Below are 115,343 nucleotides of genomic sequence, written 5' to 3'. Positions count from 1 at the left end.
GATCGAAAGCTCCCGTTTTTTTGATGATAAATCTATTATCGATGCATCTACATCAATTCCAATCTAATTGTTAAATTAATGGATCAGTATCCTGCTGATTGCGTTGATCTTGATCAGGAAAACTATTCCGATCAAAATGGTGATGACGATAAAAGTTAGCACGGTCTATCTCTACAATTTCATCTTCCATTCGCAATGCCGCCGGGCTTCCGATGATGTAGCGGATCTCATTTTCGATTTGAGGAGTAACCTCACCAATAATATATCTTGGCATTGCCCTGAATTGGTCTTGGTGAATATCAGGTAAAATAACCTCTTTTTTATCTTCACCTAAATTGGCAAGGCCAATAGGTATCAGTACAGCTTTTTCATCCAAATCTTCTCCCATATCAACCAGCTCTACAATCACATACCGTATTGCATTCTGCTCGGGATCAAACAGGAGATCGCGCACCTTTCCAACCGAGTTACCTGCTTCATTTCTTACTGGCCATCCTTTAATGTCAGCCTCGCCGTCTGTTAATTGATAATTACTTTTTGAGAGCTCTTCTAAATTGCTGTATACAATAGTTCCTGAATCCATAATTGCTTTTTTTAAAGGGGCCATTAATAACTTGAGCCCATTTTTACAACAAGTTTATGAGGAGATGGTTTTGTAAACTCAGGAGGCAGGTTACAAAAATGGTAAATTAATTGAGCATCTTAAAGTGTTTTTATATTTGTTAAGTACTTTTTAATTAGGGTTTTGTGTTATTAATTCCAGTTATTCAAAGCCACAAAATATTAATTAAAAAAAACAGACACCTGATATGAGTTTTACGTTTATTTTGTATAATATTTAAAACAAATCAGAAGATAATGAAGAATATTGCTGAATTTAAAAAGTCATTAGAAAAAGACAGTCCCGATGGCCATTTGTCTGTTCAGCTGCGGGCACTTTGGTACGATGCTAAAGGAGATTGGAATGCCGCCCATAACCAGGTTGACCATTTAAGCGATACTTCCTCTGCCCGCATTCATGCCTACCTGCACCGTAAAGAAGGTGATATATGGAATGCAGATTATTGGTATGCTAAAGCAGGAGAGAAAAGGCCGCACTCATCATTGGAGCAGGAATGGGAGGAATTGGTACAGCGTTTTTATTAAATAGTGTAAAATACCTATCATCTAAATCGAAAACCAGCTGAAATTGCACGCATCATGAGTGATTCCTAAAAACTAAATGGTTTCTCCGCATTAGTCTTTATAACGCGACAGCACTATATAATTTTGTGTTTGTTATTAGGTAGTTGGGTTTCCTTAAGAAGAATATTGGTCTAGAATTTTATTGATAGTTTTTCAGAAATAAGCGCATTATTTTTATAGTACTCGAAAAACCAGCTTCCATTCTTTTTTATAACGATGCCGTTAGCGTTGCCGTTGTTCGAAATATAACAATCTTCCATGGAGGTTTTGAGTAAGGTCATTACAATTTTTGGTGTTGCATCAATCAGTTGGTAACCATTACTTATGGCTTGCGCATATAATAGCGCTCCCTGTTGTTCTGCTTTGGTAGCCGTAGGCTGATCAGCAGGTACAGGCATAGTTTTGGTCTCCTTGTTTGTATTAGATGGTACTGTGCTTGTAGTCACAGTAGGGCTACCTGGTACATACTTCAAATCGTTAAAAGATGTAAAAGCGTCTCTCAAGGCCTCATTATAAGAAGTTGCATATTCTTTCTCCCTGCTTTTGCCTTCCTTGCTCTTTAATACTACAGCGCCTTTACAATCTTTAAGTAAAAGGCTGACATTGGTTACAAACATGCTGTTTTTTTCCTGCAGGTCTACTATCAGTGCTTTACATCTGTCAGCTGCAATTTCTTCAGGTATTTCGGTATTATCAAAATATACTGTAAAACCTTTATCTTCAAAAAAAGCTTTTGTAAGGGTGTTTAAATCATATTGGTTAACCTGCTTGAGAAAACTGAATTTCTCGGGTACAATAATATATTTGTAATTAGCGGCGTTAGACTGTGCCTGAACAGAAAAAGAGATTGCTAAAAGGATAATAAAAAGATATCTTTTCATAACGATTAAAGGAGTTGTGATATTCCGCCTCAATTTATAGATTAACATGGAGAAAATCAAATTTATCGTTCCGTAACACCATCGTATTCTTCAATCGCTGGTTGATCAGATCTCACAAGCAAAAGAACAAAGTTTATGATCAACAATTGCATTAATCGATTCAATTGTTTATTATTATGGCGTTTAACGATCATCATCTAATTATGACACTGCTTTTTTGCGTGTTACAAAACCAAATATTCCAATAAAAATGGAGGAGCGCCAACTCACTAAATTAGCAGACTGGTTTAAAAGCCAGCGCATTTCCTGCCTGAAGATTTTAGCCAAAGCGTTAGCGGAATTACCGGACTGGGTTCCTATTAAAACAACAGGGCTTAGTGTTTGTAGATGAGATTGTTTTACCAAAAATCTTTCTTTATTCTAAAATTAAAACCAATTATAACCTAAATCTGAGCTTATGCTTAACATTCAAACCTCAAAACTATTCTGGGCAAGTTGCCTCGCCTTACTCGTCACCTCCCTTTCTTTCGGTATCCGCGCCGGAATCATGAACCAACTGGGAGTTGATTTTCAATTAAGTACCGCCCAATTGGGCACCATTACGGCCGCTGCCTTCTGGGGTTTTCCGCTCGCCATTGTGGTCGGAGGCTTTGTAGTTGATATGATTGGCATGAAACGTTTACTGGTCATGGCCTTTATCTTTCACCTGGCGGGGATTATCCTTACCATTTTTGCGCAGGGCTACTGGAGCCTGTTTTTATCCACACTGCTTGTTGGTATTGCTAACGGTACTGTAGAGGCTGCCTGTAATCCATTGGTTGCCGCTTTATATCCAGAGAATAAAACAACCAAATTAAATCACTTTCACTTATGGTTTCCTGGAGGCATTGTAATCGGTACATTGCTGGTTACCCTGTTTGTTCATCTCGGATTAGGCTGGAAGGTGCAGGTAGCGATGATGATTATTCCTACTTTAATTTACGGATACCTGTTTTCAAAGTTGGATTTTCCTGTTACTGAAAGGGTATCATCTGGTTATTCCAGTTCAGATATGTATAAAGCAGTACTTTCTCCGTTGTTTATCTTTATGTTTATCTGCATGTTCGGTACTGCCATTACGGAGTTATTTACGGGGCAATGGATAGGCTTACTGCTGAAAAACGTGACAGACAATGCCATTTTATTACTTACCCTTACAACAGGCATCATGGTAATTGGACGCGGATTTGCCGAGCCTGTGGTGCACCGCCTTGCTCCTCAGGGTGTACTGCTCTTATCTGCCATATTTGCTGCGGCCGGACTATATATGCTGAGCACTTTTACGGGAAATTCAGTTTTTTTCGCGGCAATCGTTTTCGGTATTGGCGTTTGTTATTTCTGGCCGACTATGATCGGTTTCGTAGCTGAAAATGTTCCTAAATCAGGCGCACTCGGCTTAAACCTAATGGGCGGTGCGGGGATGTTTGCGGTTTCTATTTATACCATGTTTATGGGCAGTTTTTATGATAGCCTGATTGTTAAACATCTACCTGCTGGAGCCTCATTTGATGCTTATTTAAAAGCTCCTGAAAATTCTGAATATGCGCTGGTGCTGGCGAATGCCAAAAATCTGGCTGGTCCCGAAATTCTGCGGGCTACATTAATTATCCCTATCATATTAATTTTAGCTTTTGGCGGATTAGTGATATACCTGCGTTCGCGAAAAAAGAGTAGTGCTTTGGTAGCATAATTAAGAGATATTTTATAGGACAATCCTTCTGAAATATAGGATAAGAATAATAGCTACAAGTTTTTGATGTAAGTTTATCATAACTTGTAGCTATTTTGATTTTATTTTTGGACGGCCGTATCTTTATTCAATAAATTATAATAGCGAACTGCCGGGCAGAAATTCATATGGAGCTTTTCCTGCTTCAAAAATCCTGGTGTTTTCACTGCCTTCTGTAGTGATTTTGTCACCCAATATTCTGATCCAGTTGCCTTCGCGTAAGCCTATTACTTTGATGTTATTTTGTGTTAGAAATTCCATAATCCTTGTTTCCCTGGTTTCTCCGTTATGTTTTAATTCCGGATTTGGATCAAGATAGTGAGGATTAAGGTTAAAAGGAACCAGACCCATACATTCAAAGGATGAAGGATATACAATAGGCATATCATTGGTGGTTTTCATATTTAGTCCGCCGATGTTGCTTCCGGCGCTACAGCCCAAATAAGGTTTGCCCTTTTTGATGTTTTCACTCAGATGCGTCATTAGCCCGAGTTCATGAAGTGTTTTTACCAGCAAAAAGGTATTTCCCCCACCTGTAAAAAATCCTTTGGCTTCATAGATCGCGCTAACGGGATCATTAAATTCATGCAGGCCTTTAACACTGATATTAAGTTGGGAGAAAAAATCTCGTGCTTTGATCGTATATTCTTCATGCGAAATTCCTCCTGGCCTTGCAAAAGGGATGAAAATGATTTCATCTATTCCGGCAAAGAGTATAATCAGCTCATCTTTTAGGTATTCGAGGTAATTGCCACCGAAGAGTGTTGAGGTAGAGGCGAGGATGACATTCATGTTGTTCTGCTTTACAGGCAATTATAGGCTTTTTCGTTGAAATAACTATAGTTGGGGAAGTTTATGGAGCAATTTTTTTAGTAAATAATTATCGATTAATGTTGTTAATGATGCTTGATTCAAGATAAATCAGCAATAAAATGATCAGGCAAGTTCTAGCTTGAAAGTAGGTATTAGATCTTGGTAAGAAAATACGATAAACTAATGCTGTGGATTTGTTACTGTATTTGGAGAAAAATATTTCCTTCTATCATTCATCCATTCTTTAATTTTCGGGAAAATAAACAGGACGGCAAAAGCCATTACCGACATCACCAATTGCAATATCAGGTTTATTTTGGTTACCTGGCTGGCATCTACATTTGAAAACACTACAAATAAACGATGGATACCTCTTAAAATGATGAATACTAAGAGATATTTGCTCCATTCAAACCGCCGTTTAATAAGGATAAAGAGCACATAGCGCATGATAAGGATAAAGATAAGTACTACAAATTCTTGCGTACTCTCATAATCATAGAAAAACAAGTTTACTATCCCAATTAAAAATGTAATTAAAATAAGTTTGGAGGATAAGGAATACTTATTCTTCATTAATTTGAAATTTACCAACTTAAATAGGTTTGAGGCGATCAACTGTACAAATGTCCTGATAATTTTTTAAATAAAGTAATTTTGATGGTTAAAGCAGTCTTTACCTATTGATATAAATCAACTGGTGGAAATTGACAAAAAAATGCGGATTGCTGTTTGGCAATCCGCATTAAATTTTTATGCTGAATATGATATTAAGCTTTCATTGCACGGTCTTTAACCTTTATTGCGGGGTTGCCTTGGTAAATGCTATAGGGCATTAAGTTTTTAGTTGCAATACTTCCCAGAGTTAAAACCGAATGGCTATGCAAGGTTACACCAGGGCCAACTGTGGCGCTTGCGCCAATCCAGGCACCGTCTTCAAGCACAATGGGGCCAGTTATTAAGTCAAAACCAATACTGGTGTAATTGTGATTTCCTGTGATGAGAACCGCCTGTTGCGAAATACAGCAATTTTTACCGATTTTGATCTGATCCAGGTTATCTATATAACAATCTGCCAGCCAGCTATAATCGTCAATCTCCAGTTTCCACGGGTATTTAATATAGATGCCAGGTTTTATGCGAACCTCGTGACCTATTTTTGCTCCGAATAACCGTAACAGAAGTACGAGTACAGAACTGATTGGCATTAGTCCGCTTTTAAAGAAAAAAATGTTGGTAAAATACCACAGAAATTGCTTCAGTTTGCTGGCGCCAATTTTAAAATTGCCTGTATCAAAGTTTTTATGAAGTTGTGTTTTTAACAAAATAATTTTTTAGCGATGTGGCTTATGGCTGAATTGTTTTTGATTTATTGTTCCTTTTAATCCAAAAATAAAGCATTGTAAATACACATATATACACAATGATATTAAAAATTTCGTGGTGGTAGTTGAAATTGTTCCGCTGCGATTTAAAAACCGCCATTAAAATGCCTAATCCTGCAATGCGTAATATGTTAAGTATATAAATGATCAAAATACCGATAAACAGCATTTTAAACGTCGATTTCCACGAAGCTGGAAATGAGAGTACAAATGCAGCTAAAAAACTCATAACACCAAGACCCAGACAAGAATAGTTGATCCTAAGGTAAGGACCGGCAACTACCATTACATCCATTTCGTTATAGATGGCATAAAAGCCAAATGCTTTAATAATCCACACTGCAGGTACAATTAATGCTGTTTTTAAACCCTGGATATAGTTAAAGTGTTCGGCAATATAGGCATTGTAGAACTTTGAACCAGGTGTCATTACACTGAGCATAAACAAATTGCCCTGGCTAAACAGGATGTACAATATAAATAGTGCAATCAAAAATTTGATGGCCTTTTTATTTGCTTCTTTTTTGGCTTGTTCTGGATTCATATGTTATCGCCATTATAAATATAGCTTCTGCTTTTTTATTGCTTTGATTTTTCTATCTACTGTTTTTCTAAACCAGAAACCCTGAAGATAATGAAATTTAATCCCGGTGCGGCCTTCAAATATACCGAGTTTAAAAAACATCCGGTAGCCAAAGTAGAGATAAGGACGGAATCCGAGTGGAAGTTTCCACCATAATTGTTTTAGCCAGGCCCGCTTTTCGTCAGGGCTGCCCAATAAATTAGGCTTTAAACTTTGTATACGCAGCTTTAACATCCTTTCTACCTCCTCTTGCGCTACCAGATCACTATAGCGTTCATGTTTGGCTTTCCAAAACGAAATATCGTTTTCTTTTAGGTTTTCTTCCAAAATCCAGCCTTTTTTCCAGATTTCGGTTTTTCCGGGAACAATAAACCTGTGGTCCATATTCTCGTTCAGATCAGAGAAACCAACTCCTGTTCTGAACATTTTTAAAAGATAAAAAGGATAATAGGTGCCAAACCTGATCCATTTCCCCTGGAAAAAGTTTTTCCGGTTAAAATAAATGCCATTGATATCACGATGTTGATTATCATTGAAATTAGTGAGCATTTCAAAAAGTTCAGGGGTAACAATCTGATCAGCATCGAGGCCAATTGTCCAGGGTGTTTCTATTTTAAAGTTTTTCAATGCAAAATCCCACTGTTTCGGGTGGTTTATAAAATGGTTCTGTTTTACTTCTGCGCCGTAATTATCTGCAATTTTCAAAGTTTCATCAGTACTTCCGCTATCCAGAATGAATATTTTTGCACGTAATGCTTTAATAGAAGCTAACAATCTGGGCAAGTGTATCTGCTCATTAAAAGTTAAAATGACAAAGCTAAAATTTGGATTCATTTTAGGTTAAAAGGGAATTGAGCAACAAGAACTTTTTTATAGCATTCCACGTATTGTTTGGCCAGGGTATCATCGTTAAAATCAGTATTCACCAATAAAGGTGCATTGGTCCTGATTTCTTTTCTTTTTTCAATATCCTGATATGCCGAAAGGATTCCTGTTTTAATTTCTTCAATATTTAGTCCGGTAATCCATCCCAGGTTTTTATCAGCAACATAATCAGCCAAACCAACAAATTTACTGATTAGTACAGGCGTACCTACACTTAAACTTTCTACTACAACATTGGCAAAGTTTTCGTTATAGGAGGTGAGGGCTGTTAAATCATGTTTGGCCAATAAATTAAATTTATCCTCATTACTTACCTGCCCAATCCAGGTAATTTGTTGATGAATTCCTAATTCCTCTACTTTGCGCTTTAGGCTTTGTACATATTCTGTTTTTCCAGTACCCGCAATGGTTAACAGCCAGGGGATATTTAACATTGCCAAAGCTTTAAAAAGTAGTTCAAGTCCTTTTTTCTCTTCAATACGGGAGAGAAAGAGCACACGAAATGTATCGCTATCGGATGTATGAGTACTGGAAACTGGAAATTGAAAACTGACCAGATTAGGGATAATGGTAATGCTTTTTGGCTTAATAAAGGTAAAGATATCTTTCTTTTCCTGTTCGCTGGTGGCGTGGATGTGGCAATATTTTAATAGCTGTTTGCCGAGTAAGGCATGAATGATTTTTTTTGATAAGGAATTGCGATTACCGAACGTGTATGCGGTAAGCATGCCGCGGGGAGAAAGTACTACAGGAACACGGTACCATTTTGCAATGAAGCAACTCAATACCGAAACTAAATTCCACCAGGCATGGATGTGTATTATGAGTTTAGCGTTTGGAGTTTGGAGTTTGGAGATTTCATTATTGCTGTGATCCTGAGTGTAACGAAGGATCTTTTTCCTTAGTCCTAATAACAACCCAATCGAGAAATGGCTGTGATCTTTTGTCTGGCGCTTAAAATAAGTAACGCTTACGCCATTCATCAAAATAGGAGCGCCAATTTTTACATCAAGCTCCCTTGTCCCGTTAGCTGTAGTAGTTAGTACCTGCAAATCATCAATCCCTAACCCATCACCGCTAACCGCTAACCCACCTAATGCTTCACACAATTTCCCAACACTCTGTATTGGCCCACCGTAAATATAGGCTGGCTTATAAGAAGCTGTGATGTGAATTAATTTCAATTTTTGATCTAAAATGCTATACAAATAATCTTACCGCTAAACCATTCCACTCGCTAATCAAACACCGGCTTTAATACTTTTATTGTCCTCAGCAAAGCAAACAGAAACCACATGATCACATAACCCCAAAAAATGTTATTAAACATAAATTCGAAATTATTGCCCCGCCAAAGTCCCTGAAAAATACTATTGAACATGATGACGCAGCCCAGTTCGTAACCACCAAATATTTCTTCAGCTTTATCTGATAAGTGTTGCACGAGTATGCCATAAAGGAACATAAAAAAGAAGACGCCAGGTATACCGAAGCTTAAATAAGCGTCTACAACAGGCCGCGTTTTTGCCGAAACCGTAGACATTTGATGCGCCACACCAGCATCATAAACCCTTTGCATAGAAACGGTTTCCATATTGGGCTTTCCTGCCCAGAAAATCCTTGGAATTAGTCCCTCTAAAGAACTTTCTACTATTTCCCAGTCGTAATATGGATGGTGGTTGGGCACATAATCTACAAATTGCGTAAACATTTCTATTTCACTTAACCTTCTGGTTAAAAAACTCCAATTCGTTTCTTCGATTTGTTCCCTGTTTTTCGAATCCAGATTTTCAAATGCTTGATCTTGTGCTTTCTCTGCGCTTACCTCACCGCTCCAGCTCTGCCGAACGGTATTGTTGTAGGTTGGTAAAAAATAAAGTAATATATAAGCAGCTGGGATAGCTAAATAGAGGATGACCTTTTTATAATAAGGAAAAAATACACACGCAATTACAATAACGTTGATGATAATAGGTTCTTTATAGCCTGACAAGGAGGCATGTAAAAAGTTAATGATAAAAATACTGGCACCTATGCCCAGGTATTTAATGTTTTTGGTATTAACCCCTTTAACAAATAGCACTGCTGCACATGATATACCAACTATAGTAAGTGGGATGGCAATTTGGTTAAGGCTAGGGAAACTTTGTGTTAATGAGCCAATACCAAATACTATGATACTGAGCCAGATGAGGAAATCATCACTTTCAAAAGTTTTAATACTTTTTATCTTAATGCTGTTTTTTTGAACCAGAAGCATACCCGTAACCAATGCGGCATGTGCCAGTAAACCCATGCGCTGACAGCTGGCTATTAAGATGGTTTGTTCATTCTCTTTAAATTGGGCGCCGTAATTAATTTCTGTTAAATACCTGTACCCCAAGTGATCCATAAAGTAAAATATTGAAGTAACACACATAAAACCGGCAAAAATGAGTTGCAGCAGAAATATGGGACGCATAATTTGTTTATAAATAGGCAGATCGGTCTTAATAATTGCCGCCGGAGATAATATCGTGGTATAAAAAATAAAAAGCGAACCAAACCAGGCCACAAAATACGATATGATAGGGCTATTGATCAACATATAGGAGATCAAAACCGGGAAATATAACGTTAATATCAGTTTAGTAGGATTGTTATTTTGCATGTTTATTTTGGATGGCTTCAACAATCTGGTTCACTTGTTTTTTGAAGGACCAATCTTTGATCATTTCTTGTGAAGCCAATCCCATTTGGGCTAATTTAGTTTTATTTTCAGTTAGTACTTTAAGTTTTTGTTTCAGATCAGTTAAATCACCTGATGTAAATACTTGTCCGTTAACTCCCGGGTTGACCAGATCAGCCGCGCAGCCAACCTTATCCGATACCAATACTGCTTTTCCGGCTGCCATGGCTTCGTTTACGGCCAACCCCCAGGTTTCTCCAGGCCCTTTTGAGGGCAGACAGAATAAATCGCAGGCTTGATAAACCATTGGCATTTGGCTTTGGTTCTGAAAATCCATAAAATGGATTCTTTTTTTTAAATTTTCCTGCCAACTCATCGCCCGCAACTCTAAACTTTCATCACCGTCATCCTGGTTTTTACTTAGATTATCATTCTGAGCGTAGTCGAAAGCCCCATTGCCTGTTAACCTCTCCGCTTTTTCTTTCAATCTTTCCTCCAGCACCCCATTTCCAACAAAAAGCAAATGTGTTTTTTTTAAATCAAGATCTATAAAAGCATTCAGCAAAAGTTCAGGATTTTTTTTGGACTCAAACTTGCCGGCGAAAAGTATTAAAATTTCATCGCTTTTGATATGAAGTTGTGTTCTAAGCGTTTGAGCCTCAATGATATTTTCTTTTCCAAATCTATCATTATCAACGGCATGTGGTGCAAAAAGCAATTGGTTTTCTTTTAGGCCAAAATGTTTAAAATAGGCTTTATTAGCGGTGCCAACATAAAATGCTTTATCAATGTGATTATAAATCCATTTAAGAAAATATTTCCTCAATAAACGCCTGAAGCTTTTTTGTTGGTCAAGTAGGGTAGAGTCTCCTCTAAAGTAAATCGGAGCCTTGCCTTTGAAAAACCGTAATGCATTTAAGTGGCTTTTCCAGGCCCATCCATAAATTAAAATAGCCTCTGGTTTAAAATCCTGCACAGCTTCACAAATTCCCGGGTTGATGATGCCATTGAAATGATGGGTGCCGGGACTTTTTGATATATTTTCTAAAAACTGATAATCATAACCCGCTAACAAAGGTATATCCCATTCAATCTGCTGACCAAAACCATGATCATATTGTGATACTGATTGTTCGCCCAAAGTGTAAAATACCCGCAATTGTATTTTTTGAGCGAGCAGTTTAAATACTGGCGCGTAATATTGTATGGGATGCGTGGTAATGATCGCTAATTTGCTCACTATCGCTTTTGTTGATGAAGATTGATAACCTGTTCGAAAACTGCTGTTTGTTTTTCTGTTAAATAAGAAGCAGTAAAAGGTTTAAAGGCTTCCCAGTTTGTGAATGGCTGCTTTGAAACAGTAACATCCTCAATATACGACCTGAAAGTTTGATAGATAGCCTCCGATCCTTGTGTGATACCAACTACCTGACCAGCCTGACAGTCGGAAAGAATTTTATAGGCGCTGCTCTCTTGATGGAAGATACCTAGAAGTGGTTTCTTTGCCAATATATATGGATAGAGTTTAGATGCGGTATAAGAAGCCTCCTCGGATCCGATAATTATTAAACCGTGGGCATTTTGAAGGTGTTTGATACTCTCGTAAAACCTGATTCTATCCGTGTGCTCTTGGATATAATCAGCTAAACCCATTTGGGCAGCCAAAGGCATAATGGTTTTTATACCTTTTCCCTCAGGAGCATAACTGGTACCAATAAAATGCATTCTAAACTGGCTGAATAATATCGGTTCATTTTTTAGTCCTTGTGCGAAGGCCTTAAAAAGAAGATTTAAACTTAAACTCATGTCATTGCCACCTCTGCCTACATATACCAAATGTTTAAATCCATCGTCTTTGTTGTATATAACAGGCAAATCACCTTCTTTTGATTTGGCAATGTCAAAATCTGACTCAAAGGCACCGAACGTAATGATTGATTTTGGTTTTTCCTTCAACATCGGATACCTTTCGTGTAGGGTATCAATATAGGCTTTAGAAACACTGATTAACCCATCCACATCTTTTAATGCTTTTGGCTCCAGGTATTTGTTTAACCGATAAGAAAACCAATATTTTTTTGGGCGCTCTTTCTTTGGTTTGGACTGATAATACTCGGAATGCCAGGGGTCTTGTATATCGACGATATAAGGGATATTAAATCTACGTTTCCAATAAGGACCTAATATACAAACAGGAAACTGAGTCGTTGAAAAATAAATCAGATCAAAATTTTTGTGTTTTAATAATTGATTACCCTTTTTCCGGATATACCATAAAGACCGTAAGGCAATACTACCCAAACCAAATTTGCTAGTCCATTTTTTAGGTAAGGCCTTAACTTTATGTATAGGTACGTCATTCGGTATGGCCTCTAAAAGCAAAGTATCCTTAACCATGTCTACATAGTTTTCATGTACCATTATTACTTCCGCTTCCCAGCCAAAGATCTTAAAATAAGGAAGGCTCATTCTAATGCGTTGCATATCTGCAGCATTAACAGGAGAGAAATAGGGAGAAATAATTAAAAGCTTTTTATTTGCCAATAGTATTTATAATTTTTTTAAGAAATTTTTTCTCATCGTGCTCCCAGTTTAACTCATTCTGGGCATATTTTAAAGCTTTGGCCTGATGTTCTTCCAATAATTCTGAATTTGATAAATAATTTCGAATGATACCGGTTAACTGGTTAATCTTTGTCCTGTTATATATAAAGCCCATTTCTGGATAGCTTTCTAAGAGCCATTTTTGTGCAGCAGTATCAGATGCAATTATAGCTTGACCCGCTTGTATGTAGGTAAATATTTTGTTTGTTAAGCAGATATCTCGATTTAAGGGGAATCCAGTTTCAGTAGCCAAGCCAATATCAAATTGAGAAGCAAATTTTATGATTTCATTTGACGGAATAGGGGCATAGTAATAAATGTTTTCAGAACGAAAAGCGCTTTGTTCTGATAGTTTCTTGAAATAATCCTTGATTGATGGCATGCTAAAACCAAGCAAGTGCAGCTCAACATTTTCCTGATAGGCTAAGGAACTAATTACTTCTTCTAAACCTCTGTTTTTTCCAATGTTTTGAGAAAACCAGAATAACCTGAGATTTTTTTTTTTCTTTTTCAAGCGGTTTCTTTGAGATGGAAAAACATTCAAAATCGTCTCTGGCTGAATTGCCGGGTATAATTTCTTATAAGTTTCACTGATTAAGGGGCTAGCGGTAGTTAGATAATGTACCTTTGGCAGATATTTATCCTCAATAATTTTTTTGAGCTTAAATTCTCCTGAATTGTAATCGTTGGTAACTTCTTGCCTATGGAAATCTTCCGCATCAAAAGCGCATTTAGCATGATTGTTTTTAGCAGCTATTGTGGCTGCAGGTAATGCTCCTAGATTATGTGCTATATATAAATCTGCCTTTAAACCCTTAACCTTACGCATAAGATTTAAGCTGCCTCTTGCAATGCTTAATTCGGGTAAGCCAAAACGATAGCCAAATTTAGATACGAATATATTCGCGAATTTATGCCTTATTCTGCTTAGCCAATATATCCATTTTTCATTCTTTGGATCGCCCCCAACGCGGATTGACTTCCATTTTTTTTCCGATAGTAATTGCTTATCTAAATCAGTCCCCCAATCGTTCCAGTATAAGTAAACAACCGTAACATCGTACCCTGCATCAAACAAACTATCTGCTTCTTTCACCAAACGAGGATTTAGCGAAGGCTGACCGGATGTAACAAGTACTATTTTCCCCCTTTTACTCACCTTTATAAATTTAGATAGTCCTTAGCAATAATTGATACATCAAATTTGCTATAGGCTACTGCCCTGCAGGTAGATCTATTAACATCAGTAATTTTTTGAATAGCATTTATCATATCTTCTTTGGTTTGAGCAATGAAGCCATTTTTGCCATCTGCAATTACTTCTGGTACCGAACCTCGTCTAAACCCAATTACCGGTGTTCCGCATGCCATGGCCTCTACCATTACCATACCGAAGGGTTCATCCCACTCAATAGGAAATAGCAGGGCTTTTGCTTTGCTCAGGTAATGATTTTTTTGCTCATCGTTTAAAGCTCCCAAATAGATGATCTGTTTACCATCAAATTGAGGTTCTAATGTTTCTTTATAATATTGATAATTGTCTGCTGTATCAGGAATATTTCCGCCAATCAAAAGTTTGTTGTTGGTTGCTTTGGCAACCTGTATTGCAGTATGTAAACCTTTAATTTTATCTAATCTGCCTAAAAACATGAGTGGGGCATTGTCTTCAACGTTTTCTTGGAGCTGATACTTTGAGAAATCAATAGCATTGTAAACTGTTTCCCATCTTCCGGCCACATTGCCCGTACCTACACAATAATTGCTACAGGCCGTAAATATCAAATGCTGATTAGCCATAGCAGTTATCTTTTTAATTCCTGCTTGTGCCACAGGTCTACCATAGGTCATTATTTTTTTAACAGAACTATTTAATATTGGAATAAGATATGCCAATCGGCCGAAGTTATGAATAAGGTCAAATTGTTTACGTTTTTGATATAAAAACTTCCAAACAAAGAGCAATTCCTTTGTTTTTTGCCATTTTGATCTTTGGAGATTATTTACCCCAAAAGTATATACTTTCCCAGATATGACCGAATCTGGCCCAGCTAGTAAAGTCACTTCATGCCCCAATTTAATATACTCTTCTGCAAACATGTATACCAATCTTTCATGGCCGCCGTAATTAGGTGGAGGTACTGCAATTCCAGGATCCATGATCAGAAGAATTCTCATTGATATACTTCTTTAATGATCGTTAATATTCGCTCTGCACTTTTCTCTAAAGTGAGATGATTTAAAATATAATCTCTAGGCTTAAATAATCCACGTTCCACTTTGGTGTAGAACCTGGTAAAACCAAGTTTAAATTCATCAAAATCCTTAAATGTATCACCACAGGTTGAGTTAAAATAAGGAACTGAACTTGCTGCTATAGGCTCGGTTTCGCCCCAATTTAAGCGGTTCTTATCTAACCAGAGGCCTTGGTTCCATGCAAAAATTGGTACATCCATGGCCATTGCTTCCTGATAGGCAAGGCCCTGGCTTTCATGCTCGCATAGGAAGATCATGGCTTTACTATGGTTTAATAACGCTTTATATGTCTTGATATGGTAATCTCCATAGGTGATGAGTTGATAGGCGATCGCATTTTGTTCAAAGAAATCTATAATCGGATTAAGGAGTTCTTTTTTATTCTGTTCCTGATGCCATAAGAACTTTACATAGATAAGAATATGAGGGCTTTTGGTGGCCTTATGGGGTTGCCAATAGTTGGTATCAATTCCAACAGGCCAAATTTTGCAGCTGTTTGGTCCATACCATTTGTTGTAAATATTGGCAGCCCAGGGCGAATGTTGCAGATAAACGGCTATTGGATAATCTTTAAATAAAGTTGGCCAATTGCTGGGATGTGTAATTAAACCTATCCCAGCAATTATTTTGTTAGGTTGCTGGTAATTATTGAGCACATGTTTGCCTGCGCCTAGCATTATAATTTGGTCGGTTGGTTTAAGTTGATGGAATGGCAGGTTTTTTTTATAACTGACATTTAACAGATCTAAGCCTTTACAAAGGTTTAAAAATACCTTCTCTAGACTGCCAATCTTGTTTTTTGTTATAATTCGTTTTATAAGTGGAATAATAAAACGGTCGCCAGGAAAAAAGCGATCTTTAACAGGCTCTTTTTTAAAATAAATAATTAATCTTGGTTTGTGCAATTTAAGGATTTGTAGGAATTGATTTTGACCATTTCAGTGAAATACGTTCAATACCATAGTAAAAAATAGATGCCCCTAAAATACAGGAGATTAATGTAGTAAAATATAGCAGATAGAGATTTGGGGAAAAGGGTTTCAATAACCTTATAACACATTCTCCAATTAATGGATGGATCAGGTATAATGAATAAGAAATCTTTCCTAAAAAATTAGTGATCTTATTCTGAAAATTAAAATTAATGATAAATTGTGAGGCTATAAAACCAATAAATCCAGTAAGAATAGAAACGTTAACACACAAGTATATAGTTAATGTCATTAATAAGAATTGAGTCATAATTACAGAAATTCTTTTCTTTTTATAAAGGAGTGCTATTATTCCAAAGACAAAATAATGTATGTGACGAAAAATAAAATTGTAACCATTATGCAAGTTTAGGAAGTAACCAGTAAATGAAAAAGCCAATAGTATTGGAATTAAAAAATATAGATTACCTTTCTTGATAAAAGGAAAAAACAAGCCAATAAAAATGTAAAATTGAAATTCTATTCCTAAAGTCCAAAATGTACCTTGGTACCAATCGTAATTGCTGAAAGGGATTAGGTAAAATAGATGTAATATAAATTTTTTAAAATCAAACTGATAGCCTAACATCAAACAAATCAATATGACAGCAAGGTAAGGTGGATCAATTCTAATGGAACGTTTTAAAATGTAAGTAGAGAAGTTCTTAAGCTTGTAATCTGAAGTCCAAAGAGAATAGGGAATAATGAATCCAGATATAGTAAAAAATACAGCAACTCCTAATTGTCCATAAGTAATAAACTTTGTTAAAGGTTCATGATAAAGCCCGGTAGCAAAATGCATGTGCGTTGCGCAGACTCCTAAACTTGCAACTGCCCTAAGAAAACTGATAATAGGTATATAATGTTCTTTCCCTACCTGCAAGTTATTTTATTATCTTTCTAAGAGAAGCGGGTATCGAATGATCGGCTAGTGCCCTTTTTTGACCATTTGATCTTAGACTTACCCTAAGTTGTTTATCCTTAACCAATCTTTGAGATTTTTCTTGGAATTCTTCTATCGTAATATAGGATAAAATCTCTGTATCTAGATCATAAAGCTCATCCATACCATATGTCCATTCGGTTAAATAACAAGCACCTAACATGGGCGCTTCTATGTCTCTTAATCGGGAATAGGTATTTGGTTGGTGCAAAGGATAATTAAAACTTGGGTAACGGTTAATACCAATCGTAATTTTACTTTGCCTTGTGATTTTGATATAGTTTTCGAAATTAGGCTTGCCCTTAATTTTGGATTTAAGCGAGCTGCTTATAGGCGGATTTAAAGAACTAAACTTAAGTTTGTTCAGGTAAGGTTTTATTCCATGTTTGCTCAGAAAATGAAATTGATTGGTTAGCTTTTTAAATGCTGATTGTCTCGGAAAGGATAGTTCTTCCGCATTAGCTGCCCAACCGCTACCGTAGATGTCGAGATTTATAATGGGATTTAATTCCAGTAATTTCTCGAAAAACAATTGTCTTTGGATATCTTTTGACCCGATAAATGACAATACATCTAACTCTACTGATGTGGGCGTCCGATACTTAGGCTCTATCCACATAGGCATAGGTAAGTTAATACAAGGTATAGCCGCCTGCTGATAAAGTGGAATAGCTTTCTGTTCAGGTACCCAGTTTAAATCAAAAACATCGAATGCTTTTGGTGCTTTTTTAAACAGTCTTACATTATCACAAAAGAAATTAACACAAAGTATACCTAGTTTTTTTATTTCCTGTATGGCTTGTTTATCAACTTGTTCAGGGTAAAGGTAGCTTAAAAAAAGGTCTGGCCTGTTTTCTTTTACATAGCTAAGTGTTTTTTCCCAGCTTGCACTTTTCCAATTGTCAAAATCTTCTTCTGATTGCGACACCAATCCCTTGGCCCAATCAACATCTTGACATTCGATCCATTTATATCCGGCTTCCTCTATACCATTTTTAATATAGTATTCCCAGAAACTATAAGCGGCTATGGGGTGCTGTTGGTTTGACTGTAAAAAGGAAAGGAAGATTTTCAAAGCTTAGTGTTTTCGAATAGAATATCGCATTGTTCGATTCTGCTGCCTGTGGCTGTATTGTATCCAAATGCAATGGTTTTGTATTGATGAGACGCCATAAAGGCTATCACTTCTTCAAATAAAGGTTGCCCTTGATAAAACTCTAAAAAGCTCACTTCCAGAATGATGAATTTGCAAGCTTGCATGCATGCTATACCACCTTTTAATGCTTCGAGTTCATAGCCCTGTATGTCAAGTTTCATCAGATCAGGTAGTTGGATCTGTTCTTTGCGAATAAATTCGTCAAGTTGAGCAATTTGAATAGATCCGGTACGATCCATTGTTACTCCAAATATTTCAGCTTGTTTGGTCGTAAGATCCATAATACTTGAAGAATCACTTCTGTTGGCAATATTAATGGTTGCTTCCCCGGTTTTAGGCCCTAAAGCAAAAGGATAAATGTTAATGTTGTTTAAGTGGCTTGTGTTTGCTTTCAGCGTAACATGATGTTGAGCTAATGGCTCGAAACAAACTATTTTGCTACTAGGAAATATGGATTTGGTAAGAACTGTCCAAATACCTACATGGGCGCCAATGTCATAGATAGTTTGGATGGGGTACTCAGATTTTTTGCAGATTTCTAGTAGCTCAAGTGAATCGAGCTCTCCAATACTTAGCTTTGAAGCGGCAGTTCCATTTAGTTTAGTTTTGCGTCCGTAGTGCTTAAAGTACCTTTTTAGTCTGAAAAACAGGGAGTCGTTAACTTTAGTCAATATTGTCGTTATACTCATCTTTTGTTTTTCTTTACTTTTGAAGGGCCTAAGATTTTATGATAGAGAGGTCTTAAAATAGCTTTTGAGAAACGCAACAACTTCTCAGGTAGCTTATAACGGACTAACCCATTGATTTCAACTAAGGTCGTATTCTTGTGAACATTGGATAAACGTAATTGATCCATGAGATAACAAGCCTCTTCGCTGAACTTATCATTAAAATGGACTATTGCCGGTTTTTTTTCATCAAATTTATTTATCTTTCCTTTATATACACTAGCTAAACCTTTTAAAACATTGGTATTGTAATATTCATAATGCATTAGATCCGCTTTGATAGTGTAATCGTCAGCAATTATTTGTTGATGATACAATGCCATTGATATGGCAAAAAGAGGTTCCTCGTTTTCCTTGTTACGTAATCTAACAAAGCCTAATTGATCATAGGATTTTTTAAGATCTACTGCTTTACTGAAAATCTGTTTAGCAGTATCATTATTTTTGAAGAAATAAACTGAACCAACAAATACAGGCATTGATTCTATTCTAAAGTGTGCTATAATTTTTGAGATGTCGCAAAAGAAATTACCCTCTTTTTCGTTTTTTCCAATTGCCGTAAAATCATAGGCGGACATACGATTAAATACGATGTCAAGCGGTTTGTATATTAGACAATCACAATCTATAAAGAGATTTTCATCAGCAACAATGTGGTCAATTAACAAAAATTTTGAAGTGAAAGATTTGTCGGATTCGCTTATTGCCAATATTTTGATGGTGATTTGTTTTTGATGAGAGAACTCATCAAAAAATGCCTGATTATCTGTCAAAATAAGAAATCGCAAATCGGAATTTTTATGCCATAATAAAAATGATCGGATAAGATTTACAGCCAGCTTCAAATAATAGTCTTTTCCAACGGCCACAGTTACAATAGATCTCGTAATCATACTTTTTTACTTAAAAAAGGTTTTTCAACTCTATTATAATGTAGCCAACTAAGCCAAATTATTATAGGAAAGCCCAACATCTGGCAATAGGGGCCAAGTTCAACAGGTATATATCTTTGAATTATAAAATTTTTTAACATGATTAATGGTTGATGCAATAAGTATAAGGAATAGCTGAGCAATCCAATTTTTACAAATAAGTTAATCAATAAATTGTAATTCTTGTGCAACCAATTTTCGTTATTAAATACAAAGAGTAAGGGACCTATCCATATTAATATATTCAGTTCATCTAAAACAAGCACTGAGATTTTATTGAGATACACTAACAGGTATAAAAGACCAAGTAAGGGGTATAACAATAATAAAAATTTCTTCCAGTTGAAATTGATATCTAGAAAAATTTTATCAGATATAAAAGCACCCATACACCAGCCTAACCAGAGATTTAAAACAAAATAACGTTGTACCAAATGAGTGTATTCAACATTGATAAAGTATACAATAGAAAAGGTAGATATAATGGAGATGATAGCAATAACGTATCTCAAGGCATATTTTTTTCTTAAAAAAAAGAATAGGGGATATAAAAAGTAAAAAGCTAATTCAATACTAATCGTCCAAAAAACAAGATTTATTGTATTGAATGATTTCTCAAAAAAACCTTGTAGAACGAAAAGATGGACTATGAAATCCTTGATACCTAGATAGAAAGATGGTTTGATAAGCCAATTTATAATAATTGCAAAAAGTAGTGCTATCAGATAGGGAGGGTAAATCCTCTTTAGCCTTTTTGTAAAGTATGCTTTAAGATTAAGCTCTCTGTTTTCCGCCAAGTATCCTAGGCTCGATAGGTGGATACAAAAACCACTGATTAGAAAAAATAATGGAACGGCATAAGTTGAACCAAATTGGTCTGTTAGATTAAAGAGAGATTGATTTGTATATTTTGCTAAGACACGTCCATACTGTTGATGATACCAGAAAACGCCTAATGCTGCCACCCCCCTTAAAATATTTATGGAATGGAATGATTGATGTGAAATTTTGATGGAATTTATAGACATCTAACTTTTATGGTTTAGATATTGTAATAACCTACCGATCTTCCAACCAAATATATGTGATAGCTTTCGTGCGAATGGCCCACCACTGATAGGAGTATAAGCATAATTGCCAAGCTCTTTAACGTTCTTGCTAATTGCCTTGCTTAAAGATGCATATTTAGGGTAGGATTCTATAGTCAGGGAAATCAAAAGCCTCGCAATGGCAAATTTGGCCTCATCTGTTTGTATATGTTCGAATAAGCTGTCTCGTTTTAAAAGCGTAGATTTATAACAACCCAGTAAGGCTTTATAACTGTTTCTTGTCGCCAGTCCCAGTTGCCCTTTTCGGTAATAGTTATAACAGTCTTTTACATGGATTATGCCTTCAGAGGCCAGAAGAACTCTCGAAAAATATTCGCCATCATCATCAGGGGAATAGAATTCTTCCCACGGACCTGCTTTTTGAACTATTGTTTTTGGTACAAGCCAGGCATTTGTTTGTACCATAGAACCTTGGTTATCGTTACCACCCCATAAATTCACCAAAAACCCGCTAGGATCATCTGTGTTAAAAAGGAATCTTTCTTCGTAGGCAGAAGGCTGATTGGTTAAATGATCTTCACCAATATTAAAATGCACTGTGCTACAAACGGCTACTTTATTAGGATTTAATGATAAGGCTTTTACCTGTAATTCTATTTTATTCGGGCTAAGCAAATCGTCAGCATCCAAAAATTGGATAAAATCCCCACTTGCATATTTGATACCAAGATTTCTTGCCGTTGGAGCTCCATTGTTTTTTTGCGTATGAATTTTAATCCAAGGATAATTAAACTGCTGGGCGATTGTTAAAGAACTATCGGTCGAACCATCGTCTATAATAATAAGTTCTTTGTTTGACCAAGTTTGATCTATTACGGTTTGAATGGTTTCTGCCAAGTATTTGGCAGAATTATATACTGGAATAATAATGGAAACTAAGGGACTATTCATTTAAGGTAGAAAAAATAGTGTACCAACGTTCTCTGGTTAATTTAATTTCATCAAAAGCTTCCTTACTCAACCATTGTTGGGCGTGATATTGCAAGTATAGGTCATCATTTTTATCCAATTCGATAATCCTGTCGATAAGAGGGCTAAAGTCCAAATTGTTAAATTGAAGTTTCATTTTTAAGCTTCTGCCAATTGATTTTACCTTCCTAAAAACCCGGCGGTACGGATTTTTGAAAAATTGAGGCCTGATGTCTACAAAATTGCTTTGACTGTTTTTTTCTAGCCAATTAATTACCTGATTTTGCTTAGGCAATAAGTAATCTGCTGTATTCAAAAAGCTATCATTATTAAAAATTCTATTGACTAAAGGATTGCCACAATAAATGGGTAAACTGTCCGAAAACATGGGGTCATAAAGCTTCTCCGTCTGGTAACCAGGATAAACGTAGTTTTCGAAAGAGATGGTAAATTTATATTTCTTTAAAAAATCACGTTTTACATTCCACTTCAGGGCTTTGTTGTTGTTTTGAGGCCAAGCCATGTTGTTCATCGACATGCCGGGAGAATCTATTTTTTTATACTTTGATAGCTGTCTGAAGAATTCTTCTCTAAACGGAACTGGATTGGAATAAACAAAATTGCAAAAATGGTTTTTTTGATGAAGCAGGCTTTCTAAATCTCTGTAAGTTTCTTTGATTAACTGGTTTGGGGAAATGCCATGCCATTGAATGCGTTTGTATTTAGGATTATTGAATTCTTCTTCTAGTGGAATACCAAATGCCCAATCGCAAATTTCAAAGTCAGGGGTAATATTTTCGCAGAAATAGCCAATCCGAACATAGTTTCCAATAGGAGGAATATCATTGCCATAAGGACCGAAGATGATAAAATCAGGCGTTGCCGATTCTATAAAATCAAAATCCTCAGAAACAAGATTTACATCAAGTACCTCTTTTTTAAAAACTTCGAAAGATAGGCCATTTTGAACCTTGATTTTAACCTTTGGCTTCACTTAAATCTGCTATTTTTATAAATTCAAACTTTACAGCCTTATTGATGAGATCTATTTCTTTATAAAGTTGTTCGTAGATCTGGCTGATATTATCAATTCTTTCGTGACTAGCTGTGGATGGAGCCTGAGAAAAAATCCTTTTGCCAACGGCAATCTTAATTTTAGACCATAAAGTTATCTCCGCGTCATCGCCAGCATATTCATAAAATGCCATAGCTCGTTTGCTTTGAGCTGTTATTTGATCTTTTTTCATTAATCCAGATACGCTTTGCTCTTGAAAAACAGAAAGTGCATTGTAGCCAGTATAATAAACAATATTTGCCCTTAAATGACTTATCCTAAGCGAATATTCCCAGTCGATCATTACATATCCTGTGTTGTAAAGACCGATAATTGCTAATGAACTCCTTTTAATGAGCATGTGCACATCGCCAAAAGTAAAGGATTGGGTCTGGTTAGTAGCCCAACTTTTATATTGGCCCAGGCGCGTATTTCTGGTTATTAGGGTAGGGTTATCAAGTTTAGCAGAAAGATCATTAGAAATAATAACATCAACTTCTGGATGAGCAATCATATAATTTGCACATTTTCTAATTGATGTAAAATCGAAGACATCATCGTCTATTATTTTTTTGATGATGCTACCTTTAGCGATTAATAGTGCCTTATTCCATCCATGGGCTTGATTTTTATCCCGTTCGGAAATATATTGATGAATAAATCCTTTGTTGAATAAATCTTCTAGAAATGCCCGTGTCCCATCTGTGCTCCCTCCATCTACCACTACAATCTCTTCGTTTTCTCTTACTTCTTCAATCAATTTAGATAAAAGGATTTTGAGAAAGGAAAGCCTATTGTAAGTAGAAATTACATACGATAATTCACAAACCATCAATTTAAAATATTGTCAACATATGATCCAATATATAAATCAGGATTTAATTCTTTATTATAGAGCTTTTTGCAGTCATTCGAATAAGCTTCATAATGATCGGCAATTTTAATCAAAGAATTTTCTAATCCATCAAAACCATAAATAATCTCACCAAAACTATATTTTTTCCTTAAATTATTAAAAGATGTTGTAGGGGAAACAATCGTTGGTAAACCTAACATCATATAGGTAGAAAATTTTCCGGAAGAGAGGCCTATTTCCTGCATATTTAATCCATCATAAATTCCTGGATCGCTAACAGGAAAATAAGTTGCAATTCCGATATCAAAGTTCTTAAGAAACTCATACAATTCGGTAAAAGCTAGTTCTTTAGAACTCATGTTTATCTGTATTCCTTTGTTTTTTAAAGCTGAAATTTTTTCTACTAAAGGATGATCTACGTTAAGTGCAAATCTACTATGAATGTGTAGCTCAAAATTAGCATTATTCATTTTTTCGAACACATCTATAATTTCATTAATCCCAGACCACGCATATATGCTCCCTGCGTAAATTACCTTAATCTTTTCCTTTCTAGCTTTTGTTAAGGTTGATGAAAGTGCTGACTTATAGGGGCTTGGTGCAACGGGTAACAAAAAGGTATGATCTATGGTTAAACCCAAATTTTCCTTTAAAAACAAATCTTGTCTGTAAGCATCTTGAATTAATAAAGACTTAAGACCCATTTTTAAAAATTTTTCTTCAAGAATTTTTAATTTGAAAAATTTATTATTGTTTTTCATTTCATCCTTGAAAAGTAATTCAAAAGAAATGTAATGAGTTAACTCTGGTTTATATTTAAATGATCGAGAGGCTATTAAATAACCAATCAGATCTACTCCAATTATTATGTTCTTTTTAAACAGAAGTGAATTAAATTTAATAATTATTTTAGGCCATATAACTTTTGCTAAGTAAACAAGTGGCCTTCTGGGTTTTGTAGGATATGAAATCGGGAGAGTATAAAAAACTACATTTTTAAATTTTTGATATTCAGATTCTTTATATAAACCGTTATTATAAATAAATACAGGCAGGTTGTATTTGTCTAAAATTTCGGCCAAATAAATCAATGTAGGATTCGAAAAAAAATCATTATGTCCAGAGAAAATGCAAATACATTTTTTTCGCGAGAAGAACTTCATTTTAACAATGAATAAAAATTATCCTTAATAAATTTCACGTCTTTTATAAGATCTAAGCCCAAACCACTTGGCAAATAGAAGCCATTTCTAGCCAATTTCTCTGCCATTGGATATTTTTCATTTTTAAATAATCCCATTTTCTGAAATACCGGTTGTTCATGCATGCACCAGAAGAAAGGGCGAGTGCCAATCTTGCTTTCGGTTAAGTGGGATACAATTTTTTCTTTTTCTGCCTGATTAGGCGCCACAATACCAAAAACCCAATAAATATTTTCGCTGAAATTAGTTTTTTCAACAGGCAATTGATAACCTTTATCCTTTAAAAATGAAAGACCTTTCTGGTAAGTAGTACCCATGGCTCTTTTCTTTTCAATAAAACCTTCTAACTGTTCCAATTGTGCCACACCTAATGCGGCTTGTAGGTTGGTCATCCGGTAGTTCCAACCTAATTCATCATGTACAAAGCGCGGACCGTTGGGTTCAAAGCAAAGATTGCGAAGCTTTTTGCACCTTTCGGCTAATTCTTTATCATTGCAAAGCAACATGCCGCCCTCGCCCGTGGTAATGTGTTTATTTGGATAAAAACTAAAAATGCTGATATCGCCAAAACTGCCGCACATTTTGTCCTTATAGGTTTGTCCGTGCATTTCTGCAGCGTCTTCGATTATTTTAAGCTGATGTTTTTTAGCGATTTCAATTACTGGATCCATATCTACTGGTAGGCCATAGATGTGTACTACTAAAATGGCTTTGGTTCTAGATGTTATTTTATCCTCTATTTGGGTAACATCCATATTCCAGGTCAAGGAATCACTATCTACCAATACGGGCAACGCACCGGCAGTAACCACAGATTGGGCTGGAGATATAATCGTGAAAGTAGGCATAATGACTTCGTCTCCAGGGCCTATGTTTAAAGCTTTAACTGCAATGTCCAATGCGGCAGAACCATTACTCACAGCTACGCCATAATCACGACCTATGTAAGTGCTGAATTGCTGCTCGAATTTACTGATAAATGGTCCTTCACTACTAATCCAGCCCGTCTCTATACATTCGGTTAAATATTTTAACTCATTGCCATTAAGTAATGGCGTATTAACAGGAATTGGATTCATTGTATTATAATTTTCTTAAAATATAACATACCCCCCAGGTTTCAACAGAAGGTATGGCTTTGCTTAAGAACTCCTCGCTATGGATTACTTCAAATCCAGTGGCGTAAGCTAATAATTCGATTTCTGGTCTGGAAAAATGGCGCATGGGATGCAATTCATCAATATTGGTCGTTGTGCCATCTTTTAAGTCTTCAACCTCTATAGCATAATTTACCACCACCACATTCTGTTCTGTATTAATTATAGGATTTGCGTGCCTGGTAACATGAATGATTTCGTTCTGAAGTGTTTTGGTTCGTTTTTCTGGTACTTGAAAGTTTACGGCAGAACTATGCCAAACATCAAAAATAAATAGACCTTTTTCATTTAAATGATGATGAACTTGCTCAAAAGTGCTAATTAAGCTTTGGTTATCTGTAAGATAGCTGATTACATGGAAAAGTGATAAGGCTACATCAAAAGATTGGTTTATCTGAAAGCCAGTAATATCTGCTATTATAAAATCGACCTTTTCAGTCTTGGTTTTATTGGCAATCGCGACCATTTCAGCACTGCGCTCTAAACCAACTATAGAATAGCTTTTCTCAGCCAGTAAATTAGCATGTTTGCCTGTGCCTGATCCTAATTCTAATATATTCGTGCTTTTAGGACGATATTGATTAATGAGTTGATGTAGGTAATTCACTTCAGCCTGATAATCTTTATCTTGATATAAAAGGTCGTAATACTGGCTGTAAAGTTTAAAATTCTGGCTCATTATTTTTTGAAATAAGGTTTATTTTTTCAGGACTGTGGTCAAATCTTACCTTGTCTTCATCGCCACAATAAGGGCCTTGCTTAATTTCGATCATTTCGGAGTTTTGTAACATTTCAAACCCGTGGCCACCTGCCGCCAATAGAATTACATCTCCTGTTACAACAATTCTGCTTTCGAGATATACCTGGTCATCATTGTAAAAATCTACACGAACTTTACCTGATTTTACATAAAGAACTTCTTGTGTGAGGGTAACTTTTCGTTCCACCAAACGATGAACATGAGGGGCAATTATATAACCTTTAGGTCGATTCATATATCCCAGTTGTTGCGAAAAATCGCTTGGAGTGAAAAATTCGATTGACTCTGCGTGGTAACTTGCACGAATAATGATCGCTTGCAAGCTTGTGTTATAGTAAACGTGTTCTAACATTAATATTATCCTGAAATTTTAGTCAAACCAATTACGCCTCAAAACCAATTGTCTCCATTTTTCATCATTGATAAGCTTGTAATCATATATAATACGATTCCTACAATAGAATATTTGTGCTAAATGAACTCGCCAGATATCACGACTTGTAAGAAAATTCAAAAAAGCAGAAATAACTTTATAAACTAATAGTTTAAAGCTTGATAAAATCTGTTTTTTTAATTGTTTATTAGTTAAGCCATTTTGGGCTCGGTACATGGTATAGCTATCACAATTTGCTTGGTTTGCATATCTTTTGTTGAGATAAGATTGCGTAGTTCTCGATTTAGGTATCACGTGATAGATGATCGCATTTCCATTGTAAGCAAGCTTGTATCCCAAATCCAAAAGTTTCAGTGCCAAGCCTGTTTCGCCATCTCCAATCCAATCGCCCATTGTATTTTCCGGATTAAATCCGCCTGACTGCAGAAATGCGGATTTCAGCATCGCTTGTGAACAGCTGTAAATTGCAATCAATTCATTAGATATATTGATTGGAGTTTCATCGAAGTTTAAACTCAACAATCCATTACTGCAATATTTTTTAATCCACGGCGGTGGATCAGTTTCCCATTTAGGAAGAACTCTTCCGCTTACGGCAGCGATTTTAGGATCCAAATCAAACGTAGAAGTAATTATCTTTAATAAATTGCGGTCAGCAATCATATCGTCATCAGTGTAGTATAAAATGTCACCTTTAGCATATTTAATGGCCGAATTACGAGCAAAATGCACCCCTTGGCGTGGCTCCTCGAAATAGCGTATAAGTGGATATTTACAAATCATTTTGTTAACAACCGATACAGTATTATCTGTAGAATTATTGTTTATAACAATAATCTCAAAAAAATCTTCGGGATAATCCTGTTTTGCAAAGCTTTCTAGGGTTAAGCCGATAAATTTTGCCCTATTATACGTTGGAATTACAACTGAAATAAATTTCATAATATTTAAAAAAATCTTATTTAATTATCGATTAAATTCCAAGAACTGATTAATATATTCTTTGGTGATCTTAAATAAATATTATCCTTAAACCAATGTTTTGGAGCAATGACTTTAGGTTTTTTTGGATTTAGGTAAGTACCCCACCAACTGAATGAACTATTTGATATGATATTGATGTCGCTATGCATTAGAAATTGAAAATCTATAATTTCTGATTCAGACGATATATAGAAATCTTCGGCTATATAGTTAAATTCACTTTTCACAAAACCGGGATCGTCTGTAATAAAAATATAAAAGTTCTCGGGTGAAGCAATTGATGAAATGGCCCTATGGTAATAATCATTCGAAAGATTGAGTCCGTAATCAAGATAGTCAGACCTTCTTACATGAATTACCACTATATTCTTTTTTTTGTGAAGTGAATTCCAAAGCTTTTCGAACTCGGAAATAAATTTTTTTTTGATTGACAATGCTGAAATCACTTTGTTTTCATAACCATGGAAATAATCAGCAGATTGGAAAAAACCAGAGTAAAATTTATTGTTGCTGATGTGCTGTAAGTTTTCAGCTGGATCAACTTCATCCGAAAAGGAAATTGAAGTGTCGAAAAGCTTGATCATTTTTGCATAAAATCCGAACTTGATATAATTACTGATTCTATTTCTATGACTTCTAGAAAAAATATATTTATCCAATAAAAAAAAATAGTCTTTAGTACCTTCGAAATAAGTGTTCAGTAAATTTCGCTGCTTCCTTGGGTCCAAATAAAATTTAGTGTTAAGTTTTTTAGCTGTAGCGTAAGCAAAAGCATATTGGAATAGCTGATTGCCTAATCTGCCTTGTAATTCAACTCCAATCATATTTGAAGGTAGGAATGAACAGATACAGTTTTAGTAAAACTATTATTTGCCTCTTTGAAAGAGGTTGCATTAAAGCAATATTCTCTCTTTATCTTTGTTTTCTCGCTATTCAATAAATAATTCCCATAAAGTTCATACTCCGAAAATCCAGATTCATCATTATAATCAACATTATCAAGAATAGCCTGGTCCCAAGATTTTTTATGAATAATTTCAATTTTGGTTTTCAAATTATTTAAAAATTCTTTATTGAACATCATATAGTGCGTAATAAAGGAAAGTAAAGATGTGGTATTATTATGGAGAATTTTCTTATAAGTTATATGATAGGGCATATGTCTTTCAGTTGAGTGGTCTAAGATAACTTTCCGGTTATGAAAAAAAACTTTAGGCTTTACAAATATTGTGTCTGCGTCTATTATTAAGAAGTTATCCATTTCCACTACTTTATCTGCACCTAATTTAAGTAGCTGTTGAAAGAGCCAGCCAGATCTGTCAACACCATTTACGAGATATTTTATAGTTGTTTTGTCATAACCCAAAACCATTTTCTCATCTATAAAAGATAATTTTAGACTGTCACAAATATTGAGAATAGATTGTTCAGGATTTGCCGCAACAAATATTTTATTTATAGGATGTTTTACAAATTTATTTATCCCATCAATGACTTGCGTTAGGTGATGAATATCTTTTACAGATACAGGAATAAAAACGTCAATTGGTACTTCACTATGGATTTTTTTGCGGAAATTAACATCATAGTTGATTAATGGATTTAACACAGATAGTCGCCATAATAGTAAATCCCTTTTACTTTTAAAATCAGGTATATAGATCCGGTAACTCTTATGAAATCCCCTGATTTTTTTTAATAGCCGAAGTAGTAAATAAATACTTACACTAATGGGATTATACTTTTTTAAAAAGGCTACCAAATCAATTTAGGCTTTAAATTAATTTTTTAATTCTGTTAAAAATTCTTGTTAAGAAAGTTTTGATCTTAGATTTCCTTTGCAGCAATGAAAATCCATTGGATAACTGCTTGATGTTAATTTTAGTAGTAAAGTCCTTATTTAGAAATATTGCGTCGCCAGAATATTCACCATAATTAGTAAAACCAACTAAGACAAAGTTTTTACTTTTCAAAAAACTATTGATTTTTTCGAATAATGGCTGGTTTTTATAGATCTCCATAAACTCAACCTCTAAATGGATAAGCTTCACTATTGATATATTTCGTTCCAAGCCGTGTAGCGCCATTAATTCTGCACCCTGAATATCCATCCAAAGAATGTCAACCTGGGCTATATTTTTTTCTTTAATAAAAGTGTTTAAAGTAATACTATCAACTTTTACCTCTTCTTGAACATATTGCTCAATGGGGTACTGGCCAGATGATTTGAGCATGGATGATGCACCTTGATTCCCATCTTCCCATGTCGTTATCGTTTTATTTTTATCTATCTTAAAAAATGAAACTTTACCATTTGAGTCAGAAATGGCTTTTTCTGTTAATATAATATTAGAATAATTTTTGATGTTTTTTCTACATTCATCTAATGTATTTGGATTGCATTCGAACGCATAAATTTGAGCACTTGGATAAATTTTAGCGAATTCAATTGTGTCTTCGCCATATCTGGAACCAAATTCTAAAATAGTCTGAATATTTCTATAACCGAATAATTCATTTGCTATTTCGGTAACTTTCTTTATTGCCTCTGTAGATGCCTCAATAATCATAATTTGATCCAATTTAAACTTGGTCTCACAACTCCATGGAATTTGTCAGTATAATTACTTTCTCTGGTACTCGACTCAAAATCCTCAATTACTTCAAAAGAAATATCATGTTGTAAATGAATGTAAAAGGGGTTAGATGTAGTTATTCCTAATGTAAAAATATAAGATAAATCATTCAACAAATCTTTGGGTATCCAGACAACCCATTTATGGATGCCTAAGGTATAGTCATTCGTTTGTTTAACAGCATGAAAAACTTTTTCTTCATTTGTTGTTGACAATAAAAATGAAAGATCTGGTTTGTATTCAGTGTCAATTATTTCATAAACGATTGAAAATCCAATAGTTGTTGACACATGTATAATGTTGATATCATCCAGGTTTTCATTAACTATTTTTAGTTCTTTGAGTACTACATAGCTATCTCCAACAACGTGATTACTTCCTGCATCGGAAAAATAACGATTGAGGGAATTTGCATAATTAAGTTGGTAAATATTGCAAACAGTTTCAATTTTACCTCTTTCTTTTACCATTCCATCAGCTAGTAAAAATCCAGTTTGGCATAATTGCTTTACACTTGCCATATTATGGCTCACGAAAAGTACTGTCCTGCCTTCGCCCTTACTCACTTCGCCCATTTTGCCCAAACATTTTTTCTGAAACTCGGCATCGCCAACAGCTAAAACCTCATCTACAATCAATATTTCACTTTCCAGATGCGCAGCGACAGCAAAAGCCAGGCGGACATACATCCCGGAGCTGTATCGTTTTACTGGCGTATCCAAATATCTTTCTATCCCGGCAAAATCTACAATCTCATCCAGCTTGCGTTGGATTTCTTTTTTGCGCATGCCCAAAATGGCGCCATTTAAAAAGATGTTTTCACGGCCGCTCAACTCCGGATGGAAACCTGTGCCTACTTCTAACAAACTGGCTATGCGGCCATGACCGGAGATTTTACCGGTTGTAGGGGCAGTAACCTTACTGAGTATTTTAAGCAAAGTGCTTTTGCCCGCACCATTTCTTCCAATGATTCCAACTGCATCACCTTGTTCAATTTCGAAATTGATGTCTTTTAAGCTCCATACCACATCGCTTTCACTTTTGGTATTTTGATCATTGCTTTCACCAATGCGTAGAAAAGGATCTTCCTTGCCACGAATCCTCGCATACCAACGTTCCAGATCTCGACTGATCGTACCAGTACCAATCTGCCCCAATTGATAGGCTTTACTCAGATTTTCTACTTTTATAGCGATGTTAGGCATGAGGTGGTAAGGTGGTTATTTGGTAAGCTATTCTAAACAGCTCTATTAAATTGAGCTTTATGTAGTGCATTGATCTTATTAGTAATTTCTTCTAATTTATTTCTTAAAGTTAAATACTCCTCTTCTTTGATGTAGGCCAAGTCCCATGATCCTATAAGATGGTTTACTGTTTCAATAGCGCTTGAATATGCTATAACGAGAAAATGTGCTCGATCTTTAGCTGTGAGCCTCGCTGATCCCTCAGCAATATTGTCTCCGATACTGCTTGCTGAACGTTTTATTTGACTAGTCAGTCCGAATTGTTCCTCTCTTGGGAATTGATTAACTAAACCATAAATGTCTTTTCTAAATTTTCTGGCTAGTTGCCAAACTTCTAATTTTTCAAATGGATATGTATACATAATCTCTATTTAGTTTGTAATTCAAATAAATAAAGGATGATCATTTAAAGATAATATAATCTCACAACCTCGCCAAAAACCACCTCGCCAAAACCTAAACGGTGTCCACAAAATTTCGTTCTACCTTATTAAAAACCAGCGTACCAAATAAAAGTAAAGCCATGGTTACAATTGTGGCGTATCCCAAACTAAACCAGCTAAAACTTCCTTCGCCCAGAAAACCATAGCGGAATGTTTCAATAATGGGCGTCATCGGATTATATTCAATGATCCAGGCATATGCTGGATATTTTTTAATGGCTTCAGAGAGCGGATAAATTACCGTAGTGGCATACATCAATAACTGCACGCCAAAACTGATGAGAAACGCGAGGTCCCTGTATTTTGTAGTCATGGCCGAAATGATCATTCCGGCACCTAAACCCAATAACGCCATTAATATAACAATAACAGGGAAGAGGCAAATGGCCCAGCTCATGCCAAAATTAGCGCCAGAGTAATAATAATAAGCCATTAAAATCAGAAATAATGCCATCTGCACCCCAAAACGAACCAAATTGCTTACCACAATACTGAGAGGCATAATTAATCTGGGAAAATATACCTTTCCAAAAATGGCTGCATTATCCTTAAAAACTGATGAGGTTTTAGTTAAACAATCTGCAAAGTAATTCCACGCAGTAATGCCGGCCATATAGAATAAAGGCTTCGGTAAACTATCGGTTGAGATACCTGCTAAATTGCCAAAAATAAAGGTGAAAATGATGGTGGTAAATAAGGGTTGAATAAAAAACCAAAGCGGACCTAAAATAGTCTGTTTATAGAATGATACAAAATCTCTCCTGACCAATAATACCAAAAGATCGCGATAGGCCCAAACTTCATGAAGTTTTAGATCAAATAAAGAAGATTTTGCTTCAATGGTCCACTCTTGCTCTTCTTTAAGCATATTGTAGTGATTGTATATGTTTTATTGTGCTCATGATTTTGTTTATTGTAACACCTGGTTTTCTAATCGCTAAACCCTATCCATCATATGCTAAAGCCCTAATCTAAATAGCTTCAATATGAGTTTGGCTAATTTCGCCGCTAAGCAGCAAGTTTCTCAGGGATTTTAAATATTTTTTATATCCAAAAGCTTGCACACATTTTTCTTGAAGGTTTTTTTTCTCCTTCTCGGTCTGGGAATGTTGTAGCAGCATAGCCAAGCTGTTTAATATGCCATCTTGATCGTCAGGATCAACCAATAGACCGAGTGCTCCGTTCTGAAGGGCATCTACACTGCCATCTTTATTGCCTGCAATTACCCTGAGGCCGCTGGCAAGGGCTTCGATAAATACAATTCCAAATCCTTCTTTTTTACTCGGGAGTATAAAAATATCAGACAGTAAAAAATGCTCAGTAAGCTCGGCTTCATCAATAAAGCCAATCATCCTGATATGTTCCTGAAGGTGATTTATAGCTATTAGATTATCTAACCGCTTTTTTTCTACAGCATCCCATTTGCCACCTAACAGGTACACCAGATTCGGGTATTCCTCCAGTAGTTGTGGCAGTAACTCAATAGTATGGTCATATCCTTTATATTTCTCTGAGGAAGACAATCGGGATAGGGAGAACAGAATTAAGTTTTCTCGATTTAAATTATATCGATCTAATAAGATCTGTGGTTTATCGAACTCGCTGGGTTTATAATAAAAAGGATCGAGGCAATTGTTTAACACTTCAAGATGAGATGAAGGAATATGATGCATTTCCATAATCTTATTTGCTGTAAACTGACTTACACAAATAATTTTATCCAACTGATTTAACATCTTAAGTTTAGTGTCTGAAAGCTTTTTCCAAATTTCTATTCCATGGGCCAATAAATAGATTTTTTTATGAGGATGTATTTTTTTGATGAAATAAACAATATTGATCAAATGGATATGACTTAACAAAATCACGTCTGCTTTTAACCCACTTAAAAAAGATTGTATCACGAATTTTTCCCTGTTTCCATTAAAACCATGAAATTGGCTTTTACTCAAGTATCTGGAATCGCGGTCGGTATTTTTATCATACATGGAATATACCGTTGATTGGATAAGTTCCTCCTCGCTTAAATCGTATAACACACGCGATAAACTCCTGCAAACCTTCTCGATGCCACCGGTAAAACTAAAAGTTTTAAGCGTTAAAAATAATACCTTAGTTGGCATGATATATTCTGTATAAGGCTAAGGCAGAACTCCAGTGTAATTTATTTTCTCCAAAGTTTTGGATAAGCGATTTTGCCCTTTTATTTGCATATCGTGATGGATCGGCAATTTCGCTGCTTTTTCTCATCCATTCCTGAAACGGAAAGGTAAAACCCATTTTAGATCTTTTCCAGGTTTCTACCGGCAGATCTTCTTTATAAGCTTCTACCAGGATCCGTTTTTTCTGTTCGTAATCAAACTTGATATCATTGGAGATGGAAAGCACGAGATTGATGAAATTCTGGTCCAGAAATGGGACCCTCACCTCAACGCCATGGCTCATGCTCATAAAATCGGTATCCTTTAACAACTGATTTTGCATGTACATGTTAAATTCAAACCAGCTTGCCCGGGTTTCGTTACTGGTTTTTTTGATGCCAGGGTGAAGGGGAATCTCTTCGAGACAGTCGATAACGGTTCTCATATCGATGTCTAGTAAATCAGCAATCACATCTGGTGAATAAACGCCTCTTAAACAAAGGTATTCACCTATAGGAGAATTTAAACTTAGATAATATAGCCGTTTAAACTTAATGTTATTGGAAAAACGCATACTTCTTAATACACTTTTACTCAACCAATTTAAGTTTTGTATTTTATGTATCCTGTCAAATGACGGGTAGCCGCCAAAAAGTTCATCGGCACCTAAACCCGAAAGCACCACTTTTATCCCATGCGCTTTTGCTGTTTTGCAAACAAACCAGGTATTAATCCCATCGTTTGTGGGTTGGTCCATATTAGCCAAAACGGTTTCGAAATTCTGTACAAAATCGCGATAAGTAATAAGCTGTTCAATTTTTTGAATATTTATTTTCTGAAGCAGGCTATTCCGCTGTTTTTTTTCAGAAAAATCTATTTCATTAAAATTGGCAGAAATACTCGATAAGTGATTGTGATTGTATCGATTGGCCAGTATGGTGATGATACTTGAATCAAGACCTCCACTGAATAATACACCGATATCAACATCAGAAATCATTTGCTGCTTAATCGAATAACCAAGCTGCTCGCGGATTCTTTCTACAGCGTAGCTTTCATTTTTAATGCTAATGTTACTTTCAAACTCATGGTACGATTGAATAATATATGCCTTGCTTCCGATGTTGTATTTCAGAAAACAGCCTTTGCCCAAACTATATACATTTTTAAGGGTAGTATAAGGTTCTGGGATATGGCCAAAAGCAAGATAATAGATCCGCCAATTGTCATTTTCATGCGAGATTGCTGCATGTGCGAAGGCTTTTACTTCTGATGCAAAGGTTAAAGTTTTATGGTCAAAATGATAGTAAAGTGGCTTTATTCCGTTTTGATCCCGTACGAGGTAAACCAACCGTTTCCGTTTATCGAAAATACAGAAGGCAAAAATACCGTCGAATTTCCCAAAAGCTGCTTCTCCCCAATGCTGGTATGCATATATGATTACCTCCGTATCTGTTTGTGTTTTAAATAAATAGCCTAAATTGATTAATTCGATTCTAATTTGGAGGTAATTGTAAATTTCTCCATTATAGGTTATCACCAGGTCTTCTTTATGGCTCAACATCGGCTGATGGCCGCTCGAACTAAGATCTAAAATAGCTAGTCTGCGGTTACCTAGGCATAGTGGCATATTTTCGGAAGCATAAAGGCCATGGTCATCAGGTCCACCATGTTTCATACTATCGCACATGGCTTTTACCTGTTGATTAACGCTTTCGAACGGTTTTTTACTATTGATGATGCCTGCTATGCGACACATTCTTTTGTATATATTTAAACTGCTTGTTCTGTACCAGGCACAGCTTCGCCTCCTCAGTCACATTTTGTTTTTAAAATATGACCAATTACGCTGTTTTTATAATTTAAGCTGAGCATCATAGATCAGCTTATTATGATCTGTTATTCTTACGCTTAACCTATCTCACAACTTCTCACTAAAGTGGCGCTATGAAAGCAATAGATGTATTAATATTGATCGAATAACCCATATCCTGTAAACGTAAAATAATACGTTTTTTATTATGTACCGATACCAATTCTGCCCTAATCCCTTTAAAGGGACCAGCCTTAATTAATACGCTTTCCCCTGGTTTAATGTCATAATCTATAAGTTCCAGATCAGCATCTGTAGCGAGCAAGAGCTTAAGGTCATCGATTTGTTGTTCGGGAATAGAAGCGATCCGGTTAGCGAAATAAATAAATCTGGCAATACCATTGGTCATCAAAACTTCCGCATATTCTCTCGCCGAAATATACACAAATAGATAAGATTTAATCAAGGGCTCCTCAACGATTTTTTTACGGTCACTCCATTGCTTAACTGCCTTTCTAAGTGGTAAATAAGTTTGGATTCCTTTTCTGTTCAGTTCTCCATTCGCTTTTTTTTCTGCTCTTGAATGTGTATAAACCGGATACCACCTATAATTTTGATCTATCATTTGGTTTAACCTTATCCTAAATCTTTTTTAATATTTACGCGTTTTTTAACTGTTGAACGCGCTAAATAATTTGCCGTCTAACCCTTTTTCTTCCAAAATTCCCACCACCTTTTCTCATCATCATAATAACCGTTGTTCCCATATCCTGTATAATTGGAATAATAGTATGTTCCGGTATTGCTATGCGCGTAATTGGTGGTATAAATATTTGCATGCAATTTTTCATCACCAAATGAATTTAGGATAATAGCAATATTGTTAAGGCCATATTCTTTTGATAAACGATCGGGAATGGTAGCTGCTCTAAATTTGGAAACGCCAGAACGGATAATAAAAAGATTGATATCGGCTTTTCGGATGAGTGGTACAGAATCTGAAACCAAGCCAACCGGGGCGGTATCAATAATGATGTACTCGTAACTTTCCCTAAGTTTTTCGATCAGCGTTGCCATTGATTTGTGATGGAGCAGTTCTGAAGGATTTGGAGGTACAGGGCCAGAGGTGATATAATCAATATTGTGCCTTTGATCTGTAAATATAATATCAGATAAATTGGCCTGTCTTGAAAGATAATTACTTAAACCGATTCGATTGTCAGAACCAAAGGCATGGTGAAGTTTGGATTTTCGCAAATCTGCTGCAATCAGGATCACTTTTTTATCTATAATGGATAGCGTACCAGCCAGATTTAAACTAACGAACGATTTTCCCTCTCCTGAAACTTCAGAAGTAACACAGATTACCTTGGTATCCTGATCGCTGGCCATAAAACTCAGATTTGTCCTTACAGACCTGACCGATTCGGCAAATATAGATTTTGGACGTTCTATTGATAAAACACTCTCGCCTGGTTGCACTTTTTTGGGATATTTTAAAATTACCCCAATAATAGGGGTTGTCGTTAGGCCCTCAATTGTTTCGATATCATACAGATAAGGGTTTAATATTCTAACCAATAGAATTAAACCTAAGCCGGTAAATAAACCCATAAACAGGTAAGAAGAATAAATCTTCTTTGGTACCGGAGAAATCGGAAAGAAAGATGGTTGTGCTAAACTGATAATAGTGGCACCTGAAATCACTGCTGCAGAACTAATCTGAGCGGAGAGTTTTCGTTCAAATAACATCGAAAACATGCGTTGGTTGATGTCGAAATTACTTTGCAGTTTGGTAAAATCATTTTGTTTGGCTGGAATACTACCCAGAGCCTGGTTAGCCTGGCCAATTTGCCCTTTAACGTAACTGATTGTTTTTTGATTACGCTCGTGCAGTAAACGGATGTTCGTTACAATGGCCTGCTTTACTTCATTAATTTGCCGGTTAATATCTTTTATGGGTTGAGCATCAGCATTAAAGTTCTGTAACTTATTTTCCCTAGTAATAATAAGGCTGTTAAATTGTGTAATTAAGCCGGTTAGCAATGTACTGTTTGTACCCTCTAAATTTAGGTTAAGTTGTATCCGTTCCTTATTGTTTTTAACCTGGTTTTCCAATTGTTGGATGCCAAGTTCCTGCAGTTGTAATTCTGCAATCTGGTTTTGTAGGTTGCTCAGTTTAGAACTTCCCAATTGCTTATCGGTATTGGGATCAATGAGTTTATTGTCACTTTGAAAAGTAGAGAGCTTGTTGCCTGCTTTATGTACCTGTGCATCTAAAAATTCAATCTGGCTATCGAGGTAATCTATTGTTTGTTTGGCCGATCGTTTTTTAAGTGTGGCATCATTCTTAACATATTGTTTAATGATTTCATTGAGTACATCAGCAGAAAAAACAGGATTGCTATCGGTATGGGTAACGCCCATAATATTGGTGTTTTTCTCCTGTTCAAATACATTTAATCCACCGGCAGCCCTGCCATATAAATCCCTGATTCCGTTAAATTTGAAACTATAATTTCCCTTTGCAGGGATTTCGGTTTTAACGGCAAATACCATATTCCCTGCATTGATCGCTTGTCCATAACGGTATTTTTTTACACTCTTATTGTTGTCATCACTACTCGATAACTCAAAGATCTGTTGATCTATAGGCTTAACAGAATAGGTAGCTCTGCTAAAATTGACAGAATCTTGGGCAAGAATATCAACCTGAAAAGGCTGTTTCGGGTAAAGTTCCGTTACCCGTACCCTTCCTTCTGAATAGTAACTGATTTTATAATTCAGGTTTTTTAAAGCATTCACAATTACATCTTCCGAACGCATAATAATACCTTCGGTTTGGATCTGATTTTGATTAAAGGGATTATAATTTGCTGGCGTTCCGGGTAATGAGGCCATTTGCTGCTGCTGACCGCCATCTAACTTCAGCGAAGCTGAAGTGATATAGATTGGGGTAATGCTTCGTACATACAACCAGGCTAATACAAAACTGATCAGTACGGTGCCAGCCACCCAATACCACCTACTTAGAAAAATCAATAAAATTTTCCAATAGTTAATGGTCTGGCTCGCTAACTTTCTATTTTCGATTGGTGTAGTTTGATCCATTAGCGGGTAAGTGTAAAGATTAATACGGCCAGGTTAACTACTACAAGAAAAGGTTGCACAATGTTATTTACGCTTGTTAACTTTTCGCTCAATGCCGAGCCCTTGGTTTGTTGTAGTACAATAATATCATTATTCTGCAGAACCAATTTTTTGCTTGCTAGGCTGTTAATGTCATTTAAATTGACATAAATGATTTCTGGGTGGCTTCTATCACCACGGATAATTTTAAGGGTTTTAGGGTCTGCTGTTTTATTAATGCCCCCAGCTTCGCCGATAATATCAATTAAGGTAGTATTTTCGCGTTCCAATAAAAAATTTCCCTGTCTGCTAAATTCTCCTAATAAAGTAACCTTTAAATTTACTACACTAAGTTCTATTATAGGATCACGAAGTAATTTTTTGGCATATAAGTCCTGTATTTTAATAGCGGCTTCCCGTCTGCTGAGGCCTAATACCTCAACTTTTCCGATAGCGGGAAGATTAACTTTACCATCCACATCCACTAAATAAGAAAGGGTATTGTTAATAGACCCACTTACTGGCTGGTTACTAATTGTACTGTTGTTAGCTGTAGCCCCAAATTCCTTGTTTTGCAAGTTCCGGATGGCCAATTGGTCATTCACCTTTATTTTATAATAGGCATCGCTAATGCCCTGATCATTTACTACATATACCTGTTTAATGGTATCAGTAACTAAATCGGTTGGGGCGTTAAAGAGACTATGCTCTTTTCTGGCAGCACAGCTGGCAAGCGCAATGCTGATGGATAAAAAACAAAGAAATTTTAAAAGTATTTTTGTTGGAGTCATCGTTTTAATCAGAATGTAAATAGAAGCTTGGGCGCGCGCAAGCAAAGATATACGTTAAAGATGCTTAAAAAAAATCAATATAGAACTAAAGCCTTATCGTTACATTATAAAACAGTGAAGCAAGGCATTTGAACTTTTTTAACTGGGTAAGTCAGGATCTTCCTCATAAACAATATCTTTCAATTCTTAATTTTTCAATTTGAAAATTCATTAACATACGTAATCGAATCTAAAGCAATTTTTAAAATTGACATAGATCAACCTGAATGTGTTTTAGTATATCTGTGTGAATGATATATAAATTGATTTAAATATTTTAAAAGCTGTTGTTTTCCTACCAAAGATTGTTGAATGCTAGTTAAGTAATATTAACACAAACCCGATTAATAAATTCACTATTTAAAGCGGTTTGTTTACTTAGCCATTTGGGTTAACCAGGTGCATCTTGTTTTTTTTAAAATAAAAAAGAATCAATGCAATCGAGGAAAACAACAAAAATCCAATATGATCGTCTAACGGGCAATTTACAGTAAAATTTTCATAAGATGGGTTATGCACTGTAGATGCATAATCTGTTTTATCCAGATCGCAACCAATCTGAACGCTCCCGGAACCACTTGGGTTAGGACCTGAAAAAACGTTCCCCCCACTGATACATGATTGTGGAACGGAATAGTCTGACCGGAAGATGTAGCGGTACTCATTCACATTATTGGCGTTATTGGGATCAAACACATATACATTACGTAAATAATGAGTGTACATTCTTGATCCGACTAAACAGCCTTGTGGAGGGGGAGGTACTGAAGAAACAGGTATTGAAGCAAAACAATTGGAGAAGTGTAAAAAAGATAAAAACAGGGATAAAAGAACTAGATTGAAAAAAATACGCATCTGAAATTTATAATGGGTGTACGGCTGATTGATGTTGCGTACAAAGCTATCGTGAAATTTGATATAAAATTTTTTTCGCTTCGCTTAGGAGGTATTTTTTGACCCAGATCAACTACATTATGGAATCATAATATGTATAAATGCTCATCAAATTAATGATTAGAATGGCAGTAGTTTTGTGCAATTTGATACGGACTGTTCATTTGGTTGATGACAATTGTCAATAGATCGATTACAGGTCTTCAATCCATTAATTTTTCCAAATGTCCCTTTAAACATCCCTAACCAAGATTTTGTAACAATTTACACGGATAAGTAACTTTATTGTTTATCTTTTTAGTGTCTGTTCATAAAACCATCTTGTTTAAAGCAATATTTATCACCGATTAATTTGCAATCTTTGCGCAAAATTGTAGTATAAAAAATACTACATAATGTTTTTATGAAGTTTTTATTATCCGTTTCGATCTTGATCTTAGGATCTTTTTTTAATCAGTTATTCGCTCAGATTACTGGAAAAGGCTGCAATTTAGGGAATTCTGTGGCTACACAATTTTTAGGAACAGCAACTTATAATGGCGATTCAAATCAGTCTATAAGGGTTTATAGTTCCAATTCTGCTACTCTTGTGCCAAAAATTTCAGGAAATGGCTACGCTGGTTATAGGTGTGGCTATATTAATGTATATCCCGAGGGTGACAGATATGTTGCCGCCTCTAATTCTAGTGTACATTATAAAGCCGCAAACGAGATCACAGCACATTATAGTGGTCGGTGTGCAATAGCATCTTCCTTTTCCGCTAATTACGTTAGTAGTAGTGGTGTTGAGGAAGCTAATGAAGAGGTAGATTACATATATAATGATCCCGCATATTATGCTGATGCTGATCCAAATTATCCTTGTAATTCAGCTCCCAGCAACCTTCCAATAGATCAGAATATCATATTATTTATGCTTTTACCACTTGGTCTTTTTGGCTTTTGGAAAGTTAGACAGCAACTTTGATCACTAATATTGAAAAAAACGAATGTAGTTTAAAATTAACTGCAATAGTATTTTGTGTACCGTAATTGCTGTTAGAGCACGCGCTATTCATAACGATACGACTTTTATCCAAATGACCTTGGAGATGTTTTACAATCAACCTTATTCTCGTAAGTTAGATATTTCAATGGCAAACCAACGTCAAATGAGCAACTGGGCCGGTAATTCTAGTTTGGCTTGTGGGACATATTATTATGAGCACACAAATTCTGCATGAGAAAATTGCATTGCCTGCAATAATGATGGTTCCGTTGCAACAGGTAGATCTGTTAATGTAATTAAACAAAAGTGTGCTGCTGAAAATTTGCCATTGGATAGCTCTTTATATTATCTTTTAGTTGTTTGCGGCTTTTATGGATTTTTCGTAATAAAAAAATCAAAACCGATGGAAGAAATTAATTCTTGTTTAGGTTTGATTAAGATTATTGCTCCCAAATACTTTCTAGCAGATAACTACTTAAGAGATCCGGATTTCATGGTTGTGTAATGATTTTATTGTTGATTTTAATCAAGTGTTTGTAGTTTTATTTAGCATATAATTTATATTAATTTATACTTTTACGCTACAGCAAACCAAGCTTCTCTTATTTTTTGGCAAATTCGGCTTGTCATTTCAGTAAATATTTACTCATTGTTCATTTTATTCGTTGCTTAAATAGAATAACTTTGTAGTTGTAGTTAGACTGTTCTTTGGTTTTTTTCTGAAATCCCACTTTTCAACTAAGCAATTCATTTAAATGTTTTTATTTAATTAACCAGTGAAAAAAGTAGTTTTTACATTAGTTTTTTTTAGCTGTTCGCTTAATTTATTTGCTGGAAATCCTGGTCCCAATTACGCGTGTTGGGGATATTTGAATAATAAGTTCTATACCCACTATTTGAAAGATGATACTTATCTCAGTTGGGGTTGGGGCTTAAAATTTCCTTATTATGATAGTGCTTCTGGTGTAATTAATGTCGCATACTACAAGGCCGATTGTAATGAAATTAATCCAAATAATCCCTTTGTATGGACTCCACGTGGAGGTACTTGCTTTATTAATATGAATGGCAGCATATATCAGGGTAATTTAGGGACTATCAATTATGGTAATTTTAACCCATGTAATGTTTCTTTGGATGATTCAATTTGGATATTATATCTTGCATCTGCATTACTTGCTTTTATTGTTTTAACAAAGCAAAAGAAATTGGCTATTTGCAATTAGATAATGCAATGGTAAATATTCAATTCTTTTAATTCCTTTGATGTAATGAACGGATGTTTGATCGAGGTTGATTACTTATTTTGTAGTTGAATTTTTCTTTAATGATCTTTTTGCCTAAACAGTATTAGTTGAAAATGGTATGGCTTAGAGACAGATTTTGAACAAAAGGAACAACGAATCCACAATAGAAGCTCGCTAATTTTATATCGAATCAGTATCGATATGAAATGAAGAGACGCCTGTTTGTCATAATATTATTTTTTTCTTTAAACTCTTTAACTGTATTTGCTCAGGGGACTGTAAATGGATGTCTGATTACATCTTCAAATGTGGTCTACACAAGTAAGGAAGGGTTTCTTGTCAACGAAGTTTTGAAGGTTTTACTAGGTGGTAATGACTCTTATGCTTCAACATCTGGAGTGCCTTTAAGTAGCAATTATTGTTCATGGTCACCGGCACCATCAGGAACTATTAATTGTGGAGTGTGTACAAACTATTCGCTTAATGTATTAGGAGCTGTTACTGGATGTCAATCTGGTGCAATGTTGCAAGGTTATGTTGGTACTTATACTATGGTACAATGCGACCTCGACGACTATACTTGGCTTTTTGGTGCAACTGCCAGTCTCTTTGGCATATTCATAATTAGAAAAAGGAATAAACTTTAGGCTATATTTAGCGCTTTATTACAGATTCTCTTCTGCGTATCGTTCCTTAATTTTTATATTTACCAAGGTTTCGGCTTTCTGATATTTGAAAGCTACAAATCCTGGTTAACAATGAAAATATCCCTCATCACAGTCGTTTATAATGGAGAGAACTATTTGCAAGAGTGTTTTAATTCAGTAAGGGCACAAACTTATGCTGATATAGAATATATTGTAATTGACGGGGGCTCGACAGACAGAACGTTGGAAATTATTCAGGAAAACCGATCTACCATTGATTATTTTGTTTCAGAAAAAGACAAAGGTTTATACGATGCCCTAAATAAAGGCATTAGAAAAGCAACAGGTGAGGTGGTAGGGATTTTAAACGCTGATGATCTGTTTGCAGGAGCTGATGTACTGGCTGCAGTGGCCAAAACCTTCATCAATCGGCCAGAAATAGATGGACTTTATGGCGATCTCAATTACATCCATCCTACAGCGCATCATATTATCAGAACTTGGAAATCAAAGCAGCATGTCTACGCAGATCTAAAAAAAGGTTGGATGCCCGCACACCCTACGCTGTATTTGAAAAGATCGTTATTTAAAAAAAAGGGCGATTATTTCCTGGATTTAGGCACCGCTGCAGATTATGAATTAGTATTACGTTACTTTTATACCCATAAAATAGAAGCGGTATATATGCCAGTATTAATGGTAAATATGCGTACGGGTGGTATAAGTAACAGCTCTTTTAGGAGCAGGATTGCTGCCTTTGTTGATGATTATAAAGCCCTGAAAAGAAACAGTGTGTCTTACCCGCTTTTCGTAGTGATGAGGAAAAAGCTGAGTAAACTTAGTCAATTCTAATTCTTAATTATGGCTTTCTTTGTTTTAAAGATTGCTTTTCAGAAGATACTATCGTTTGTACGGCGTTTACAGTTTGGTAGTGCTATTGGTAATATTTTGCATCAGTTTTATTGATTTTCTGTTACTTGGGATTGACGGACGCTCTTCGTTAAAACCTGTGTATTATTAAAGCAGCCTAGCATAGGGCCTGAAAAATTAAAAATGTATCTATACGATAGGAAAGATTGGGTGGGCTGTCCGCTTAGAAAAACCTCATCCACTTATGATTTTTTAATCAGATTATAGCATTAGCATGATATAAAGTACTTGGTTTGATTTATATCATGTTAAACAATTGTAAAACCTGATTTCTTTGCGGTACAATACTTATATTTGTGTACCGAGTTCATCACGTTTTGCTTAAAGATATTCTGAATACCAACCCACACTATTTCTATATTGCCATATTTATTCTGGCCTTTTCCGCTGTGATCATCAGTATTCCAAGTGTAATTTATACTTCATTAAAATATGGTCTTTTTGATAAAAACGACCTTTACCGTAAAAACCATAAACGTAATATTTCCCGTTTAGGTGGCTTGGCTATTGTGGGCAGTTTTACCGTGAGCATCCTGCTTTTTTCGGCCATAATCAATTTTAAAGAAGCTAATTCTTTAATTGCATCCTGTATTATTCTTTCAGCGCTTGGGCTAAAAGATGATGTTTATGGTACCAATACCAAAACAAAATTTACTTTACAGATTGTAGTGGCCTTTATTCTGGTAATTTTTGGCGCTTTTCGTTTAACTAGTCTGTATGGTGTATTGGGCATAGGCGATATGTCGCCGCTATGGGGAAGTCTTTTTTCAATTGCGTTGATTATTTTCTTGAATAATGCCTTCAATTTGATTGATGGTATAGATGGTTTGGCTGGAGGCATTGGTATATTAACAAGCCTTGTATTCGGTGTTTTATTTTCGTGGATGGGGCAGGTTCCTTATGCACTCATTTCCTTTGCCCTGGCAGGCGCTATTGCAGGCTTTTTAAAGTACAATTGGTTTCCAGCTAAAATATTTATGGGCGATACCGGCGCTCTTATCATTGGGCTTATTTCTGCTGCACTCGCCATTAAATTTATCGAGCTCAATAAATTTATACCAGGAAGTAAACCAGCCTTTTATTCTGCACCTGCAATAGCGGTATCCATATTGATTGTGCCGATTTTCGACTCTCTGAGGGTGTTTACCATCCGTATTTTAAAAGGGTATTCTCCTTTTAAAGGAGATCGCAATCATATCCACCACCGTTTAGAGCGGTTGGGGCTCAAACCCAGCTTGATTGTACTTTCTACTGCCGGATTTAACCTTGCCGTAATCGCAGCAACCATTTTGCTTCAGCATTTCGGAAATTTTATGCTCATTTTTCTCATTATTGGTCTTTGTGTGATGTTAAATACGTCACTTACCTTAATCCTCCTTAAAAGAAGAAGACATTAATTTCCTTATTTTTAAAAATAGGCTGTAAATAGCTACAGTCTTAATTGAAAGCATCTGATCATTTTTATCATCGCATCTCCATCTTCTGGTTTCCTATCTTCATTATGGCAAATTAATACTAATTTTGCGCTCTAATTTTTTATAATCATGAGGCTGGCAATAAATGGTTTTGGTAGAATAGGAAGAACATTTTTACGCTTGGCACTGGCTGAAGGCTTTGAAGTGGTGGCCATTAATGATCTTGCAGAGGCAAAAACAATGGCGCATCTGTTTAAATATGATAGTGTTCATGGGGTTTTTGCAGGTAATGTTTCGGCTAAGCCCGATGCATTGGTGATTGATAACCTTTCGATTCCGGTTTTTGCCATTGCAGCAGCTGATGAGTTGCCATGGTCTGCATTGCGTGTAGATTTAGTGGTTGATTGTACCGGCAGGAACCTGACCAGGTTATCTGCAGAAAAACACATGGCTTCAGGTGCAAAACAGGTCTTGATTTCTGCTCCGGCTGCCGAAGATATTCCCATGGTGGTATTGGGCGTAAACGACGATCAGATTGATTTAAAGAGTCCTGTGTTATCTAATGCCAGCTGTACAACCAATAATATTGCGCCCATGATTAAAATTTTGAATGACAACTGGGGCGTTGAGGAAGGTTATATTACCACCATCCATTCCATGACGGGCGATCAGAATTTGCATGATGCCAACCACAAAGATCTGCGTAGAGCAAGGGCAGCTTCATCTTCTATCATTCCCACTACTACCGGAGCAGCAAAAGCCATTACCCATATTTTTCCCGAATTGGATGGCCGTTTGGGTGGAGCGGGCATCAGGGTTCCGGTTTTAAATGGATCTTTAACTGATTTTACCTGTCTGCTAAAGAAGAAAACCACCATTGAAGAAATTAATTTGGCTTTTAAATATGCTGCAGAAAATGAATTGAAAGATCTTATTCAGTATACCGAAGATCCGATTGTTTCGATCGATATTATCAATAATCCACATTCGTGTATATTCGATTCGCTATTAACATCAATTGTTGGCGATCTGGTTAAAGTAGTGGGCTGGTATGATAATGAATATGGTTACAGCAGCCGTTTAATTGATGTAGTAAAAAAAATAGACGCGCTTTCTGCAAATTAATTTAGGGCTTTTGGGTTGATTTTAATGCCCAATAAACCAGCGCAGGCTGAAAAAATAAGCGCAATAAGCGTTTACTATCTGTATTAAGACCAAATGCACTCCTTTTATGAGTGTATTGCGAAATATTTCCTGGGAAAACACCAACAAATAAGCCTGCGGCAATTTTGCCTATCAAAGCTTTATGTTTTTTGGGTGCTAATACCAATGCGGTGCCTAATGCAATTTCAACAAGACCCGAATATACAACGGTATCGTCTTTTTTTAAAGGTACCCAATCTGGTACCTGTGCCTGGAAAGGTTTGCGCGCAAAAGTTAAATGTCCAATTCCGGCAGTTATTAAACCTGCGCCCAATAATATCCTGGCTGCTGTTTTTATATTTTCTTCTTTCACTTTGTCTACATTAAATTTACAATTCAATATGTTACTTATTGAACTCTTCTTTAGTAAGCAACAAGTAAATCGGAAGTCTGTTTGATGTGATATGTATTTAATGGGCGCATCAGCTATGAAAGTCAGGTAAATCATGTTTACATCAAAATTGCAGCACTTTCTATCCTTTAATATTAGCGTGTTTCAATTGCTTTATTAACTTTGCAAACGTTCTCGGTGCAAGTAATGGCAATATCCCGTTTTGGGTGTCATCTGATGATAATTAAAATATGGTCAAATTTATTCTTCCTGAAGAAGTTCTACCTTTAAGAAGCCTGGTTTTGCGGAATGGCAAACCATTCGAAGCCTGCGTTTTTGAAGGCGACCTGGCCTACGATACCTTTCACCTGGGTTTTGTAAAAGATGGCGAAATAAAATCTATTGCCACATTTATGCGTAACGATTTTTTTCCGGATGAAGGTGAAGGTTATCAGTTACGCGGAATGGCCACACATCCCGATGAAGGTGGTAGGGGATACGGTGCAGCTCTGGTTACCTTTGCTATCGAATACTTGAAAGAATATAAAACCGATTATTTATGGTGCAACGCCCGCTCAACAGCAGCGGCATTTTATAAAAAAATCGGCTTCACTACCGAATCGCCGGAATTTGATATCCCTGGCATCGGTTTCCATTACGAAATGAAATTAAACTTAAATCAAAAATAATTGAACATGAACACCATTGACCAATTTGACTTTAAAGATAAAAAAGCATTAATCAGGGTAGATTTTAACGTGCCTTTGGATGATGAATTTAAAATTACCGACGATAAAAGAATCAGGGCAGCATTACCTACCATTACCAAAATTTTAAAAGATGGCGGTGCGGTTATTTTAATGTCGCACTTAGGTCGCCCAAAAGATGGCCCTACCGATAAATATTCTTTAAAACATATCTTATCTGATTTATCTGCTCTTGTTGGTGTAGATGTTAAGTTTGCTGACGATTGTATTGGCGAAAGTGCAATAAAACAGGCGGCTGGCTTAAAACCGGGTGAAGTTTTATTATTAGAAAACCTTCGTTTTTACAAAGAAGAAGAAAAAGGTGATGTGGCCTTTGCAGAGAAGTTATCAAAATTAGGCGATGTTTATGTAAATGATGCTTTTGGTACGGCGCACCGTGCACATGCTTCCACTTCAATTATTGCACAATTTTTTCCAGACGCAAAATACTTCGGTTATTTAATGGCCTCGGAAGTAGAAAATGCAGAGAAAATTCTGAACCATGCAGAAAGACCTTTTACAGCCATTATGGGCGGTGCAAAAGTATCTGATAAAATTCTTTTGATCGAGAAATTGTTAGATAAGGTAGATAACCTGATTATTGGTGGTGGTATGGCTTATACTTTTGCTAAAGCACAAGGTGGAGAGATTGGTACATCATTGTTAGAAGCTGATAAACAAGAACTTTCTCTAGAATTGATCGAAAAAGCGAAAGCTAAGGGCGTAAATCTGATTTTACCTGTAGATACGGTTATTGCAGATAAATTTGCAAATGATGCCGATAAAAAAGATGTAACCTCAGGACAGATTCCTGCAGACTGGATGGGGTTGGATATCGGTCCGAAATCAGTTGAGTTATTTCAGGAGGTAATTAAAAACTCTAAAACTTTATTATGGAATGGACCTATGGGTGTTTTCGAAATGGAAAGCTTCCAGGTAGGAACCAAGGCTGTGGCTGATGCAGTTGTGGCAGCTACTAAAGATAACGGTGCATTTTCATTGATCGGTGGTGGCGATTCAGCTGCGGCGATTGCCAAATTTGGTATGGAAGATGAAGTAAGTTATGTTTCTACAGGTGGTGGTGCTTTACTCGAATATATGGAAGGTAAAGAATTGCCAGGGGTTAAAGCCATTAATGGATAAACGACAGCATTAAATATTAAAAGGCCTTGCAAATATCTCATTTGCAAGGCCTTTTTGTTTAAATGGATGAAAAATATTGTCATATATAACCCATTGGATTATTAATATTCCTTTAAAGGTATACGGTAGATATTTTTCGCTCATAGCCGTCACCCTGAATTTATTTCAGGGGCTATCTAACAGGAAAGATGCTGACCACGATTAGCTATTACTTCTCACAAAGATTTAGAGAAACTCGTTTTATGATACAGCCAGTACACCTAAAAAATTTCCAATCCTGTATTTAGTAATACAATATATACAGCTAAATAACATACCAAAAACGCCGTTGATAATGCAAAATATCTTGTCACCTTATGGCTGCCCTTTTTAAATGGAAGTAAAAATAGGATGTTGAACATTTCAGATAGTAGGGCGCAAATAAAATTTAAACAGACCATCACGCAGCTAAAAGCCACTACAAAAACGGCTGGCTGAATAATAATTCCAGAAGGCAACCCATATAGTGCCCCCATCACAAAACTAATCGGAAGGATAATCAAAGCATATTTTAATCCCGATTTAAAATTAACCATAAAATATCGGCCTAGTTTAGGAAGTGGCATTTTGATTTTCGCAGGTTTTAATTCTTTTTCAGTTAACGAAGTTTCCGATGCCTCCTCTAAAGCTGCTTGATGTTTTTTATGCTTTTTACCTCTTTTTTGCTTTTGATAACGCGGCCACCAGATGATAAATCCGGTAATAAAAAGTGCCAAAGGCATTAAGCCGGCAATAAGCGCAATAACCTGTGTTGGCCGGCCGCCGAAACTGCCGTAATGGATCGGTGTTAACCAACCCAGGTAAGCATTGCCAACATTTGGAAAATCCCTGCGGCTATTCAATAAAACTTTACCCGTATATTGATCAATAACCAACATTTCTCTTTTTCCTTGTTTAGGCAGGTTTCCGCTCAGGATATCTAAACGGTAAGTCCCTGTTTTATTCGCTGGAAAGGCTATTCCCCCAATATAACCTTCAGGCATTTTTTCCTTTACTGCAGCAACAATCTGGGTTAGCGGAAGGGGTACTGCCTGTGCATGCCATGCCGATTTAGCACCTAAGAGTTGGGCAACTCCCTGAGGCGATTTTCCGCTAAGTAAAAACAACAGTGGAATAACAAGCGTAGAAAAAGTAATAGAAAACCCTGTAAGGCTGAGTATTGCCACAATAGGAGAGGAATAAAAGCCCAGCGAATTGTGCCAATCGTAATTTTGCCGTTTAAATGATCCGCTAAACCTTACTGTGAGCACTGATTTTAATTGCTTCCATTTCTTTGGGATCCATAAACGCAGACCTGAGATTGTCAGGATCAAAAGGCAGAGTGAGGCAAGTCCGCAAATATACCTTCCAGCAACCGGAATCAGCAATGTTCGGTGCAGTTCGGTAACCACATGAATAAAAGAACTCGTATGTATTCTTTTGCCACCCATTTTTCCGGTATAGGGATTAATAAAAGTTTCCTCATTACTTTTTAAATTCATTACGCTATAAGCTTCGTTGGGATTTTTGAAGTTATTTAGCATCAGGTAATCGATTTTTAGCTTGGGATAGTTCTTTTTTATGAGTGGCACAATTTCTTCCACCGGCATCTTTTGCTTTTGTGCAATCACCTCAAATAAATCTGGATTCAGGGCCCTGTCAATCTCATCCTGAAAAACTAGAATGCTCCCTGTAAGACCCACAAAAGCAACAATTGCCCCTGCAATAATGCCAATGTAAAGATGCCATTTACCAAACCATCTTTTTTGGTGCTTGGCCCAGTTCAGTTTTTTAGAATTCGGTTCTGATTTCATTTTTGAGCGTAGCATTCCAGTGGTGCAATATTGTTTAGTTTACGCCTACAAAGAAATCGTTTTAATTTTTGATGTGCAAATTATATTTAATAAGTCTAAATAATAAAGAAATTGATGTAAGCGAATAAGTAAACAAGGCTATAGCTCGTTTTTCTGTTTGCCTTATTTTTCTAAAATGCAATTTGTTTAGTGGGGTTTAATGGTAAGCTTTCAGATGAGGATCAAATTAGTGCATATTGCGAATAGTATAAGTTTTTAAGACGCTCATTTTTAGTGTTATTTAGGTTTTAAGTTAGAAAATGGGCGAACGTGACACTTTTATTTAATTTGTTTTTAACTTGTTTGTTATCAGGTATTAATGGTTTCTGTGTTGCGTACTTATGCTTATTGTAGCTATATTAGGAGACCATAATTGTAACAAAAAAGATGTGGAAAACTTTTTTGTGGTAAAAAGTGGTAAAAAGTGGTAGAACTATTTACTTTTACACTAGATAAAAAGTGTAGATACCACTATGACCCAACTTTTAGGAGAATTCGATTGTAAACTTGACGCAAAGGGCCGCCTTATGGTACCTGCTGCGCTTAAGAAACAATTGCCTGAATCTGAGAAAGAAGGGTTAATTATTAACCGAGGTTTTGAAAAAAACCTGGTCATCTATCCAAAAAAAGTTTGGGATGCTGTTGTAGCCGATCTGTCTAAGCTTAATATTTACGATCAGGAAAACCGTGCTTTTGTGAGGGCTTTTACGCGTGGAGCAACCGAGCTTTCCCTTGATGCTGCTGGTAGAGTGCTTTTGCCGAAATCACTGGTTGATTATGCAGGTATTGGTAGTGATCTGGTGTTGGCCTGTCAGTTAGATCGTATTGAGGTTTGGGACAAAAAATCTTACGAAGATATTTTTGATGATGTGCCGGCTAATTTTGCCAGCCTTGCCCAAAAGGTAATGGGTGATAAGAAAGGAGGGGGCGATGGAGAATAATTACCATGTGCCTGTGATGTTGCAGCCTTGTATTGATGGCTTAAATATTAAACCTGATGGGGTTTATGTTGATGTAACCTTTGGTGGTGGTGGTCATTCTAAAGAAATTTTAAAACATCTTGGTCCAAATGGAAGGTTAATCGCTTTTGATCAGGATCCTGACGCTCAGGCAAATGTTCCTGCAGATGATCGTTTTGTTTTTATCGATCAGAATTTTGGTTTTCTGAGAAATAACCTCCGTTTAAAAGGCTTTAGGCAAGTTGATGGTATCCTGGCTGATTTGGGGGTTTCTTCCCATCAGTTTGATGTGCCTGAACGTGGTTTTTCAATCCGTCATAACGCCGATTTGGATATGCGTATGGATCAGCACCGTAATTTAACGGCTGCTGAAATATTGAATACCTATTCTGAAGATAAGCTGCATAAAATATTTGGAATTTACGGTGAGGTTAAAAATGCGAAATCATTAGCGCGTGCTATTGTGACTGCTCGTTTAGAGCAGCAGTTTACTGATATCAATAGCCTTAAATCAGCTATATCTGCCTATATCCCTAAAGGAAAAGAAAATAAATACCTGGCGCAGGTTTTTCAGGCGCTTAGGATAGAGGTTAATGCAGAAATCCAGGTGCTTGAAGATTTTTTGCAACAAGCGGCCGAAGTGTTAAAACCTGGTGGTCATTTGGTGGTCATGTCCTATCATTCATTAGAAGACAGGCCGGTTAAAAACTTCATGGCGAAAGGAAAATTTCAGGGTGAGGTAGAAAAAGATTTCTTCGGAAATCAACAAAAGCCATTTAATGTAATTACGCGTAAGGCGATTGTTGCCACTGATGAGGAGATTGCGCAAAACAATCGTGCCCGCAGTGCGAAACTTAGAATTGCAGAAAAAATATGAACAGGTTTAGAGAGGAGATAGAAGAAGAGGAAGTTGGACCTGAGCCAGAGTTAAAAGTTGCGCCTAAAAAGCCAAAAACTGCTGAAGAGAAGATGGATAGCAACTCTTTCATCAGCAAGCTTTTTAATGATGGGTTGGTAAGTAAAGAGGCGGCAACTGATGCCTTGCCTTATTTGTGCTTTCTGGCTTTTTTAGGGATGATTTATATCGCCAATAGCCACTTTGCTGTAAACAATGTACGCCGTATTGATAAATTAAATAAAGAAGTAAAAGAATTAAGATGGGAGTATAAATCCCTTAAAGCCGACCTGATGTTCAAGAGTAAATTGACGGAGGTTGCTAAAAAGGTAGATACCCTTGGGATAAAAGAACTGATTGAACCACCAAAAAAAATAATTGTTAAAAGCGATGAATATTAGAGCAAACATCTTGCTTCGTGTATATCTGGCATTTGGCTTAATTGTGCTTTTTGCTTTCGCGGTGTTTTTACGCCTCGGTCAGGTGCAGTTTGTACAGGGGAAAAAATGGAAAGCCATGGCAGATAGTCTTTCTACACGTTATGTAAATGTGGAGGCTACCCGTGGGAATATTTATTCTAACGACGGGAGTTTGCTGGCAACTTCGATACCGGAATACGAGCTGCGTATGGATATGTTTGCCGGCGGTATTGCAGATGATAAGGTATTTAATGAAAAAGTAGATTCGCTGGGATATAAATTATCGCAGATTTTTCAGGATAAAACCGCGAAGGAATATGCCCGTTACCTGCGTAAAGGTCGCCAGGATAGTGCGCGTTATTTGTTAATTCACCGTAAAGTAGGTTACGCCGATCTTAAAACGATCAGAACTTTTCCGCTTTATAATATTGGTAAGTTTAGTGGCGGTTTAATTGCTGTACAGCAAAATAAACGGATTCTTCCTTTTCAGGCTTTGGCAGCACGTACCATTGGTTATAAAAACGAAAATGTGGCTAACGGTGTAGGTTTAGAGGGTGCATACAAAGAATATATCAATGGTGAAACCGGAAAAAGGCTGATGCAACGCATTGCAGGAGGGGTTTATATCCCGGTAAACGAAGAAGCAGAGGTTGCGCCAAAAGATGGTGCTGATATTATCTCGACTATTGACGTAAACATGCAGGATCTGGCGCAAAGTGCATTAGAAAAACAGCTGATCAAATCGCAGGCCGATCATGGTACGGTGATATTGATGGAGGTTGCAACCGGCGAAATCCGTGCAGTAGCCAATTTCTCTAAAGTAGAAGAAGGGGTATATAAAGAGAAGTTTAATTATGCCATTGCCGGTAATCAGGATCCTGGGTCGACTTTCAAATTGGCTTCTTATATGGCGCTTTTAGAAGATAAATTGATCGATACGAATACCATGATCGGGACTGGTTATTACCAGATTCCAGGAAAATTGATCACAGATTCACATCCGAAAATTGAAACGGTTACCGCAAAAAAAGCCTTTGAAACGTCTTCCAATGCTGCAATTGCAAAGCTGATCAACACGCATTATGGTAACGATCCGATAAAATTTACCGATCACTTGTATGATTGGCACCTGAATAAAAAAATGGATCTACAGATTCCTGGTGAGGCAATGCCGGTGGTTAAAAATCCTAAAACAAACAAAAGCTGGAATAAAAACATGACCCTTCCTCAAATGGCTTATGGTTATGAAATGCAGTTAACTCCATTGAAAATGCTGACCCTGTATAATGCGGTAGCTAATAATGGTAAGATGGTGCAACCGATCTTTGTAAAAGAGATCAGAAGGTTGGGCAACCCGATTGAACAGTTCAAAGCCAGGGTAATTAATGATAAAATCTGTTCGGATGTTACCTTGAGTAAAATCAAGAAAATGCTTGAAGGAGTGGTAACAGAAGGTAGTGGAAAGCAGGTGGTTTATAATCCATTATATCCGATTGCGGGTAAAACGGGTACTGCCCAGGTGGCTGATGCGAATAAGGGGTATAAAGCTAATAAGCAATATCAGGCTTCTTTTGTGGGGTATTTTCCGGCTGATAAGCCTAAGTATTCCTTGATCGTAGTAATCAACGATCCAAAGGGTGCTTATTATGGTGCTACGGTTTCGGGACCGGTGTTTAGGGAAATTTCTGACCGGATTTATGCCAGCGACATGCAGATGTACAATGATGTGCCTACGCGTTTGGTTGGTAATACCGGAACGCCGCCAACAAAAGCCGGACAGAGTAAGGCAACTCAGAAAGTATATAGGGCATTTGGATTTAAGCCGCTTTTTGCTTCTAAATCCGAGTATTACAATATTATAGATACCAGTGCAGGAACAATTTTTCAGGAAAATAACGAACGTAAAGGTGTAATGCCGAACGTGGCTGGGATGGGCTTGAAAGATGCCTTGTATCTTTTAGGTAATGCTGGTTTAAAAACAAAGGTTTTCGGGTCTGGCAAAGTAATCAGCCAGTCTATAGCTGCTGGTACAAAAGTGGGCAAAGGATTAGGCGTACAGATAGAGTTGAATTAAGGTGGAAGGTAAAAAGGTTTAAGGTCTTAATACTTGATTCTAAATACTTGATACTAAAAAGAAAAAAAATGCAATTACAAGATTTACTTTATGGCGTAACGATTAAAGAATTGGTTGGTAAAACCGATAGGCAGATCAATGCATTGAATTTCGATTCGCGTAAGGTAGGTAAAGATGATATCTTTTTTGCGATAGTGGGTACTTTGGCTGATGGGCATCAATTTATTAAGCAGACCGTTCAGCAAGGTGCAGGTGTAATTGTATGTGAGAATCTGCCAGAGATCGATGATTATACCGTAACCTATGTTAAAGTAGAAAATACTTCGGTGGCTTTGGGGATCATGGCCGGCAATTATTTTGGAAATCCATCAGCAGATTTAAAACTGATCGGTATTACCGGAACAAACGGCAAAACCACCATTGCGACCATTCTTTTTAAATTATTTAAAGATTTAGGTTATAAAACCGGTCTTTTATCAACCGTAGAGAATTATATTAATGATACTGTAGTACCTGCTACACATACTACACCGAACCCAATTGCCTTAAACCAGCTTTTGAGGGATATGGTAAATGCAGGTTGCGACTATTGTTTCATGGAAGTGAGTTCGCATGCAGTAGCACAACACCGGATTGAAGGCTTGACTTTCTCGGGCGGAGTGTTTTCGAATTTAACGCATGACCATCTAGATTTTCATAAAACTTTTGATGCTTACCTGAAAGCCAAAAAGGCATTTTTTGATATGTTGCCTAAAACGGCATTTGCATTGACCAATATCGACGATAAAAATGGTATGGTGATGTTGCAGAATACCAAAGCACATAAAAAGACCTATGCGCTTAAACAACTGGCCGATTTTAAAGCGAAAATTATTGAAAATCAGTTTAGTGGCTTGCATTTAGATATCGATAATGAGGATGTATACTTTAAGTTGGTAGGTTCTTTTAATGCCTATAACCTATTGGCTGTTTACGGAACCGCAATTTTATTGGAGCAGGATAAACTGAAAGTGCTCACGATGTTGAGCCGTTTGTCAGGTGCTGAAGGAAGGTTTGATTATATCACTTCTGCTGATAAGATTATTGGTATTGTAGATTATGCGCATACGCCAGATGCCGTTCAGAATGTATTAAGTACCATTGCCAATATCCGCAAAGGAACCGAACAGGTAATTACGGTAATCGGATGCGGTGGAGACCGTGACAAAACCAAACGACCAATTATGGCTCAGGTGGCCTGCGATTGGAGCGATAAGGTAATTCTAACCTCTGATAATCCGCGAACGGAAGATGCCCAAACCATTATTAAAGATATGGAAGCTGGCGTTTCGCCTACAAATAAGCGTAAAACATTATCCATTTTAGACAGAAAAGAAGCTATAAAAACGGCCTGTCATTTAGCGCAGCCAGGAGATATTATTCTTGTAGCGGGCAAAGGGCATGAGAAGTACCAGGAGATTAATGGCGTAAGGAACCATTTTGATGATAAAGAAATTTTACTTGAACAATTAAAACCAATCAGCTAATGTTATATTTATTATTCGAATACCTGCATAAGCATTATGATATACCTGGGTTAAGGTTGTTTCAGTACATCACTTTCCGTGCATCTATCTCTATTATTCTTTCATTGGTTATTACCACCGTCTACGGTCGCAGGCTAATTGATTATCTGCATAAAAAACAGGTTGGAGAAACCGTAAGGAATTTAGGTTTAGAAGGCCAGATGCAAAAACAAGGTACACCAACCATGGGGGGTATAATTATTTTGCTTGGTATTCTTATACCAACATTGTTATTTGCCAATATTTCAAATATCTACGTTATCCTGATGATCATTACCACCATCTGGATGGGGGCAATCGGGTTTTTGGATGATTATATTAAAGTATTCAAAAAAAACAAAGAAGGTTTAGCTGGTCGCTTTAAAGTTGTTGGTCAGGTGGGTTTGGGTTTAATTGTTGGCACCACCATGTATTTTCACCCTAATATTGTGGTGAGAGAAACTGTTCAGGATAATGTTAAAAGTACTTCTACAGTTCCGATGGTATTGCGTCAGAAAGGCGAAACCTTTTATTATACGCAAGATGTAAAATCGACCAAAACCAATATGCCTTTTTATAAGAATAATGAGTTCGATTATGCCAAGGTATTGAAATTTTTAGGCGGCGATTATCAGAAATATGCATTTATCATATTCCTCATTTTTACGGTATTTATCATTACTGCAGTTTCAAACGGCGCCAATATTACCGATGGTATTGATGGGCTTGCTACGGGTACTTCTGCTGTAATTGGCATTACACTGGGGATTTTGGCATATGTATCAGGTAATACCATCATGGCCGATTACCTGAATATCATGTATATCCCAAATTCAGCAGAGTTGATGATTTTTGCCGGTGCATTTGTTGGTGCATGCGTGGGTTTCCTTTGGTATAACTCTTACCCCGCTCAGATTTTTATGGGCGATACCGGAAGTTTGGCCATTGGGGGGATCATTGCCGCATTTGCACTCATGATCCGTAAAGAGCTTTTGATCCCGATTTTATGCGGAATATTCCTGGTAGAACTGGTTTCTGTAATTATGCAGGTTTCTTACTTCAAATACACCAAGAAGAAATTTGGAGAAGGCCGCAGGATTTTCCTGATGTCGCCCTTACACCACCATTACCAGAAAAAAGGATATCACGAAGCTAAAATTGTTACCCGCTTCTGGATTATTGGAATCATGCTTGCAATTATGACCATAGTAACATTGAAGTTGAGATAGAGGGTTAAAAGGGTTAGGGCATAGGGTTTAGTGGTTAATACCGAAAGGCTAAAGTAAAAAGAGAATAATAAAAAATATAATGTAGAGGTTTCAGTCTGGATACTCACTACTAGATACTAAAATAAGAATGAGCACAAATACGATCACATCAAGCAATACTAAGTCAGCAATGGCAGGGCGGGGTCGTGTGGTTATTCTTGGTGCCGGCGAAAGTGGGGTAGGTGCAGCAAAGCTAGCGCAAGCCAAAGGTTTCGAGGTATTTGTTTCAGATTATGGAGTAATTGCTGATCAGTATAAAGCTGCATTAGAAAAGCTTGGCGTACCCTTCGAAGCTGAAAAGCATACCGAAGAATTAATTCTGAATGCAACTGAAGTAATTAAAAGTCCAGGTATTCCGCCAACAGCGCCAATGGTTAAAAAGCTGGTAGCTCAGGGTATTCCGGTGATTTCAGAGATTGAATTTGCTAAAAGATATACCCATGCCAAAACCATTTGCATTACAGGCTCCAACGGTAAATCAACCACAAGCTTATTAACCTATCATATCTTAAAAAATGCTGGTTTAAATGTAGGTTTAGCAGGTAATATTGGGCAGAGTTTTGCCGCACAGGTGGCTACAGAAGATTATGAATATTATGTGCTGGAAATCTCGAGTTTTATGCTGGATGATATGTTTCAGTTTAAGGCAGACATTGCCGTTCTATTAAACATTACACCCGATCATTTAGATCGATATGATTACAAATTGGAGAATTATGCAGCATCAAAAATGCGTATCATTCAAAACCAGACGGCAGATGATGTTTTCATTTATTGTGCAGATGATGAGGAAAGCCTGAAAGCCATGGCTATTGCTAAACCTCTTGCCAAAACTTATCCTTTTTCTATTGTTAAGCCAGTGGAAACAGGTGCTTATTTAGAAGAGAACACTTTACATATCCTTACAGAACCTAATAACCAACTAACCATGTCTATTTTAGATTTAGCCTTACAGGGCAAGCACAACATTTACAATTCTATGGCCTCAGGCATTGTCTCTAAAGTTTTAGAATTAAGAAATGAGACCATTCGCGAGAGCATGGGTAATTTCAAGAATATTGAGCATAGGTTAGAGCATGTAGCCAAAATTTCGGGTATCGATTTTATCAACGATAGTAAAGCCACAAATGTAAATTCTACCTGGTATGCTTTGGAAAGTATGACCAGCGATGTTGTGCTGATTATGGGGGGTGTTGATAAAGGCAACGATTACAATATGCTTAAGGATCTGGTTAAAAGTAAAGTAAAAGCTATTGTGTGCTTGGGTAAAGATAATAAACGTATTCATGATGCTTTTGAGGATGATGTGGAGATTATTGTAAATACTTTTTCTGCAGAAGAAGCAGCGCAGATTGCTTTTCATTTGGCTAAACGTGGTGATGCAGTATTGTTATCTCCTGCATGTGCAAGTTTTGATTTGTTTAAAAATTACGAAGACCGCGGTAACCAGTTTAAGGCGGCCGTAAGAGAATTATAATAGGAGGCTCAATATATGTTGCAGGCACTGCTTAATAAAACAAAAGGAGATAGATGGATCTGGTTGATCATCATCCTGCTTTCGCTTATATCTGTAATGGCGGTGTATAGCGCAACGGGTACTTTGGCATATAAAAAAGGAGAAGCTGTAGAAAAACTTTTGCTTACCAAACACCTCATTTTTGTATTGCTCGGTATAGGTATGATTTATATTGCCCACCTGCTCGATTATCGCTATTATGCGGGTATTTCGAAGGTGCTGATGATTGTAACCATTCCTTTGCTGTTTTATACCTTAATATTTGGTACCAACTTAAACGATGCTTCGAGGTGGGTTAAAATACCGGTTATCGGATTAACCTTTCAAACTTCCGATTTGGCAAAACTGGCATTAATTACTTTTTTGGCCCGGATGCTCACCAAAAAGCAAGAAAACATTAAGAACGTTAAAGAGTCATTTATACCAATTATGGGATCGGTTTGTGTGGTATTTGTTTTAATCGCACTGGCCAATTTATCTACAGCATTAATGCTGTTTGGTGTAAGTATATTGCTGTTAATTATCGGTAGGATCAGTATTAAACAGATCGCGATTGTTTGCGCGGGAGGTTTTGTCCTGTTGTTGTTCGTTTTCTTTTTAGGACCAAGGAGAAAAACCTACATGTCGCGTATCAATACGTTTATGCATCCCGAAATGCAGCATTCAGATAAAACTTTCCAGGCAGATCAGGCAAAAATTGCCTTGGCTACTGGTGGTGTTTTTGGTAAAGGACCAGGTAATAGTACACAACGCAATTTCCTACCACACCCGTATTCCGATTTTATTTTCGCCATTATTATTGAAGAATGGGGAACTGTGGGAGGAATTGTAATCATGATACTATACCTGGTGCTTTTATACCGGTGTATCAAGATTGTAACGCGGGCACCCAAGGCTTTCGGCGCGCTGCTGGCGGCCGGGCTAAGTTTCAGTCTAACCATTCAGGCTTTTGCAAATATGGCAGTGGCAGTTGGTTTAGGTCCTGTAACCGGGGTTCCATTACCATTGGTAAGCATGGGGGGTACCTCAATGATCTTTACCAGTGTGGCCTTCGGCATTATTTTAAGTGTAAGCCGCGATGTAGAAGAAAATGCAAGTGCAGCAACAAAAGAGGATAAAGAAAAAGTAAAAAATAAAGTGATAGTTGGAGAGATACCTGCTATGGCTTAATAAGGTTGAAGGTAGGAAGGTTGAAGGTGTAGGGTTGAGCGTTGGAATGTTTAGAGAATTGAAAGGTTGAAAAGTTAAACCAAGGCCCTAAAATACGTTGTGTCTAAGTGCCCTGGTGGTAAAATATACTTAGTGCGCTTTGCGAAAACTTTGCGCGCTTTGCGGTTAAAAATTAAAACTCAGTGCCCTCTGTGAGAACTCAGTGCATTTGGTGGTAAAAATAGATAAATAATTAAAATGAATAATTCCCCAAAAATTATCATATCAGGTGGTGGCACCGGCGGGCATATTTTTCCCGCCGTAGCCATAGCCAATGCGCTAAAACGCATGGTGCCAACCTGTGAAATCTTGTTTGTGGGTGCAATAGGCCGCATGGAAATGGAAAAAGTTCCTGCAGCCGGATATAAAATTATAGGCTTAAATATTAGTGGGATGCAACGTGGCTCGATTATTAAAAATCTGGCACTTCCGCTAAAGGTTATCGGTAGTGTGCGTAAAGCCATCCAGATAATTAATGATTTTAAGCCCGATGCCGTAGTGGGCGTTGGCGGTTATGCATCAGGACCACTATTATATGCAGCTTCTTTAAAGGGGATTCCTTACCTCATCCAGGAACAGAATTCTTATGCTGGGATAACCAATAAGTGGTTAGGTAAAAAGGCTTCAAAAATCTGTGTCGCTTTTGATGACATGGATCAGTTTTTTCCGGCCGATAGGATTTTGAAAACAGGAAATCCGGTACGCCAGGAAGTGGTTGATATTAAAGGGAAGCACCATGCAGGAGCGGAGCTCTTAAAACTAGATCCATTGAAAAAGACCATTATGGTTACCGGTGGAAGTTTAGGTGCGGGAACGCTGAACAAGGCAATTGAAAAACACCTGCCTGAGATTCTTGCACAAGATGTGCAGGTGATCTGGCAAACAGGCAAGTATTACTATAAAGGGATTATAGAAAGATTGGGTTTAGCATATCACCCCAATGTTCGGATCCTGGAGTTTTTAAATAAAATGGATCTGGCTTATGCCGCTGCAGATGTAATCATCAGCCGTGCAGGGGCGGGAACCATAGCAGAGCTTTGTTTGATTAAAAAACCAGTAATCCTGGTGCCTTCGCCAAATGTAGCAGAAGACCATCAAACTAAAAATGCGATGGCCTTGGTTAAAAATGGAGCAGCAATATTAATTAACGACCGCTCTGCAGAAGATACGCTCGTAAAGGAAGCGCTGGCATTGCTAACAAATAAAGAACAGTGCGAAACGTTAGCTCACAACCTGGCAAAGATGGCATTGCCAATGGCAGATGAAATTATTGCCGGGGAAGTATTGAAATTGATTAAATAAGAAATATGAGAAACTAGATGTGAGATTTGAGATTAGACTATTTGTCTAGTATCTCATATCTCCCATCTCAAATCTAATAAAAATGGAATTAAGTAAAATAAATAGGGTTTTCTTTGTTGGTATCGGCGGTATCGGCATGAGTGCGCTTGCCCGTTATTTTGCTAAACGCGGACAGGTTGTTTGTGGTTATGATAAAACCAAAACTAAACTGACCGAAACCTTAACACAGGAAGGGATTTTGATTACCTATCTTGATGAAACCGCTGCATTGCCTAGTGAATTTTTGGATCATCAGGATGATACCCTTGTAGTTTATACACCAGCAATTCCAAAAGATTCAAAAATTTTAAACCACTTTATAGAAAAAGGTTTTGCGCTTAAAAAACGCTCAGAAGTTTTAGGGATTATCAGTAAAGGAATGTTCTGTATTGCTATTGCAGGCACACATGGCAAAACCACAACATCGTCTATTGTTGCGCATATTTTAAAAGATACCGGTTACGATTGTACCGCTTTTTTAGGTGGAATAACCAGCAACTATAACAGTAATGTGCTTTTTGGAGAAAATAATGTGGTAGTGGTAGAGGCTGATGAATACGATCGTTCTTTTCTCACGCTACATCCGGATGTAGCCGTGGTTACTTCTATGGATGCCGATCATTTGGATATTTATGGCGATAAAAGTCATCTGGAAGAATCTTTCCGTTTGTTTGCAGGTCAACTCAAAGCTGAAGGTATACTTTATGCTCACGAAGGAGTGCCGCTTGAAAAAAGCATGAGTTATGCAGCAAGTTCAACAGCAACAGCAAAAGCAGAAAATTTAAGGGTAGAAGGTTCGAAATTTGTTTTCGATTATACCGATAGTACGCATAGCATAAAAGATATCAGTTTAATGTTGCCTGGTAAGCACAATGTCGAAAATACAACCGTTGCCATTGCTATTGCTTTGCAATTGGGGATTGATGCTGAGAAAGTAAAGCAGGCCGTTGCAAATTTTAAGGGAGTTAAACGCCGCTTCGAATATATTGTAAATAATGGCAATCAGATTTATATCGATGATTATGCACACCATCCTGAAGAACTGAGGGCTTGCTTTGATGCTGTGAGACAATTGTATCCTGGTAAAAAATTGACGGTAATTTTTCAGCCGCACCTGTTCACGCGGACCAGGGATTTTGCAGATGAATTTGCAAAAGTTTTAAGCACTGTTGATGAACTGATTTTATTGGAGATTTATCCTGCAAGAGAATTGCCCATTGAAGGGGTAAATTCACAGTTTTTATTGGATAAGATCACTTTGGCGGATAAAAAAATATGTGGAAAAGATTTTGTGGTTCAGTATGTTAATGATACCAGGCCTGAATTAATTTTAACCGTAGGTGCGGGAGATATCGACACGATTATCGATCCCCTTAAAAATACTTTGAACAATGCTTAAAAGGATAAACTGGAGCGCAATTTTTACCGGCTTTGCCTGGCTAATCAGCCTGGTTGGGGTGGTGGCGCTTTTGAGTTTTATCAATGTGAAGAAACAGACAGTTAAATGTACAGATGTTAAAATCCTGATTCCCGGGGCAGACAATTTTATAGAACGCGAAGAGATCGATGCTATTTTGAAGGAAGATCAAGGTGTGCTTTTAGGCCGGAACATCGAAAATATCAATATTCATAAAATAGAGAAAAAACTGCAGTCTAATCCTTATATCGGTTTTGCCAAAGTATATGTAGAAATGGATGGGGTATTACACATTGAGGTAAAACAGCGTCAGCCTATTCTTCGTATATTAAGTGAGAATGGACAAGATTTTTACATTGATAACGATGGACGTAAAATGCCTGTTTCATCAAACTTTACGGCTAATGTGCTAGTGGCAACAGGACATATTACAGAAGTTTTTGGTAGTAGAGTAGATACTTTGCATACGCAACTGGCAAGAGATTTATATAAAACTGCACAATTCATTAAAAAAGATACCCTCTGGGATTCTCAGATTGAGCAGGTTGTGGTTGATCAGAAAAATGATATTGAACTGATACCAAGAGTAGGTAATCAGCGTATTATTTTAGGTAATGCCGATTCGCTTGAAAAGAAAATGAAAAACCTGTTATTGTTTTATAAAAAGGCCATGCCGCAGGTAGGATGGGATACTTATAGAACGATCAATATTAAGTACACGAATCAGATTGTTTGTGAAAGAAGAGATTCGACAGAATTAAGGAAAAAAGCTAAAACAATTTCTGCAGCAGATAGTTTGAGGATACAACGAACTGTAACCGATTCATTAATTAGAAGTACCATAGTTGCATCAATGGATGATCGCCCTGAAGCCGATCAAGAGAAAAAAGAAGAACCAAAAAAAACTGAAGTTCGGAAGGTTGAACCTAAAAAGGCTGAAGTAAAAAAAACAGAGCCTAAAAAAGTAGAGCCGAAAAAAACAGCACCAGTTAAAACAGAAGTAAAAAAGCCGACCGTTACGTCAGCTACAAAACCAAAGGAAACGAAACCCGCGGATAAAAAAGAAAAGCCGAAGCAAACGGCAACAACACAGCCAAAGCCGGCAAAATCTGAGGCTCAATTGAAAAAAGAGAAAGAAGCAAGAGAGAAAGAAATCAAAGCCCTGGAAAAACAGTATAAAACTCAGCAAAATTAACGAATATGGACAAGGCAAAATTTACCAGTCAGTCGCCCATCGTAGTAGGATTGGATATCGGTACTACAAAAATTTGTGTTATCGTTGGCCGTAGAACGCAACACGGTAAAATAGAAATCTTAGGAATAGGCAAGGCAGAATCGGCGGGAGTTACGCGTGGGGTAGTTTCTAACATTCAAAAAACAGTGCAGGGCATTGCCCAGGCAGTTGAGGTGGCGAGCGGACAATCCAATGTAGAAATACAGGTGGTAAATGTGGGTATCGCTGGTCAGCACATTAAGAGCTTACAGCACAGAGGAATTTTAACAAGAAGAGAATTAAACAACGAAATCGGTAAAAAGGATATTGATAAGTTGATTGATGATATGTTTAAGCTGGTAATGCCTCCGGGTGAGGAGATCATCCATGTATTGCCGCAAGAATTTACCATTGATAATGAGCCAGGAATTAAAGATCCGATCGGTATGGCAGGGGTTCGCCTTGAAGCTAACTTCCATATCATCTCAGGTCAGGTTACGGCCGTAAAAAATATCATCAAATGTGTAAACAATGCAGGGCTGCAAACTCAGGATTTAATTCTTGAGCCATTGGCTTCATCTGAATCGGTGTTGAGCGAGGAAGAAAAAGAAGCCGGTATTGCCTTGGTTGATATTGGTGGTGGTACCACAGATATTGCTATTTTCCACGAAGGTATCATCCGTCATACCGCAGTGATCCCTTTTGGTGGTAATAGTGTTACTGAAGATATCAGAGAGGGTTGCTCTGTAATGCGTAACCAGGCCGAGTTGTTGAAAACCCGTTTCGGTTCGGCATTGGCTGAAGAGAATAAAGAAAATGAAATTATTTGTGTTCCGGGCTTACGTGGCCGCGAACCAAAAGAAATTTCGGTTAAAAACCTGGCCTATGTTATTCAGGCGCGTATGGAAGAAATTATTGAACACGTATATTACGAGATCAAATCTTCCGGATATGAGAAAAAACTCATCGGTGGTATTGTGATTACCGGTGGTGGTGCTTTGTTAAAACACTTATCTCAGGCGGTTGAATATGTAACTGGTTTAGATTGCCGTATCGGTTATCCGAACGAGCATTTATCTAAATATGAGGATATGCCTAAGGCCATTTACGACGATCTGAAAAGCCCTATGTATGCAACCAGTGTAGGTTTGCTGATTAAAGGAATCCAGAAAGCAGAAGAGTTAATTGAAGAAATGAAACAACCTGGTGTTTTTGTTGAGAAACCAAAAACGGCCAAAGAGAAAGAGAAACGTGGACCAGGTTTGTTCGATAAATTACTGGCAAAAACAAGGACTTTCATTCAGGATGATATGAATGTAAGCGATGAAGATTACTTGAAAAGTTAATAACTTTTCCACAAAAGATGAGTTTTCCACATTATTAACAGTTGTGGAAAACGTCTGTTGAAAAAGTGTTAATATTACATGGAGTAATGAACAGAATTTAAAATTTTTAAACAACTGATTCATAAAGATATGCAGTTCGAAATGTTAAAAGATAAATCTTCAATCATCAAAGTTATTGGTGTTGGAGGTGGTGGCGGCAACGCAGTGAACCATATGTACCTGTCTGGTATTACTGGTGTGGATTTTATTATTTGTAATACAGATGCCCAGGCTTTGGAATCTAGCCCTATACCTAACAAGGTACAATTAGGCGCTAGTTTAACCGAAGGAATGGGAGCTGGTTCTATTCCTGAAGTTGGTAAAAACTCAGCTATAGAAAATATAGATGATATTAAGGCCATGTTAGGTAGTACAACCAAAATGCTTTTTATTACAGCAGGCATGGGTGGCGGTACCGGAACAGGCGCTTCTCCAATCATTGCGAAAGCAGCTAAAGAACTTGACATTTTAACTGTAGCCATCATTACTACGCCGTTTTCTTTCGAAGGAAAAAGACGTAGACTGCAGGCTGACGAAGGAATGGAAGAGTTGAAAAAGTATGTAGATTCTTACCTGGTTATCTCTAACGATCGCCTGCGCGAAATCTTTGGAAACTTAACTTTGGGTTCTGCCTTCGGCCAGGCTGACGATATTTTAACCACAGCTGCAAAAGGTATTGCGGAAATCATCACGGTTCCAGGTTATATCAACGTGGATTTTAAAGATGTGCGTACCGTAATGAAAGATAGCGGAGTGGCCATTATGGGTAGTTTCGCTGCAGAAGGAGAAGACCGTGCATTGCAGGCAGTAGAGGGCGCTTTAGCTTCTCCATTGTTAAAAGATAACGAAATTGAAGGTGCCCGTTATATTTTATTGAACATCAGTTCTGGTTTACGTGAGGTAACTATGGATGAGGTTTCGATCATTACAGACTACATTCAGGAGAAAGCTGGTTTATCAGCAGACTTGATATGGGGTAACTGTACCGACGAATCTTTAAGCGATAAACTTTCTGTAACCATTATAGCAACAGGTTTCCAAACTTCAGAAGAACGTGTGCATGAAGAAAAAAATAAAAAGAAAATATCACTTTTAACACCAGAAGAAGCACCACTTGTTCGCCCGGTTGAGCCAGTAAATTCTTTCATTCAACCTAAAGCAGCACCATCTTATGAGCCTGTTTTAAAAACCAAGGAAGAAGTTTCGCAAGCAGATCTTTTTGGTGGCATGTTCAATAAATCAGAGCAGCAAAAAGTTCAGGAGCCAGAAAGTAATGTGGTTCGCCATACTTTAATTGAAGAAGAGCCTCAGGTAGAAGAAGTAACGGAAACCGGGTTTGAGTTCGAAGTTAAATTGGCAGAAACTAATTTTGTATTCGAAACACCAGCAAAAGCAGCTCCAATGCCACAGCCTGAACCAGAAATCGAAATGCCGGTTGTTGGCTTAGATGACGACAAAAGTGACGAATCAATGGAAGAGCAATTGAAAAAATCTAAGGAACGTATTTTACGTTTAAAAGATTTGAGTATGAAATTGCGTACAACCAATGGTTTACAGGAGCTGGAAAACGAACCTGCTTACAAACGCAAACAAATGCAGTTGCAACAAGTTCAACATTCTTCAGAATCGCAGGTAAGTAGGTTTACGTTGAGTAATGACCAGGACGGTGGTACAGAGATCAGACCTAACAATTCTTTTCTGCACGATAACGTTGATTAAAACGAACCAAATATAATTATAAAGCCCCGGTGTAAAATCGGGGCTTTTTTGGCATAAAATTAGCGCAGTAAGATCTAAATTCGAGCTTAGCAAAATCATTGGGTTGATTTTAAGACGAATAAAGCTTAAATTCGCAAAATTTCATTATAAAACACATACATACATTGGATATATTTGATAAGATAGCAAAGCACATGGGGCCACTTGGCCAACATCAAAAATGGTCTCATGGGTATTTCTCATTTCCAAAATTAGAGGGAGAAATTGCACCACACATGCAATTCAAAGGAAAAGAGCATTTGGTTTGGAGTTTAAACAATTACTTAGGCTTAGCCAATCACCCCGAAGTTAGAAAAGCAGATGAAGAAGCTGCAGCTCAGTATGGTATGGCTTACCCTATGGGCGCCCGCATGATGAGTGGAAATTCTAATTTTCACGAGCAATTGGAGCAGGAATTGGCCGCTTTTGTAGGTAAGCCTGATGCATTTTTATTGAATTATGGTTATCAGGGAATGGTATCAATTATTGATACCCTGGTTGATCGTAATGATGTAATAGTTTACGATGCAGAATCACATGCTTGTATTATTGACGGGCTTCGTTTGCATATGGGTAAAAGATTTGTCTATCAGCACAACGATATCGATAGTGCCCGTAAACAATTGGAACGTGCTACCAAATTAACAAAAGAATCTGGCGGTGGTATCCTTTTAATTACCGAAGGTGTTTTCGGAATGAGCGGTGCACAGGGTAAACTAAAAGAAATTGTAGATCTTAAAAATGATTTTGAATTCCGTATCCTGGTTGATGATGCACATGGTTTTGGTACCATGGGTAAAACTGGTGCAGGTACACATGAAGCTCAAGATTGCATTGAAGGCATTGATGTTTACTTTGGTACATTTGCCAAATCAATGGCAGGTATTGGTGCCTTTGTCGCATCTACCGTAGAAATTACCAATTTCTTAAGGTATAACATGCGTTCGCAAACTTTTGCCAAAGCCTTGCCAATGCCAATGGTAATCGGGCTATTGAAGCGTTTAGAGTTATTGAAAAGCCGTCCGGAGTTAAAAGATAAACTTTGGGAAATTGCTACAACCTTACAAAAAGGACTTCGTGAACGTGGATTTGATTTAGGGGTAACGAACTCTGTTGTAACACCGGTTTTCTTAAAAGGAGAGCTTTCAGATGCCACAGCCATTACCTACGATTTACGTGAAAACTATAGCATCTTCTGTTCAATCGTAGTGTATCCGGTAATTCCTAAAGGAATGATCGAATTACGTTTAATCCCAACAGCTGTACACACGCTGGAAGATGTACAACGTACTTTGGATGCTTTTAGCGAAGTTGCCGAAAAGTTAGAGAACGGATATTATAAAGAGAATCTTTTCGCTACTGCTTAAGATCAATAGAAATTTTACAAAGCCCTTTAAATATGTTTAAAGGGCTTTTTTTTGTAACTATTTTTTGCAAATACTTGTTTATCAGTTGTTTGTTGTTGGTTTTTTTGGGTTGTTTGTTTATAAACCCACTATATGTGGAAAAAAAACGGTTTAGTAGACCGTTTTTTTATTGTTCCAAAAATTTTTTTATTTCCTTAAACCCTTTAAATTAGATAATTAAAACTAAAAAACCTTAAGAACCATAGGAGTACTCAAAAATGAAAAAATTCGAAGAAGTAAAAAGTTTAGTGACAGCTTTAGAAGCTGATGCAGACAAATTTTATAACAAAGGAAACAGCGCGGCAGGAACCCGTATCCGTAAAGGTATGCAGGATCTGAAAAACTTAGCTCAGGCCATCCGTTTAGAAGTTCAGGAAGCCAAAAATAAAGCTTAAGCGATTTTAAATAAATATGATACCAGATGGCCTCTTTATGCGAAGAGGCCATTGTTTTTATTAGACAAAATTAAATCATCACAATTCCCCTCATCCTTACCATGAAAAAACTAATTCTACTCATATTGCTTGGTTGTACACAATTAATGTATGCCCAGGAAAATTTAAATTTTGGCCGTCAGAAAGAAATTATATCGCCGCAAACGAATCCTGATGGTACTTTTACTTTCAGGCTTAAAGCACCAAATGCCAGGAAGGTAGAAATACAGGGTGATTTTTTGGTTTCGAAGCCAAACACCCCACCCACGCAGGAAATGACATTGGGAACAGATAGTGTTTGGACCTATACTTCGGCAGTTTTACCCTCGGAACTTTACAGTTACAGTTTTATTGTTGATGGTTTGAAGATCCGGGATCCAAACAATGTTTACCTGATCAGAGATGTATCTTCTGTTGTTAATGTGTTTTTAGTGGGGAATGGCAAGGCAGATTTATATATGGTTAAAGATGTACCGCATGGAACGGTGGCAAAACGTTGGTATCAATCCGCCGGGCTTAAAACCAGTCGAAGACTTACTGTTTATACGCCGCCAGGTTATGAAGCGTCGAAAGGGAATTATCCGGTTTTATATCTGTTACATGGTGTTGGAGGGGATGAAGAAGCCTGGATGCAACTCGGTAGAGCTTCTCAGATCTTAGATAACCTCATCGCTGCTGGCAAAGCCAAGCCGATGATTGTGGTGATGACTAATGGCCACACCAGTAACACCGCTGCACCGGGAGAATCTTCAAAAGGACTCTATAAGCCGATTATGATGACACCTGATGTTTTCAATGGTGATATGGAATCCTACTTTAAAGAAATTATCGATTTTACAGAGAAAAACTATCGTACTGGTAAAATGCAGAATGATCGGGCCATTGCAGGTTTATCAATGGGAGGATTTCATTCCCTGTATATATCGGCCAATTATCCTAAAACTTTTGGTTATGTCGGTTTGTTTTCTCCGGCGATATTGCCACCGGCCAGCGCAGCAAGCCCTATCTACAAAGATTTGGATTTGAAACTTGAAGCGCAAAAGAAAAATGGCTATAACTTATATTGGATTGCGATAGGCAAAACAGATTTCTTATATAAAAATGTGAGTGAGTTTAGAAAGAAGCTTGATGGAATGAGCTTCAAATATGATTATAAAGAAAGTGAGGGCGGGCATACCTGGTCGAACTGGCGGGATTACTTATCAGCATTTACGCCGATGTTGTTTAAATAATTCTCACCAAACGAAGAAGGCTTCCAAATTTTGAATTTGGAAGCCTTCTTATTATTTAATCATGCGATTAAGCCGTTTGAATTATTTTATCAAGTTCAGCAATAATTAATTGTTCTAAAGATGATGAAGCTTTTATCAGCGGTAATCTCACCGTGTCTCCACAAATATTTAAATGTTTCAAAGCAACTTTAATTCCTGCCGGATTTCCTTCAGCAAAGGCCAAACGCGTAAACTCTACCAAACTTAAATGGGAAGGATTAGCCACTTTAAATTCGCCTTGCAAACATACATTAACCATATCAGTAAAAGGTTTAGGAACCGCATTTGCAATTACGGAAATCACCCCCGAAGCTCCTAAAGCAATCATGGGTAAGGTAATCGGATCATCACCGGATATTAAAAGGAAATCTGCTGGTTTATCTCTCATAATCTGGTTAAACTGATCAAAACTTCCTGATGCTTCTTTAGTTGCAATAATGTTTTTAAAATCATGAGCCAGTCTGCAAGTCGTTTCCGGACTCATATTGCTCATCGTACGCCCGGGAACATTATAGAGGATTAAATCCAATGGCGAAATTTCAGCTAAATGTTTATAATGCTGATAAATTCCTTCCTGGGTAGGTTTGTTGTAATAAGGACTAACGGATAAAATTGCGCTATAGCCTGAAGTATCGAAAGATTTGATCTCGTCAGCCACAGCCAAAGTATTATTGCCACCAATACCTGCAACCAATGGTAATCTGTTATTGTTAATTTCAGCGGTATAAGCCCACACCTTCTTCTTCTCCTCCTTGGTCATTGTAGCAGTTTCGCCGGTTGTACCTAAAGAAACGAGGTAATCTATCCCTCCTTCTACCAAATGATTAATCAGGTTTTTTAAGCCATTATAATCAACTGATCCATCTGTGTTGAAAGGCGTAACCAATGCTACACCAGTACCCTGAAATTTGTTCATTTTTAATTTATAATTATTGAATTTTGAATGAGAGATTGAATGAATGCTTTGTACATTCTATCATCCGTTAATTCAATCACTCCCTCACCTTATTTTATCATTTCCAATAGCTCGGCATCACTGATAATTGGAACGTTTAGTTTATTCGCTTTTTCCAGTTTGGATGGTCCCATGTTATCACCTGCAACAAGGTAATTCAATTTACCCGAAATACTGCTCAGCATCTTTCCTCCATTGGCCTCAATCATATCTTTAAGCTCATCGCGGCTAAAGTTTTCAAAAACGCCCGAAATTACGAATGTTTTTCCAATAAGTCGATCACTGTCAAGCGTAATTACTTTTTCTTCAATTTCAAACTGCAATCCGGCTAATTTTAATAATTCTACCTGTTGTAAATGCTCAGATTTTCCGAAATACTCAACAATACTCTCTGCAATGCGCTGTCCGATTTCATCAATGGCGATTAATTCTTCGACCGTTGCCTTTGCCAGATTGTCTATATTTTTTACACCAGCGGCAGTTTTTCTAGCAACTGTTTCGCCAACATAACGAATGCCCAAGCCAAAAAGCACTTTTTCGAAAGGCATTTCTTTCGATTTTTCAATGCCGCTGAGCATATTTTCGATTGAACGTTCGCCAAAGCGTTCTAAGGTTTTGAGCTGATCAGATTTTTCATGTAACGTATATAAATCGCTGATGTGCCTTATAAGCCCATGCTTGTAAAAAGTTTCGATGGTTTCATCTCCAAGTCCATCTATATTCATGGCCTTGCGCGAAATAAAATGCTGGATTTTTCCAACAATCTGCGGCGGGCAGCCTTCATCATTAGGGCAATAGTGTACCGCTTCACCTTCTTTTCTGATCAGTTCGGTTCCACATTCGGGACATTTATGCAGATATATTACTTTGCTTGAGCCCTCTATGCGCTTAGCTTGATTGACCTTTATAATTTTCGGGATAATTTCACCACCTTTCTCTACGTAAACGGTATCACCTTCATGTAAGTCCAAACGATCTATTTCGTTTGCATTGTGTAGGGTAGCCCGTTTAACAGTAGTGCCAGCCAATAAAACAGGTTTCAAATTGGCAACCGGTGTAACTGCACCTGTTCTGCCTACCTGGTAGGTAACTTTTTCCAGAACCGTTTCAACCTCTGCCGCCTTATATTTATATGAAATGGCCCAACGCGGTGATTTTGAGGTAAAACCCAATTCCTGTTGTTGTGCATAACTGTTTACTTTAATTACAATACCATCAATATCGTAGCTTAATTTAAAACGTTCGTTTTCCCAATGATGGATAAAATCGAGCACTGCATCAATGTTCGGCACCAGTTTGTTGTGTTCGCAAACATGAAACCCCCAATCTTTTACCGCACTTAAACTTTCCCAATGCGTTTTAAATTCATTTTTATCTGTGTATAGGAAGTAGATAAAACCATCTAATGGTCGTTTGGCCACTTCCTTGCTATCCTGCATTTTTATGGTTCCTGAAGCAAAGTTACGTGGATTTGCATATGGGATTTCGCCGAGTTCTTCACGAAAAGCATTTAAGCGTAAAAAAGCCGCTTTATGCATAAAAATCTCGCCACGGATTTCAAAGTGCTCAGGTGCTACAGTCGATTTGATCTGATGCGGAATGGTATGGATGGTTTTTACATTATTGGTCACGTCATCACCTTTAGTGCCATCGCCACGGGTAACTGCACGTAAAAGTTTGCCATTTTCGTAAGTAAGGCTAATAGATAGTCCATCAAATTTTAACTCACATACATATTGGAAATTGTCGCCAATGGCTTTACGGATGCGTTCATCAAAATCGCGGAGATCTTGTTCATTGTAGGTATTCCCCAAAGATAACATGGGGTATTTATGTTTTACAGTGACAAAATTTTTGGTAATATCGCCACCTACCCGCTGGGTTGGCGAATTCGGATCAGCAAAGTCTGGATTTGCTTTTTCGAGCTCGGCAAGGTGCTTTAATTTTTTATCAAACTCGTAATCGCCAATGGTAGGCATTGCCAGCACATAATAATTATAGTTGTGTTGGTTTAATTCGGCCACCATGGCATCCATTTCTTCTTTTATTGCAGTTAGCGACATAAGACAAATATAGAAAAAGGAGGAAAGGGTTTTATGGTGTGGAAAACAAAAAAACTGCTCTGTTTAATCTTTTTTAAGATGTTAGCGAGAAATCGTCATTGCGAGAAGGCTTTTTCAGCCGACGAAGCAATCTCTTGCGGTGGGTTATTGCGATCGTTTTAAGATTGCGTCGTCGTTCCTTCCTCGCAATGACGACTTTTTTAGATTTCTCCATTCCACTGCGTTTCAGGAGATGACGATTTTTCTTACAAGTCTATTTTTTCTTCAATTTCCTCAAAAATATCCATATAGTCTTTTTCCAAAACCGCCTTGAAAAGGCTCAACTCAAAAGTCAGCTGCTGCAACTGTTTTTCATCCAATGTTTCAGGCCAAAGCCGCATGCAAATCCGGTTCAAGGCATAACTGATGTTTTCTAGCTTCTGGTAACTCAAAAGATATTTGCTGCTGATAAACTTTTCCAAAAAATTAAAGAATACCTCAGGGTTTTTAAGGTTACAGTGTGCTAGGAAATCACTTAACGATTCTTTTTTTACTGCATTCAGCTGATCATAAAAATGATTTACCTGGATGAAGTTGTGTTCAATCAATAAATGATCTAGCAATAACTCCAGGCCTATATGGGCTAAAAAAGAAGGGCGAACAGGGGTATTTTCGACAACGGGTTTAATGAGCTGTTTAAGTTCAGTGGTTTTCTCCAGAAAAAAATTAGAAGAATGAAAAAGCAGATCTACAGCCAGATGTCTTTTCCATCCAATAAGCAGGTTTTCCTCGTCAGGATTTCCTTTAAACAGAAATTCATTCTTCTGCGGATATAAATTTGCCTCTTTTACTGCATTTTTGATCAGATCCGGCAAAACTGTTCCCATTACCACATTGGCGTCATTACTTGTCCGGTCGAAATAATAATGTGATAAAAAGTTCATCGTGCAAGGTAATATTTTCTCGTATGGTTGTAAAGCGCGGATGGTAAAATATTGGTAAGGATCACAAGCTGCATAATCATTTGCGATAACTCGTTTACAAAACCAACTAATTTGCTTTAAACTAAGCTAAAATTTTATCTTTGCACGCACATTATTAAAGTGTTTGTACAATGACGAATTTTGTTGAAGAGTTAAGGTGGCGTGGCATGCTGCATGATATTATGCCGAATACGGAGGAAAAGCTAAACGAAGGTATGACTTCTGGTTATATCGGTTTCGATCCTACTGCAGATTCGTTGCATGTTGGTCACTTAACGCAGATCATGACACTGATTCATTTTCAAAATGCTGGTCACAAGCCATTTGCTTTGGTTGGTGGTGCTACCGGTATGGTGGGCGATCCATCAGGTAAATCTGATGAACGTAATCTTCAGACCCCTGAGATGATTGAGCACAACCTGAAAGGGATGAAAAAGCAATTGGCTAAATTCTTAAAATTTGAAGAAGGTGGGAATGGTGCCGTAATGGTTAATAATGCTGATTGGTTTAAGGATATGAACCTTTTTACCTTTATCAGGGATGTTGGTAAACACATTACTGTGAATTACATGATGGCAAAAGATAGCGTTAAAAGACGTTTGGAGGGAGACTCGGGCTTGTCTTTTACCGAATTTTGTTACCAGTTGATTCAGGGGTACGATTTCTATCATTTATGGAAAAACGAAAACTGTTTGGTGCAAATGGGCGGCTCCGATCAATGGGGTAATATTGTTACCGGTACAGAGCTGATTAGAAGAAAAGACGCTGGTACAGCTTATGCCATTACTACACAATTGATTAAAAAGGCTGATGGAACCAAATTTGGTAAAACCGAAAGTGGTGCGGTTTGGCTTGACCCGGAAAAAACTTCTCCATATAAATTTTACCAGTTTTGGTTAAATGCATCAGATGATGATGTGAAAAAATGGATCCGTATTTTTACGCTGAAAAATAAGGAAGAAATAGAAGCCCTTGAAAAGGAACATGATGCTGCACCGCATTTACGTATCCTTCAAAAAGCTTTGGCTGAAGATATCACTGTTAAAACCCACTCGATAGAAGCTTTGGAAACGGCTATTAAAACATCTGAATTTTTATTCGGAAACGGATCACTTGAGTTTTTAAGGGGTTTATCAGATAAAGCCGTATTAGATATATTTGATGGGATTCCGCAATACAAGATTCTGATTGAGGAGCTTGGGGCAGGAATTGATGCAGCAAGCTTACTTGCCGAAAAATCAGCTATATTTCCATCAAAAGGAGAGGCTAAAAAAACCATTCAGGGTGGAGGTGTTTCTGTAAATAAAGAAAAGGTGGCTGAAATGGCTCAAATCTTTACCGCAGATCATTTAATAAACGACAAATTTATTGTAGTGCAAAAAGGAAAGAAAAATTATTTTCTTTTGATCGCTGAATAAATTTTCGGGCTCATTGAATTAAGATTTATTCATTGGGCCCGAATTTAAAATTGAACTTGAAGCTGAGCTCCTTCAGGAGCTTCCACTAAGTTATATTTGCCATGTGCCAGATAAATTCGATCATTTGGTATTTATCTGTATCCAAATATGGTGAAAGTTCCCTCATCTTCTTCATAAGATATATGCAATTCTGTTAAAAGGTGTTTAAATTATTTGGTTTCATCAGGTATTTTGGGGGCAATTAAACTTCCCATATGTTCTGCATAAAATAGTATCGTTCATTACTGATGACACCCCTTTTTTTAACATTTTTTTTTATTCCGCTAAAATATCCGGATCGTTTGAGGTATAGTATTTATACTTTTCACTTTTAGAAATACCAGGATTTTCGAAGAAATCACTATAAAAATTCTTTTCCCGCTAACGCCCATTTTACTTTTGGTTTTAAAATTCCGTCAATTATAATTGGGATATCATATCCTGAAAAGAAAAAAGCCACTAAAGTGGCTTAGATGAGCGTTGACTTATATATGCTAATTAAATACGTAAAACTTATTAAAACACTTATAACACTTATATCTCTTAACGGAAACCCATGGCATCAGGGTTTTAAAGATAAAACCTCTCGGTACCCGATAGGTTTCGAAATTTTTACACTTCGGACAATGCAAACGGATTTTAACTAAAGTTAATTCTTCTGAGGTTTTCATAATAAGCTTGAGTTTGATTGGGTAAATCAAATTTAAACAAAATAAAATATATGATCTAAGCCAAAAAACTACCAATTTATTGATTTCATCTACTTATTTTGCCATTTTAAGGCAAAATGCGTTCAAAAGGATTCTTAAAGTTGGTTTTTGTTTTATAATTTTTGATTTCTGTATCAGTTAACAGACAGTATTCTAAAGATTTTTTCAACTTTTCATTATTCATTTCCTGTCCGATAAAAACAAGTTCATTTTTACGGTCACCAAAATCGTTATCCCATTCAGCATCAATTTCAGATTTATTTTCCAAATAATCTACGTATTGTTCACGTTCATCCTGGGGCATGCTTGCCCACCATACCCCGGCCAAATCTATACGTAAGGAGCCACCTGCCTGCGAGAAATTAATGGCCTGTTCGGGCATGGCAGCTAAATAGAAAATCCCTTTTGAACGGATAATGTTCTGTGGAAATTCCTTATTGATGAAATGCCATAATCTTTCAGGGTGAAAAGGCTTTTTGGAACGGAAAACGGTAGAGCTTATTCCGTATTCTTCAGTTTCTGGCTGATGAACTTCTTCAAGCTCTTTTTTCCATCCGGCTCCATCAGATGCCGATTCAAAATCGAATAAACCCGTATTTAAGATTAAAGCTGGGTTTATTTCTCCAAAAAGAGTCGGATATATTTTGGCTGTTGGGTTAAGTTTTGCAATTAATGCCTTTAGTACCTTAAGGTCGGTATCGCTTACCAGATCTGTTTTGTTCAATAAAATTACATTGGCAAATTCGATCTGGTCGGTAAGTAGATTTACAATAGTGCGCTTATCAGCTAAGTCATCAACCATATTACGGTCGGCAAGTTTATCTGCCGAGCCAAAATCCTGGTAAAAGTTATAAGCATCCACAACGGTTACCATCGTATCTAATTGGCTAAATCTACTGAGGTCAATACCCGAAGCTTCACCAATAAAGGAAAAGGTTTGCGCCACAGGAATAGGTTCAGATATTCCTGTGCTTTCAATCAGCAGGTAATCAAACCGGTTTTCTTTCGCCAATCTTTCCACTTCAATCATCAGGTCTTCACGCAGGGTACAGCAAATGCAGCCATTGCTCATTTCTACCAGTTTCTCATCTGTTTTAGATAAGGTATGCTGATTTTTAACCAAGGCAGCATCAACGTTCACCTCGCTCATATCGTTTACAATAACGGCCACTTTTAAATCTTGCTTATTTCTCAATATGGCGTTAAGAAGCGTAGTTTTCCCGCTGCCTAAAAAACCACTTAATACTGTTACAGGTAATTTCTTTATCATTTTAATGCAATTATGTTGCAAATATAATGTTGATTATTTTAAATGCAACTAAATTGCTTTTATATTTGGACATTAAATTTATTTGAATGAAACAAAGGATCTACAAAATCAACCTCGACAGGATAGGCATTACGGCTTCAACACTTTGTGCTATACACTGTGCTGCATTGCCATTTTTAATTACCGTTTTGCCTTTATGGGGGATGGGGTTTTTAGCTAATGAAGCAGTTGAAATTACCATGATTGCAGTTTCATTGGTTATTGGTATCTGGAGTTTAAATACTGCATATCGCAAACAGCATCGCCGTATAATGCCAATTCTGGTCCTTATTACTGGCTTTGCCTGTATAGCTTTTGGGCATTTTTCAGGCATTGAATTATTAGAGCCTATTTTGATCCCTATTGGTGGTCTTACCATTGCCGCAGCCCATTATATTAATTTAAGAATGCTTAAAAGCTGTCCATTGGATCATCAATAATCGATTATATCAATGAAATATAAGATCTTATTTATTCCTGCATTATTGTTTATTTCAATGTTGAGCCCTGCTTGTAAACATGGTACAAACGATGGAATAGAACTCTACAGGCGTTATGCCATAAAAAATCTAGATATTAAAAAAGTGCAAAAAACAGTACATCATGATTAGGGTAAGTTCGTTAGCACATGTTTATGACAAGGGGAGAAGGCTGAAGTTTCCGTGTTGGGAAATCGGCGATATGGAGCAATGGCTTTTACTAGGTGCCTCGGGCAGTGGCAAGAGTACATTGCTTAATATTATTTCAGGTCTTTTAAAGCCGAGTCAGGGTGCAGTTTTAATTAACGGAACCGATTTATATACTTTGCCTGTACGGGGGCTTGATCGGTTTAGGGGCAGGCATATAGGCATCATTTTTCAAAGACCACATCTTATCCGTTCTCTTGATGTGCTCGATAACCTGGAACTTGCAGCAGTAATGGCTGGTTTGCCAATAGATCATGAACGAAACCGCTCGCTTTTAGCTGATCTGGGTATTAGCGATCTGGCTAAAAATTATCCCGATCAATTAAGTCAAGGCCAGTTGCAAAGGGTTTCGGTAGCGCGTGCATTGGTAAACAAACCCGATCTCTTGATTGCAGATGAGCCAACCTCCAGTTTAGATGATGAAAATGCCAATCAGGTAATCAAGATGCTGACTACTCAGGCAAAAGATAACGGTGCTGCACTGATCATAGCCACGCACGATTCCAGGGTTCGGGATCACCTTACTAAAACTTATCTTCTCTAATGAATATCCTTAAAATCAGTAGCAAAAACCTCGTCAGGAATAAGTTAACTACAATTCTTAATATTATTTTAGTTGCCTTTGGTGTAGGCATACTGTCTGTTCTTTTCCTGGCTTCCACACAGATTAACAATAAACTGGAAAATAATGCAAAGGATATCGATCTGGTTGTGGGGGCAAAAGGAAGTCCTTTACAGCTGATACTGAGCAGTGTTTATCATATTGATAATCCAACTGGTAATATTCCGGCTAAAGATGCATACCAATTAATGCACAACCCTATGGTTAAAAGGGCCGTTCCATTGGCTTTGGGCGACAATTATAACGGTTACCGAATTGTGGGTACTGATAGCAGTTTCCTGAACCTTTATGGCTTATCAATCCAAAAGGGGAGTTATTGGCATCAAGATTTAGAAGTAACCCTGGGTAGCAATGTTGCCCAAACATCTGGCCTTAAAATTGGCGATTCTTTTTTTGGTGCGCATGGTTTAACCGGTAGCGGAGATATTCACAAAAAATATGCTTACCAGGTTAAGGGAATTTTAAAACCACAGGGAAATATAACTGATAACCTGATTCTCACCAATATTGGCAGTGTGTACAAAATGCACGAAGAGAAGCATGCCGAAAACCATAAACATACCGCAGCAGAAGAAGCCAAGGAAATTAACGATAAACAGATTACAGCATTATTGATCCAGTATAAATCACCAATGTCTGTTATTGTTTTCCCACGGATGGTTAACCAGAGCACCAATATGCAGGCAGCATCTCCGGCAATGGAAAGTGCAAGGTTGTTTTCGCTCATCGGTGTTGGAATTGATACATTAAGATGGTTTGCCATATTTATTATGGGAGTTGCTGCGCTGAGTATTTTTATCAGCCTTTATAATGCCATGAAAGAACGGAAATACGACCTGGCCATTATGCGTTGTTTAGGTGCATCAAAACCTAAATTATTTTTTTTGGTCATGTTTGAAGGGGTTTTGGTGACATTTATCGGCACCTGTTTGGGTTTGCTGATCGGGCATGCCGCGCTAGAAGTAATCGGAATTTATCAGGAAGCTTCTCAAGCAAAATTAACAGGGCTTACTGCTTTTCCGCAAGAAATATATTTAATCTGGGTCGGGCTGTTCATTGGGGCTTTGGCTTCGCTTATTCCGGCCATGCAGATTTACAAAGTTGATATTGCAGCAACATTAACAAAAGACCGTTAAGTGATGAAGAAATTGGTTTTTTTAGTTTTCTTATGTTTAGGTTACCAGGTATTGGCTGCGCAGGTTAAGGTACATACCGACATGCGCACGCCAACTTGGAATTTAATTGGGCTCAGGTACGATGCCGAAATTGAACCCCGCAAATGGGGAAGTGTTTTTCCGCCAGCATTAAAAGCATTAAACAATAAGATAATAGAACTGCCTGGTTACATCATTCCAACAAAGGTAGGATCGAAATTTAGCGAATTCATGTTCTCTATTGTACCTATAGCATCTTGTCCATATTGCGGAGCAGGAGATATCCCATCAATGGTACAGGTAAAAATGTTAAACACGATCCCCATTACAGAAAAACCGATTAAGCTTAGGGGCACTTTCATCATTAACGATTCAGGCGACGATAGGAGTGAATTTTTTCTTTTAAATGCAAAACAGTTATAATCTTATTCGATCATGAAGAAATATATGCTGGTACTTTTGGTTTTAATCTCCCTGGCCTCAGTTGCCCAGGTACCTGTTCATACCGAAACACGAACTGCCACCTGGAACCTGATTGGTTTAAAATACGATAAACAGGTAAAGCCCTTGGTTTGGCAGGCTGTTTTTCCACCTGCACTAAAGATTATACATAATAAGGTAATTGAACTTCCTGGTTATATTATTCCCACTAAAGTTGGCAATAGCTTTAATGAATTTATGTTTTCTATGGTGCCTGTTGCCTCCTGTCCATATTGTGGTACGGGAGATATTCCATCAATGATTGAAGTAAAGACTTTAAAACCCATCAATTGGACAGAAGCGCCAATTACGCTTCGAGGGAAATTTATAATCAATGATTCTGGCGATAGCCGATCTATCTTTTTTCTTTTAGATGCAGTTAAAAAATGAAATATTTATATGCTATTTTCCTTCTGTTTTCAGTTTGTATAGCCACAGCACAGACACAAAAACATAACCCAAAAGATCAGTTGCGATCTTTAAACTGGGATGTAATTGCCTCGGTAAAGTTTGAACTGACTGATAAGAATGAACTCTTGCCTCTTTTTACAGAAACGATCAGGCGTTTTGAAAATAGGGAATTTGATTTAACTGGTTACCTGATCCCTATAAAAAGCGGACAGAAACAGCAGAAATTTCTTTTGGCCACTTTGCCCATTAATCAATGTTATTTTTGCGGGCAAAATGGCATTCCGGTAATGATTATGATAGAGATGGCAAATGAGGTACCTTATAGTGAAAAACCTATTCACGTGCAGGGGATTTTAAAATTAGAAGAAAAGGACGCAAGTTATAAGCCACCAATAACCATCAAAAATGCCAAACTCATTTATTAATTGCTTATTTTTGTATTGCTATGGAAGATAATACTGCACGTTTCGAAAAACTTTTGGTTAAGAATGGATTAAAACGAACTGCTCCGCGTTTGCAGGTGCTGGAAATTTTAAGTGGAAGGGATTCTGCAACCTCTCAGCCTTATTTAGAGCAGGTGATGGGAAAGGATGCAGACCGTGTTACCTTATACCGGGTTTTACAGGCTTTTGAAGAGAAAGGGATTATCCATAAGGTTTTAGACCAGCAAGGAACGGCCAATTATGCCATCTGTTCTGATGGTTGCAGTGCACATGAGCATCATGATGAACATGTACATTTTAACTGCGATAACTGCCATAAAATTTACTGTTTAGATACTGTTAAGATCCCGGCATTAAAAGTTCCGGCAGGGTTTAAAGTAGATCGCCTTAATCTGATTGCTACGGGTTTATGCGCCAGTTGTTCGGATAAAGTAAATTAAGAATTACTGTACCAAAAGATTACATCCCCTGATATCCGCATGATCAAACCGGCCCAGTACTTCAAAACTTTGATCGGGATTGATTCTGCCCAGATCCTGTGTGGCAATAAATGAGCAGGAATTGAGATTGGCCAGGTCGATTACATTGACGCCACCAGTTCTGCCATTTTCAATTAAACTTAAAGGATCATTGGTGTCGCGGATCAAAACTCGCATCCAGCCAGGACAGTTGAAAATACCTTCGCCCAAAGAATAGGCCTGAGATAGTAGCTCGGTCATTCCATATTCGCTATGAATAGCTTTTACGCCAAATCCTTTAGTTAACTGTTCATGAAGCTCCTCGCGTACCATTTCTTTACGTTTCCCTTTCATCCCTCCGGTTTCCATTACAATAAGCTCAGGGAAATTGATGTCGTATTGTTCGATAAAATCGAGCAGGGCATAGGTTACGCCGATTAAAACTGTTTTTTGTTTTTTTGATTTCAGATCAAGCAGCGTCTGCAGCAAATCTTCATGATTATATAAAAAGTAACCACTTTTCGGGTGGTTGCTCTTTTCGATCAGATCATTTACCATGTAAATTAACGATGAACCCGACCTTTGCTGATAGGAAGGTAAAAGTGCCAAGAAGCAATATTCGGTTACATCGCCATAAAACTGCGCAAAAGCCTGCAGGTAACTCTGTTCATATAACTTAACATCTGTTACATGGTGACTGCTTTGGATCATACCCGTTGTACCCGAACTGCTGAAAGTAATTTCTACAGGTTCATTACTGCTTAGAACTGAGTGGCTTTTAAAAAAGCTGATGGGTAAAAAGGGAATCTGTCCAATTTCGGTTACTGCATCAGCATCAACACCTAAATGAAAAATATATTCGCGGTAAACATTGCAATTTTGGGCCTGTAACTTAAAAATATTTAAGGCAACGTCGTTAAATGCATTACTATCTTTTACAGAAAAAATCTCGTTAGCGGTTAAATTCACACGGCAAAAGTACAAAGCATTATGCTATTTTCTCGTCAGTTTTTTTAGCCAGCATCGCCATGCGGAACTGATAGCCACAATAACCGCTAATTCCGGCCACCAAACCACTTAAAATACCGGTAACCAATAACAATGCCCACCACAGTTTTATCCCCGTCATTACCGCTACACGGCCAGCGAGTACGTTATCATTAGGCAGGCTTTTAAATAAAGCGTAGCCGATCCAAAGTAAGAAAATAGCAAGGAAAGATTGCCAGAAGGCTATTTTTCCTGTTTTGCCAATAATACCACAAGTGGCAAAAGATATTACGATGATGATCCACCAGGGGGCAATCATTTGTAGAAGGAAACAGATTATTAATATAACAATGAAAACCATTTTAGCCTATTTAGAAATTTTTAAACGAGAAATAACCGTGCCCGATTGATCATCAGGACTTTGCATATAAAACAGATCATATAACTTACCATTTGCCCAGGTATCGATCATGTTATCATAAAATTTGCTTCCGGGATTACCCGATTGGCCACCAGGATAAACACCGTGCCCTTTTGGCGTTTTACCCAACTCGATCACCATCCGCCAAGATGGTCCGTTGGTTTCGCTCAAAGCATTAATCGTGCTTTTGGCACCACCAATCTGTAAAACTTTCGAACCGAATCCAGGTATTTTGGCCAGGTGCGGTACATTGGTCTGTTTTACATTTGCCCAATCCCAATCTTTATTTATGGGGCCAAAGCGCCTTTCCAAACTATCACAACTATATTTAAACGCTTCGTTAACCAGATCAGATAACGTTTCTTTTTTGCTGGTGTTAATGTTATCGTACCAGGTTGCGTTGGGCTCTTTTAAGATCATCTCTACCGTACGGTCTCTTGAAGGGTAACGCATTGGGACGCCTTTTACTTCAAATTCATCTGCCCAGATATTATATGATAAGCGTTTAGTCCAAATTTCGAATACGCTGGCCGCAATTTCATGTGCATCATAACGTTTGTTCCATTTGCGCAGGTAAGCCAATGCTTCTTTTTGCGTAGCATTTAACTGTTCATTGTTCAGTAAAGGCAATAAAGCTGGAACCAGGTTCTGCGCCATAATGCTATAGTTGTCAGTCTGCATCAGGCGGATACTGTCTAAAGTAGCTTTGTTCATTACCGATAAACGGTCGTTGATGCGTTTGCCCCGCTCATAGGGTGCAAATTCCCAGTTAATATAGTATGGGTAAGTAGTATCGGTAGAAGACTGGTTGGCCGAACTCACAAAACCACGTGGCGGATTTTTAACCGTTGGATTTTGTGCATTCGGGATCCATCCTTGCCAATCGTAAGCAGGATCGGTTCCATCCAGTATAAATTTACCCTGATCTTTCCATTTTAAAGGAAACTTACCATTTGGTGTAATCGCGATATCATTATCAACACTGGCAAAAACGAAGTTTTGTGCAGGGGCAGTATAAAAAGTTAAGGCCTTACGGTAATCATTATAGTTTTTACCACGGTTAAGGTAATAAAAGGTCATGAGTTCGTTCGATTCATCATGGGCTATCCACCTGAGTGCATCGCCAACGGGTACATTGTCGGCCCTGCCATATTTAGGCTTCTGGAAATATACCACTGGCCCATGATGGGTGTAGTAAACAGTATCGATTTCATCTTTTCCACCTCGTATTTTTATCGTTTCCAATCTTTTGGTTGTGGCTTTCCATTTATTGTTATACCAATACTCATTGTGGCTCGAATCCTTAAATTTGATCTGATAGAAATCAAGCACATCAGCAGCAACATTGGTTACGCCCCAGGCTATTTTCTGGTTAAAACCAATAATTACGCCAGGGGCACCAGGTAAAGAAACACCATAAGTATTTACGCCGGGTGCATGTAGCTGAATCTGGTACCAAATTGACGGAAGTGTTAAATCTAAATGGGGATCGTTTGCTAAGATCGGATATCCTGACGCAGTTTTAGTGCCAGATAATGCCCAGTTATTACTGCCAATACCTTCTACTTTTTCAGTTGTTTTTACCTCACCGGTTTGAGCCTGAGTAAAGCTTTCTGGCGTTTTAGGGATTGGTAGTGGAGAGAAATCCCATTTTGTGCCCACAGGTATAATCGGGTCTTCGCGGAAAGGGTAATCCGGAAAAAGATTTTTGGTTACTTCCGGGCCGAATTTTTTCAGGATATTGGTCATGTAAAATTCGTCAGAACCCATGGCTAATACTGCCGACATCTGTTTTAATAGTAAAGCACATTTTACAGGTGTCCAGTTTTCGGGTTTAAAATCTAGAATTTTATATTCTAAGGGATAATTGGCTTTAGAAAGTGTTTTGATGTAGGCATTAATCCCTTCGGTATAAGCTAAGATCATTTCTTTTGCTTTTGGATCGGCCATCATACCTTTCAAGGAGTTTTCTGCACCATACACCATGCCCATCCGGCGCTGATACCGGTCTACCTCTATCGCTTTATCACCCACTACTTCACTAATTCTTCCAGCAGCAAAACGGGTCTGAAAATCCATTTGCCAAAGGCGGTGCATAGCGGTAACATAACCTTGTGCCAAATACAGGTCATGATCATTCTGGGCAAAAATATGTGGGATCATGCGGTCGTCAAAAACGATTTCAATTTTATCAATCGCCCCTTTTATTTTCGCTTTATGGTTAAACATAAAATGATTGTTCTCTGCATTTTGCCAGAAACCCATAAAAGGATTTAGAAATTTTAACACAGGAGGCGTATTGCCTAATTTAGTGTTAAATAAAAAAGCTAATGCAATCGGAATGACGATGCAGAACAGGGCTTTAATTTGATTCATAATGGCTAGCTAACAAGTCTTTTGCTAAGATAGGGCAAAATGACGATTTATGTCTAATGCAAAATACAACAAACTGTATATCAATCAAAATTATAATTTGTTTCGAAGCTATTATGTTGACCTAATTTGTTTAATTCAAAAAAAGAGTTTAAGTTTATGTAACTAATCAAACCAACAAACAATACAATTAATCTTTCAGGTAACCAAATTAACAATCTTTTATGAGCAGAATTTTTACACAGATCTTCTATGTGTTATTATCAATGTGTACAATTAATATTGCTGCACAGGCACAGCGCATTACGGTAAGCGGTACCGTAAAGGATAAGCAATCTAAAGAAGGATTAGCTGGGGTTAGTTTAACCATCAAAGGCCAGTCGGGCGGTACGGCATCTACAGCTAACGGCAGTTTTAGTTTTACGACAACGGCAAAAGTGCCGTTTACTTTGGTGGCATCTTATGTAGGCTACGGTACAGTAGAACAGCAGATTACGGGAAGTACCTCAGGTATTAATATCGAAATAGAAACGACAGTTGTATTGGGGGGGGATGTAGTAGTTTCAGCTTCGCGTACACCAGAACGGATTTTAGAATCGCCCGTTTCCATCGAGCGGATGAGTGCAGCTACCATCAGGGAAATCGCTGCACCATCGTTTTATGATGCGTTGAATAATATGAAAGGTGTAGAAAGCAGTATGCAGAGCTTAACTTTTAAATCGATCAATACACGTGGTTTTAATTCTAATGGTAATACCCGTTTTAACCAATATATTGATGGTATGGATAACCAGGCTCCGGGATTGAACTTCTCGGTAGGTAACATTGTCGGGATTACCGAGCTAGATGTAGATAATGTAGAGTTGTTGCCAGGTGCTTCATCTGCACTTTACGGAGCAGGCGGTATCAACGGGACGTTGTTAATGACCTCAAAAGATCCTTTTAAATATCCGGGAGCTAGCTTTCAATACAAAACAGGAGTTAACCATGTTAACGATAATAACAGTACAGTACAGCCTTTCAATCAATTGGATGTACGTATGGCCAAATCTTGGAACAATAAATTTGGGGTAAAAGCAGCATTTTCGTTTTTACAGGCCAAAGATTGGTTTGGAAACAATTATTCAAATTTTGATAGGGTTTCGAGAACAGTAAAAAGTGGAGATCGGAGCGATCCTAACTATGATGGGATCAATACTTATGGCGATGAGCTTAGTCAGAATATGAGGAATGTGGCTCAAAGTGTGTTAGCGTCAGGGCAGGCAACCTATATTAAAAATTACGGGCTTGCTACAGGCGGACAGGTGCCCAGCCCCGCTCAGATTGCGACTTTTCTTTCTACCAATGCACAAACGAGACCTTTTTATGTTGGGATAAATACTCCTGGATTAATCCCGAATCAAAATATTACACGCAATGGTTACAATGAATCAGATCTGGTTGATTATAATACAAAATCTTTAAAAGCTTCCGGAGCTTTATATTATAATATTAGCAGTACGGTTCAGGCAACTTTGCAGGCCAATTGGGGTACAGGAACTTCTGTATATACCGGTTCAGATCGCTACTCCTTACGTAATTTTAATATAGGCCAGTACAAATTAGAGTTAAAAGGAGAAGATTTTATGCTGCGTGGTTATACCACACAAGAACGTTCTGGCGACTCATATATTTCCTCGATTTTGGGAAGTTACATTAATGAAAAGTCCAAAGTTTCTCAAGCCTGGTTCCCTGAATACGTAGGTAATTATGTTGGTGCAAGATCGCTTGGGCAAACGGATGCACAGGCACAGATTACTGCCAGAACAGCTGCCAATTCTGCTTCAAGTGGTGGTAGTGCCTATTTTGCGCCAGGTTCACCACAATTTTTGCAGGCAAAAGATCAGATTATGAATACCACTATCAGTGCTTCTGATCCATCTAAAGGTATATATGGGGCTAAATTTGATGATAAAAGCAATCTTTATCATTATGAAGGACTATATAATTTTACCAACCTTTTTAATAAGGTAGTGGAATTTCAGGTAGGCGCATCTTATCGTTTATATGACTTAAATTCAGCTGGAACCATTTTTAATGATTTAAATGAATCGATCGATATTAAGGAATATGGTGCTTTTGGACAAATAGGTAAAAAATTCTTTAACGATAAAGTTAAATTTACCTTTGCCGGCCGTTATGATAAAAGCCAAAACTTTGAAGGTCGGTTTACACCGAGGATAACCGGCGTATTTACGGTTGCGAAAAATAACAACATCAGGGTTTCTTACCAAACCGGTTACCGTAACCCAACCACACAGAACCAATATATAGATCTATCTGTTGGCGGTGGTTCGCAAAGGTTAATTGGTGGTTTGCCAGAAATTATGTTCAGCAAATACCACTTAGATACCAACAAGCCTTATACTGATGTAAGCTATCGTGCATATCTGGCTTCGGCAGCAACTACCGGAGCACCAAATCCGGCACTTTTGCAACAATATAATTTTGATGCTAAAGGCGTTCGTCCGGAAAGTGTTCAGTCTTACGAGTTGGGTTACAAAGGTTTACTTTTACCTAATTTGTTGCTTGATGCATATGGTTATTACAATATTTATAAAGACTTTATCACTGCTGTTGACGTTTATCAGAATGTAAACGGAAGCTTTGTTAAATTCGGCGTTCCCGTTAATGCAGCAGGTAAAGTAACCTCTTATGGTGCAGCTTTAGGTTTGGATTACCTGGTGGGCAAATGGAATATGAGTGGTAACGTTTCCTATAACCAGATCGGAGATTTGCCGGTTAACTACATTAACGATTTCAATACGCCTAAAATCCGTTATAACCTTGGATTGGGTAATAAAGAGATTATTAAAAACTTTGGTTTCAATGTTTCTTACCGTTGGCAAGACCAGTTCTACTGGAATTCATCTTTTGCTTCTGGCCAGGTACCTGCCTACAGTTCTCTAGATGCCCAGGTGAGTTTAAGGATTCCTTCAGTGCAATCAGTTGTTAAATTGGGTGGTTCTAATGTCTTGAATAAATATTACATTACTTCTTATGGTAACCCTATGGCTGGTGCAATTTACTATGTTGGATTGACCTTCAATCCATAGTAAAACTCATTGAGTTTTGATTAGCCCGTTGTATAGCTATACAACGGGCTTTTTTTTGAAAACTTATTGAATCTATATTGTTTGAATCTGAAAGTTCGTTTTTGATAAATAAAATTATATCCGATCGAATATAATTTTATTAGAATTGTTGTATTTATATCCGATCGCATATAATTAAATTAAAATCATTATATTTATATCCGATAGGATATAATATGCAAACAATAAAATCTTTTGTAAAAGCGAAAAGAAAAGAATTGGGTTTAACTCAGCAAGATTTAGCTTTGAACGCAGGTGTTGGATTAAATTTTGTTCGTGATTTAGAGCAAGACAAGAAAACCCTTCGTTTAGATAAAGTAAATGAAGTATTAGCCTTGTTTGGTAAGCAAGTTGGCGTGGTTAATCAAAGTGATGAGAATGGTTAGAAAAGCAAAAATATATTATCAAGATCAGTTGGCTGGGAGTCTTTCAGAAACAGATGACGGATACATATTTCAATATGACCTGAAGTATTTGAAGAATGAAAATGCTTCAGTAATTAGCCTCACTTTGCCGCTTTCTGAAGATCAATACCATAACAAAGTATTATTTCCTTTTTTTTGATGGGCTGATACCAGAGGGCTGGTTGTTAGATATCGGTGAAAAATATTGGAAACTTAATCCGAAAGATCGTTTCGAGTTATTGATAAATTTATGTAGGGATACAATAGGGGCAGTTTCTGTATATCCAATGGAGGTGGAAGAAAATGGCTAATTTTTTGTTTTGCTATCAGTTACTCGACACCAAATAAATCTCCCCATTGATCAATGATACCTTAACTAGTGCGGCGGTTATCATTAAAAATTAATTTTTTCTGCATTGCTTTCGATTTTGAGCGGACCTTCTTAGTGTAAATAATACACTTTAATCAACAGGCCTTGAAAAAAAGCTTGATTCCTTTTAATAAAATATTTGTATTATAGTACTCTCTTAAGCATATCCCGGTTTAAGAGCTATGAATTTAAAATTTTGAATAAATAAGGATGGAAGCGCAAAACGACAAACCTAACGAGGCAAGCGATCTGATCGAAAAGGAACAGGAAGTACAGCATTTAAACAATCCAGTTGATATATCTGTAAAACCAATTGTTAAACAATACCTTGGCGAGGTAAAAAAAGTAAAGAAAGAGGGCAATCGTTTTTATTTCTCAGACGGTGATGCAAGAGTAGAAATTCGGGTGGTAAGCGATGAAATTATTAGGGTACGCCTGGCGCCGCATGGCGTTTTTCTTGATGATTTCTCTTACGCAGTACCAGAGGTAGACCAAAAGGTTTCTGTTTTTAAAATGCAGGAACACGATGATCATTATACCGTTTCTACCCACTCGGTAACCTGTAAAATAGAAAAGGCAAATTTCCATATTTCTTTCCACGATAATATTACCAATGTGATGATGGTTGATGAAGCCAACTCTATGCATTGGGAAGAAAATGTAGATTTTGGTGGTTACTATATCTACGCAACCAAAAAATGTCATCCTGAAGAAAATTTCTTCGGTTTGGGCGATAAATCGGGTAACTTCAACCTGCGGGGCAGGCGGTTCGAAAACTGGAATACCGACGCCTATTCTTTTGGCTGGAACCAGGATCCGCTATATCGGACCATACCATTCTATATTGGTTTGCATAACCAGGCCGCATATGGTATTTTCTTCGACAACACTTTTAAATCATACTTCGATTTTGGTTCAGAAGATGTAAATAAAACCAGTTTTTGGGCCGATGGTGGTGAATTACAGTATTACTATATTCACGGCCCGCATATTATGGATGTGGTTAAACGTTACGCTACTTTAACGGGTACGCATCCTATGCCGCCAAAGTGGACTTTAGGTTATCAACAATGCCGTTGGAGCTACTATCCGGAAGCTAAGGTTAAAGAAATAGCCAAGCAATTTAGAGAACGTAAAATTCCTTGCGACGCCATTTACCTGGATATTGATTACATGGATGGCTATCGGTGTTTTACCTGGAATAAAAAGTACTTTCCAGATCCGCCGAGAATGATCAAAGAGCTTTCGGATGATGGTTTTAAAACCGTGGTAATGATCGATCCTGGAATTAAGGTAGACGATGATTACTGGGTGTTTAAAGAAGGTAAAGAGAAAAGATTTTTCTGTCGCCGTAGCGACGATTATTATATGGAAGGGCATGTTTGGCCTGGTCGTTGCCAGTTTCCTGATTTTACCAACCCAAAAGTACGTACCTGGTGGGGTAATTTATACAAAGAGCTCGTAGATATGGGGGTAGCCGGTTTCTGGAACGATATGAATGAGCCAGCGGTGTTTGGCTCTGGTACCTTCCCGAACGATGTACGCCATAATTATGATGGTTATCGCGGCTCCCACCGCAAAGCGCACAATGTTTATGGCATGCAGATGGTGCGTTCTACTTACGAAGGGCTTAAAAAACTGATGCGCAACAAACGCCCGTTTACCATTACAAGAGCTGGCTATTCAGGTATGCAACGCTATGCCAGTGTATGGACCGGCGATAATATTGCCACCTGGGAGCACTTAAAGATCGGAAATATTCAATGCCAGCGTTTATCGGTTTCTGGTGTGCCTTTCTGCGGAACAGATATAGGTGGATTTAGTGGAGAGCCTGATGGTGAATTATTTACCCGCTGGATTCAGTTAGGTACTTTCTCACCATTTATGCGCGCCCACTCTGCTGGTGATACAGCAGAGCGTGAGCCCTGGAGTTTCGGTGAATTTTTCGAAAATATTAATCGCAAGTTTATTGAGCTAAGGTACCGTTTAATGCCTTACCTGTATTCCGTTTTCTGGGAGCATCATCGTTATGGTTTCCCGATTTTAAGACCATTGGTCATGCTAGAGCAGGAAAACATCAGCAACAGTTTCCGTCAGGATGAGTTTTGCTATGGCGATAAACTTTTGATTTGCCCAGTACTGGAGCAGGGAGCCATTTCGCGCAAAGTTTACCTGCCTAAAGGTACTTGGTATAATTTCTGGACCAATGAAACTTTAGAAGGTGGTAACGAATATACTGTTGATGCCAAGATAGACAGTATGCCAATGTTTGTGCGCGCCGGTTCTGTTTTGCCAGAATATCCGGTAATGCAGTATGTAGATGAAAAATCAATTACTGAAGTGGTTTTAAATATCTATCATAGTGATTACGAAGTAAATTCTTACATGTACGAAGATCATGGAGATACCTTTGCTTACGAACAGGATATTTACCTCGAAAAGAAATTTACCGTAAAAGGCGATATGCAAACGATAAAGGTAAACCAACGTATTGAAGGATTATATACGCCGAATTACGAGCTATATGTTTGTAACGTTATCGGTGTAAAATTTCAGGTGAGGAAAATTATTATCGATAATAAAGAAGTCTCCGATTTTTATACCGACGATCAGCAAGTACTGCATTTCAAATGCAATAAAAACTTCTCCCAGATACAGATTTTAAGTCTGTAAATCTTTTAGCCCCAAATGTTGTTTAGCAGTTGGGGCTAAATTTATCTAGCCAAAAAACAGCTATGCCATCAGCGAAAAAAGTTACTTTAAAAAAAACAGCTTTAGCCAAAGCCGACCACACAAAAGCGGTTTGGGTACACAGTTTATATACCGATTACGACATTGATCTTTTTCTGGTTGGAAAGCATTTCAGGCTCTATGAGAAAATGGGTTCGCACCTGATTACAGTTGATGGTACAGCCGGAACTTATTTTTCGGTATGGGCACCAAATGCCATTGCTGTAAGTGTGGTAGGTAACTTCAACAATTGGATCAATACCTCACATGGCTTAAACAAACGATGGGATAAATCAGGTATTTGGGAAGGTTTTATTCCGGGTATAGCCAAAGGCGAAGTTTATAAATACTTTGTAAAAGGCTTTGATGAATCTGAACATTTAAAAGGCGACCCTTATGCGCGCAGGTGGGAGCACCCGCCGCAAACCGCTTCTATTGTTTGGGATACCGATTATACCTGGAAAGATAAGACCTGGTTAAATAAAAGGGCAAAGCTGAATGCTTTAGATCAACCCATATCCGTGTATGAAGTGCATTTAGGCTCTTGGGAGCGCGATCCGGAAAATCCAGAACGTGTTTTAAACTGCAGGGAAGTGGCCAGCAGGTTAGTGCCTTATGTAAAGGAAATGGGTTTTACGCATGTAGAGCTGATGCCTGTAATGGAGTTTCCATATTTTCCGAGCTGGGGCTATCAGATAACCGGTTATTTTGGGGCGAGTTCGCGCTATGGCTCACCGCAGGATTTAATGTATCTTATTGATGCATTGCATAAAGCCAATATTGCTGTAATATTGGATTGGGTACCTTCTCATTTTCCGGGCGATAGGCACGGCTTGTATGAATTTGATGGAACGCATCTTTATGAACATGCCGATATGCGCAAGGGATTTCATCCGGATTGGAAATCGTATATTTTTAACTATGATAGAAATGAGGTTCGGTCTTTTTTAATCAGTAATGCTATATTTTGGCTGGATCAGTACCATGCTGATGGATTGAGGGTAGATGCAGTAGCTTCAATGTTATATTTCAATTTCTCCAGAGAAGATGGAGACGCCGCAACAAATGAATATGGGGGAAGTGAAAACCTTGGGGCTATACAGTTTTTACAAGACCTGAATGTTGCTGTTTATGGAAATTTTGATGGCGTACAAACCATTGCAGAAGAAAGTAGCACTTACCCTGGCGTAACCCATCCGGTACACGCCGGTGGATTAGGATTTGGCATGAAATGGATGATGGGCTGGATGAATGACACGTTAAAGTATTTCAAGGTAGAAACCCTCGGGCGGAAAAACCACCACCATCAATTAAGTTTTAGCATGACTTATGCTTTTACCGAAAATTTTATGTTACCTTTCTCTCATGATGAGGTAGTACATGGCAAATCGCCGATGCTTTATAAAATGCCTGGCGACGATTGGCAGAAGTTCGCGAATTTAAGGGCGCTTTATGGTTATATGTTTACGCACCCTGGCGCAAAATTGCTTTTTATGGGCAACGAGTTTGGTCAAACCAGTGAGTGGAACTTTACACAATCATTAGATTGGCATTTATTACAATATGCGCCACATAAAGGTATGCAGGAAACAGTTAAAGCTTTAAATTTTCTGTATCGTAAAGAACCTGCATTATATCATTTCAATTTTAGTCACGAAGGTTTTCAATGGATTGACGCTGACAATACAAACGAATCTGTATTTGTATACATGCGCAAAGGACCAAAGGCTAAAGATACTTTGATTATTGCCATAAACCTAACACCAGTGGTTCGGGAGAATTATAAAATTGGGGTGCCGTTTAAAACCAAATGGGCAGAGATTTTTAATACGGATGATCTAGTTTATTATGGTGGCGGTATCAACAACAGAGGAGATATTGTTCCGGATCTAAAAGATTATAATGGGCAAAAATATTCAATAACGGTTGATCTACCTCCCTTGGCTGTAGTGATTTTTAAAAGTAAATAAAAAATCTATTGGTTTTTATATCCCGCCAAACTATCAATAAAGGAATAGTTTGGCGGTTTTTTTTAATCGCATTTTTGGTTGTTCATTAGATGTTTACAGAACAAGTTATAAGAGTACAGAAGAGCATTACTGCTCAATAAGATTTATAAATCAGATGAGCCTGTATTAAGGCACTATTCTTAACTACGGTTACAACTTATGTTGTCGCAAATTCAAACCTTCTCCAGATTTGGTGTGAAAAGAAATTATGATGGATGTGCGGTTTGATAGCCAGCCAGAAAAATGAGCATCATTTATATAAGAAAAGCTTCCCATTGCTGGAAAGCTTTCTTAATCCCTGGAGTGGAAGCTTCCAGAGAGGGTGCAAAGATACAATAACCACCGTCTCTTGCAAATATATTTTTAAATAATATTTAAACTGAAAAGTATGTGTATACGTAAAGCATTAAGGGGCTAGTGTTTAATGTTTTTATATTTCTTACAGCATCCTTTCAAAACTTTATCCTAAAATGGCTTAACAAAACGACCTGATATTCTGAAGCTGTATTTTTTGTACTCCATTCGGTTGTTTGATTTTGGTGGCGTTGCATAAACAAAGAGAAACTAGGTGTGTTATTAAACCAAAATCAAATCATCATGCAGTCGTTGTATCAAAGGGTTACCCATCAAAAACTAAGTATCGGCCATGAAGTTGATTTATCTGATGACAACTTCTCTTTTACAACATTAGAAGCTTATGATAGTGCCGCATTTAAAACATTATATCATAAATACGCTGCAGCAGTTTATGGTAATATCATAAGATATGTGGATAATGAAGAAAAAGCTAAATTAATTTTAGAACAAACATTTTGTGAAGCTTGGCGGTCTTTCCCGGAATTTGATCAAACTAAATTCAGAATTTTTACCTGGATAAATCGGTTAGCACTTCAAATTATTAAACAGTCTACCTCATAATTCGTAGCATAATATAGTCACGATAATCTAATATATTTTTATATTTCAATCGAAATTACTATAATTAGGGGTCTAAAGTCTATTCCTATTTGTATATGCTCGAATCCCAGAAGATATTTTTGGTAAACGCTGTCTTAAACTATTTCAGCAAGTTATGCCCTATTACATCAGGATTTATCAAGAAAATAGAAAAAAATGTGGAACCTCTTCAAATCATGAAGAATAAACACATTTTATCACCTATTGATAATAATAATCGCATTTTTTTTGTGGCATCAGGTTTGGTGCGGGGTTTTATTAAAGAAAGTAATAAAGAAATTACCACGTGGATTAGCGTAGGTAACGAATTTGTTGGGGCGATTCAATATCCAGGCGCTCCCCCTAAACCCTCTATAGAATATTTGCAGGCATTATCAAATTCAGAATTAGTGGCCATTCCGTACTTATTGATTGATGAACTTTATGCAAATTATCCAGAAACAAACGTAATATGGCGAAAAATACTTGAGCTCCAGTATCATGCTGCTTCAGAGCGGTCCATGCTGGCACGTATCCCATCTGCCGAAAGGCGTTACGAGAAATTTATGGAGTTAAATTCTTTTGATGTATCTCAGGTTCCCTTGCGCTGCGTAGCCACTTACCTGGGTATGCGCTTTGAAACGCTGAGCAGAATCCGAAGCAAAATGGTTAAACAGCCGGTGTAGCCTGATGGAGCATATAAATTAGTAAGATGAGGATGGTGCTAGGTTTCATTAAATCATTGATATTTCATTTTGATGTAGTTTGGATAAAATCAAAGAAATTTCAATTTATCTTATAATAAATCGAAATCTTCATCAAATCTTAATCTTTCTGCCGTAATATTGTAGGCATAAGGGGTGAGAGCCTTATACAACTTCATAAGTTGAGAGCGTTAATTTAGATAAGGATGTAGCCAATTGGTTACATCCTTTTTTTGTTTGAATATTATGAGGCAGTCACTTCATTTGAATTATTTATTATGAGTGATGATGTTTGCCTTCATCATGAAATGCCTATTTTAAAAACTTTCTTTATATAATTTAACGTTTAACTTTGATTGCCAATTAAATAATTAGTACTGATCATGCTTTTCTTGCCCAAGAAATGAATTTATTTCAAGGTCTTTTGAAATAATGGATAAAATAAATCTGGAAGTAAATGAAGCTAATCTGATATTGGCGGGCTTTCTAATTTTGGTAAGGAAATAAAAAACGAGCTGCCTAAATTTTTACCTGCGCTGTAGGCCCATACCTTACCGCCATGTAGCAGCACCAGTGTTTTAACAATATAAAGCCCAATGCCATTAGAACGTTCTTTTGCAGTTGGTACGGATGATAGTTTGGCAAACTTGGTAAACAGCTTGGTGATATCTTCTTTGGTCATGCCTAAACCATTGTCTTTAAATTCAAATATAATATTATTGGCTTCAGCACTACAGATGATCTCTATCGTTTCGCCTTCATGCGAATATTTAATTGCATTACTCAACAGGTTATTGAACACATCATTAATACGTGCCTGGTCTACCTGGATGTAACCGTCTGTTTGGCAATTTATTTTAAGCGTTTGCTGTTTTTCTTTCAGTGTATAATCAAAAGTTGCAGCCACTGCGTTAATCAGATCTATTACTTTAACGGTTTCGAATTTGAGGTCTATAGTGGCATGCTCATTTTTAGCTTCACTCAGCAGGTTATTCATCGTTTGCTCAATTTTCCGACCAGTTTGCTCAATTTTGTTGCCTAATGAAGTAAGTTTTTCTGGAGGAAGCAAACCTTTGTCTAAAAGTTGACCATAAGCAATAAGTGAAGTTGCGGGGTTTTTCATGTCGTGGGCCAGGCGGTGCAAGCGGTCATCGTAGGCGCCTACCGAGATTCTGTTAATGAGCCTGGATTCGAGTTTTTCAAGGGTAATCCGGGCTAACCATTTCAGTACAATCAGCTGATCTTCTTTAATATCGTACCTGGGCTTATCATCCATTACACTTACAGTTCCAATTACAAAGCCTTCCATGGTGGTAATTGGTGCAGCCGCATAAAATCTGATCCCGTTTTCCATTTTAACGGAAGCGTTATCTTTTACTTCAGCACGGGTTTTGGTATCCTCGATCAGCGTAATCTCTGGCGATTGTGAGGCTACCGTAGATAAGCTATCTTCTTTTTTAATTACTGAAACTTGTATCGGGCTGGTGTTTGCTTTAAAATATACCTGCGTTTCATCAATAAATGAAACAAATGATCCAGCTGCTTTAAATGTAATTTTTGCTATTTCAGCAATCAGATCGAAAAGAAGTTCTGGAGGTGAATCAATAATGTCGTAACGCCTGAGTTTATTTAAGCGCTGAGATTCATATTCCATTGTGGTATTTGAGGGTTTGTTAAACTTACTCATCAATTGAGGCTATTTTAAAATTTTAGATGCTGATCGTTTATAACAAATATAAAACAAAGAAGTTTTTATTCTTCAATTTAGCTTAGCCCGATTAGGAATGTTTCAAATAGGTTAATCCTGATGGTAAAAATTCAGGATTTAGGTGAGTAGCAGCAAAATATTTAATTTATTTTGAAGCAATTGTATTGTTGGTATCATTCTTTAATGCTTTTATATCACAATAAAAATATGTTTGATAAATCATTTTTGGCATCAGATTAAACAAAAATACATTTTATTATATTTTGGTCATTAAGATTATTAAGGCTGCTATTGTTGGTATTTCTTTTTTTTTATACATTGGTGTAGCTAAATCCCGCTCGTTATGCTCAGTCTTAATTTATTCATTTTAAACGCTCCTAATCGTTTAAAACCATTTCAAAATAGATCATTGCTACATCAAAGATTTTTCATTTTCTCGAAGAAGGTGGCAATTGATTTTATTTATATAGCGCAACCTGAAAGATAAATTATGAGTAGCTATAGTCATAAAAGCAAAGAAAATAAAAGTCAGGCCATTGCTGCAAGTGCTCTAATGCAGGTTGATGGTAAAGAAGCAACTGCTCAGTTTGTAGATAACAGACCTCAATCTGTTAGGCAAAGAAAACTTATCAGCTCGATTAATAATAGTCAGGAATTAATTCAATTTAAGACTGATCAAAATATAACCAAAAGCCAACCCAATCAAAATCGTACAGGTTTGCCAGATGATTTAAAATCTGGTGTCGAAAAATTATCTGGTTATTCGCTTGACGATGTAAAAGTGCACTATAACTCTGCTAAGCCTGCTCAGCTGCAAGCCCATGCCTATGCTCAGGGTACCGATATCCATCTGGCACCTGGGCAGGAGAACCATTTGCCTCATGAAACCTGGCATGTGGTACAGCAAAAGCAGGGGCGCGTTAAGCCTACGCTTCAAATGAAGGGTAAAGTAAATATTAATGATGATGCAGGTTTAGAGAAAGAAGCAGATTTAATGGGGGGTGAAGCTCTTAATAATGATCATGACAATAAAATAGGGCCTGATAATCTATTGTTGGCTAATGGTTCTAGTTCGGTACAGCGAAAAGTGGTGTCGCTTGTAAAGGGAAGTGCAAATGTGCATGGATGGAAATTTTTATCTTCTGATCACACTCACGATTATTATGACGATGGGCTGCCTGAGCCTGAAGTTGCTATGCTGAATGATACCCGTAGCCGGGTTAATGAAATGGATTTCGATTCCATGTCAGATATTGAGGAGTCAGATACAGAATTAGATGTTAAAACCAAAGGCCCGCATAAGATTTACCGTGTTAACAATCTTCGCGATTCAGCCAAATTTGTGCATCAGGTTCTTAAGAAAGGACCAGATAGTACATTTGGGGCCAGAATGGGAGGGCAAACTGTATTTCGGTTTACAGGAGCAGGTTCTCAATTTAAAGTGCAAACCACTACTAAAAATGCCCTTGAGCAGAGGGATGGTACTCAAGGCACTGGTTTTATGCCTGACAGGGAATCAACCGATCCGCAGGCAACTGGTCTCCAAGCCAGTTATGAACATGTATTTACTGAATTACGCGGGCATACAGCTAAAAGTATTGCGCAAGCCATGATGGATAAGTTTGTTGGGGCTACCCCTTATCCTCATGGATTTTCTGCAAGAGCGCAGGCTAAAATGGATGAAGCTTATGCGCTCCTAACTATTGCAGAGCCTTATCGAAGCGATTATGCCTTTGCTATTTTTGTGGCATCTATACAGGCCCTACTTAACGGGGCAACGAGTATCCAAGAGGCTTATTATGCTGGGAAAGGACAAATAGATGCGCTTCACGCGGGTGCCTCAAGCTACTCGCGTGCAGGTGTAAGCGGCCAGCTAATGGAGCAAAACCTTGGCTTAGGTGCAAATTCGCCCCATCCTACACAAACATCCATGAGCCTAAGCGCTATGGAATGGAAAGGGGGGCTTAAACGTACAGTTGATCTCTTTGACCGGGCTTCTAAAGGAACAGACCATAGTAGTATGCTTGCTATGCATATGCTCATGCCAATGGGAATGGGAACTGCAGTAACCAGAACAGATATTAGTGCTTATGTAACTACTAAAAGAGCTCCTGGTAACTGGGGTGATGCAGTAGTAAAAGTAGCTGGGATTGTATTGGCTGAAGATCAGAAAATCATATACGAAGGAATTGATTATATAGTAAAAGGTATTACGCCTACTGGTTTTATAACTCTCAAATTAGGTTAAAAGGCAGAAGGGAATTTATCGTTACCATTTAAGTTGTTTACACTTGCTGCTTTGATAGAGATTATGAATAGGCCTGAAAATAAGAAAAGAGATACTCCATCCAGACGTATCTCTTTTTTCTAACCAAATATAAACCTGTTATGAGCCAGGCTTTGTCTTTAACTTTCTTTCTAAACCTGGGTTTATCCGGAAAGTGATTTATCTTTTTCTATTGATAATAAACATCGTTCCGTTTATTATGATACAAATATAGTAAAAAAAATGATAGTGTAAAAAATACACTAAGAAAATTTTAAGTATTTTTTTTGTCATTTTTTATTTCCTGTCCTTTTTCTCGAAGATTTTAGGATTTAAAATGATGATGTTTCAAATATAAGGTAAAAATATGTTAAGGAATTGTTAAATATTGTAGATTTTTCAATTATTCGTGTAGAATTCTACCACATTGTAACTGAAATATTGATTTTGCATCAATTTTTAATCGATTTTTATCTTTTTAATAATTGTTAAGCATATATGGGATATACTATTTTGATAAAATAAATTTTTATTGCGTTTTTAAAATTGATTTTTAATGGTGAAAATCGTCTTTAAAATAAAAAGGCAACATTAATTGAATAATGTTGCCTTTTATATGATTTGAAAATTAGCTTAAAGCATTTTTTCGTTACAAACTTGCGTAATATTCTACAAATTTAGCTAATGCAGAAGAGTATCCCCATTCGTTATCGTACCAAGATACCACTTTAACGAAGTTATCATTTAATGAAATACCAGCTTTAGCATCAAAAATCGAAGCATGGTCATCGCCAATGAAGTCAGAAGAAACAACTTCATCTTCAGTATAAGCCAACACACCTTTTAATTCGCCTTCAGAAGCTGCTTTCATAGCGGCCTTAATTTGCTCGTAAGTAGCAGGTTTTTCTAAACGTGCAGTTAAATCTACTACAGAAACATCAGCAACAGGAACACGGAAAGACATTCCTGTTAATTTACCTTTTAACTCAGGTAATACCATACCTACTGCTTTAGCAGCGCCGGTAGAAGAAGGGATGATGTTAGAAAAACCACCACGGCCACCTCTCCAGTCTTTAGCAGAAGGACCATCAACAGTTTTTTGAGTTGCAGTTACCGCGTGAATTGTACTCATTAAGCCTTCAACAATACCGAAGTTATCGTTTAAAACTTTAGCAATTGGTGCTAAACAGTTTGTAGTACAAGATGCGTTAGAAACAATAGTTTGATCTGCAGTTAATTTATCATGGTTAACACCCATTACATAAGTAGGGATGTCGCTATCTTTAGCAGGAGCAGAGAAAACTACTTTTTTAGCACCAGCAGCGATGTGTTTTTCAGCATCAACACGGGTTAAGAACAAACCTGTTGATTCAATTACCACTTCAACACCTACAGCATCCCATTTTAAATCAGCAGGATTTCTTTCTGCAGTTACACGGATGGTTTTACCGTTAACAACTAAGTTACCATCAACAACCTCGATAGTACCATCAAACTTGCCATGTGTAGTATCATATTTTAACATGTATGCCATATAATCTGGCTCGATCAAATCGTTAATCGCTACAATATCTAATCCTCTTTTTAATGCAGCTCTGAAAACCAGTCTGCCAATACGGCCAAAGCCGTTTATTCCAATTTTGCTCATTGTTTGTTAATTAATGTAATGTTTTAATAAATTTTGTATGGGTTCTTTAATGATGCTTTTGATTTTTAAATCGTACTTGCCGGCTACAAACCTTAAGCGGTCTTCAAGTTCGGCAGCCACTTTGCCTACTATATGCAGTTCGCTGTCTTTATGCTTCTGCGATGTTGGCAGAATATACGTTTCAAAATATTTTTCAAATCCCTCATCAATCAATTTACAGATATACTCATGTTTGCTGTTATGGGTAATGAAATCGAAAAACGAAGTTAGAAATATATTTGCCTGCGGCTTATTGTAAATACGTTCCAGTATTTGAGGGCGGTCTAGATTGTATGTTAATGTAAATTTGGCCTCTATGTCATTTGGCATTTTTTGGCTTAGAAATTCTTTCAGCAGTATTTTTCCGAAATAATTTGATGAGCCTTCATCCCCTAGGATATACCCTAATCCAAAATTGTTGTTCAATGGTTTTTTTCCATCAAAGTAGGCACAATGTGCACCGCTGCCCAACATACCAACAATACCTGGTTTATTATAACAAGCGGCTTTTGCTGCCCCGAATAAATCATTTTCGACTACAATTTTGCTGTATCTGAAAAACGATGCCAGGGTTTTGGCCAGTACCTCTTTTCTATCTGATGATGATGCCCCGGCTGCAAAAAAATAAATCTTTTTAATATTTTCTGCATGGTTAACCAAAACCACCTTTTTATTTAAAATCTGTAAAATTGTTTTCGGGTCAACAAAGCAGGGGTTTAGGCCGGTAGTATTACAATGTGCTACTACCTGTCCATTTTGGGTTATTTTCCAAAATGCTGTTTTCGATCCGCTATAAACAACTGCTACCATATTATATTGAGAGTACCTCTGTCATTTCCATTAAATCGGGTTCGAGTTTAAAAGAATGAGCGGTTAAAGCCTCTCTTATGCTGGTTAATTTTATCTCGTTTCCTTTTAAACCTACCATTTGTTCTGTTTCGCCTGCAATTAACGCATTTACTGCGGCAAAACCTAAACGACTGCCCAAAATTCTGTCGAAACTGCTTGGGCTTCCACCTCTTTGAAGGTGGCCAAGGATGGTTACTTTAGTATCGTAATGATCGAAAGTTTCTTTTACCTTTTTAGCAATATCGTAAGCGCCGCCCTGTTTATGGCCTTCAGCCACAATAACAATACTCGACGATTTTTTTGTTGCTGCACCTAAGGCCAGTTTATCAATCAATTCATTAACACTGGTTTCCCTTTCTGGCAACAATACCGCTTCAGCGCCGCTGGCAATCGAGCTTCTTAAGGCAATACAGCCAGAATCGCGGCCCATTACCTCTATGAAAAATAAACGGTCGTGTGCATCGGCAGTATCCCTGATTTTGTCAATCGCTTCGATTACGGTATTAATAGCAGTATCGTAACCTAAAGTAAAGTCAGATCCAACTAAATCGTTGTCAATTGTTCCGGGTATACCAATTACCTTAACACCGAAAGTTTCCGAAAAACGTTTCGCTCCGGTGAATGTGCCGTCGCCACCAATGACTACCAATCCGTCAATGTCGTTTTTCTTTAAGTTTTTGTAGGCAATTTGCTGACCTTCGTCTGTTTTAAATTCTAAACAGCGCGCAGTTTTTAATATGGTACCGCCCAAGTGTAAAATATTACTTACAGAACGGGCATCCATTGGTTTTATGTTGTCGGTTATTAAACCTTGGTAACCTTGCATTACCCCAAACATGTTAATGCCGTGGTAAATTCCGGTACGAACAACAGCTCTGATCGCTGCATTCATTCCGGGGGCATCGCCTCCAGATGTTAATACAGCTATATTTTTTATATTTGGCTTCATCTTTATAATACGAATATAGTGTGTATTTTTTACACTAAGTAATTTATTTTATTTTTTTTACTTAATATTGAAAGTCATACCTTTATCTGCTTAAAATAACTAATTTTTACTTTGGAACAAATTTTACCTCATTTAGATTCTGTATTCTCGATAGATTGCGTTTTGTTTGGATTTGATGGTAAGGAATTAAAAATCCTGCTAATCGAAAGGAATGAAGAACCGTTTAAGGATTGGTGGGCACTGCCCGGTAACATTGTTGGTCCTGATGAAAGTTTAGATCAATCGGCCTCCCGGATTTTGTACGAGCTTACCGGTTTACGTGGTATTTATATGGAGCAATATTATGCTTTTGGCGATCCGGGTAGGCACCCTCAAGGTAGGGTAATTACTTTGGCCTACTATGCATTGATCCGTTTGGGGGGAGATAAAGAATTACGCCCGATTAGTAATTATGCCAAACGCGCCAACTGGTTGCCAATTACCGATCTGCCCAAATTGGCTTTTGATCACCAGAAAATTTACGATAAGGGATTAGAGAAAATAAAACGCCGGATCAAACACCAGCCTATTGCCTTCGAGCTTTTACCAGAGAAATTTACCTTAACCCAATTGCAGCATGTTTACGAACTTGTGCTGGGTAAAAAACTTGATAAAAGAAACTTTAGGAAGAAAATTGTAAGTTTTGGCGTGCTTAAGGAACTTGATGAAAAACAAAAAGGTGTTTCCTATCGTGCAGCTACTTTGTACCGCTTTGATAAACGTAAATACGCGAAGCTTTTTGGTAAGGAGATTTCGTTTTAGCGGAGAGGGTTAAGCGTGGAGCAGAGAGCTAAAAGAGAGCAAAAAATAATTAAACCTGTTATATAAAAAAATCCCCGACTTGAATTTCAAATCGGGGATTTTTGTATGGTTGTAATCCGACTCCAGACTTAGGACTGAAGACTAAACCTGAGGGCGCTTAACTGGAAACTCTCAACTCCAAACTAAGCTTTCGGCGCTAACTCCAGGTGGTAATGTACCAAATCGTCTATAGGTGAGCGGATAATTTTGCCTACCCCCATTTCGTAACGGTCGGCAACAATACTTAAAATATCACGGAAACTATAACCTACTGAACCTACACAGTTTAATTTGTGGTCTTTGTAGTTTGGATAGTGGATCACCAAAGCTTCGAAAAATGCAGTAAATGCATAATCGATAGTGGCAAAAGCATAATCTTCATAGTTATCTTTAAAATCGTATAAGAATTTACTAAAACTTGCACAGAAACGGTTAGGCAATGGTTTATTGTAAATATTATCGAAAATATCTTCGTTTGTTAAAGCATAGTTATCATAAAAGGCTTCGCGTAATCCTTTTGGCATGTAACCTTTCATGTAATCACTTAAAATGCGTTTACCGATATACGAACCGCTACCTTCATCACCCAGGAAATAACCCAACGAATCGATGTTCATGGTAATTTCAGTTCCGTCATAAAGGCATGAGTTTGTACCTGTGCCTAAAATAGCGGCAAATCCTGGCTCGTTTCCAAGGAGTGCTCTAGATGAAGCAAGTAAATCATGACCTACAAAGATATTTGCATTGACGAAGATCTGTTGCATGGCATCAGCCACAATCTTAACATTTGAAGGTGTAGAACAACCGGCACCGTAGTAATAAACTGCTGTCAATTTCTCTCTTTCCAAGTGGTCTGGAAGTGTCTCATTCAAAGACTTTACAATGTACTCTCCTTTGGAAAAATATGGATTGTAACCTTCGGTGTTAAAGTAAATTTTTCTGCCGGCCTCGTTAATCAAACACCAATTTGTTTTGGTAGATCCGCCGTCTGCAATTACTATCATTTTATTTATTTTTGGTTTTAGCACGATAAAAGTATAAAAAGTCTTATATTTTGTATCCTTTTTTTTAATAATTTTTTAACAATTTGTTATTGCTGAAAATTAAGTGTGTAAAAAATACACTATATAGGGCGCTTAATCGCCGAAAAACCTTAAAATTATACCAGAAAGGGCAGTGGTCTTTTTTTTAACGTCAACAATATTTTACAATAAAATAGCGAAATGAACAAGCGATTTTTAGATTTCAGAAGTGATACGGTAACCAAGCCAACCGCGGGAATGTTGGATGCGATGATGAATGCAAAAGTGGGGGACGACGTTTTTGGTGAAGACGAAACGGTGCATGCTTTGGAGACAAAACTGGCTTCAACTTTCAACATGGAAGCCGGATTGTTCTGTCCATCCGGAACGATGACCAATCAGATTGCAATCAAGTGTTTTACCCAGCCAATGGATGAAGTAATCTGTGATCAGACGGCGCACGTTTATCGCTACGAAATTGGCGGCATTGCTTTCCACTCCGGCGCATCGGTAAGGTTATTGCATGGCGAACGTGGAATTTTGACACCAGAGCTGATAGAGCCCGAAATCAATGAAGATAATATCCACTATCCAAACTCCAGTTTGGTTGTTCTGGAAAATACCGTGAATAAAGGCGGCGGCAGCTGTTATACTTTATCGCAAATTGCACCTATTCATCACCTCTGTAACATAAAAGGATTAAAACTGCACTTAGATGGAGCGCGTATTTTTAATGCATTGGTAGCTACAGGTGATCATGCAGGCGAATACGGCAAATACTTTGATGGCATTTCGGTTTGTTTATCTAAAGGGCTCGGTGCACCAGTAGGTTCGGTATTACTGGGCAGTAAACAAATGATCCATAAAGCGCGGAAAATTAGAAAAGCTTTTGGTGGAGGTATGCGCCAGGCAGGTTTTTTGGCAGCAGCAGGTATTTATGCGCTCGATCATCATGTAACACGTTTAAAAGACGATCATGCCCATGCGCAGGCTTTGGCCAATGCACTGGCCGGCGCAAAATATGTAAAATCGGTAATGCCGGTTGAAACCAATATCGTTATTTTTGAAGTAGAAAAGGGATCGGCAGAGAAGATCGTACACCAGCTAAAGGAAAAAGGATTATATTGCAATACCACTAGTGCCAGCACCATTCGTTTGGTAACACATCTGGATCTGAACACCGAAATGATTGATCAGGCAATTGAAATAATATTACATTTGTATTAGTCGGAGGTCCAAAGTCGATAGTTTTATAGTTCATGGTCAATAGTCAGGTAATTCATTTACAATATGCATATACATAAAGTCTAACCAAAATGCCCGAAAACTCCAAACTCCAAAGCCCAATCTCCAAACTTTTAATTGCTAACCGTGGCGAAATTGCTTTGCGTATTATGCGTTCGGCAAAGGAAATGGGAATTAAAACGGTGGCTGTTTTTTCTGAAGCAGACCGTAATGCACTGCATGTACGCTATGCCGACGAGTCTGTTTATATTGGTCCGGCGCCCTCTAACCAGAGTTATTTAGTTGGTGAGAAGATTATCGATGCCTGTAAACTAACGGGCGCAGAAGCCATTCATCCAGGCTATGGGTTTTTGTCAGAAAATGCGGGTTTTGCACAAATGGTTGCCAATGCCGGACTTATTTTAGTTGGCCCGTCGCCACAGGCCATGGAAACCATGGGCAACAAATTATCTGCAAAGGCTGCAGCATTAAAATATAATATCCCCATGGTTCCCGGAACGGAGGAGGCCATTCAGGATGTAAACGATGCAAAGCAGCGTGCAATAGAAGTTGGTTTTCCGATATTAATTAAAGCTGCTGCAGGAGGCGGAGGTAAAGGGATGCGTATTGTAGAGCGGGCTGAAGATTTTGAAGAACAGATGCAGCTTGCCGTAAGTGAGGCTACTTCGGCCTTTGGCGATGGGGCTGTCTTTATTGAACGTTATGTTACTTCGCCAAGACACATTGAAATACAGGTTTTAGGCGATACCCATGGCAATATTGTGCATTTGTTTGAGCGTGAGTGTTCTGTGCAGCGCCGGCATCAAAAAGTGGTTGAGGAAGCTCCATCAGCTGTGCTGACTGAAGAAATCAGGCAAAAAATGGGCAAATGTGCGGTAGATGTAGCCCGTTCTGTAAATTATACAGGAGCTGGTACGGTAGAGTTTATTTTAGATGAAAATCTTGATTTCTTTTTCCTCGAAATGAATACACGCCTGCAGGTAGAGCATCCGGTAACAGAGCTGATTACAGGGCTAGATCTGGTAAAAGAGCAGATAAAAATTGCATCAGGCGAAAAATTGAGTTTTAGCCAGGATGACTTAAAAATAAGTGGGCACGCCATCGAACTTAGGGTTTATGCAGAAGATCCTGCCAATAATTTTCTGCCTGATATAGGAACTTTGCACACTTACAGTACGCCTAAAGGCAATGGGGTAAGGGTAGATGATGGCTTTGAGCAGGGCATGGAAATACCGATTTATTACGATCCGATGATTGCAAAACTGATTACCTATGGAAAAGATAGGGAAGAAGCTATAGCGCGAATGGTAAGGGCAATTGAAGAATATGATATTACGGGGATAGAAACTACTTTGGGTTTTGGTAAATTTGTAATGCAGCACGAGGCTTTTAAAACAGGTAAATTCGATACACACTTTGTTGGTAAATACTTTACAGCAGAAAGTTTAAAGAAACAGGATGAAACAGAAGCATTGATTGCCGCTGTAATTGCTGCAAAACTATTCGAAAAAAGCGATATAAAATTAAGTGGCGAGGTGGTTAAAAGCAGTTCGGACTGGAGAAAAAATAGGTTGAAGTATTAAAGTATAGAGAAGTCCGGATGGGACCGTCATGCTGATCCGATAGCTATCGGATTTGTTTCAGCATCTTTCTCGGTAATAAATACTAAACCATTATTGCATGGAATCGTCATTCCCAACTTGATCCGATAGCTATCGGATGGGAATCTTAACGCCTTCAAAGGTTGTTCTAGGCATTAAGATTCTCGCATGCGCGGGAATGACGGACTTTAAATAAATACAAAATGTTCACAGGAATTATAGAAACACTTGGCGAGGTTACGGCCATTAAAAACGATCATACCAATATACACTTTACCATAGCTTCGGCAATTAGTAGTGAGCTGAAAATTGACCAGAGCGTAGCCCATAACGGCGTATGTTTAACAGTAGTAGCTTTAAATGATGGAACGCATACCGTTACCGCGATAGATGAAACATTGAACAAAACAAATCTGGATGGTTTGAAGGTAGGCAGTAAAGTTAACCTGGAGCGCTGTATGCAAATGAATGCCCGTTTAGATGGTCACATAGTGCAAGGCCACGTAGACCAGACCGCGGTTTGTGTGAAACGCGAAGAACTGGACGGTAGTTGGGAATATAGATTTAAATATGACGCAAGCGCAGGAAATGTAACTGTAGAAAAGGGTTCTGCTTGTGTAAACGGGATTAGCTTAACTGTTGTAAATTCAGCTGACGACGAATTTTCGGTATTTATCATTCCTTATACTTTCGAACATACGAACTTACAGGAAGTTGAAGTTGGCGATACGGTAAATTTAGAGTTTGATATTATCGGTAAATATGTTGCCCGGTTGATGAATCGGTAAGCTTTGTTTTTATTTCTTTTTTGGTTTAAGTGTTTGACGTTATTTATTGACGTTTATGCCAACGCTTAATTTTTCATAACAGGATAAGATTGTTAGTTAAAGAATATTTCTGATATTGTAGAGTTAAGATTAAAATTAGCGCTAACCAATATGAATCAAAATTTCCTCAGCTCAGGCAAACTAACTCCACTTGTCTTTTTGCTTTTATTTGCAATGAATGCTTTCGCGCAGAAAATCCTGGTAAAAGATTTAACTGTTGAGCATTTAGTAAATCCTTTTAGTATTGATAATCACAACCCCAGATTCAGCTGGAAAATAATTTCGGATATAAAAAATACCCAACAGCGCAGTTATGAAGTCAAACTGGGTAACTCGCCTAAAATAGAAAAGGTGTTATGGAAAACTACAGTAGATAATGATCAATCGGTGCTTGTGAATTATGACGGACCTCAACTATCTTCAAAAACCAAATATTACTGGCAGGTTAGGGTAAAAGATAATCATGGAAATACTTCTGCATGGTCGCCGGTACAATATTTTCAAACGGGTTTAAAACCTGAAGATTGGCAGGCGAAATGGATTGCAGTAGCCGGAAAAGACACTTCATTAGCGAGCCCACTGTTCAGAAAAGAAATTAATCTCAAAAAACAAGTCAGATCTGCATTGGCTTATATTACCGCCAAAGGTTTGTATGAGGCCAATATTAATGGCAGCCGCGTGGGTAATGCTTATTTTGCACCAGGCTGGACCAGTTATAAAGATCATATTCAATATCAGGTTTATGATGTTAAGCAATCGCTTAAGAAAGGTGCCAATGTAATTGGCGTTATGTTAGGCGATGGCTGGTACAAAGGGCGTATCGGATTTGGTAATCAAAAACAATTTTATGGCGATACCAGGGCGTTGTTAATGCAGCTGGAAGTAGAATATACTGACGGAAGTAAAGAAACCATTGTAACTGATAACAACTGGAAAACAAGTTATGGACCGATATTGGCCGCTAATATTTATGATGGAGAAACCTACGACTCCCGACTTGAACGCCAGGGCTGGAATAATGTTGGCTATAAAGAAAACACGAACTGGAAACCAGTGCAGGAACTGGCCTATGGTCCGGAAAAGCTGGTTGGAATGAGCGGACCACAGGTAACCAAACATGAAGAATTTAAAGCCTTAAAAATATTTAAAACACCAAAAGGCGAAACTGTTGTAGATTTTGGTCAGAATTTAGTGGGGTGGGTAATGTTGAAAGCAAAGGGGCCAGCTGGTACAAAAATATCCATCAGCCATGCCGAAGTATTAACCAAAGAAGGAAATTTTTATACGACTAATCTAAGAACAGCCAAACAGCAGAACAATTATATTTTAAAAGGTGAAACTGAGCAGTTATTCGAACCACATTTTTCTTTTCAGGGCTTTAGATATGTCAAAATAGATGGATACCCTGGCGAATTAAAATTGGATAACCTTACTGCGGTAGCGGTTTATTCTGACATGAAAACCAGTGGGAAATTCAGTACCTCCAATCCATTACTAAATCAATTGCAGCATAACATTAGCTGGGGGCAGAAGGGGAATTTTGTTGATGTGCCAACAGATTGTCCGCAAAGAGATGAGCGTTTAGGCTGGACGGGAGATGCCCAGGCATTTGCCTTAACTGCAGCTTATAATATGGATGTATCGGGCTTTTTTACCAAATGGCTGAAAGATGTTTCTGCAGATCAGCTCCCAAATGGTAGTGTTCCTTTTGTAATACCAAATGTACTGAACCAAAATGATGCAGGTTCTGCAGGCTGGGCCGATGTGGCTACCATTGTGCCCTGGGATATGTATGTATCATACGGAGACAAAGGCATATTGGAAACGCAATACAATAGCATGAAAAAGTGGGTTGATTATATTTCTTCAGTGGCAAAAAATAACCTTTGGAATACGGGTTTCCACTTTGGCGATTGGTTGTTCTACCGGCCTAATGATGATAATGACGGCCGTGCCGCAGTGACCGATAAGTATATGATTGCCCAGACGTTTTATGCACACTCCACCCAGTTGCTGATCAACGCCGCAAATGTATTGGGCAAAACAGACGATGTAAGGAAATACAATTCGCTTTTGGCGCAGATTAAAGCGGCTTACATCAAAGAAAATATGACGCCAAACGGCAAACTGATTTCTAATACCCAAACGGCATATGTTTTAGCCTTGCAATTTGATATGCTGCCTGAAAACTTACGTGCGCAGGCTGCACAAAGACTGGTAGATAATGTAAAAGATTACGGAAACCACCTCACTACTGGTTTTTTAGGTACTCCATACCTTTGCCACGTATTAAGCCGTTTTGGGCATGAAGATGTAGCTTACGACTTGTTGCTGCAAGAAAGCTATCCTTCATGGTTATATCCCGTTAAAATGGGAGCAACGACTATATGGGAGCGCTGGGATGGTATTAAACAGGATGGCTCATTTCAAACCGCAGATATGAATTCTTTTAACCATTATGCTTATGGCGCTATTGGCGATTGGATGTATAAAAACATAGCAGGTATTAACCCGGTTGTTGCAAAGCCAGGTTATAAAGCCATTTTAATTGCGCCAAGACCTGGTGGTAAATTAACCAGTGCTTCGGCAGAGCTGGAAACCGTTTATGGTAAAGTTAAATCTTCATGGACAATTTCTGGAGGTATTTTTAAGCTGGATGTAACTGTACCGGCCAATGCTACTGCAACCGTTGTAATGCCTGGTACTGGCAAAAGAGATGAAATTGGTTCTGGCAGTTACCATTTTGAAAGTAAATATTAATCGCTAATATTGCAGCGTTTGACAGGCCACGAAGGGTCGTCATTGCGAGAAGGCTTTTTCAGCCGACGTACCTCCCCGCAATGACGAGTTTTCTATTTAAGTCTGTCAATGGCAATGCAGTCGAGATGGCGGTGCTTTAGGCTTAAAATAATACATGTACAGTAAAGAAGAATCGGCTCGTTTGCGCCAACAGTTTTGGATTAGTTTTGGGCAATATATGAAACCTGTTCCATCAGCCAGCGGTTCTACGGTAAACTGGACGAACTATAAAACTGGCGTGAAGAACATTTTCTTTAAAATGGATGTTGATGGTAAGAAGGCATTTATCAGCATTCAGCTGTCGCATCCTGATCCGGATATCAGGCATCTTATTTTCGAACAGTTTGAAGAATTTAAACTCCTGTTTACCAATACGGTGGGCGAAGAATGGAACTGGATTAAGGATGCAACCGACGACTTCGGTAAAACGGTATCGCAGATTTCCGTCAGTATTAACGAAGTGAGTATTTTTAATCAGCAACATTGGCCGGCATTAATTTCCTTTTTTAAACCAAGAATAATTGCCCTGGATGAATTTTGGGATAATGTAAAGCCTGTTTTCGAAGATTTGGTTTAATCGGTAAGGTTTAGCTGGGCAATTCTATCCTTTGAAAATTTAATTTCTTCTTTATAATCTGCTAAACTTGGCTTGCTTTTTAAATATAGGTGATAATATTTAAGTGCATTTTTACCCTGTTTCAAACGGGTGTCGTAAAAAACAGCCAAACGATAATACAATGTTGCAGTTGATTTAAATTGCAAGCCTTTTTTATAGGCTGCAATTGCCAGGGCCAACTGGTTATTTTCCTCGTAAACCAATCCTAATAAAGAATAATAACTGGATATATTCGGGGAAATGGCCTCGTCTATGGTTTTTTTGGTATAGATAGTTGTCTGAGGATAATCTTTTAAAGCCCGATAACTAAGTGATGTATAATAAAGGGTAGCTTCGTTCTCCATCCCCACAGCTTCCAATTGTTTAAAAAGTACTATTGCTTTTGGATACTTTTTAGTATAATAATAGGCCTTTGCCACATCTTTTATTACCCCGGCATCTGCACCATCTTTCAATAATTTCTCGCCTGATGCAATCACTTCATTATATTTTTTAAGCTGGTTGGCAATAGGCAGTTTCGCTCTCTGCAGCACCAGGTTATCGCTATCTCCCTTAATGGCAATATCGAGTACACGATAAGCTTTTTCGTATTGTTGAAAAGTAGAGTGGAGCTCAGCCAGGTCGGTCGCCACATCGCCCTCCAATGGGTTAAGCAAATTGGCTTTTAACAGGTAGATGAGTTTGAGCGAATCATTTTTCGGAGAATTGTATAAATTGGCCAACAGCTTATACACATTAAAGTTATTACTGTCTATTTTAACAATTTCACTATAATACAGTTTGGCCTTTTCAGTATTGCCCCTTTTGATGTTAATATTACCAAGGCTAAAAAGAATAGGTAAACTCTGTGGCTGTAGTGTGTAGGCCTTGCTGTAAAATTTTTCGGCTTCTATCATATTGCCTGCCATTAAAAAACAATAGCCGATTTGACTGAGCATTTTAAAATCATTTACTTCTTCTCCATAAATGCCTTTAAGGTATTGGGCAGCATCGGCATAACGCTGGGTTTGATAAAGATCGAAGAGTTTCTCTTTATCTACAGTTTTTGCATCTTGTGCATAACTTGCTAAAGTTAAAATAAATAGAACCAATAAAATAAGAGGGCTTTTCATGACAGGTGAATTTTAAACTAATTTATTAGTTATTTTTGATACTTCCAAATCTGTGAATTAAAAGATTGATGAAACAAAACAAAAACAGTACGAAGGGGTTTATT

103 protein-coding genes are annotated in these 115,343 nt (G+C 37.5%); 49 read left to right on the top strand and 54 right to left on the bottom strand.

Annotated features, from left to right (window positions below; all coding sequences use genetic code 11):
• Positions 1-70: 70 nt before the first annotated feature.
• On the bottom strand, positions 71-583 hold the full coding sequence (locus tag OQX63_RS03905) for a PRC-barrel domain-containing protein (protein ID WP_265849575.1): 513 nt from the start codon (positions 581-583) through the stop codon (positions 71-73).
• Positions 584-858: 275 nt separating this feature from the next.
• Here OQX63_RS03905 and OQX63_RS03900 point away from each other — a divergent pair, with 275 nt between their 5' ends.
• On the top strand, positions 859-1,146 hold the full coding sequence (locus tag OQX63_RS03900; RefSeq protein ID WP_265849574.1) for a hypothetical protein: 288 nt from the start codon (positions 859-861) through the stop codon (positions 1,144-1,146).
• Between the two features lie 170 nt (positions 1,147-1,316).
• Here the strand turns inward: OQX63_RS03900 and OQX63_RS03895 are convergent, their stop codons facing one another.
• A complete protein-coding gene (locus tag OQX63_RS03895; protein WP_265849573.1) occupies positions 1,317-2,066 on the bottom strand; it encodes a hypothetical protein in 750 nt (249 codons plus the stop codon).
• A gap of 457 nt (positions 2,067-2,523) precedes the next feature.
• Here OQX63_RS03895 and OQX63_RS03890 point away from each other — a divergent pair, with 457 nt between their 5' ends.
• On the top strand, positions 2,524-3,795 hold the full coding sequence (locus OQX63_RS03890) for an MFS transporter (RefSeq protein ID WP_265849572.1): 1,272 nt from the start codon (positions 2,524-2,526) through the stop codon (positions 3,793-3,795).
• Between the two features lie 135 nt (positions 3,796-3,930).
• On the opposite strand, the gene pepE is transcribed toward OQX63_RS03890, so the two are convergent.
• From pepE to OQX63_RS03705, 37 genes are all read right to left on the bottom strand, one after another.
• The gene (gene pepE, locus OQX63_RS03885) at positions 3,931-4,626 is read right to left on the bottom strand and encodes a dipeptidase PepE (protein ID WP_265849571.1); all 696 of its coding nucleotides are present in this window, start codon (positions 4,624-4,626) and stop codon (positions 3,931-3,933) included.
• 201 nt (positions 4,627-4,827) lie between these two features.
• Positions 4,828-5,223 carry a hypothetical protein gene (locus tag OQX63_RS03880; RefSeq protein ID WP_265849570.1) on the bottom strand — a complete coding sequence of 132 codons (396 nt, stop codon included), beginning with the start codon at positions 5,221-5,223 and terminating at the stop codon, positions 4,828-4,830.
• Positions 5,224-5,417: 194 nt separating this feature from the next.
• The gene (locus OQX63_RS03875; RefSeq protein ID WP_265849569.1) at positions 5,418-5,972 is read right to left on the bottom strand and encodes a WcaF family extracellular polysaccharide biosynthesis acetyltransferase; all 555 of its coding nucleotides are present in this window, start codon (positions 5,970-5,972) and stop codon (positions 5,418-5,420) included.
• Positions 5,973-5,994: 22 nt separating this feature from the next.
• The gene (gene xrtY / locus OQX63_RS03870; RefSeq protein WP_265849568.1) at positions 5,995-6,576 is read right to left on the bottom strand and encodes an exosortase Y; all 582 of its coding nucleotides are present in this window, start codon (positions 6,574-6,576) and stop codon (positions 5,995-5,997) included.
• A 12-nt stretch (positions 6,577-6,588) separates the two neighbouring features.
• A complete protein-coding gene (locus OQX63_RS03865) occupies positions 6,589-7,449 on the bottom strand; it encodes a glycosyltransferase family 2 protein (protein ID WP_265849567.1) in 861 nt (286 codons plus the stop codon).
• Positions 7,446-8,684 (bottom strand): XrtY-associated glycosyltransferase XYAG1, encoded by a 1,239-nt coding sequence (locus OQX63_RS03860; RefSeq protein WP_265849566.1) that lies wholly within the window; start codon positions 8,682-8,684, stop codon positions 7,446-7,448. The genes OQX63_RS03865 and OQX63_RS03860 overlap by 4 nt, the downstream gene beginning before the upstream one ends.
• Before the next feature lie 53 nt (positions 8,685-8,737).
• Positions 8,738-10,150, bottom strand: a complete 1,413-nt coding sequence (locus tag OQX63_RS03855) for an exosortase Y-associated Wzy-like protein (RefSeq protein ID WP_265849565.1) — start codon at positions 10,148-10,150, stop codon at positions 8,738-8,740.
• Complete coding sequence (locus tag OQX63_RS03850; protein ID WP_265849564.1) at positions 10,140-11,408, bottom strand: glycosyltransferase family 4 protein; 1,269 nt, start codon at positions 11,406-11,408, stop codon at positions 10,140-10,142. Before OQX63_RS03850 ends, OQX63_RS03855 begins: the two co-directional genes overlap by 11 nt.
• Positions 11,408-12,712: a glycosyltransferase gene (locus OQX63_RS03845; RefSeq protein ID WP_265849563.1), complete on the bottom strand. Its 1,305-nt coding sequence runs from the start codon at positions 12,710-12,712 to the stop codon at positions 11,408-11,410. Before OQX63_RS03845 ends, OQX63_RS03850 begins: the two co-directional genes overlap by 1 nt.
• Complete coding sequence (locus OQX63_RS03840; protein ID WP_265849562.1) at positions 12,702-13,868, bottom strand: hypothetical protein; 1,167 nt, start codon at positions 13,866-13,868, stop codon at positions 12,702-12,704. The genes OQX63_RS03845 and OQX63_RS03840 overlap by 11 nt, the downstream gene beginning before the upstream one ends.
• Positions 13,869-13,933: 65 nt before the next feature.
• A complete protein-coding gene (locus tag OQX63_RS03835; RefSeq protein ID WP_265849561.1) occupies positions 13,934-14,947 on the bottom strand; it encodes a glycosyltransferase family 4 protein in 1,014 nt (337 codons plus the stop codon).
• Positions 14,944-15,930 (bottom strand): glycosyltransferase, encoded by a 987-nt coding sequence (locus tag OQX63_RS03830; protein ID WP_265849560.1) that lies wholly within the window; start codon positions 15,928-15,930, stop codon positions 14,944-14,946. The genes OQX63_RS03835 and OQX63_RS03830 overlap by 4 nt, the downstream gene beginning before the upstream one ends.
• Before the next feature lies 1 nt (position 15,931).
• A complete protein-coding gene (locus tag OQX63_RS03825) occupies positions 15,932-16,879 on the bottom strand; it encodes an acyltransferase family protein (protein ID WP_265849559.1) in 948 nt (315 codons plus the stop codon).
• Position 16,880: 1 nt separating this feature from the next.
• Complete coding sequence (locus OQX63_RS03820; RefSeq protein WP_265849558.1) at positions 16,881-18,014, bottom strand: glycosyltransferase; 1,134 nt, start codon at positions 18,012-18,014, stop codon at positions 16,881-16,883.
• Positions 18,011-18,766 (bottom strand): FkbM family methyltransferase, encoded by a 756-nt coding sequence (locus tag OQX63_RS03815; protein WP_265849557.1) that lies wholly within the window; start codon positions 18,764-18,766, stop codon positions 18,011-18,013. The genes OQX63_RS03820 and OQX63_RS03815 overlap by 4 nt, the downstream gene beginning before the upstream one ends.
• 14 nt (positions 18,767-18,780) lie before the next feature.
• Entirely contained in the window at positions 18,781-19,716 is a 936-nt protein-coding gene (locus OQX63_RS03810; protein ID WP_265849556.1) for a hypothetical protein, read from the bottom strand.
• A complete protein-coding gene (locus OQX63_RS03805; RefSeq protein WP_265849555.1) occupies positions 19,713-20,783 on the bottom strand; it encodes an acyltransferase family protein in 1,071 nt (356 codons plus the stop codon). Before OQX63_RS03805 ends, OQX63_RS03810 begins: the two co-directional genes overlap by 4 nt.
• Entirely contained in the window at positions 20,784-21,755 is a 972-nt protein-coding gene (locus OQX63_RS03800) for a glycosyltransferase family 2 protein (RefSeq protein ID WP_265849554.1), read from the bottom strand.
• Entirely contained in the window at positions 21,748-22,767 is a 1,020-nt protein-coding gene (locus OQX63_RS03795; protein ID WP_265849553.1) for a glycosyltransferase family 10 domain-containing protein, read from the bottom strand. Before OQX63_RS03795 ends, OQX63_RS03800 begins: the two co-directional genes overlap by 8 nt.
• Positions 22,751-23,659, bottom strand: coding sequence for a glycosyltransferase (locus OQX63_RS03790; RefSeq protein WP_265849552.1), 909 nt, complete (start codon positions 23,657-23,659; stop codon positions 22,751-22,753). The genes OQX63_RS03795 and OQX63_RS03790 overlap by 17 nt, the downstream gene beginning before the upstream one ends.
• Positions 23,659-24,765: a hypothetical protein gene (locus tag OQX63_RS03785; protein ID WP_265849551.1), complete on the bottom strand. Its 1,107-nt coding sequence runs from the start codon at positions 24,763-24,765 to the stop codon at positions 23,659-23,661. Before OQX63_RS03785 ends, OQX63_RS03790 begins: the two co-directional genes overlap by 1 nt.
• A gap of 77 nt (positions 24,766-24,842) precedes the next feature.
• Positions 24,843-25,964: a DegT/DnrJ/EryC1/StrS family aminotransferase gene (locus OQX63_RS03780; RefSeq protein ID WP_265849550.1), complete on the bottom strand. Its 1,122-nt coding sequence runs from the start codon at positions 25,962-25,964 to the stop codon at positions 24,843-24,845.
• 4 nt (positions 25,965-25,968) lie between these two features.
• On the bottom strand, positions 25,969-26,721 hold the full coding sequence (locus OQX63_RS03775) for a class I SAM-dependent DNA methyltransferase (RefSeq protein ID WP_265849549.1): 753 nt from the start codon (positions 26,719-26,721) through the stop codon (positions 25,969-25,971).
• Positions 26,705-27,154, bottom strand: a complete 450-nt coding sequence (locus OQX63_RS03770; RefSeq protein WP_265849548.1) for a hypothetical protein — start codon at positions 27,152-27,154, stop codon at positions 26,705-26,707. The genes OQX63_RS03775 and OQX63_RS03770 overlap by 17 nt, the downstream gene beginning before the upstream one ends.
• 18 nt (positions 27,155-27,172) lie before the next feature.
• A complete protein-coding gene (locus tag OQX63_RS03765; protein ID WP_265849547.1) occupies positions 27,173-28,138 on the bottom strand; it encodes a glycosyltransferase in 966 nt (321 codons plus the stop codon).
• A gap of 20 nt (positions 28,139-28,158) precedes the next feature.
• Positions 28,159-29,004 carry an alpha-1,2-fucosyltransferase gene (locus OQX63_RS03760; protein WP_265849546.1) on the bottom strand — a complete coding sequence of 282 codons (846 nt, stop codon included), beginning with the start codon at positions 29,002-29,004 and terminating at the stop codon, positions 28,159-28,161.
• Positions 29,001-29,789, bottom strand: coding sequence for a DUF6492 family protein (locus OQX63_RS03755; protein WP_265849545.1), 789 nt, complete (start codon positions 29,787-29,789; stop codon positions 29,001-29,003). Before OQX63_RS03755 ends, OQX63_RS03760 begins: the two co-directional genes overlap by 4 nt.
• A gap of 166 nt (positions 29,790-29,955) precedes the next feature.
• Positions 29,956-30,750, bottom strand: coding sequence for an FkbM family methyltransferase (locus tag OQX63_RS03750; protein WP_265849544.1), 795 nt, complete (start codon positions 30,748-30,750; stop codon positions 29,956-29,958).
• Entirely contained in the window at positions 30,747-32,021 is a 1,275-nt protein-coding gene (locus OQX63_RS03745; protein ID WP_265849543.1) for a polysaccharide ABC transporter ATP-binding protein, read from the bottom strand. The genes OQX63_RS03750 and OQX63_RS03745 overlap by 4 nt, the downstream gene beginning before the upstream one ends.
• Before the next feature lie 32 nt (positions 32,022-32,053).
• Positions 32,054-32,422, bottom strand: a complete 369-nt coding sequence (locus OQX63_RS03740; protein ID WP_265849542.1) for a four helix bundle protein — start codon at positions 32,420-32,422, stop codon at positions 32,054-32,056.
• 94 nt (positions 32,423-32,516) lie between these two features.
• Complete coding sequence (locus OQX63_RS03735) at positions 32,517-33,371, bottom strand: ABC transporter permease (protein WP_265849541.1); 855 nt, start codon at positions 33,369-33,371, stop codon at positions 32,517-32,519.
• 103 nt (positions 33,372-33,474) lie between these two features.
• A complete protein-coding gene (locus tag OQX63_RS03730) occupies positions 33,475-34,626 on the bottom strand; it encodes a glycosyltransferase family 4 protein (protein WP_265849540.1) in 1,152 nt (383 codons plus the stop codon).
• Positions 34,616-36,403: an asparagine synthase (glutamine-hydrolyzing) gene (asnB, locus tag OQX63_RS03725; RefSeq protein ID WP_265849539.1), complete on the bottom strand. Its 1,788-nt coding sequence runs from the start codon at positions 36,401-36,403 to the stop codon at positions 34,616-34,618. The genes OQX63_RS03730 and asnB overlap by 11 nt, the downstream gene beginning before the upstream one ends.
• Positions 36,404-36,578: 175 nt before the next feature.
• Entirely contained in the window at positions 36,579-37,082 is a 504-nt protein-coding gene (locus OQX63_RS03720; RefSeq protein ID WP_265849538.1) for a UpxY family transcription antiterminator, read from the bottom strand.
• Positions 37,083-37,159: 77 nt separating this feature from the next.
• Positions 37,160-39,568: a GumC family protein gene (locus OQX63_RS03715; protein ID WP_265849537.1), complete on the bottom strand. Its 2,409-nt coding sequence runs from the start codon at positions 39,566-39,568 to the stop codon at positions 37,160-37,162.
• Positions 39,568-40,377: a polysaccharide biosynthesis/export family protein gene (locus tag OQX63_RS03710; RefSeq protein WP_265849536.1), complete on the bottom strand. Its 810-nt coding sequence runs from the start codon at positions 40,375-40,377 to the stop codon at positions 39,568-39,570. Before OQX63_RS03710 ends, OQX63_RS03715 begins: the two co-directional genes overlap by 1 nt.
• A 417-nt stretch (positions 40,378-40,794) precedes the next feature.
• Positions 40,795-41,142, bottom strand: coding sequence for a hypothetical protein (locus OQX63_RS03705; protein ID WP_265849535.1), 348 nt, complete (start codon positions 41,140-41,142; stop codon positions 40,795-40,797).
• 571 nt (positions 41,143-41,713) lie between these two features.
• Here OQX63_RS03705 and OQX63_RS03700 point away from each other — a divergent pair.
• The 5 genes from OQX63_RS03700 to gap (OQX63_RS03680) all read left to right on the top strand — a co-directional run bounded on the left by OQX63_RS03700 (position 41,714) and on the right by gap (OQX63_RS03680) (position 47,662).
• Positions 41,714-42,277, top strand: a complete 564-nt coding sequence (locus OQX63_RS03700; protein ID WP_265849534.1) for a hypothetical protein — start codon at positions 41,714-41,716, stop codon at positions 42,275-42,277.
• Between the two features lie 797 nt (positions 42,278-43,074).
• The gene (locus OQX63_RS03695; protein WP_265849533.1) at positions 43,075-43,524 is read left to right on the top strand and encodes a hypothetical protein; all 450 of its coding nucleotides are present in this window, start codon (positions 43,075-43,077) and stop codon (positions 43,522-43,524) included.
• Positions 43,525-44,303: 779 nt separating this feature from the next.
• Positions 44,304-45,044: a glycosyltransferase family 2 protein gene (locus OQX63_RS03690; RefSeq protein WP_265849532.1), complete on the top strand. Its 741-nt coding sequence runs from the start codon at positions 44,304-44,306 to the stop codon at positions 45,042-45,044.
• A 374-nt stretch (positions 45,045-45,418) separates the two neighbouring features.
• Entirely contained in the window at positions 45,419-46,519 is a 1,101-nt protein-coding gene (locus OQX63_RS03685; RefSeq protein ID WP_265849531.1) for an MraY family glycosyltransferase, read from the top strand.
• 147 nt (positions 46,520-46,666) lie between these two features.
• Entirely contained in the window at positions 46,667-47,662 is a 996-nt protein-coding gene (gene gap / locus OQX63_RS03680; RefSeq protein WP_265849530.1) for a type I glyceraldehyde-3-phosphate dehydrogenase, read from the top strand.
• Between the two features lies 1 nt (position 47,663).
• Here the strand turns inward: gap (OQX63_RS03680) and OQX63_RS03675 are convergent, their stop codons facing one another.
• On the bottom strand, positions 47,664-48,080 hold the full coding sequence (locus tag OQX63_RS03675) for a hypothetical protein (RefSeq protein WP_265849529.1): 417 nt from the start codon (positions 48,078-48,080) through the stop codon (positions 47,664-47,666).
• 242 nt (positions 48,081-48,322) lie between these two features.
• Here OQX63_RS03675 and OQX63_RS03670 point away from each other — a divergent pair, with 242 nt between their 5' ends.
• Positions 48,323-48,760: a GNAT family N-acetyltransferase gene (locus OQX63_RS03670; RefSeq protein ID WP_265849528.1), complete on the top strand. Its 438-nt coding sequence runs from the start codon at positions 48,323-48,325 to the stop codon at positions 48,758-48,760.
• A 6-nt stretch (positions 48,761-48,766) separates the two neighbouring features.
• The gene (locus OQX63_RS03665; RefSeq protein WP_265849527.1) at positions 48,767-49,960 is read left to right on the top strand and encodes a phosphoglycerate kinase; all 1,194 of its coding nucleotides are present in this window, start codon (positions 48,767-48,769) and stop codon (positions 49,958-49,960) included.
• Positions 49,961-50,220: 260 nt separating this feature from the next.
• Here OQX63_RS03665 and OQX63_RS03660 read toward each other — a convergent pair whose 3' ends face one another.
• Positions 50,221-51,792, bottom strand: coding sequence for a PepSY-associated TM helix domain-containing protein (locus OQX63_RS03660; RefSeq protein WP_265849526.1), 1,572 nt, complete (start codon positions 51,790-51,792; stop codon positions 50,221-50,223).
• 512 nt (positions 51,793-52,304) lie between these two features.
• Here OQX63_RS03660 and mraZ point away from each other — a divergent pair.
• The 16 genes from mraZ (at position 52,305) to OQX63_RS03580 (ending at position 71,901) form a co-directional block, all read left to right on the top strand.
• The gene (gene mraZ, locus OQX63_RS03655) at positions 52,305-52,772 is read left to right on the top strand and encodes a division/cell wall cluster transcriptional repressor MraZ (protein WP_265849525.1); all 468 of its coding nucleotides are present in this window, start codon (positions 52,305-52,307) and stop codon (positions 52,770-52,772) included.
• Positions 52,762-53,667 (top strand): 16S rRNA (cytosine(1402)-N(4))-methyltransferase RsmH, encoded by a 906-nt coding sequence (rsmH, locus tag OQX63_RS03650; RefSeq protein ID WP_265849524.1) that lies wholly within the window; start codon positions 52,762-52,764, stop codon positions 53,665-53,667. Before mraZ ends, rsmH begins: the two co-directional genes overlap by 11 nt.
• Positions 53,664-54,086 carry an FtsL-like putative cell division protein gene (locus OQX63_RS03645; protein WP_265849523.1) on the top strand — a complete coding sequence of 141 codons (423 nt, stop codon included), beginning with the start codon at positions 53,664-53,666 and terminating at the stop codon, positions 54,084-54,086. The genes rsmH and OQX63_RS03645 overlap by 4 nt, the downstream gene beginning before the upstream one ends.
• Complete coding sequence (locus tag OQX63_RS03640) at positions 54,076-56,178, top strand: penicillin-binding protein (RefSeq protein WP_265849522.1); 2,103 nt, start codon at positions 54,076-54,078, stop codon at positions 56,176-56,178. The genes OQX63_RS03645 and OQX63_RS03640 overlap by 11 nt, the downstream gene beginning before the upstream one ends.
• A gap of 68 nt (positions 56,179-56,246) precedes the next feature.
• The gene (locus tag OQX63_RS03635) at positions 56,247-57,704 is read left to right on the top strand and encodes a UDP-N-acetylmuramoyl-L-alanyl-D-glutamate--2,6-diaminopimelate ligase (RefSeq protein WP_265849521.1); all 1,458 of its coding nucleotides are present in this window, start codon (positions 56,247-56,249) and stop codon (positions 57,702-57,704) included.
• Entirely contained in the window at positions 57,704-58,951 is a 1,248-nt protein-coding gene (mraY, locus tag OQX63_RS03630; RefSeq protein ID WP_205056698.1) for a phospho-N-acetylmuramoyl-pentapeptide-transferase, read from the top strand. The genes OQX63_RS03635 and mraY overlap by 1 nt, the downstream gene beginning before the upstream one ends.
• Positions 58,952-59,078: 127 nt before the next feature.
• Positions 59,079-60,467, top strand: a complete 1,389-nt coding sequence (gene murD, locus OQX63_RS03625; RefSeq protein ID WP_265849520.1) for a UDP-N-acetylmuramoyl-L-alanine--D-glutamate ligase — start codon at positions 59,079-59,081, stop codon at positions 60,465-60,467.
• 15 nt (positions 60,468-60,482) lie between these two features.
• Positions 60,483-61,676: an FtsW/RodA/SpoVE family cell cycle protein gene (locus tag OQX63_RS03620; RefSeq protein WP_265849519.1), complete on the top strand. Its 1,194-nt coding sequence runs from the start codon at positions 60,483-60,485 to the stop codon at positions 61,674-61,676.
• A 237-nt stretch (positions 61,677-61,913) separates the two neighbouring features.
• Positions 61,914-63,017, top strand: a complete 1,104-nt coding sequence (gene murG / locus OQX63_RS03615) for an undecaprenyldiphospho-muramoylpentapeptide beta-N-acetylglucosaminyltransferase (RefSeq protein ID WP_265849518.1) — start codon at positions 61,914-61,916, stop codon at positions 63,015-63,017.
• A gap of 82 nt (positions 63,018-63,099) precedes the next feature.
• Positions 63,100-64,455, top strand: coding sequence for a UDP-N-acetylmuramate--L-alanine ligase (gene murC, locus OQX63_RS03610; protein ID WP_265849517.1), 1,356 nt, complete (start codon positions 63,100-63,102; stop codon positions 64,453-64,455).
• A complete protein-coding gene (locus OQX63_RS03605; RefSeq protein ID WP_265849516.1) occupies positions 64,448-65,668 on the top strand; it encodes a cell division protein FtsQ in 1,221 nt (406 codons plus the stop codon). The genes murC and OQX63_RS03605 overlap by 8 nt, the downstream gene beginning before the upstream one ends.
• A gap of 5 nt (positions 65,669-65,673) precedes the next feature.
• Positions 65,674-67,032, top strand: coding sequence for a cell division protein FtsA (gene ftsA, locus OQX63_RS03600; protein WP_086545007.1), 1,359 nt, complete (start codon positions 65,674-65,676; stop codon positions 67,030-67,032).
• A 129-nt stretch (positions 67,033-67,161) separates the two neighbouring features.
• Entirely contained in the window at positions 67,162-68,790 is a 1,629-nt protein-coding gene (ftsZ, locus tag OQX63_RS03595; RefSeq protein ID WP_265849515.1) for a cell division protein FtsZ, read from the top strand.
• A 164-nt stretch (positions 68,791-68,954) separates the two neighbouring features.
• Positions 68,955-70,196 (top strand): aminotransferase class I/II-fold pyridoxal phosphate-dependent enzyme, encoded by a 1,242-nt coding sequence (locus tag OQX63_RS03590; RefSeq protein ID WP_265849514.1) that lies wholly within the window; start codon positions 68,955-68,957, stop codon positions 70,194-70,196.
• 257 nt (positions 70,197-70,453) lie between these two features.
• Entirely contained in the window at positions 70,454-70,630 is a 177-nt protein-coding gene (locus tag OQX63_RS03585) for a histone H1 (RefSeq protein ID WP_090499196.1), read from the top strand.
• A gap of 101 nt (positions 70,631-70,731) precedes the next feature.
• Positions 70,732-71,901: an esterase gene (locus tag OQX63_RS03580; RefSeq protein WP_265849513.1), complete on the top strand. Its 1,170-nt coding sequence runs from the start codon at positions 70,732-70,734 to the stop codon at positions 71,899-71,901.
• Positions 71,902-71,968: 67 nt separating this feature from the next.
• On the opposite strand, the gene dapA is transcribed toward OQX63_RS03580, so the two are convergent.
• The 3 genes from dapA to OQX63_RS03565 all read right to left on the bottom strand — a co-directional run bounded on the left by dapA (position 71,969) and on the right by OQX63_RS03565 (position 75,881).
• The gene (dapA, locus tag OQX63_RS03575) at positions 71,969-72,856 is read right to left on the bottom strand and encodes a 4-hydroxy-tetrahydrodipicolinate synthase (protein ID WP_265849512.1); all 888 of its coding nucleotides are present in this window, start codon (positions 72,854-72,856) and stop codon (positions 71,969-71,971) included.
• A gap of 89 nt (positions 72,857-72,945) precedes the next feature.
• A complete protein-coding gene (gene ligA, locus OQX63_RS03570; RefSeq protein ID WP_265849511.1) occupies positions 72,946-74,958 on the bottom strand; it encodes an NAD-dependent DNA ligase LigA in 2,013 nt (670 codons plus the stop codon).
• A gap of 245 nt (positions 74,959-75,203) precedes the next feature.
• Entirely contained in the window at positions 75,204-75,881 is a 678-nt protein-coding gene (locus tag OQX63_RS03565; protein WP_265849510.1) for an ACP phosphodiesterase, read from the bottom strand.
• Positions 75,882-76,051: 170 nt separating this feature from the next.
• Here OQX63_RS03565 and tyrS point away from each other — a divergent pair, with 170 nt between their 5' ends.
• Complete coding sequence (tyrS, locus tag OQX63_RS03560; protein ID WP_265849509.1) at positions 76,052-77,338, top strand: tyrosine--tRNA ligase; 1,287 nt, start codon at positions 76,052-76,054, stop codon at positions 77,336-77,338.
• Between the two features lie 816 nt (positions 77,339-78,154).
• Here the strand turns inward: tyrS and OQX63_RS03555 are convergent.
• On the bottom strand, positions 78,155-79,357 hold the full coding sequence (locus tag OQX63_RS03555; protein ID WP_265849508.1) for a GTP-binding protein: 1,203 nt from the start codon (positions 79,355-79,357) through the stop codon (positions 78,155-78,157).
• 86 nt (positions 79,358-79,443) lie between these two features.
• On the opposite strand from OQX63_RS03555, the gene OQX63_RS03550 reads away from it, so the two are divergent.
• From OQX63_RS03550 to OQX63_RS03515, 8 genes are read left to right on the top strand one after another with little or no spacing between them, the layout of a single operon-like run.
• Positions 79,444-79,836: a MerC domain-containing protein gene (locus OQX63_RS03550; protein ID WP_265849507.1), complete on the top strand. Its 393-nt coding sequence runs from the start codon at positions 79,444-79,446 to the stop codon at positions 79,834-79,836.
• Between the two features lie 12 nt (positions 79,837-79,848).
• Positions 79,849-80,007, top strand: a complete 159-nt coding sequence (locus tag OQX63_RS03545; protein ID WP_265849506.1) for a hypothetical protein — start codon at positions 79,849-79,851, stop codon at positions 80,005-80,007.
• On the top strand, positions 80,000-80,626 hold the full coding sequence (locus OQX63_RS03540; protein ID WP_265849505.1) for an ABC transporter ATP-binding protein: 627 nt from the start codon (positions 80,000-80,002) through the stop codon (positions 80,624-80,626). The genes OQX63_RS03545 and OQX63_RS03540 overlap by 8 nt, the downstream gene beginning before the upstream one ends.
• On the top strand, positions 80,626-81,840 hold the full coding sequence (locus OQX63_RS03535; RefSeq protein ID WP_265849504.1) for an ABC transporter permease: 1,215 nt from the start codon (positions 80,626-80,628) through the stop codon (positions 81,838-81,840). Before OQX63_RS03540 ends, OQX63_RS03535 begins: the two co-directional genes overlap by 1 nt.
• A 3-nt stretch (positions 81,841-81,843) precedes the next feature.
• Positions 81,844-82,281, top strand: a complete 438-nt coding sequence (locus tag OQX63_RS03530) for a hypothetical protein (RefSeq protein WP_265849503.1) — start codon at positions 81,844-81,846, stop codon at positions 82,279-82,281.
• A 12-nt stretch (positions 82,282-82,293) separates the two neighbouring features.
• The gene (locus OQX63_RS03525) at positions 82,294-82,728 is read left to right on the top strand and encodes a hypothetical protein (RefSeq protein WP_265849502.1); all 435 of its coding nucleotides are present in this window, start codon (positions 82,294-82,296) and stop codon (positions 82,726-82,728) included.
• Entirely contained in the window at positions 82,725-83,174 is a 450-nt protein-coding gene (locus OQX63_RS03520) for a hypothetical protein (RefSeq protein WP_265849501.1), read from the top strand. The genes OQX63_RS03525 and OQX63_RS03520 overlap by 4 nt, the downstream gene beginning before the upstream one ends.
• A gap of 20 nt (positions 83,175-83,194) precedes the next feature.
• On the top strand, positions 83,195-83,632 hold the full coding sequence (locus OQX63_RS03515) for a Fur family transcriptional regulator (protein ID WP_147225985.1): 438 nt from the start codon (positions 83,195-83,197) through the stop codon (positions 83,630-83,632).
• Positions 83,633-83,635: 3 nt separating this feature from the next.
• On the opposite strand, the gene OQX63_RS03510 is transcribed toward OQX63_RS03515, so the two are convergent.
• The 3 genes from OQX63_RS03510 to OQX63_RS03500 are packed head-to-tail and all read right to left on the bottom strand — an operon-like array spanning position 83,636 to position 87,434.
• Entirely contained in the window at positions 83,636-84,619 is a 984-nt protein-coding gene (locus OQX63_RS03510) for an acyl transferase (protein WP_265849500.1), read from the bottom strand.
• 19 nt (positions 84,620-84,638) lie between these two features.
• Entirely contained in the window at positions 84,639-84,998 is a 360-nt protein-coding gene (locus tag OQX63_RS03505) for a hypothetical protein (RefSeq protein ID WP_057932598.1), read from the bottom strand.
• Between the two features lie 6 nt (positions 84,999-85,004).
• Positions 85,005-87,434 (bottom strand): penicillin acylase family protein, encoded by a 2,430-nt coding sequence (locus OQX63_RS03500; RefSeq protein WP_265849499.1) that lies wholly within the window; start codon positions 87,432-87,434, stop codon positions 85,005-85,007.
• Positions 87,435-87,655: 221 nt separating this feature from the next.
• On the opposite strand from OQX63_RS03500, the gene OQX63_RS03495 reads away from it, so the two are divergent.
• From OQX63_RS03495 to OQX63_RS03460, 8 genes are all read left to right on the top strand, one after another.
• Positions 87,656-90,526, top strand: coding sequence for a TonB-dependent receptor (locus OQX63_RS03495; RefSeq protein ID WP_265849498.1), 2,871 nt, complete (start codon positions 87,656-87,658; stop codon positions 90,524-90,526).
• Between the two features lie 215 nt (positions 90,527-90,741).
• Positions 90,742-90,951, top strand: a complete 210-nt coding sequence (locus tag OQX63_RS03490; protein ID WP_265849497.1) for a helix-turn-helix transcriptional regulator — start codon at positions 90,742-90,744, stop codon at positions 90,949-90,951.
• Positions 90,938-91,129: a HipA N-terminal domain-containing protein gene (locus OQX63_RS23355; protein WP_323670616.1), complete on the top strand. Its 192-nt coding sequence runs from the start codon at positions 90,938-90,940 to the stop codon at positions 91,127-91,129. The genes OQX63_RS03490 and OQX63_RS23355 overlap by 14 nt, the downstream gene beginning before the upstream one ends.
• Positions 91,130-91,151: 22 nt before the next feature.
• Complete coding sequence (locus tag OQX63_RS23350) at positions 91,152-91,280, top strand: hypothetical protein (protein ID WP_265849495.1); 129 nt, start codon at positions 91,152-91,154, stop codon at positions 91,278-91,280.
• Positions 91,281-91,549: 269 nt separating this feature from the next.
• Positions 91,550-94,012 carry a glycoside hydrolase family 31 protein gene (locus OQX63_RS03475; RefSeq protein ID WP_265849494.1) on the top strand — a complete coding sequence of 821 codons (2,463 nt, stop codon included), beginning with the start codon at positions 91,550-91,552 and terminating at the stop codon, positions 94,010-94,012.
• Positions 94,013-94,074: 62 nt separating this feature from the next.
• Positions 94,075-96,039, top strand: coding sequence for a 1,4-alpha-glucan branching protein GlgB (gene glgB / locus OQX63_RS03470; protein WP_265849493.1), 1,965 nt, complete (start codon positions 94,075-94,077; stop codon positions 96,037-96,039).
• A 636-nt stretch (positions 96,040-96,675) separates the two neighbouring features.
• The gene (locus OQX63_RS03465) at positions 96,676-96,996 is read left to right on the top strand and encodes a hypothetical protein (protein ID WP_265849492.1); all 321 of its coding nucleotides are present in this window, start codon (positions 96,676-96,678) and stop codon (positions 96,994-96,996) included.
• Positions 96,997-97,211: 215 nt separating this feature from the next.
• Positions 97,212-97,700 carry a Crp/Fnr family transcriptional regulator gene (locus OQX63_RS03460; RefSeq protein ID WP_265849491.1) on the top strand — a complete coding sequence of 163 codons (489 nt, stop codon included), beginning with the start codon at positions 97,212-97,214 and terminating at the stop codon, positions 97,698-97,700.
• 481 nt (positions 97,701-98,181) lie between these two features.
• On the opposite strand, the gene OQX63_RS03455 is transcribed toward OQX63_RS03460, so the two are convergent.
• On the bottom strand, positions 98,182-99,405 hold the full coding sequence (locus OQX63_RS03455; protein WP_265849490.1) for a GAF domain-containing sensor histidine kinase: 1,224 nt from the start codon (positions 99,403-99,405) through the stop codon (positions 98,182-98,184).
• Positions 99,406-99,916: 511 nt separating this feature from the next.
• Here OQX63_RS03455 and OQX63_RS03450 point away from each other — a divergent pair.
• Positions 99,917-101,674 (top strand): DUF4157 domain-containing protein, encoded by a 1,758-nt coding sequence (locus OQX63_RS03450; protein WP_265849489.1) that lies wholly within the window; start codon positions 99,917-99,919, stop codon positions 101,672-101,674.
• Between the two features lie 667 nt (positions 101,675-102,341).
• Here the strand turns inward: OQX63_RS03450 and gap (OQX63_RS03445) are convergent.
• The 3 genes from gap (OQX63_RS03445) to pfkA are packed head-to-tail and all read right to left on the bottom strand — an operon-like array spanning position 102,342 to position 105,177.
• Positions 102,342-103,340 (bottom strand): type I glyceraldehyde-3-phosphate dehydrogenase, encoded by a 999-nt coding sequence (gap, locus tag OQX63_RS03445; RefSeq protein WP_090499152.1) that lies wholly within the window; start codon positions 103,338-103,340, stop codon positions 102,342-102,344.
• A gap of 6 nt (positions 103,341-103,346) precedes the next feature.
• Positions 103,347-104,189: a hypothetical protein gene (locus OQX63_RS03440; protein WP_265849488.1), complete on the bottom strand. Its 843-nt coding sequence runs from the start codon at positions 104,187-104,189 to the stop codon at positions 103,347-103,349.
• A 1-nt stretch (position 104,190) separates the two neighbouring features.
• Complete coding sequence (gene pfkA / locus OQX63_RS03435) at positions 104,191-105,177, bottom strand: 6-phosphofructokinase (RefSeq protein ID WP_265849487.1); 987 nt, start codon at positions 105,175-105,177, stop codon at positions 104,191-104,193.
• Between the two features lie 111 nt (positions 105,178-105,288).
• Between pfkA and OQX63_RS03430 the strand changes: the two genes are divergently transcribed.
• Entirely contained in the window at positions 105,289-105,978 is a 690-nt protein-coding gene (locus OQX63_RS03430) for an NUDIX hydrolase (RefSeq protein ID WP_265849486.1), read from the top strand.
• 182 nt (positions 105,979-106,160) lie between these two features.
• On the opposite strand, the gene OQX63_RS03425 is transcribed toward OQX63_RS03430, so the two are convergent.
• Positions 106,161-107,021 (bottom strand): N-acetylglucosamine kinase, encoded by an 861-nt coding sequence (locus OQX63_RS03425; RefSeq protein ID WP_265849485.1) that lies wholly within the window; start codon positions 107,019-107,021, stop codon positions 106,161-106,163.
• A gap of 219 nt (positions 107,022-107,240) precedes the next feature.
• On the opposite strand from OQX63_RS03425, the gene OQX63_RS03420 reads away from it, so the two are divergent.
• The 5 genes from OQX63_RS03420 to OQX63_RS03400 all read left to right on the top strand — a co-directional run bounded on the left by OQX63_RS03420 (position 107,241) and on the right by OQX63_RS03400 (position 114,088).
• The gene (locus OQX63_RS03420) at positions 107,241-108,266 is read left to right on the top strand and encodes a threonine aldolase family protein (RefSeq protein ID WP_265849484.1); all 1,026 of its coding nucleotides are present in this window, start codon (positions 107,241-107,243) and stop codon (positions 108,264-108,266) included.
• An 89-nt stretch (positions 108,267-108,355) separates the two neighbouring features.
• Positions 108,356-109,867: an acetyl-CoA carboxylase biotin carboxylase subunit gene (accC, locus tag OQX63_RS03415; protein WP_265849483.1), complete on the top strand. Its 1,512-nt coding sequence runs from the start codon at positions 108,356-108,358 to the stop codon at positions 109,865-109,867.
• Positions 109,868-110,088: 221 nt separating this feature from the next.
• Entirely contained in the window at positions 110,089-110,673 is a 585-nt protein-coding gene (locus OQX63_RS03410; protein ID WP_265849482.1) for a riboflavin synthase, read from the top strand.
• A gap of 150 nt (positions 110,674-110,823) precedes the next feature.
• A complete protein-coding gene (locus OQX63_RS03405) occupies positions 110,824-113,472 on the top strand; it encodes a glycoside hydrolase family 78 protein (protein ID WP_265849481.1) in 2,649 nt (882 codons plus the stop codon).
• Between the two features lie 154 nt (positions 113,473-113,626).
• Positions 113,627-114,088: a DUF4268 domain-containing protein gene (locus OQX63_RS03400; protein ID WP_265849480.1), complete on the top strand. Its 462-nt coding sequence runs from the start codon at positions 113,627-113,629 to the stop codon at positions 114,086-114,088.
• Here the strand turns inward: OQX63_RS03400 and OQX63_RS03395 are convergent.
• Entirely contained in the window at positions 114,085-115,239 is a 1,155-nt protein-coding gene (locus OQX63_RS03395) for a tetratricopeptide repeat protein (protein ID WP_265849479.1), read from the bottom strand. The two genes, OQX63_RS03400 and OQX63_RS03395, sit on opposite strands and share 4 nt — an antisense overlap.
• Positions 115,240-115,343 lie beyond the last annotated feature (104 nt).

This window comes from Pedobacter sp. PF22-3, assembly GCF_026239555.1.
Lineage (GTDB): Bacteria > Bacteroidota > Bacteroidia > Sphingobacteriales > Sphingobacteriaceae > Pedobacter.
The sequence above is the reverse complement of the archived record's forward strand: the minus strand, read 5'-3'. Positions and strand labels throughout refer to the sequence as shown.

Bases quoted from the DNA above. Each gene is read 5' to 3' on its own strand.
- OQX63_RS03525 (WP_265849502.1), top strand. From the start codon at position 82,294: ATGAAGAAATATATGCTGGTACTTTTGGTTTTAATCTCCCTGGCCTCA.
- OQX63_RS03565 (WP_265849510.1), bottom strand. From the start codon at position 75,881: ATGAACTTTTTATCACATTATTATTTCGACCGGACAAGTAATGACGCC.
- OQX63_RS03700 (WP_265849534.1), top strand. From the start codon at position 41,714: ATGAAGTTTTTATTATCCGTTTCGATCTTGATCTTAGGATCTTTTTTT.
- OQX63_RS03620 (WP_265849519.1), top strand. From the start codon at position 60,483: ATGTTGCAGGCACTGCTTAATAAAACAAAAGGAGATAGATGGATCTGG.
- OQX63_RS03420 (WP_265849484.1), top strand. From the start codon at position 107,241: ATGAACAAGCGATTTTTAGATTTCAGAAGTGATACGGTAACCAAGCCA.
- OQX63_RS03640 (WP_265849522.1), top strand. From the start codon at position 54,076: ATGAATATTAGAGCAAACATCTTGCTTCGTGTATATCTGGCATTTGGC.
- OQX63_RS03735 (WP_265849541.1), bottom strand. From the start codon at position 33,371: ATGCTTAAAGAAGAGCAAGAGTGGACCATTGAAGCAAAATCTTCTTTA.
- OQX63_RS03410 (WP_265849482.1), top strand. From the start codon at position 110,089: ATGTTCACAGGAATTATAGAAACACTTGGCGAGGTTACGGCCATTAAA.
- OQX63_RS03670 (WP_265849528.1), top strand. From the start codon at position 48,323: ATGGTCAAATTTATTCTTCCTGAAGAAGTTCTACCTTTAAGAAGCCTG.
- OQX63_RS03690 (WP_265849532.1), top strand. From the start codon at position 44,304: ATGAAAATATCCCTCATCACAGTCGTTTATAATGGAGAGAACTATTTG.
- OQX63_RS03835 (WP_265849561.1), bottom strand. From the start codon at position 14,947: ATGAGAATTCTTCTGATCATGGATCCTGGAATTGCAGTACCTCCACCT.
- OQX63_RS03425 (WP_265849485.1), bottom strand. From the start codon at position 107,021: ATGATAGTAATTGCAGACGGCGGATCTACCAAAACAAATTGGTGTTTG.
- OQX63_RS03750 (WP_265849544.1), bottom strand. From the start codon at position 30,750: ATGATTATTGAGGCATCTACAGAGGCAATAAAGAAAGTTACCGAAATA.
- OQX63_RS23355 (WP_323670616.1), top strand. From the start codon at position 90,938: ATGAGAATGGTTAGAAAAGCAAAAATATATTATCAAGATCAGTTGGCT.
- pepE (WP_265849571.1), bottom strand. From the start codon at position 4,626: ATGAATGTCATCCTCGCCTCTACCTCAACACTCTTCGGTGGCAATTAC.
- OQX63_RS03550 (WP_265849507.1), top strand. From the start codon at position 79,444: ATGAAACAAAGGATCTACAAAATCAACCTCGACAGGATAGGCATTACG.
- OQX63_RS03740 (WP_265849542.1), bottom strand. From the start codon at position 32,422: ATGTATACATATCCATTTGAAAAATTAGAAGTTTGGCAACTAGCCAGA.
- OQX63_RS03770 (WP_265849548.1), bottom strand. From the start codon at position 27,154: ATGTTAGAACACGTTTACTATAACACAAGCTTGCAAGCGATCATTATT.
- OQX63_RS03465 (WP_265849492.1), top strand. From the start codon at position 96,676: ATGCAGTCGTTGTATCAAAGGGTTACCCATCAAAAACTAAGTATCGGC.
- OQX63_RS03660 (WP_265849526.1), bottom strand. From the start codon at position 51,792: ATGAAATCAGAACCGAATTCTAAAAAACTGAACTGGGCCAAGCACCAA.
- OQX63_RS03530 (WP_265849503.1), top strand. From the start codon at position 81,844: ATGAAGAAATTGGTTTTTTTAGTTTTCTTATGTTTAGGTTACCAGGTA.
- OQX63_RS03520 (WP_265849501.1), top strand. From the start codon at position 82,725: ATGAAATATTTATATGCTATTTTCCTTCTGTTTTCAGTTTGTATAGCC.
- OQX63_RS03905 (WP_265849575.1), bottom strand. From the start codon at position 583: ATGGATTCAGGAACTATTGTATACAGCAATTTAGAAGAGCTCTCAAAA.
- OQX63_RS03900 (WP_265849574.1), top strand. From the start codon at position 859: ATGAAGAATATTGCTGAATTTAAAAAGTCATTAGAAAAAGACAGTCCC.
- OQX63_RS03790 (WP_265849552.1), bottom strand. From the start codon at position 23,659: ATGGTTTGTGAATTATCGTATGTAATTTCTACTTACAATAGGCTTTCC.
- OQX63_RS03555 (WP_265849508.1), bottom strand. From the start codon at position 79,357: ATGATAAAGAAATTACCTGTAACAGTATTAAGTGGTTTTTTAGGCAGC.
- OQX63_RS03405 (WP_265849481.1), top strand. From the start codon at position 110,824: ATGAATCAAAATTTCCTCAGCTCAGGCAAACTAACTCCACTTGTCTTT.
- OQX63_RS03495 (WP_265849498.1), top strand. From the start codon at position 87,656: ATGAGCAGAATTTTTACACAGATCTTCTATGTGTTATTATCAATGTGT.
- tyrS (WP_265849509.1), top strand. From the start codon at position 76,052: ATGACGAATTTTGTTGAAGAGTTAAGGTGGCGTGGCATGCTGCATGAT.
- OQX63_RS03490 (WP_265849497.1), top strand. From the start codon at position 90,742: ATGCAAACAATAAAATCTTTTGTAAAAGCGAAAAGAAAAGAATTGGGT.
- OQX63_RS03765 (WP_265849547.1), bottom strand. From the start codon at position 28,138: ATGAAATTTATTTCAGTTGTAATTCCAACGTATAATAGGGCAAAATTT.
- murC (WP_265849517.1), top strand. From the start codon at position 63,100: ATGGAATTAAGTAAAATAAATAGGGTTTTCTTTGTTGGTATCGGCGGT.
- OQX63_RS03580 (WP_265849513.1), top strand. From the start codon at position 70,732: ATGAAAAAACTAATTCTACTCATATTGCTTGGTTGTACACAATTAATG.
- OQX63_RS03890 (WP_265849572.1), top strand. From the start codon at position 2,524: ATGCTTAACATTCAAACCTCAAAACTATTCTGGGCAAGTTGCCTCGCC.
- OQX63_RS03515 (WP_147225985.1), top strand. From the start codon at position 83,195: ATGGAAGATAATACTGCACGTTTCGAAAAACTTTTGGTTAAGAATGGA.
- glgB (WP_265849493.1), top strand. From the start codon at position 94,075: ATGCCATCAGCGAAAAAAGTTACTTTAAAAAAAACAGCTTTAGCCAAA.
- OQX63_RS03715 (WP_265849537.1), bottom strand. From the start codon at position 39,568: ATGGATCAAACTACACCAATCGAAAATAGAAAGTTAGCGAGCCAGACC.
- gap (WP_090499152.1), bottom strand. From the start codon at position 103,340: ATGAGCAAAATTGGAATAAACGGCTTTGGCCGTATTGGCAGACTGGTT.
- murD (WP_265849520.1), top strand. From the start codon at position 59,079: ATGAGCACAAATACGATCACATCAAGCAATACTAAGTCAGCAATGGCA.
- OQX63_RS03895 (WP_265849573.1), bottom strand. From the start codon at position 2,066: ATGAAAAGATATCTTTTTATTATCCTTTTAGCAATCTCTTTTTCTGTT.
- OQX63_RS03705 (WP_265849535.1), bottom strand. From the start codon at position 41,142: ATGTACACTCATTATTTACGTAATGTATATGTGTTTGATCCCAATAAC.
- OQX63_RS03665 (WP_265849527.1), top strand. From the start codon at position 48,767: ATGAACACCATTGACCAATTTGACTTTAAAGATAAAAAAGCATTAATC.
- OQX63_RS03730 (WP_265849540.1), bottom strand. From the start codon at position 34,626: ATGCCAACTAAGGTATTATTTTTAACGCTTAAAACTTTTAGTTTTACC.
- OQX63_RS03780 (WP_265849550.1), bottom strand. From the start codon at position 25,964: ATGAATCCAATTCCTGTTAATACGCCATTACTTAATGGCAATGAGTTA.
- OQX63_RS03805 (WP_265849555.1), bottom strand. From the start codon at position 20,783: ATGTCTATAAATTCCATCAAAATTTCACATCAATCATTCCATTCCATA.
- OQX63_RS03605 (WP_265849516.1), top strand. From the start codon at position 64,448: ATGCTTAAAAGGATAAACTGGAGCGCAATTTTTACCGGCTTTGCCTGG.
- mraY (WP_205056698.1), top strand. From the start codon at position 57,704: ATGTTATATTTATTATTCGAATACCTGCATAAGCATTATGATATACCT.
- dapA (WP_265849512.1), bottom strand. From the start codon at position 72,856: ATGAACAAATTTCAGGGTACTGGTGTAGCATTGGTTACGCCTTTCAAC.
- OQX63_RS03475 (WP_265849494.1), top strand. From the start codon at position 91,550: ATGGAAGCGCAAAACGACAAACCTAACGAGGCAAGCGATCTGATCGAA.
- OQX63_RS03450 (WP_265849489.1), top strand. From the start codon at position 99,917: ATGAGTAGCTATAGTCATAAAAGCAAAGAAAATAAAAGTCAGGCCATT.
- OQX63_RS03745 (WP_265849543.1), bottom strand. From the start codon at position 32,021: ATGCCTAACATCGCTATAAAAGTAGAAAATCTGAGTAAAGCCTATCAA.
- OQX63_RS03855 (WP_265849565.1), bottom strand. From the start codon at position 10,150: ATGCAAAATAACAATCCTACTAAACTGATATTAACGTTATATTTCCCG.
- asnB (WP_265849539.1), bottom strand. From the start codon at position 36,403: ATGTGTCGCATAGCAGGCATCATCAATAGTAAAAAACCGTTCGAAAGC.
- OQX63_RS03505 (WP_057932598.1), bottom strand. From the start codon at position 84,998: ATGGTTTTCATTGTTATATTAATAATCTGTTTCCTTCTACAAATGATT.
- ftsZ (WP_265849515.1), top strand. From the start codon at position 67,162: ATGCAGTTCGAAATGTTAAAAGATAAATCTTCAATCATCAAAGTTATT.
- OQX63_RS03400 (WP_265849480.1), top strand. From the start codon at position 113,627: ATGTACAGTAAAGAAGAATCGGCTCGTTTGCGCCAACAGTTTTGGATT.
- accC (WP_265849483.1), top strand. From the start codon at position 108,356: ATGCCCGAAAACTCCAAACTCCAAAGCCCAATCTCCAAACTTTTAATT.
- OQX63_RS03540 (WP_265849505.1), top strand. From the start codon at position 80,000: ATGATTAGGGTAAGTTCGTTAGCACATGTTTATGACAAGGGGAGAAGG.
- OQX63_RS03720 (WP_265849538.1), bottom strand. From the start codon at position 37,082: ATGATAGATCAAAATTATAGGTGGTATCCGGTTTATACACATTCAAGA.
- OQX63_RS03535 (WP_265849504.1), top strand. From the start codon at position 80,626: ATGAATATCCTTAAAATCAGTAGCAAAAACCTCGTCAGGAATAAGTTA.
- OQX63_RS03635 (WP_265849521.1), top strand. From the start codon at position 56,247: ATGCAATTACAAGATTTACTTTATGGCGTAACGATTAAAGAATTGGTT.
- OQX63_RS03710 (WP_265849536.1), bottom strand. From the start codon at position 40,377: ATGACTCCAACAAAAATACTTTTAAAATTTCTTTGTTTTTTATCCATC.
- OQX63_RS03585 (WP_090499196.1), top strand. From the start codon at position 70,454: ATGAAAAAATTCGAAGAAGTAAAAAGTTTAGTGACAGCTTTAGAAGCT.
- ftsA (WP_086545007.1), top strand. From the start codon at position 65,674: ATGGACAAGGCAAAATTTACCAGTCAGTCGCCCATCGTAGTAGGATTG.
- mraZ (WP_265849525.1), top strand. From the start codon at position 52,305: ATGACCCAACTTTTAGGAGAATTCGATTGTAAACTTGACGCAAAGGGC.
- xrtY (WP_265849568.1), bottom strand. From the start codon at position 6,576: ATGAATCCAGAACAAGCCAAAAAAGAAGCAAATAAAAAGGCCATCAAA.
- OQX63_RS03760 (WP_265849546.1), bottom strand. From the start codon at position 29,004: ATGATTGGAGTTGAATTACAAGGCAGATTAGGCAATCAGCTATTCCAA.
- OQX63_RS03880 (WP_265849570.1), bottom strand. From the start codon at position 5,223: ATGAAGAATAAGTATTCCTTATCCTCCAAACTTATTTTAATTACATTT.
- OQX63_RS03810 (WP_265849556.1), bottom strand. From the start codon at position 19,716: ATGATTACGAGATCTATTGTAACTGTGGCCGTTGGAAAAGACTATTAT.
- gap (WP_265849530.1), top strand. From the start codon at position 46,667: ATGAGGCTGGCAATAAATGGTTTTGGTAGAATAGGAAGAACATTTTTA.
- pfkA (WP_265849487.1), bottom strand. From the start codon at position 105,177: ATGAAGCCAAATATAAAAAATATAGCTGTATTAACATCTGGAGGCGAT.
- OQX63_RS03775 (WP_265849549.1), bottom strand. From the start codon at position 26,721: ATGAGCCAGAATTTTAAACTTTACAGCCAGTATTACGACCTTTTATAT.
- ligA (WP_265849511.1), bottom strand. From the start codon at position 74,958: ATGTCGCTAACTGCAATAAAAGAAGAAATGGATGCCATGGTGGCCGAA.
- OQX63_RS03440 (WP_265849488.1), bottom strand. From the start codon at position 104,189: ATGGTAGCAGTTGTTTATAGCGGATCGAAAACAGCATTTTGGAAAATA.
- OQX63_RS03645 (WP_265849523.1), top strand. From the start codon at position 53,664: ATGAACAGGTTTAGAGAGGAGATAGAAGAAGAGGAAGTTGGACCTGAG.
- rsmH (WP_265849524.1), top strand. From the start codon at position 52,762: ATGGAGAATAATTACCATGTGCCTGTGATGTTGCAGCCTTGTATTGAT.
- OQX63_RS03455 (WP_265849490.1), bottom strand. From the start codon at position 99,405: ATGAGTAAGTTTAACAAACCCTCAAATACCACAATGGAATATGAATCT.
- murG (WP_265849518.1), top strand. From the start codon at position 61,914: ATGAATAATTCCCCAAAAATTATCATATCAGGTGGTGGCACCGGCGGG.
- OQX63_RS03395 (WP_265849479.1), bottom strand. From the start codon at position 115,239: ATGAAAAGCCCTCTTATTTTATTGGTTCTATTTATTTTAACTTTAGCA.
- OQX63_RS03800 (WP_265849554.1), bottom strand. From the start codon at position 21,755: ATGAATAGTCCCTTAGTTTCCATTATTATTCCAGTATATAATTCTGCC.
- OQX63_RS03545 (WP_265849506.1), top strand. From the start codon at position 79,849: ATGAAATATAAGATCTTATTTATTCCTGCATTATTGTTTATTTCAATG.
- OQX63_RS03460 (WP_265849491.1), top strand. From the start codon at position 97,212: ATGAAGAATAAACACATTTTATCACCTATTGATAATAATAATCGCATT.
- OQX63_RS03500 (WP_265849499.1), bottom strand. From the start codon at position 87,434: ATGAATCAAATTAAAGCCCTGTTCTGCATCGTCATTCCGATTGCATTA.
- OQX63_RS03865 (WP_265849567.1), bottom strand. From the start codon at position 7,449: ATGAATCCAAATTTTAGCTTTGTCATTTTAACTTTTAATGAGCAGATA.